The sequence below is a fragment of the Ensifer sp. LC384 genome, from assembly GCF_001695865.1.
Lineage (GTDB): Bacteria > Pseudomonadota > Alphaproteobacteria > Rhizobiales > Rhizobiaceae > Ensifer.
Window position 1 is genome coordinate 1 of the sequence record NZ_MBST01000021.1, and the last position, 87,476, is coordinate 87,476.

Here is an 87,476-nt window from a genome sequence, read left to right on the forward strand (position 1 = left end):
CGAGCAATGACGCCGACTCGTGATGGGATTCCCAAATCAGAGAAATTCTGACTCATTGTGCCAAACGGAGGTTTGGCATGACGAAGGCGATATCGTTGCGGGCAGATTACGACGGAACGGCACTCAGGAGGCTGGCGAAGAAAGCAAAGGATGCCGCCCAGGTCCGGCGGCTGTTGGCGCTGGCCTCGATTTATGATGGCTGCTCCCGGCAATACGCATCCGAGATCGGCGGGGTGACGGTGCAGATCGTCCGCGACTGGGTCGTGCGCTTCAACGAACGCGGCGCCGCCGGGTTGATCAACGGAAAAGCACCAGGCGGCCGGGCCAAGCTAAACGACACGCAGCGCCAAGCGCTGGCGAAGATCGTCGAAAGCGGTCCGATCCCCGCCGTTCACGGCGTGGTCCGCTGGCGCCGTAAGGACCTCGTGCAGTGGCTGTTCCAGGAGTTTCGGGTCTCTGTCGACGAGACGACGGTCGGGCGAGAACTCAAGACACTCGGCTTTGCCAAGCTTTCCGCTCGTCCGCGCCATTACGCCCAGAACGAATTGGAGGGGGAGGTTTTTAAAAAGACTTCCCCGCCGCGCTGGCAGAGATCAGGGCGAAATGCCCGCCCGACACGGACATCGAAATCTGGTGGGCCGACGAAGCCAGAATAGGGCACAAGAACAAGATCACGCGCCGCTGGGCACGTCGGGGAACCCGACCGTCGGCCCCGCACGACCAGCGCACCATGTGGGCTTATATCTTCGGCGCGATCTGCCCGAAAAAGGGCAAGGGGGCTGGCCTCGTCCTTCCCTATTGCGACACCGAGGCGATGCAGGAACACCTTGCCGAAATCAGCAACGCCGTCGATCCCGGAGCACATGCCGTGCTCATTCTCGACCAAGCCGGATGGCACGTCACGCCGAAGCTGAAGGTACCCGACAACATCACCTTGATGTTCCTGCCGCCGCGGTCGCCGGAATTGAACCCGGTCGAGAACCTCTGGCAGTTCATGAGGGACAACTGGTTGTCGAACCGCGTCTTCAAGGACTACGACGACATCGTCGATCAATGCTGCCGCGCTTGGAACAGGCTCGTCGATCAGCCGTGGAAGATCATGTCCATCGGAATGCGCGATTGGGCGCATCGGTCATGATCCGTGCACGTTGGTATAACCGCAGTTTTAGGCGACCGCTAACCCATGGTAAGCACAAAACACCCAACACGGCATTGCTTGCCGGTGCGCTGGTGGGCTTCCTGGTGATGCTGGTGGTCTGGTTCACCCAAGGGGGCGAACAGGGCGGCTCGTTCATCGGGGGTGTGCTTCTGAATATGGCCGTGTTTGGCGCGATGTTCTCCTACCTGCTACAGGGCCTGACTTTCATCCAGCTGCGACGCGTCTTTCCAAATATTGAGCGGCCCTACCGCAGTCCGTTTGGCGTGCCGGGGGCGGCGCTTGCGGTGGTCATTGCGCTCATCACGATCTTCTTCCAGCTCACCGACCCGCTCTATCAGAAAGGGATCATCGGCGTAGCGATCTGGTATGCACTGGCGATTTTCTACTTTGCCGCCTATGGCCGGAAGACACTCGTCTATTCTCCGGAAGAGGAGTTTGCCGTGAAACAGCGTGAAGGTGCGGGATCAATGTGAATCAACCGATGGTGCTGTCGTTTGGCAGTTAAACGGGGTCTTCCTCAATTTGCGTGGTGAGGCTGGTGGAGTGGCAGCATGCGTGCCCGAAGGAGCTTGCGCACTCTGCCGTACATCGCGCGCTTCAGGGCCTTGAGACGATTGATTTGCCCTTCCGCCTGGCCGTTACTCCACGGCAATTCAATCGCATTGCGAACGGCATCAATGTCACGGCGTAGGACCCGCGCGAAACGCACGATGGAGACGAGCCCGGAGTCGACGGCATCATCGATCCAGATGTCGAGCTTGCTCAAGTCACGGCTCCGAAAAATACCGCGGAAGCGCATCCCGAGACTGCGCATCACTACAAATTCATGCGATCCTTGCTTCAGAGCATCGACTTTCCTCGCCTGATTGATCGTCAACATGCCTCGCGGCTTTATGCAGAGAGCCACAGCGACCACAGGCGAGATCACGTGGCCAGTTGCCGGATCGCGTATCGGGACAACATCGCGGGCTGGGTGATGGCCTGTGATCGGAGCCGTCGACGCACTATCCGTGCCCGATCGCTCGGCGTGGCGCCAGCTTCCGAGAAGCCGCTCGAGATTTGAGAAGCTGCCCGTGTAGCCGCGCCCCTTGATATCGTGGAACAGATGCCGACCGCAGCGATTGCCATCTTTCCAGCACTGGGTGAGGAACGCCTCGAAATACAGAGGTGAGGTTGGCTTCAACGCGGCCCTGCATCGGTCAGGTGGCGTGTCGAAAGTCAGCCATTTGGCGATGCTACGCCGACCGTATCCGGTACGACGGGCGATCTCGGAGCAGGACAGCCCTTCTGTCAACGGCGAGCGAAGGCATGCCGCCGGCGGAATTCGTGCTGTAGAAGCGGCTGCAGCGAGCCGTCAAGCTCTTGACCAAGACCGCGAGCCTGCCGGTCAAGGAGGTAGCGATCCTCTCCGGCTTTGAGGATCCCAACTATTTCGCCAAGGTCTTCCGCCGCTTCTTCGGCCTAAGCCCGACGGAATTCCGCACCACCGGCATGTATGCGAGCGTACTGTCGCCGCGATCATGACAAATCGCGCCAGACCGCGATCGCGACGCGCGTCAGGGCAGCTATTTGCTCCGGTTGTCGTCCAAAGCGACGTCGCCGCCTGCGTCCATGCCGCTGATGCCGTGTTCTTCCATGGCAAGCCAGCATCTGCGGCGGATTGCATGGCTCGGGTTGCCCAGCGCCTGGTCGCGCAGGAAGTCACCTGCCTGCGCCCGGGTGAGCCCTGTGTCTTCGCCGCGCAACGTCCTGCTCGCGTGCCAATATTGCCCTAGCCAGGTTTCTACCGTAACACGCGCTATCGTTTCCCGGCCGACTATGTACTCCGCCATGTTGCCTTACCCTTCCGCTCGAATGACCATCAGTCGACAAGAATGCTATAACGGCCCGGCCGCCCGCGGGTGACATCTAAGCCACACAAGATCAAGCAATTTCCACGCCAGCTTGGCCCAGACAGAGCGAGCACTGAATTTTCAACGATTTTCAGTAGGGTTATGCTGCAGGAAAATCACTTTGCCTAAAATTTGCGCAACGCGTGGTCGCGACAATTGCCGAGGCGGCCGCGAAACACCGCTGCTCTATTCGAAAATCGCGCCGCATTTTGCCGCCGCGGCCACATTTTGGTACCAATGAGGGCGGAATTTTGCAGCGTGGAGGTATACTCGGGGGCCTATCGGTTAAGCTCCTGATCACTCACATACGATCATCAGCGAAACGTTCGGCATGCCCTATGAACGTAAGAAGGGGGATGCCGGCGGCGGGAGCTGTCGCCGTGGCCCAGAGGGTTTGGCTGTCACCGGGCGTGACCTGCACATCAAGATCATCAAAAATGGGAGATGTGAAATGGCACAAGTAAATCAATCCATTGAGGCTCAGCATCGCCAAACCCTTCCCCAGATCGATTGGGTGGATATCAAGGAACCTGGATGCTACGTCGACGAGTCATCGGGCGACCTGTACCGCATCCCGGCGGAGGCGCTCGTCGCCGGTGCCTCGCCGATGGTGGTGAGGGAAAGCCGCGGGGCATCGCGTCTGCGTCAGTTGAGCACGGATCCCTTTATGGCCACGCTCAAGGCGCGGCTGCTGTGCGCACAACACAATATCGAACCGAACTTCTGATGGCTTGAACTCAGGTGGGCGCCGGCGGGCCATGCCGGCGCCTAGTGCATGGTTCCTTAAATCGCAACCGATTCAGGGGACCATGCAGGAGTTCAAAATGCCACGGCGTTTTTTGTGCGTCTGATAGGACGCACGGCGCTGTGGCGTAGAAATCTCAGGCGTTGTGGACGCCGCGTTGCGGACGGAAAGGGCGTCGGCCCCTTACCTATATCCCGATATTGGGTGCGAATACCTCATCCGCTAGAACGCCCAACATCCCGACTGCCCCAACATCCCGACTACAAGGAGTTTGTCCGCAAGGCCTAAGCCAAAATTGGGAGGAAGCCATGGCAAGAGCTGTTAATCGATCGATCGAAGCCCAGCACCGCAATACCCTTCCCGAAATCGACTGGGCGGACCTTGTCCGGCCCGGCTGCTATGTGGACGAGGCCTCGGGCGACCTTTACCGCATCCCGAAGGAAGCCTTCGCCGACGGCAACTCGTCGTTACTGGTGCGCGAAAGCCGCGGCGCCTCACGTCTGCGGTTTCTCAGTGATGATCCCTTCATGTCCTCGATGAAGGCCCGGATCATGTGCGCCCAGCACAATATCCCGGTGAATTTCTGAACGACGGGATGCGCTGAGCGGAGCGGCACCTGCCATTGCCGTTTGCATTCGTGGCTCGACGCGCCATGGGCCGCGGGGAGGCCTGTTGCAGCCTGCCGCCATTGTGGCCCCTGAACATCATTAAAGATCCCATGGGCTGGATGACGGCCGGCGTTTTCGCAAAATGAGTGGCCGTATCGCTAACCACTTATTCTGAGGATCAGATGTTCACGACCGAAAGAGCGCCGAGTGCCATCCAAACCAATCTTGCAGCCATCTTTGTCTCGATGGAGCTCTCGCGCTCTACCTGGCTCGTCACCTCCCTGTCCCCGGGTAACGGCGAGAAGATGTCGAAGCACTCCGTGGCAGCCGGCGATCTTGCCGGCCTGTTCGCCTTGTTTTCGAAGCTGCGGGCAGGAAGTCGAACCAAGACCGGGCTGACCTGGCCAATCATCACGATTCAGGAAGCCGGCCTCGACGGCTTCTGGATCCATCGCTCGCTTGTGAAGGAGGGCATCGAGAGCTACGTCGTTGACGCGGCGTCGATCGCAACGCCACGCCGTCATCGGCGGGTGAAGACCGATCGTGTCGATGGCGAGGCGTTGTTGCGGGCCTTGCTGGCTTTCAAAAGGGGAGAGCCCCGCGTTTGCTCGATGGTGCGTACAATCACGCACGAGGAAGAGGACCGGCGTCGAATTAGCCGGGAACGCAAGGCGCTTCTGGCCGAACGGATTGGTCATGTGAACCGCATCAAGGGCCTGCTTTGTTCGCAGGGCATAACCGGCTACGAGCCGCTGGGCAAGGATCGGCGCGAGCATCTCGAAGAGCTGAGAACGGGTGACGGGCTTCCATTGCCAAAGCACATGAAGGCCCAGATCGTCCGGGAGTTGGATGGCTGGAACTGGTCACTGGCCAGATCGATGTGGTCGAGGATGAGCGTGATGCCCTTCTCGCAGAGCATCGCGCCGACAACACAAGGCCGTTGCCAGTCGCGATGTTGCTCGGAATCAAAGGGCTTGGCGCCGAGTTCGTCAACATCCTGTGGTCGGAAGGCCTGTTCCGGCCTTTTGACAATCGTCGTCAGGTCGCCGCCTATGCGGGGTTGGCTCCGACCCCCTGGAAGAGCGGGTCGATCGACCGGGAGCAGGGCGTGTCCAAGGCGGGCAATCCGAGATTGCGCACAACACTGATCCAACTTGCCTGGCTGTGGCTGCGGCATCAGCCGGGATCGACATTGGCGCAATGGTATAGGGCTCGCGTCGAACGCAACGGCGGGAGGATGAAGAAGACGGCTATTGTCGCGCTGGCACGCAAGCTGCTGGTGGCGCTCTGGAAGTATGTCACCTCCGGGGTCATTATCGACGGCGCCGTCATGAAGGCGGCATAGCTCTTCTATTCTTCACCCTTTCCGATACCTCCAGGGACTCATGAACCCTGGCGGTTCCGGGCCGACGACCGATGTGCCCCTTGGCGACATGCCGAATTAAAGAATGGTCTCGTCGACCCGAGCCCTGCCCGCCGCAAGCGGGATATTGGTGCGGCTGAAATCGATGCCGACCGAATGTGAGGTGGATGAGGCTCGGCAAGAACGAGCCGCGTCTCGTAGATGGGCCGGGAACCTGGAGCCGAAGCCTTTGAGGATGTCGATATGATCTAATCGACTTGACACGGATGTGCCCATGTGAGGGGCGCAGATATACGGTAGGCGGATCAAATAGTGAACGGGAGGGGTCGGAAGCTGGCGTCGTCGAGATTGGGCTTGTCCTCCCAGAGGTAATCACCGGTGAGATTTGCGTGTTCCCAGGTGAGAGGTGACAGGCTGGTGAGCAGATGTTCGGGCACTGCTTGTCCTGCGTTGCGCAGGGCATCGACGACACGCCCTGTATAGATCGTGTTCCAGTGAATGATTGCAGTGACGACCAGGTTGAGGGCGGATGCTCGAATCGACAAGTTTTCCTGGCTGCGATCGCGGAAGCGGCCGAGGCGATGGAGATTGACGGCGCGCACGAGGCCGTTGCGGCTTTCCCCTTTGTTCAGCTCCGCCGTGGTGCTCTTCCGCAATTCCTCGTCATTGATCCAGTCGAGGGTGAACAGTGTCCGCTCGATCCGGCCGATCTGCCGGAGCGCCTGGGCAAGACCGCTCTGCCTTGTCGTCGCCGACAGTCGCTTCAGCATGAGCGAGGCGCTGACGGTGCGCGTGCGCAACGACGTCATCAGACGCAAAATATCGTCCCAATGCGCACGGATAAGACCGGCGTCGATGCGATTACCCATGACATTCTGCAGAATGCCGTATTGTTTGGCGGCACCAAAGCCATAGAGGCATCGCCCATCGAGATCGGGAATACGGGGCACGAGCGCATGGCAAAATGCGCAGACAAAATCGCTGACACCGCCGCCATCGACGTGATGACGAACAATTTCAAGACCGGCGTCGGTTTCGAGGAGCGCATCGAGGACATGAACCGCCTCACTTGCCGTGGCGGCGATGATCTTTGTATGGAAAGGGGCGTAACGGCCGGAGATCGCGGTGTAGAGCTTGATGACCGGGTTGGTGCCGTAGCGGCCATTGACGCTGCCAGCGACTTCGCCGCCGTCGCCGAGATTGATATGCTGACCATCGGACGAAGAAACGGTATGCGAACCGAACACGGACGCGAACGGGGCGGCGTGCTGGGCCTCGACCAGCCGGGCGAGCGCCAGGGTGAACGTCTCTTCCCGGAAATGCCAGATCGCCATCTGTTGTAATTGACGTCGCGTGATGCCGGGGCAGGCGAGCGCCATCTTTGAGAAGCCGAGATTGGTGGCTTCAGCGATAAGGGCTGCATAGAACACTCGCATGTCGCTCGGTGTCCGTCCTGTCTGAAGATGCTCGAACAGAGAGCTGAAACCGGTCATCCGATCGATGTCGGCGACGAGGTCCCTCAGCCTGATCGGCGGCCTTTTCCTGCGGCCCTCATTTGCATCACGACACCGATGAAACCGCTGTTTGGAGTTCATTATTTTTGATAGAGATCTCACTGACGGCGGCGACGTCCGCCTGGTTGCCGCCGCTGAAGACGCCAGTCTCTCCTATTTTGCCGACTCATCCTACTTTAGTTTGAACAGTAAGGAGAGTTGCCTGACCGGAAAAGCTGAGGATTCCAAGTCAGAACCAGAGTCGTGTGAGACCGGGATCTACAAGCTCAATCGCGATGCACGGAGTCCAGACCGCATCCGCTGGGTAGTACTGCGCGCGCCTGTGACGAGGTCTGCTCCCAAGCTGATAGTCCAAGGTGGGACGCTTGCTGATCGGCCGCCGTCAAATCCTGTTTCCCGAATTTGAGATCACCAAGATGAGATGGCTTGTTCTTGCTCTAGTATGGTTGACTGCGATTGCTAGTTCCACAGCCCAGCAGATCCGCCACGAAGGGGTGACGGAAGCAACTCTTGAGGATTGGTTGCGGAATTTTCAGGGAGTTGCAGCGCGACAACCAAGATGAGACGAAGCGTCAATCAAGATGAGACTCGGCAGCAGCGGTGGAACGCAGAGAGGGCGTAGCCCGAACGGAGTTCTACCGCTGCTGCCGCGCCGATTCATCTGGTGATTGCGGTTCGACCGGTACGTTGGGTTCTTCGAAGAACGGGGAACTACCTTTGTGCCAGGTCGTCACATAACCGATCATCAGATGAGGCTTTTCATGAAGTTACGACAAGAGCACAGGGTTGAGGTCGCCGCCGCGAAGGCGTCGCTCAGCAGAGCAACGGCCTATCGCATCGAGAAGAATGCGCAACTGCCATCGCAAGTGAAGAAGCCGCGCGGCCGTCGGCGTCCCGATCCACTCGCCGACATCTTCGATGCCGAGGTCGTGCCGCTGCTGAAGGCGGCACCTGGCATCCGCCCGGTCGCCGTCTTCGAGGAGATGTTGCGCCGCCATCCCGACCTCAGCGAAGGCGTTCGCCGGACAATGGAACGGCGGATCCGTGCCTGGCGGGCCATCAATGGCGACGAGCAGGAAGTCATCTTTCGCCAGGTTCATGAGCCCGGCCGACTGGGGCTTTCCGACTTCACCAACATGAACGAGCTGGGGATCACGATCGCAGGCCAGCCGCTCGATCACCTGCTTTATCACTTCCGGCTCGCCTATTCCGGCTTCGAACACGCCCACGTCGTCCTCGGTGGAGAAAGCTTCGTGGCGCTGGCCGAAGGGCTACAGAACGCTCTCTGGTTCCTCGGCGGCGCGCCGCTTTACCATCGCAGCGACAGCCTGTCGGCGGCCTTCCGCAATCTCGATGCCGATGCCAAGGACGACCAGACGCGGCGCTACGCAGAGCTTTGCGCGCACTACCGGATGACGCCGACCCGCAACAACAAGGGCATTGCCCACGAGAACGGTGCGATTGAGAGCCCGCATGGCCACCTCAAGAATGCGATCCGCGATGCCCTGTTGCTGCGCGGCACCCGTGACTTCGACGATCTCGCTGCCTATCGCGGCTTCATCGATGAGATCGTCAGCCGTCGTAATGCCCGCCATGGCAAGCGCATCGACGCCGAGCGGGCGACGCTGCAGTCGTTGCCGGGAACGCGCACCAGCGATTTTGAGGAGGTTGTCGTGCGGGTCTCGCGCAGTGGCGGCTTCACCTTGCGCAAGGTCTTTTACACCGTGCCGTCACGGCTCATCGGCCACCGGCTGCGCGTGCGCCTTTACGACGAGCGCCTTGACCTCTTTATCGGCGGCACGCATCTGATGACGCTCCAAAGAGGGCGTGCACATGCCAGCGGCAAGCACGACCAGGTGGTCGATTATCGCCATGTCATCCATTCGCTGCGCAAAAAGCCGATGGCGCTGCTTCAGCTTGTCTATCGCGACAAGCTGTTTCCGCGGCAGGAATACCGAAGGGCCTTCGAGACCCTGCTCGACCGGCTTTCCGACAAGCAGGCCTGCAAGATCACCGTCGAGCTCCTGGCCTTGGCCCACGATCGGGGCTGCGAGCGGGAACTGGCAGAGCGGCTCGCCAAAACACTCGATGCGGGCGAACTGCCGGACATCATCGCGCTGAGGACTTTCTTCGCGCCCGATCCGGCACAGTTGCCCACCGTCAACGTTCGCCTCGCCTCCCTTCAGGGCTATGAGGCCCTGATCGACGCGCATCATCTGGAGGACGCCGCATGAGAAGCGCCCCTGCCATCGACGCCGCCACGCTCAGCACGCTGCTCAATGAACTCCGCCTGCCGGCCATCAAGGTCCTTTGGCCTGACTTTGCCGAACGGGCCGACAAGGAAGGGTGGCCAGCGGCCCGGTTCCTGTCGGTGATCGCCGAGCACGAACTCGCCGAACGCGATCGCCGCCGCATTGAACGCCATCTCGCCGAGGCGCGATTGCCACCGGGAAAGACGCTCGACAGCTTTGACTTCGACGCCGTGCCGATGGTCTCCAAGGCACAGGTCATGGCGATCGCCGCCGGCGATAGCTGGCTCGCCAAGGGAGCGAACATCCTGTTGTTCGGCCCGCCCGGTGGCGGCAAGAGCCATCTCGCCGCCGCAATCGGCCTCGCGCTCATCGAGAATGGTTGGCGGGTGCTGTTCATGCGTACGACCGAGCTCGTTCAGAAGCTGCAGGTGGCCCGTCGTGAACTTCAGCTCGAATCCGCCATCGCCAAGCTCGACAAGTTCGATCTGCTCATCCTCGACGATCTCGCCTATGTGACCAAGGACCAGGCGGAAACGAGCGTGCTCTTCGAGCTCATCTCCGCGCGCTACGAGCGGCGATCGATCATGATCACCGCCAACCAGCCCTTCGGCGAATGGAACAGGGTCTTCCCCGATCCCGCCATGACACTCGCCGCCGTCGATCGTCTCGTCCACCACGCGACCATCTTTGAGATGAATGTCGAAAGCTACCGGCGTCGATCCGCGATGGAAGCCAAACGCCAACGCGGCAGGCCGGCTTCCTTCGCGACAATCAGAAATGCCGCCGAGATTGACGCTGCGCGACAATCAGAACCCAACGAAGCCCTTGCCAGCGACAATCACGATGATACCGTCGCCGACGACCGCGACACCAGAATCTCATCCAGATTGTCGCGCTGATCTCAGCCAGATTGTCGCTCTACAGGGAGTGCTTGTTGACGGGGCTTCCTCGATGACGCGAGCCGATCCAGTTGTAGTTTCTTATCTCAATCGTCTCGATTCTTGGATAAGAACGACCGACGATATTCGAAGGTTTCGCCAGTGGTCCAACGATGACGAGGCCGTGGAAGCACTTATACGGCTCCTCACTGAATTCGACTCACGGGCTTCCCAAAATGTGATGAATCTGAATCGATGGTGCAAACCGGAGGTTTGCGATGGGTTCAGCGATTTCGTTGCGGTCAGACTTTGATGGGGATGGGCTGCGGCTTCTGGCCCGGCAGACGAAGGATGCCAACCAGGCACGGCGGCTCTTGGCGCTTGCCTCGATCTATGACGGCGGTTCGCGCTCGGATGCGGCGCGGTTGGGCAGCGTCACTCTTCAGATCGTGCGTGATTGGGTCACGCGCTTCAATGCGCATGGCCCCGAAGGGCTGATCAATGGCAAGGCTCCCGGCCCACAGTCACGTTTGAACGATCCCCAGCGGGCGGCCTTGGCGCAAGCCATCGAACGCGGACCGAGGCCCTATCTCGATGGCATCGTGCGTTGGCGTCTGTGTGATCTGGCCCAGTGGCTATGGGAGGAATTCCGTATCTCGGTGAGCGAACAAACGCTGAGCCGGGAGGTGCGTGCCATGGGCTACCGCAAGCTTGCCGCACGACCGAAACATCACGCACAGGACCCTCAAGCGATTGAGGAATTTAAAAAAACTTTCCCGCCGCAGTGGCGGAAATTGCCGACGGAGCCGCCAAAGGCAAACGAATAGAAATTTGGTTTCAAGATGAAGCCCGAATAGGCCAGAAGAACAAGATCACGAGGCGCTGGGCCAAGCGTGGAACGCGACCCTCAGCACCGCACGACCAGCGAACCCGATCAGCCTACATCTTCGGCGCCATCTGCCCGAAGCTTGGGAAAGCGGCAGCGCTGGTCATGCCTTGGTGCGACACCTACGCCATGACCCAGCATTTGGCCGAAATTGCCCGTCATGTCGCCGACGATGCGCATGCCGTCCTCATCATGGATCAGGCTGGTTGGCATATGTCCAACACTCTCCTCGTACCAGAAAACATCACGATCCTGCCGCTGCCGCCGAAATCGCCCGAACTCAATCCGGTCGAAAACCTCTGGCTCTTCATGCGCGAGAACTGGCTATCGAACCGCGTCTTCAAATCCTACGAAGACATCGTCGCTCATTGCTGCGACGCATGGCGCAAGCTCGAGGGCCAGCCTTGGCGCATCATGTCCATCGGGCGCAGAGATTGGGCATATGGGTTCTGATCAATGGGAATCCGTATTATACCGCTTGCGGCTGGACGCTTCACCGAGACGAGACTGCCCGCCACCTACATCCTGGGCAACGTTGTTGATAATACGAACGTGTGCCGGATCATCGCATATGTGCAGCAATCGGCTGAGATCGATGCGAATGGACGCTACAATCTTCTCCAGGTTGTGTTGCAAGTTTCTGAGTATGCTTTCGATGATACCGCGTCATGGATCCAAGGGCTGACTGCCAAGTTGAAGCCGAGCCTCGCTGAAGGCCCCAATAACGAACGTACGTTGGCTCTGCTAAGTCAGATCCAGCTGGAGCTTGGGAACAGGACGCTCGGGAAAGGCGATCGCCTTGAAGTCTTGTCGCCATCGAGGTTCGCATATTGCGAGAAGGTGCTCGGAACTGTCGCGGGTCCTAATCAGTCTTCGATCAGTTTTCCGGATACCGCGGCCGCCCTTACTGTTGATCGCATTCGCGACCTGATGTTTACCCCCGATCGACGCGATTTTGCCGCGCATATTGCCAAGCTGTACGGAACGACAGAAGACAAGGCCGCAGTCGTGAGCGCTTTGACAGGCGCCATCATACCTCCGGGCGCGGACGACGTCAGGAGATACCGGGTAAACCTCTACATTGCTCTGACGATCTCAAAGCTACCGTCGGAGGCAATTACTGCGCCAAGGGATGTAGCGGCCCTCCAAAGGCTCTCGTTTGCGCCGGAGATGCGCGATCCCACATTTGCGGATAACGTCAGCCGTGCCCTTGCCCAGCAGGGCATAGAGTAGGGGTGAACCGCACCGGGTTTGCCGGAGGCTTCAACTCATGAGAGATTGGAGCCGATATGAGCAAGATGTCGGGCGAAGCGAGGAATCGCCCCCTTTGGCGAAACGAAGATCCATCCCTTTCAATGATTGCTTGGTTGTTTGCGTCGAGTGCCGATCCTGCCTTCTGCAGAACGTTTTATCGATCTCACCACCAGGGTCCAGAGCTTGCCCGCTTCAGAACGGCAAGCTCGGCTTTCAGCTTTTCAATCAGCGTGTCGCGAGAGCGCAGCTTCTGGCTTTGACGCGCCAACTCTTCTGTCTGCGCAGCGATAATTGCTCGCAGTTCTTGATCGTCCGGCAAGTCTGAAAAGCTGGTTTCCATGACGGAACGTATAGCTGATTTGGTCTCCGCGATCCAGCTTTCGCAATGGAATATTGCATTTTCGCCGGATAGCACGCGGGTGATGACGCCGATTGAGCCCACTTTTATCGCAATGCCGTCCGCACGAGCGTCTCGGCCCCATGAAATAGGCCCGCGTTGGCGCCTCGTTCGATCATATTCATTCGGCCGATGGGATCAGAGATTTCAATGCTGCCGCCTCTTACTGGTATCGACCTTCAGGAAGCGGCCCAGCCGCTCTCGACACGTAACGGCTTCGCCGGGCGCTAAGATGCGACCTTATCGGCCCAGCAGCTCCGCCCGTTTAGCGATCGGCATCCAATCAGCGCCATCGGCAACAGCATACGCGTGATCCTGTCAGGTTTGTCCGGCCGAGCTTTTCGACAAGAGCAAATCTGCTGCGGAAGAATGTCGTGTCGGCAAGCGACCTCGGCGACGCCGAAGCCGCTTGTCTCCTCCTCGTCCAGAATCCACAGATTTTTCAACGAACACTCTGCCAAGCAGGTGAGTATAGTGTCGTCGACGAAGTGGTCCGGGACGGCTGCGAATCGGTGCTGTCGGGTTTCAAATACCGACAACAGGCCGCGCTTCGTTTCAGTTGGCTATGGGTAGTCCATCATAGTGGCCTGATGAGGCGGCCTCGGCGGACTTCACGACCACCGCGACGTCCACGCCCTTCGTCACGATTGTTCCAGTCGCGCGAAGATCCGCCACTGTCTTGAGTCCCCCTGTTGTGGGCGGATCGAGAGGCACCACGCTCCCGGCATCCAGATCGGCCACCCAAAGACCCTCTTCACCTGCTATGCTGATCACGACAACTCTAGCCATTTGCTTCATTTCCCCTGTTGCAGATTGCGGTTTAGAATCCTGCCCTCTTCAGGCCTGTACGGTAGAGATCCTTGTGCCATTGCTCCTTGGACGGAACCGCGGACAGCCATTGGTCGACATCGAAGACAGGATTGGTCTCACGAACTCTCCGCACATAAAAGCGCGCCTTGTCCATCTGGTCCAACATCGCCCAGTTGGCGGCCGAAAGCCGGTCAGCCAAACTGGGATCTGCCATCTGGCTGATATAATCCAGCGATGCCTCGAATTGGCTCATGGCGTAGTTGGCTCCTGCGGCGGTCCAGAGATAGGAGTCCGGGCCAAGAGGGTTCAGTTCGATCGCACGCTCGATTTTCTGCAAGGCCAACATCGGGCGCGAACAATGGACTAACGTATCCGCGTGGTCGGCGATGACGTCCGCGTAGTGTGGGCCAAGGGTCTCTGCCAGTTCCAGTGCTTCAGCGCTTTCATCGAATGCACCCTGAAGCAATTTGGCGACACCAAACTCGCGGTAACTATCAGCTAGATCGGGACGTGCGTTGATGGCTCGCGTGGAAAAAGTCTCCGCCGTCTTCAAAAGATCGATATCGCCTCGTGCCGTTAACAGCCACTCCTTCGAGTAGGTTCGCGCCATGGCGCTCAGCGCCGGTGCGAAATCGGGGCTTGCTTGCAGCGCGGCTTTCATCTCCTTGCGCGCACGCCGCAAGTCCGGGAGCGTCAGCCGATTCAAATGCCGCTTGCCTATAAGGTATCGATGGTAGGCGATCGGGTTCAGTTCAAGATAAGAGCGTGTCGCTTCATGTCGCTCGATCTCGCCGGAAACAGAAAGTGCGATGCGTCGTGAGATCACTCGTCTGTCGCGAACAAGATCAAGGTGCCCAAGACTGAACCTCTCCGCCCAGGTTATCTCGCTATTAGGATGGAAGATTAGCTGGGCGAATAACGTCACTTCGTCGCCCAAGCTGCTGATCCGCGTGTCGAGAATATAGGTGACGGAATGATGGTCGAAGAACGCAACCTGGTCTTCCATCTCCTGACCAATTCGAACGGCCGAATAGGGGGCTATGACCTGGAGGCTATTGAAGGCACAAAACCCGATTGTAATGTCTTCTATTAACGATGCGGCGACCAAGCCGGCGTCAGGACGGCTTGATTGATTGCTAGGAGGCAACAGCACGAGGCGGGGAATTGCTGCGCTCGGTGTTTCTTTGACTTCAAATGAAGAGTTAGGTCCGGCGAAGGCGGGATCAGATGACGGCGGTCGTACCTTAGCCGCGACCTTTGCTGAATCCTTGTCGATGCCCGCGGGAAGGGCATCAACCCCTCTCGAAATCGATTTGCTTCGTTCCTCAAAAAACTGCCGCAGCTGCTCGACTTCTCCTTCGGCATGAAAGATTCTTACGAGCAATTGCAAAGTGTCGGGATCGTTGGGTACAGCCCGGAAGAGGAGGATAGCTGCTTCCTTTACGACTGCATATTCTGCTTGCGTGCGGGCTAAAAGTGCCGCCCTTTCTAGCGAAACTGTGAGAATGGCCTTATGACGCTTTCTGCGCTCGGCAAGCCAGTCCTCGAAATCGCGACTGTTGCAGTTAATCCGCCCTAAAAAAGACCGTTGGAATAGCTCTACGAGGCGCATCAGCCGGGAAAGGGGCTCTGCCAATTCGTCCTTGTCAACCCACAGTAAATCGGACGACAGTGACGCTCGATCAACGGAAATCGTGGTTTCCGTAAAGGAAAGGAATTGCGTTCCCAGTTCTTCTTGGCGGTTCCTTATTCTCGAAACGGTCTTACGTAAATTAGTGAGCGAAACGGCATTGTCTTCGTGTCCCCACAAGAACGCGGCCAGTGACTGTCGATACGCCGATTCTTTTTCGATCGTGAGAAAATATACTAGTATTAACAATCCCTTTTCAGGAAAAGCTACGTCGTTACCTTCTTCGTCGAGGAGCCTTAAACCCCCAAAGGTCTGCAGAAAGAAAGCCATTTTTTCCCTTGCGACACGGACCGATGTTGCCCCGCAGCTTGGTGTGCTGCCAACCGTGTCCGGGCGGCAGTGTGTTCCAATCACGCACGAATTTCAACAACCGCGTTCATACTTGTGCGACGCGAACGTTATGGTAGATTTCATGCGCGAATTGGCGTGAGGTAGTTTGGGTCTGACTGACCCGAAATTACACTCTGAACAAAGGAAAAAGCTATGTCTAAAATGATGGTGCTCGGCGTAAAGGACGAAACTGGCCTCTGGCTTGTCGATTTTGACGCAGGCACGGTCACAGCCTTGGATGGGACGCGGGAAGACTATTTCACTCGGTCTGGCGGCATTGACCCGGTCAACAACGCGGTTGAGTCGGTTGATGTTGCAGTTGCGTTCGACGCGAGGGAAGAAGCGTTCGGGGGCTTTATGTATCGTAGTCCTGCAGTCGATCTCGCTGTTTCGTTCCAGCCGAAGGAAGAAGCTTTCAGCGGGCGGTTCTATAAATCGCACATCTCGGCCGACGGTAGTTCCCGTTCTGCGTGATCGAACAGTAGCTGGTCGTATGCTCGGCATTCCGTCAGGCAGGACCTTGGTAGTGTAATATGATTTCTGATGCGCCATTGTCTCCCTATTCTGATCGCAGTTGCTCGCCGAAGGAGACAATGGCGCGTATCGCACCATCGCTGTCGAAGCATGGAATCACCCGACTGGCGCGACTGACAGATCTCGATAGAATTGGCATTCCGGTCTGGAATGCCATCGCTCCCAACGCGCGCTCGATCGTCATCAACCAGGGCAAAGGAATCGAAGACATTGATGCGAAGGTGTCGGCAGCAATGGAAGCGCTTGAGCGTGCTGTTGCCGGAGAACCACACATCGAGGTTCGCCAAACAAGCGTCTATGAGCTTGAAAACGGAGGTCTTTTCGCTGATCCGTTTCATGGCATGATTTTAGTGGGTCGAAGCGAGGTGCAACTGAAAGAGACGCTCGCTTGGACACTCGGATACGATATCGTGGCCGAACGCGACGTTTGGGTGCCGTATGACGTAGTTCGGCTCGACGACACAAAACCAAATAGATTCTGGCAGTCATCGGATGGTCTGGCGTCGGGTAACACGCTCCTCGAAGCAACCTTTCATGGCTTGCTGGAACGGATTGAGCGCGACGCAACAGTTGTCTCGCAGTTCTCTTCCGACGGAGAGAGAAGAAAAAACTGCGTCGATGTGGAATCCTTCCGCGATCCGATACTCAGCAGCCTAGCAGACCGGGTGCGGGAAGCTGGCTTCAGACTGCAAATGTTCGATATGACCAGCGACGTCGGTGTGCCTTGTTTCGAAGCATTTATTGCACCAGACAGGCCGCCCGGGGTCGAACTTCGCTACATTGAGGTGACGCATGGTGCCGGGGCACATCCCAGCCCCGTCCGCGCAGCTATCAGGGCTGTCACCGAGGCGGCGCAATCAAGGCTGACCTACATCAGCGGCGCGCGAGATGACATCCACCCCGACACCTTCACCCGACCGCTTCCGGATCATCTCCGCGAGGCGCTCTTCTTCGAACCGACCACCGACGGGCCCGGTTTTGCCACGGTCCCCTATGCGGTGCTATCCGACATGCTGACGGGTGTAATCGATAGGCTCAAGGCTGTGGGGATCAAATCAGCGATCGTCGTAGACCTGAACCCACGCGAGCCAGATTTCAGTGTTGCCAAAGTTCTTGTCTCGGAACTGGAAAGCCCAGATGGGAAAAGGAAGCGAAGGTTCGGCAAGCGTGCGCTGAAAAGGATTCTGAAATCAAGATGAAAGTCATCTTCGCGGGACCAACACTCCACGGCGCGGATCTAGCGCCAAATCCTGACTACGAGCTACGCCCGCCCGCAAAGCAGGGCGATTTTTATAAAGCCATACAGGATGGCGCCAATGTCATTGGACTCATTGATGGTGTTTATGAGTACGTGCCAGCCATTTGGCACAAGGAGATCCTGTTCGGGCTTGCCCAAGGCGTCCACATCTTCGGGGCTGCGAGCATGGGGGCTCTCAGAGCAGCGGAATGCGCGGCTTTTGGCATGGTCGGGGTTGGTGAAATCTACGCGGGCTTTGTAAGCGGCGCATTGGAAGATGACGCCGACGTTGCCCAATCCCACGCACCAGCCGAGATGGGTTTCCTTCCTCTCAGCGAACCCCTCGTCAACGTCCGCGCGACGATTTCGAGATGTTTGCACCTTTCACATATCACGGATGCCGAGCACGATCAGTTGCAGGCGGTCGCGAAGGCGATCTTCTTCAAGGATAGGACCTATAAACACTTGGTGCGGTCCTCAATTCCCGACAGCGATCGAGCTTCTGCGGTGCTGGCAGCCCTGCGCGCCAATAACGTCAACCTGAAACTGCATGATGCGTCACAGCTTATCGAGGTCGTCCTCAAGTCACCCGATCAACGCTCTGCCCCGCAATTCAGCTGGACGTTCGAAACGACGAGTTTCTGGGAATCGGTGTTTTCCTCGGCCTAATCGACGCACTGTAGGTTGCAAGAAGGTTGCCGAACACGGTAGAGTGGGCGAGCTTGCTGCTGCAAAGCAGCCTTAGGTTTTAGGATTGGGATCAGCTTCGGCGGAAGTCAGCCGATCGAATCGCCCACACCGCTGGTGTGCAAGAGATATATTGGGGAAGGTTATCGATGAGATCTGAAAGCATATCTTTTGTGATCAAGCCGTTGAGCGAGGAAGACCTCGAAGAGGCAGCAACCGTCATTTCTCGTGCATATGCCGCGCCTCCTTGGAACGAGGACTGGTCATTCGAAGCTGCAACTGAGCGTGTTTCGCAGCTTTTGGCGGCGCCGCGGCGAATTGCGCTGGCGGCTTGGCAAGCAGGTGATCTCGTTGGGATTACAATCGGCACCCGGCATCGACACTATTCAGGCCAGTTGCTGTATTTGGAGGAGGTTGCAGTGCTTCCGGAGGCGCAGGGTGCAGGTATTGGATCGGCACTGCTTGGCACAATCGTCGACGCAGCAAAGGTGGCAGGATGTCACAAACTATGGCTGGTGTCGCAACGAGCGGGCAAAACATCCGAATTCTACCGACGTAATGGATTTGTCTCTAGCGACAAACTCGATATCTACTCCAAAGTGCCTTGAGTTCTGTTCAAGAGGTGTGAGCTCATGCCGAGTTGCGACTTGCGCGTGTAACGCTAACCGACACGTCGCATTTGCGCGAGCAGTTTCTTGCGGAAGACTTCCGCGGTGAGCGTCCGGCGAGCGCATTTTTTGCTCGAGGCGTAGGTGTTTAGCTAGCGGTTGCGCTTTACCTCGTCGGCCATAATGCGCTCGATCATTTTGGGATCGCATTGCTCGTCAACGAGAAACTGGCGGATCCCGCCGTCCCACGTCCGTATGTCCGCGAGAAGCTCCTGGAGGCCCTCTACGCCATCGCCAGTCAAGCCTCTTGTACCGTATTCGCTTCCGTCACGGACGTGGATCCTCAGGTTCTCCTGATGCTGCTCCCAACTGATGTAGCCGGGATGGGCATCTGGAATACATGCCGTCCAATCATCATTATCTTGTTCACGCACATTCCTCTTGCCATCAATGGTGCGTCGATAGCGGCGGCGGCCATAGGCATAGGCATAGGCATAGGCATAGGCTCCGGCGTAACGTGGATTGTGCAGCACACGCATCGCTGTCGAAGTCGTCAGCGGCCGGAATACCGTCTGGCTGTCGTGCAGGCGTGAGGGAAAGAGAATACCTTCCTGACGAAAGGCCTTGACGGTCTGGGAGGCGGATCCGACGCGAGAGAACGTCTCGAAGAAATGGACGATCGTCTCTCTGACTTGCATGTCTGGTTCAAGCGTGATCCCACGCGCAGCCAGCAGATCCTCGACCATCCGCAGACTGAGCGGAAAACGAAGATACAGCCACACGGCGTGGGCAATCACTTCAGCTGGAAACCGGTGGAGGCGATAAGGGCGATCACGAGTGACTTGGGTCATGCTGCAAGATCGCAGAGACCGATCGCCGAGAGGTTAACCTTACGGTGCCCCATAAAGTATTACGGGGCCCAAGCCATACCGTTCGGCATCCCGCAGCCGTATGGGATCGCGAACAGCCACAACGCCATGTTCAGGGGTGGTGGAAAAGGAACTTGGCGGTCGAGACGTAAAAATGATGCTCTCGGTCTGGTTGTTGCGCCTGACTACCCATCGCCCTTCCCGAATAACGGAATCTTTGCTCGAAACCTTACGATTTTGAGGTCCGAGCCCAAAGTCCTTTTTGCTCTGGATAAGCTTTGGGGGCTGCTCCCTGATTCAGGGGGCCCGCGAAGGCGGCGATATCCGCAAAGCCTACCCCGCTATTGGGCGGCCTATGACACGTGCTTTGCACCTCATTTCCATCATGCCGGCAATCTGAACAGATGGTCATCTGTAGCCTGCGGCGAGGTGGGCGCCAGCCGGAAACGGTGGAGGCTGCCAACAGGAAAGGAGGGAGAGGGGGGAAGGGGCGTTCGCGGCGGGTTGCGGTTGTCGGAGAGAGACTCCGGCCAGCCCGCCACGGAGAAACGACATGGCACAGGCCATCCAGAAAATCACGCTCAACGCCGGGCGTGACATCCCCTTCAACAAGCTCGTTCTCAGCCAGCAGAACGTGCGCAAGACCAAGGCCGGCGTCTCGATTGAGGAGCTTGCCGAAGATATTGCCCATCGCGGCCTGCTGACCAGCCTTAATGTCCGCGCCGAAGTCGATGGCGACGGCAAAGAGACCGGCATCTATCGTATTCCGGCGGGTGGACGTCGCTATCGCGCGCTGGAGATGTTGGTTAGCCAGAAGAAGCTGTCCAAGACCGCCGGAATTCCCTGCATCGTCAGCAAAGGCGAGACCCTCGAAGTCGAGGATTCGCTTGCCGAAAACGTCAAGAGACTCGATCTCCATCCGCTGGATGAATTTCGCGGCATGATGGCACTGCGCGAGCAGGGGCTCGACGAGGAAGAGATCGCCGCCCGCTTCCACATCTCGGTGGCGACGGTGAAACAGCGCCTGCGATTGGCCTCTGTCTCGCCGCGTCTGCTCGAATTCTATGCCAATGACGAGATGAAGCTCGGCCAGGTCATGGCATTTTCGATCACCAATGATCACGCCCGGCAGCAGCAGGTTTGGGACACGATCTCCCGGTCCCATAATCAGGACGCCTACTATATCCGCCGGATGCTGACCGAAACCGCGGTCCGCGCATCCGACCGACGCGTCGTCTATGTTGGCATCGACGCCTATGAGGCTGCCGGCGGTGTCGTGATGCGCGACCTGTTCGAGCAGGACAATGGCGGATGGCTGCAGGACCCGGCGCTGCTCGAGCAGCTCGTGCTCGAAAAGCTGACCGCCGACGCCGAGGCACTGAAGACCGAAGAGGGTTGGAAATGGGTCGATGCCGCCTTTGACTTTCCTTATGGCCACACCGCTGGTCTCCGCCGCTTCTACGGTGAACGGCTCGAGTACACCGGGGAGGAGCTTGCGCGTCATGACGCGCTGAAGGCGGAATACGACAAGCTCGATGCGGAATATGCCGCGGCGGAGGACTATTTCGAGGAAACCGAAGCCCGGCTCGAGGAACTCGGCGGCGAGCTGGATGCGCTGAATGACCGACCCTACGTCTTCGATCCGCAAGAGGTTGCCCGCGGCGGCGCCTTCGTCTCGCTCGCCGCCAATGGCGAACTGAAGATCGAACGCGGTTTCGTCCGAGCCGAAGACGAACCTGCCGTCGAGCCGGATGGCGGCGATGGTGATGAGCACGGCGGTGACGCCATTGCGGAATCCGCAACCGACGGCATCTCGATCAACGACAGGCCTGCCGGCGTCGAGGAACCGGAAGACGACGATGGCAAGGTGCGTCCGCTCTCCGATCGCGTCATCGAAGATCTGACGGCCGCCCGCACCGTCGCACTGCGCAATGCGCTGGCCAACGACCCGGTGATGGCCTTCATCGCCGCCCTGCATGTTGCCGTCCTGAAAATCTTCTACCGATACGGGGCGGACTCGTGCCTGGAGATCACGCTGCAACACACCGCGTTCAGCCAGAGCCAGGGCCTTGGCGATACGGTTTGGGCACAGGAGATCGAACAGCGGCAGGAATCCTGGGGTTATGATCTTCCCGGTAACGCCGACGAGGTTTGGGACTATCTGATCGCGCTCGACGAGGCCAGCCGCATGGCGCTGTTTGCCCATTGCGTCTCGCTGTCAGTAAACACGACCGTCCAGGCATGGAACCGGCGGGCCAAGGAATACGTCCATGCCAAGCAACTTGCTCGTTCGCTTGGATTCGGAATGGTCGCGGCGGGCTGGACGCCGACGGTCGACAACTATCTCGGCCGCGTCACGAAGGCGCATATCCTGCAGGCCGTCCGCGAGGCGAAAGGCGAACAGTCCGCGCAGCTCATCGATCATCTCAAGAAACCCGACATGGCGCGTGAGGCCGCCCGGCTGCTGGAAGGCAGCGGATGGCTCCCCGAAGTGCTGCGGCTTCCGGTCGACGCGACCCCCGACGAGGCCGCCGCTGCCTCCGTGGCGGATGCGGTCGAGGTTGTCGATGGCAGTGCCGAGGCAGGTGCTGGCGTCGATCTGCCAGCCTTCCTGACAGAAGGCGCGGATGTCGAAGAGACATCCATCGATCGTAGGGAGGATGGCGACGAGCACCTCGAAGCGGCGGAATAATCGCTTTCAAAACCCATCGCTCAATCGGAGGCCCGGCCATCGTGTCGGGCCTCTCTGACCGTTGAGCATCGGAGACAAGGCATGTCGGGCCGGAAAGAGGCGGCTGCGCCTGGCCGGAGGAGGAAGAGAGGGGCCGGAGCAGGGGTGAAGCCGGGCGATGGAGAGAGGGTTGTCCGGCCTGAACCCTGTCGCCTCTCTGGAAAATGAACCGATGTCGACATCCGTGATTGCACCTCAACGCGCCACCATCGTCCCCGAAGAGCATCGCCAGGAATTCTTGCCCACTCTGTTCGGGCGTTCGCTGCTGATCGTTGCCGAGAACGCAGTTTACAGCTTCATGGACCGGCTGAGCCCGCTCGACTATGGCGGCGGCTTCTGGGATTTCTACGAACACGACGGCAAGCCGCTGTTCCTGGCTCCGCAATCCAAATCGCGCTTTCGGATCACCGGCGAGATCACCGGATTTCAGGGGGAGGTTTCCGCCGAAGCCGCCGGCATCATCGCCACAATGTTTGCCTTCTCCCATCTCTCGTTCCAGTATCAATCGGAATATCTCTCAGAGGGCTACGGGCGTCTCTATGCCTATTCCGCCGACCATCCGGAAGCTGCCGAGATATTCCAGGCGATCGATTGAGAAGCGTACGCGCCACTTTTGGGTGGCGCGCCTGCAGCATTCCCGCCTGCGTCACCCCGTCTGACAGACGCTTCGGCAGCTATCCACTTTCCAACCCACCAGCCCGGTTGTCGCGAAAGCGCCAGCCGGGCTTCTTCGTTTCAGGAGATTTGAGCATGAACACCATGATTTCCAGCCCGCGGCCGGTCTCGTCCGGCTTCAAGGTCGATATTTCGCGCGGCGAACGCATTGGCCGCGTCTCATCCGAATGGTTCTCGCGCCCCGACGACGAGCGCTACCTGTCGCTCTCTGATCTTCATCGCGCCGTCAGCGCCAGAACCGATAGCGCCCGCGTTCGAACGGTTGAAAGCGCCGAGATCCGCGTGGAAGCCACCCGTGACAATGCCGAACGCCTTGCCTTGATTATTCCCGGCGGACGTGAACCGATTGCGCCGACGCATTGGAGTTACGGTCAGCTTTGCAGCCTGGTCGGCGCGCCCTCGAGCTATATGCGGCAGCTGCCTGCGCCGCTGGCCGCGATCAATCTTCAGCACGGGCTGCTGAACCACAGCGCCGAACTGGTCAAAACACTGGAGATGGATGACGGTCGCGTCGAGCTCAGGGCGGTGACTGGACCTGAATATGGGCGCATCTGGGATAAAGACCTGGTTGCCGCCGTGATGGGCATCGCCGGTAACGGAACCGGCGACACGATCTGGAAGGTGCCTGGCGTGCTCGACTGGTCGACCATGACCCACAATCCGTTCGTCGATATCACCAGGGATACGACCACGCTCTATGCCAGCGACCGCGATGTTTTCCTCTTCCTGGTCGATGATACCCACCCGATCGAGGCTGGTCGCCTGCCGAATGGCGATCCGGATCTCTACTTCCGCGGGTTCTATGCCTGGAATTCCGAGGTCGGGTCCAAGACGCTCGGCATCGCGTCGTTCTATCTGCGCGCCGTGTGTGCCAATCGCAATTTGTGGGGCACCGAAAATTTCGAGGAAATCTCCATTCGCCACTCAAAATTCGCCGCCCAGCGTTTCTCCCATGAGGCGGCGCCTGCGCTCACGAATTTCGCCAATTCCTCGCCGGCGCCGTTCATCGCCGGCATTCGCGCCGCCCGTGAGCGGGTCGTTGCCCGCAACGACGAGGATCGCTCGGACTTCCTACGCAAGCGCGGTTTCTCAAAAGCCGAAACCGGCAAGATCATCGAGACGGTGCTTTCCGAAGAAGGGAGGCCGCCTGAGAGCATCTATGACTTCGTCCAGGGGATCACGGCGCTGGCCCGCGGCAAGACCCACCAGGACACTCGCCTCGAACTCGAGAGCAAGGCCCGAAAGCTGCTCGAAAGCGCTGCCTGACTGCGGTCTTTGCAGCGGCATCTCCTCTCCATCCCGACCAGAACCCGGCCGTCGCGCCGGGTTTTCGCATTCAAGGAAAGGCAGTCCCATGTTCAAGACCGAAGCACTCTCGCCCATGCGAGCCGGCCGCCTGAATGCCGCTCTGGACAGGCAGTACCGATTTGACGGCATCGTCAAACCGCTCCGTTCCCATATCGAGAACCTGGCGGCGTCAGGTCCGCTGGAACTCACCGAAGGGGACGGGATGATCGATTACTCCCGGACGCGCTTCAACCGGTTCGCCTCCCACAAGGAACAGGACGCCTATATCGCGCGTCTCCGGGCGAAGCGATATTTCTACGTGAATGGATGGGTGGTTCCGAAGTTGGTCTATAACGCGATCAGACGTTGATCTCGGCCGCGTTTTGCTCTGGCGCAGCCTCGGGGTGTCTCATCGGCATCGCTGCACCATTCTCGGCGGATTTCTCCACGGCGGCTACCTGATCGCCAGCGGCCTTCAGATCGATTTTTCCCCAGATCGAGTGCTCCCGCCGGGACAGGCGCCGCCGATTCTTGATCTCGACGACGAACGGCTTCTTTTCAGGCTTCATGATGGTCCGGTTGAAAAAGACAGTTGGCTACCATGCCGCAGCTGTTCTTATTCGCTTCGACCTGTCAACGCCCCGCGTTCCCATGCTCCCATATCAAGGAAGTCGCGGCATTTCGCCCTCGGCCACCCGCCAGATCCAGGATGCGATCTCCGGTCTCGCCGCGATCATATCCGCAAGTGCGTGCTCGTAGTCGTCTCCGGCGCTTGCCGGCACGATGAACATCGCGACGGGTGCGGGTTTTTGTTCCGGCAATGTGACCGACACGATGGGCGCATCGCGGCGTAGGTTGAAACGCAGCCCCTTTACGCTCTTTCGTTTCAGGTGGCTCAGCTTCTCCAAAAGCCGCAACTCGTGAATGTCCTCGAATGGCAGCCAGTGCTCGTTGACCACCATGAGGGCGACCTCTTCGACCGACGCGATACCGGCGGCCGAGATGCCGAACGTGGCGATGACGATCAGATGGAAGGTCTCGCTCGAGCGCCACAGCTCCAATTCAATCTCATAGCGCGCTGCAAGCCGCCTCCATGCGCCGTCCTCGACCATCAGCGGGAAGGGCATATGCCGCACGACGATCCTGTGCCCCTCGCGGGCGGCGGAGAACTCCTTCACCTCGGCCACGATCATCATGAGCTTGCGCGGTCCCGATCCTGTCGCCTGTATGTTCTTGAGCGCGGTGGCGCGCCGGGCGGCGATCCCGTCCTTGTCCTCGGAATGAAACACCTCGGGAATGAAGAGCATGTCGCTCAACGGGCCACCCCTTGCGGTCATCTGCAAGGCGGCATTGATGAGGCTCGTGCGCACCCGGCCCCAGCCACGCCGGCCCGCCCATGTCGAGCGCCATTCCGTCAGTTCGCCGGCCTCCCAGAGATAATGCAGCATCGCCCTCAGCGACAACTTTTTGGGCTCGCTGCGGACGGCCGGCTCGGCTGCTTCAGCCGGTGCGCCCGGCGCCGATCGTGGCCCGCGCTTTGTCAGGGAAAAATCCAGCTTCAGCTCTGCCTTGCCGCTGGCATCGATCTGGATCGCATTGCCGATCAGCGGGCCGAGGCCGGAAAGCTCGTAAGGCGGCTCATAAGAGGAGCACGCAGGATCGTGGTCGCGACCCGAGAGCGGCATGCGCTTGATGAGATACTGATCTTCCAGTCGCGCGATGTACATCGGAACCGGCGGTTCCTTGCACAAACACATCGGGCGAAGCCTTTGCTCATAAGCGTGTGGAAGCAGTGCCCGAAACTCCGGCGAGGATTCGGCCAGCGTTTGATCGCCGATCGTGAAGTTTCGCACTTCTGCCCTCCCTTGCGCCGGCTGAACGTTCACAGCTTACCTCCTTTGCTATCAAAAAACAGATAGTAAAGGCTTTGGCCGCCTCCTTTCAAGTGCCAACCATCCGCGTCAGGCCGTCAGGGGCGAGCACATGGCCGGTGCAGCGGCCCCTCCGGCGGCCACCCCAGACGCCCAGTTCGACGCTCTGATCCCGCCGTCATCTTCCCCAACCAGGCCCGGTGCTCCGACAGGAGTACCGGGCCTTCCGCATTTTCAGGAGAGCATCATGACCATGCCTGCAATCGACCGCTCGCGCTCGGCCGCCGCTCCGGTCTTTCTCAACTTCCGTTCGGAGGTTGTCCGGCCCGTCCGCTTCGCCGTCGTCTATTGGGACGGCCCGGGCGACACGCTCTACGCCTACGAGGACCCGGAAGCCTTCGAACGACAGCGCGCGACCGCCGAACGCCATTTCGTCTACGTCCACCAGCTTAGCGCGGAGGAGGCCGCAGACTGGATTGCCGCTGGTGGCCAGGCCGTCCTCCATGAGCTTTCGGTCGCCGGCGCCGCAGCCTTCGGCAACCTGAAGCTCGCACCCGGTTGAGGCCGGGCGTTGGCCGCCTGGTCGCCGCGGAGGGAGAGAGGGGCCGGAAAGGGTTGGCCTGCCGGGGTTTGGAGAGCGTCCGGGGCGGGCCGGTCCTTTCCCGCTCTCGGCAGGGTTTGCCATGAACGTCATCTCTTCTCACGCTGCGAGCGCGGCCGCCACCTCGCTTGCTTCCGCCGATCGCACCGGCCGCGCTGGCAACATTCTCCTTGCCGGTCATCAGCTTTTGCCGTTTCTCGAACGGGGCCAGTCCATCGGCGCAGCCGATCTTCGCGCTATCCTCACCAATGTCTTCGGCGGCTCGGACGCCGAAGGCTTCTGGGCATGGAAGGATGCCTATGAGGCGACCGAGGTCGCGCAGGTCCTGTTCCTGCGCAAGTTCGGCGCTGCGATTTCCGCCCGCGCGAACGCGCCTCAGGCGGCGCTGACGATGTTGAACAGGGTCGTGGGCCTGATCCCGACCCACACACGGCGTTCGGAGGAGAGCCAGCAGCTCCAGCAGTTTTCCACGCCGCTGCCGCTTGGCTATATCGCGGCTCGCGCAGCAGGCATCATGGCGGACGATGCCGTGCTCGAACCGTCGGCCGGAACCGGCCTGATGGCGATCTTCGCCGAACTTGCCCGCGCGCGTCTGTCCGTTAACGAATACGCCGCAGTCCGCCACTCGCTCCTGGAGCAACTTTTCTTAGGCTCGGCGGTATCGCAGCACGACGCCGCCCACATCGATGATTATCTCGACCGTTCGGTTCGCCCGACGGTCGTCTTGATGAACCCGCCGTTTTCCGCCGGTGTTCATGTCGAAGGCCGGATAGTCGACGCCGCATGGCGTCATCTCGCTTCCGCCTTCGCGCGGCTTGCCCCCGGCGGCCGGCTCGTGGCGATCACCGGCTCCAGCCTGTCTCCCGACAATCCTAAATGGCGTGACGCCTTCGTCCGTCTGCAGGACCGCGGAACGGTTCTGTTCAGCGCCGCGATCGATGGTTCTGTCTATGCCCGGCACGGCACGACGATGGAAACCCGCCTGACGGTGATCGACAAGATTGCCGCCGCCGATCCCACGAGCCTCATCGCCTCGCATGGCGTCGCTCCCGATACGGAAACGTTGCTTTCATGGATCGCCGGTCTTCCGCCCCGCTCGTCCTCGACCGCGCCGAACTCGATCGGCGCACTTTCCAACGGCATCCTGCGGGCCTGCGCGGCGAAGATGGCCGCACGCAAGGCCGCCGACACGTTGCGTCCCGCGGCGGTGATCGCCCCGGCAAGCCGGACATCGCCCGCTATCCGTGCTGAGCGACCCGTATCTCTGCCGGCGGTCCATATCGACGACGAGGTTGTTGCGCTCGACTATGAACTGCGTGACGCGGCGCCGAACGTCCGCGTCGACGTCGCCGACGGCATTTACGAGCCCTATCGCTTGCTGGCGATCCATATCCCGGATGCAAAGCCCCATCCGGACAAGCTGGTCGAATCCGTCGCCATGGCATCGGTCGCGCCGCCGAAGCCGAGCTATCGGCCGCAGCTGCCGAAGCGCATCATCACCGGCGGCGATCTGTCCGACGCCCAGCTCGAAAGCGTGATCTATGCCGGGGAGGCTCATTCCGGCTATCTCGCTGGCCATTGGTCCGTTGATGCCACCTTCGACAATCTCAAGGCCGTCGCGCCTGAAAACGAAGGCGCTGTCCGCTTTCGCCGCGGCTGGTTTCTCGGTGACGGCACGGGTGCGGGCAAGGGCCGTCAGGCCGCCGGTATCATCTTGGACAACTGGCTCCAGGGCCGCCGGCGCCACCTGTGGATCTCGAAATCCGAGACCCTGATCGAGGACGCGCAGCGCGACTGGAACGCGCTCGGGCAGGAAAAACTGCTTGTCACGCCTCTGTCGCGCTTCCGGCAGGGCAAGCCGATCAAGCTCGACGAGGGGATCCTCTTCGTCACCTTCGCGACGTTGCGCACCGACGAGCGCGAAGGCAAGCGGTCGCGCGTCCAGCAGATCGTCGATTGGCTTGGAGATGACTTTGATGGCGTCATCATCTTCGACGAGGGTCATGCCATGGCCAACGCAGCCGGCGGCAAGTCGGAGCGTGGCGAAAAGGCCGCCTCGCAACAGGGCCGCGCCGGTCTGCGGCTGCAGCGCGCTCTGCCCGACGCCCGCGTCGTCTATGTCTCCGCAACCGGCGCGTCTGAAGTGGAGTCGCTCGCCTATGCCGAACGCCTTGGCCTTTGGGGCGGCGCCGACTTTCCCTTTTCGACCCGATCGGAGTTCATCGCGGCGATCGAAGACGGCGGAGTGGCGACCATGGAAGTGCTGGCGCGCGATCTCAAGGCGATGGGGCTCTACACTTCCCGGTCCCTGTCCTTCGAGGGCGTGGAGTACGACATCCTCGAGCACGAGCTGACCGAGGAACAGGTTCGCATTTACGATTCCTATGCCGAGGCCTTCCAGGTCATTCACAACAATCTCAATGAGGCGCTCGAAGCCTCCGGCATCGTCAGCAACAGCACCACGCGTAACAAAAATGCCAAAGCCGCCGCCCGGTCCGCCTTCGAGAGCTCGAAACAGCGCTTCTTCAATCATCTGTTGACCTCGATGAAAACGCCAGCCTTGATCAGCGCAACGACCAAGGATCTGGAGGAGGGCCATGCGGCGATCGTCCAGATCATCTCCACTGGCCAATCACTCACCGAACGCCGGCTCGCGGAAATCCCGACCGAGGAGTGGGGCGATATTCAGGTCGACATCACGCCACGCGAGATCGTCGCGGAATATCTCAACCATTCCTTCCCGACCCAGCTCTTCGAGGAATATTCCGACGCCGAAGGCAATCTCCTCTCGCGGCCCGTCTATGACGCCGACGGCAACCCTGTTCTGTGCCGGGAAGCCGTCGCCCGCCGGGATGCGTTGCTTGAACGGCTCGGCAGTCTGCCGGCGATCCCGACCGCGCTCGACCAGATCGTTCAGCATTTCGGCAGTAGACAAGTCGCTGAGATCACCGGGCGCACGCGTCGCATCGTTCGCAGCGACGATGGCGGCACGATCGCCCGCTTCGCCGTCGAGAGCCGGCCGGGCAGCGCCAATCTCGACGAGACACGCGCCTTCATGGACGACGAAAAGCCGATCCTGATCTTCTCCGAAGCTGGCGGCACGGGACGGTCCTACCATGCCGATCTCGGCGCGAAGAACCAACGCCCCCGCCTGCACAATCTTCTCGAGGCCGGCTGGCGGGCCGACGTGGCGATCCAGGGCCTCGGCCGCAGCCATCGCACCAACCAGGCGCAGCCTCCGCGCTTCCGGATGATCGCCACCAACGTCAAGGCGGAACGGCGTTTCCTGTCGACCATCGCCCGGCGTCTCGACACGCTCGGTGCGATCACCAGGGGTCAGCGCCAGACCGGTGGACAGGGCATGTTCAGGAGCGAGGACAATCTGGAATCCCAGTACGCCCGCGATGCGCTCAGGCAGTTCTACAAGCTCATCCACCGCGGTGGCGTCCCCGGTTGCTCGCTGGAGAAATTCGAGGCGATCACCGGGCTTTCGTTGACCGCCGAGGAAGGTGGCCTCAAGGATGAGTTGCCGCCGATCCACACCTTCCTCAACCGCATGCTGGCGCTGACGGTTGCCATGCAGAACCTGTTATTCGATGCCTTCGAACAGTTCCTGTCTGCCCGGATCGAGGGCGCGATCGCCGCCGGAGTCTACGACAAGGGCCTGGAGACGCTGACAGCGGACCGTATGACGGTGAAGGCCAGGCAACTCGTCTATACCCATCCGGTCACAGGCGCTGAGACGCATCTCTTGACGATCGAGCGCATGGATCGCAACCAGCCGATGTTGCTTGCCGACGCCCTTAGCCTTGTGGCGCGTGACGCACGTGCCAGGCTGATGGTGAACGGCAAGTCCGGCCGCCCGGCCGTGCAGGTCCCGACCCGTTCGGTCATGCTCGACGACGGCTCGGTCCAGCCCCGCGTCGCGCTCATCCGTCCGATGGACGAAATCCGTTTCGAGGTTCGCCAGCTCGACGAAACCAACTGGGAGGAAGCGGACGAGCAAACCTTCTCCGCCGCATGGGATGCCGAAGTCGCCAATCTTCCGGAGTTTTCGATCTCGACCATGCATGTCGTCTCCGGCCTCCTGCTGCCAATCTGGAAATTGCTGCCGCAGGATTTTTGCCGGGTCTATCGGCTGGAGACCGGCGAGGGAGAGAGGATTGTCGGCCGTCTGATCTCTTCGGAGGGTCTCGCCCGGCTGTGCCGGAATTTCGGGCTCGATCAGACGGAGGTTATCAGCGCCGCCCAAATCTGGGAATCGCTGCTCGGCGGCGCCTCGGTGGTCGCCCTTGCCGGCAATATGACATTGCGACGGGTTCGGGTGATGAACGACTATCGTGTCGAACTCAATGGCTTCACCGACGGGATGCGCGACAGGCTCAGGTCCATGGGGCTGTTTTCCGAGATGATCGCCTGGAAGGTCCGGTTCTTCATCCCGGCCTCGGATGACGGACAGGCGGTCCTGTCACGCCTCCTCGAACGACATCGCGTCGTCGATGTCGCCGGCCGGAGCTGACCGTCATGTTGTCTGCTTCACAGCTGGCGGATCGTCTGGCGCGCGACGCCGAGGCGGTTTGCCGTCACTACCTCTCTGCCGGCCGCCGGGCCGGCAATTACTGGATCGTTGGCGACGTCGCCAACAGTAAGGGCAAGTCGCTCTATGTCCATCTCTCCGGCCCGCGTGCCGGGCGGTGGACGGATGCAGCAACCTCTCAATATGGCGACCTGCTCGACCTCGTTCGAGAGACCTGCGGGTTGGTGGACTTCCGTGATGTGGCGGACGAGGCGCGCCGTTTCCTGAACGAACCGCAGTCCATCCCGGTGTCGTCCCGCAGGGACGACGCCCAAACCGATCCGCCGGTCGATAGACCGGCAGCCGAGCGCGCCCGACGCCTGTTCCGGATGACCGAGCCGCTCCTCGGTACGCTCGCCGATAGCTATCTGCGCCAGCGCGGCATCCTTCGCGCCTCTTGGCATCCTGCGCTCCGCTTCCACCCGTCCTGCTACTATCGGGATCTCGCGATTGGCCGGACGAACAGCTGTCCGGCCTTGATCGCGGCAGTGACCGACTGCTCTGGCGTCATCACCGGCGTCCATCGCACCTGGCTCGACCCGGCGGGCGATGGCAAGGCGAAGATTGACGATCCCCGCCGCGCGCTCGGTGGGCTGCTCGGAAACGCCGTGCGCTTCCGTTTTCCCCTCCATGGCCCCGTACCGGTCATGGCCGCAGGCGAAGGGCTGGAAAGCATCTTGTCGCTCGCGCATGTGATGCCCGGCATGCCGATGGTCTCAGCACTGACCGCTAATCACCTTGCCGCTTTCCGGCTGCCCGATGGTTGCCAGCGCCTCTACATCGCTGCTGACGCGGATGCCGCCGGCCGGCACGGCATCGGGGGATTGAGCCGCCGCGCGCAGGCGCTTGGGATCCTGCCGCTCGTGCTTTCCCCCGAACTTGGCGACTTCAACGAGGACCTGCGCCGGCGCGGGCCGCAGCGGCTCATCGTGCATCTCAGGGCCCAGCTCGCGCCGGAAGATGTTCTGGCCTTCCTGCCCGCATGATCGGGCAGGCTGGGGAAGGCGAGGGGCGCGGCGTAGCGGGAAAGGCTGGTCTCCGGCCGCTCGCCGTTCGGGTGGCGCGCCTGCGGGCCTGCCGAGAGGCGACCCTTACCACACGGCGGTCGGGCCTTCAGCGGGTCAGTCAGGTTTCTTCCCCTGCCGAACCGCGGAGCGGTCCGTCATTCCTCGCGGGTAAGAAACCTTCCTTCCGCCGCCCGGCGCTGCGCTGGGCAGCTTCGCTAGGCTCGCGGTTCCGGCCCGCCGCCGCATGGACAGGGATCGCCGTCAGGCCGCGAGAGGCGCGGCCCAAACCGACGGAGACCATCATGAACCTTGTCCTTCCCATCGACGACGCCTTCGAGCCCCACCACGCCTCTTCCCCGACCGACCGCTTCATCTACGAGATGCAGATCTACGGCCATCGCCCCTTCCAGGACGAACCAGACCCGCGGCCACTGCCCGAGGAGCCGGTCGTCCAGTCGGCGCTGACCGCGATGTTCGACGCTCTGTTCGAAATGCTCGGCGACACGCGGCTGGAGCCTGATCTCGAAGATCTGCTCTGGTCGACGGTCAACCTCTTCCATCGTGCCGGCGAGCGCATCCAGCGGGAACTGCAGCGCAACGAGGATGGGCAGCGCAATGGCCAGCGTGAGCAGGACGGCTCGGAGGTGAAGAGCGTCGAGCTGGAGCGCCTTGTCGCCGAAGGCATCACGCTTCTTGAGCGCCGCAACGCCTTCGAGTTCATGCGCGACCATGCGGCCGACATGTTTGAAGCCCAGACCGGATCGGCATGGCGGCCGCGGACGGGCTCCAAGGTCAGCCACGCCAACATGACCGCGGCGATGATCGACTCGAGAGACTTCCTGTCCGCCCGCCGCCGCGCCGAAACCGAGGTGCTGATCCCGGCAGGGACCAAGATCGCCTTTGGCGGCGGCATCGACTACAACGACCATGAACGGATCTGGACGAAACTCGATCAGGCTTTCGCCAAACATCCCGACATGGTCCTGCTGCACGGCGGCTCGCCAAAGGGAGCAGAACGCATCGCCGCCTGCTGGGCCGAGGCGCGCAAGGTGACGCAGATCGCCTTCAAACCGAACTGGACGAAGCACGCCAAGGCAGCACCCTTCCGCCGCAACGACGACATGCTTTCGGTCATGCCGGCCGGCGTCATCCTTTTTCCCGGCTCAGGCATCACCGGCAATCTCGCAGACAAAGCCCGCCGGCTCGGTATTCCGGTCTGGCAGGCGGCAGGGGAGGGCGCGTGACAGACTGTGTCATGACGCCATGCGGGTTCTACCGTATGGCGTTCTCCCGACTATGGAGGCCGGCTTCGCTTGACCTTCCCCGATCCATGCTGTTCACACTTGCGGCATGTTCAAAGCCATCAACACAGTACAGATTCATGTTTCACTCGACGAGATCGAGCCGGAGGTCTGGCGCCGGCTGGTATTGCCATCGCACTGGACGCTTGAGCAACTGCATCTTGCCGTTCAGGCCGCCTTCAACTGGTGGAACTATCACCTTCATGAATTCCGGATCGGCGGCTTGCGCTACGGCGGCGTGGAGCTGTTGACCGAGGATGCCTCCGACGACGATCCTCGTGTCTTCGATTTTCGTGAGGTTCGCCTTCGCGACTTCGAGTACGGAGCCACTTTTAGCTACCTTTACGACTTCGGGGATAGCTGGCACCATTCTGTGATAATCGAGGAGTTCAAGGCCCTCGATGTCACGCCCAAGTACGGGACCTGCATTGATGGAGCGCGTGCCCGGCCGCCCGAAGATGTGGGCGGTGTGCCCGGCTATGAGCGCTTTCTGGAAATCATGTCGGACAAAGAGGACCCCGAACACGGAGATACCAAACGTTGGTGTGGTGGGCATTTCGATCCCGAATGGTTCGATCTCGCGGTCGTGGACAAGGATGTGCGCAACGCACTGCGCGCTAACGTGAAGCGTCGGCTGTATCAGCCAAAGCCGAAGCGCAGCGAACCGAAGACAGCATAAAGCAACGCCACGGCCCGGTGTCCCACACCACTGCGCCGTTAGCACTCAACCTTGACGATCGATGACGATGTCGCGGATTACTCCTGTGCGGCCCCCAATCAGCCAGGGCTCAAAGCGACCAGTCTTCCACACGCAGGTTCTCAACCCTGTTGAACTCGCCGACATTGTTGGTGACGAGTATCAGTCCGCGGGCTTTCGCCTGTCCTGCGATCAGGACGTCATAGGGGCCGATGGGCGTCCCCTTCGCGGCAAGGGCCGCCCGGATTTCGCCCGCGACAAAGGCATCGTTCTGGTCAAAGTCGAGGATCGGAAAATCCGCCATCAACAAACGCAAGGTTTCGAGGTTGTGTTGGACCTTCGCGCTCTTCTGCGCTCCAAAATAGAGTTCATACGCGACGATCGACGGCAGGCCGATACTGCCGTGAGGGCTATGGAGTACGCGGCTGATCAATTCATCCGATTTGCGGCCGATGAGGGCAATGACGGCGTTGGTGTCGAGAAGATGCGAGATCACTGAAATACCGCGTCAAGCTCCGGCCGATCCTGTTGTTCCGGCTGCTCGCGCCCGCTCTCCATGAAGTCTTCACTCATGCCGCGAGCCAGCGCTGCCTTCAGCGACGACCACGGTTCGCCCGCCTCGACATGCGGTCGGAGAATGAGAGCATCGCCCTCCTGCGTGATCTCCACGCGCTCGACGTTGAAGCGGAATTCTTTCGGCAGGCGGACGGCCTGCGAGTTTCCGGACTGGAATACCCGTGCAAGATGGGGCATGGTCGCCTCCGTTCTGTATCTACCTAGGTGTATATACGGCCTTTCGGCCCTCAGTTCAAGAAGGGCAGGACACCTGATCGCATCCGGTGGGTCCGCCGGACCAGGCCTATTCCGCCGGCGGTCCGACTCAACGAAGCCCGGGGTGCAGGCTTCGCGCCTGAAGGCGTGACGATCCTTGCGCGGAGACAGCCGTGCCATTCTGGTGAGCCAAAGCGCCGACGAAGCCGGCCCCGATTGCTCGAAGCCGCCCGCGTGCCGAGGGCGGGTTTGCTGTTGAACACCGACGGCTCGGATGGCCGACTGGTGGCGGGCGGATGGGCCAAAGGTCGCGCGTCCCGACGCCGGCGGTCAGCCATTGCGTCTGGTATTGCCGCAGGGTCTGCAGGCGGCAAGACGATTGCCGCATCGATTTCACAGCCGACGACGGATGATACGGGCAGCGGATGATGTTTCATCGCTTGCGCGCCGGCGGGACACGAGCGAGAAGCACGGCGCTGACCGGCATGGCGGCGAAGCGTTCAGGAGTGCGCGGCCGATATCCCGCAGCGCTGGACCGGGCGGCCAGGATGGTTTCGCGGCCTTCAGTTGCCCCGAACCATTCCCGTTTTATGTCGCTCGTATAGACGACCGCCTGCTCTGGCGGCCAACCCCTGAAGGGGTAAGACTCGCCCGAAATTTTTGCAAAATTCGATTTCGGTTCTTTTGTCGTGGCGGAAAATAGAATTTTGCAAAAATTTCGGACGAGCTGACCGCAGCAGGTCGGCCGTCTCTTCGTGCGCCATCGGGAATGGTCCCGAGCAACCGAAGGAAACAGAACCATGGCCACCACGATCGCAACCCTGACGCAGAAGACCGATGGCATCCTCGAAGGCGTCTTCGCCACCATCCGGGTCAACGCCCCGATCGCAATCGTCCCGAACGCAAGCAAGTCGAGCGAAGAAGCCCCCGACTACCGCGTTATCCACCGCAAGACCGGCTTCGAGATCGGTGCGGGTTGGAACCGCATCGCCCGCCAGACCGGCGAGGAATACCTCTCGGTCAAGCTGGAGGCCCCCGAGATCGGCGTGATCTTCGGCAATCTCGCACCGGCACCCGGCGGCGATCCGAGCAAGAAGGTGATCCTCTGGAACAATCCGAACTGAGCGGCAAGCGAGCGGCCCCGAGCGATCGGGGCCGGCTTCGCCGTTTTCGAGCTGATCGTTGCGGGGAGCATCGGGAGCGAAAGCGGGCATCGAGCCCGCTTTCGCTCCTCCCGTCGTGCCCCACGAGACCAAGGACTATCTGCTCAGATACCCGAGTCTGCCGCGAGGCTCGTGCCGCCTCAAGGACTTCGCGGCCCCGCCAATTTTCAGCCGCCGCCCTGAAGGGCGCCGTCAGAAAATCGGTTCCTCCGCTCGCCGGCTCCGCCGGTCGCTGGCGCGATCCTTGACCCGGCCCGATCCTCACGACCCCGGGCGTCATCTTTCACATCATTCAGGAGATGACGACGATGACGATTGCACTCGAAATTCAGGTTGAACAACTGCGCGCCGAACTGGCCAATGCCGATCCGGCCGAACGCCGCCAGATCGAAGCGGAGCTGGAGATCGCTCATGCCGAACTGGCGGTAGCGATCGCCGAACAGGTGGGCACCATCGACGCCGCGCCGCCCTTCTGAGGGACGGCCTTTGCCGTCTCGCCTGGGCCGACACGCCGGATCGACCGGCGCGCCGGCCCGAAGCTCCGCTTCGTACCATGATCACCGGCAGGGGTCAGGAACGCTCACCGGCCGGCAGCCTTCAGGCCATGAGGTTACGTCGGACATTTGCGTTCGGTCTATAGCCGCGCGCCCGTTTCGACCGCAGCAGTTCGAGGAACATGCGGACGGCATCCTCCTCCCTGTCGAAGTGATGCACCATGGCCTGTCCGGCTGTCCCGATGCGTCCCCATCGCCGCGTCAGGCAGGGCGTGCCGAACAGCGTCGGTTCGATCGCGAGCGCGTAGAAGCGCGCCATATTTCTCGTCGCGTCCGTGCGTTCGATATAGAGCTGATAGGGCTGACTGAGCATGGCGGAAGAATCGCTCGTTCGGGCTTTTGCGTCCAACGACACTTGTGAATCGGTCGGCCCCCTCTGATTCATTTTCGTGATCGATCGTCGAAGCTGAGAAATGTGGATTTAGCGAGCCGGCCGATGGCCGGCCGGGTGCTATTCGCTTCGCTCACGGAGCCCGCAAACGGTCTCCGCCTCCGGTCACGCCCCCTCTCGCGGGAGGCTGCGGCCCGATTTACCGCCGGCAGCATTGTGAGAAGGATCCTTGCATCTGCTCGTTATGTGGATGGATGTTCTTGCGTCGATCCGGCCTCGCAGCTAGACTCTCAGGAAACTGATAGTTTCTTGCCGCGGGGAGCCGGTCATGTCGACAGAGCCTCAAGGTGCTGAACACGAAACCGGCGTGCCGAGCCGAAGCCGCGCTTCCCGTGCGCTCCGGTTCATCGTCCGGCTTCCTTTCGTCATCGCCTTCGGCGTCGTCAGGGCGGCGGTTTACAGCGCGTGGTATCTTGCCTTCTTCATCCTCTGCATGTTCCGTCCGTTCACCGGCTTCATGATGCTGACAGCGATCGTCATGGTGCCAATGTCAATCGTCGTCTACGCCCATCCCGACGCAGCCAACGGCATGCCCTTCTGGGCCTTCGGTCTGATGGCGCTCGGGCTCGTTGCCTTTGCGATCGGTTATACGATCTTCCTCGACTGGTTCACGCCACCCGGCGCAACGGATCCGTTCGCCCGCTATCGCCGTTCTGATCGATAGGGACTTTTCCGGGGACGACACTTGCGACCCCTCACGGGATCGCCTTGACGAAGCGGTTGGCCTTCGCCTCCTCCTTCATGTCCTTCCGCCGGAAGTAGATCGCCCGGCCGCATCGGATGGGGCTATGGCCCTGGACGATGATGATCTGCTCGTCCTTGCGCATCGACTGGGTGATTTCGTGCGGCATGATCAGCGGCCGGCGCTGGAAGTTGACGGTCTCGGATTTCCGCGATGCATTGCTCTTCGTGTCCCAGCCGATGTTGCGGGAACTGCCCTTCACCTCGACCGTCATCTCGCCGCATTGCGCCGAGACGTTGCGCGCCGTGTCGAGCGCCTTGATGGCGGCATAGGAGGCGAAGGCGCAACCATCGATCCACGACGTCGCGCCATCCTTCCCGAAATGCCGCTCCAGTTGCCCGACCGACTGGTACATCAGCATCATGGAGATGCCGTATTTGCGGCCGCGGTCGCGCGTCTCCTCCAGCACCCGCATGTAGCCGAGGAGATCGACCTCATCGAGCATGAACAGCGACCGGCGCAGGAATGCGCCGTCAGCCTGCATCATGGCGTTGATCAGCGAACCGATGATCACCCGGCCGATGCCCGGATAGGAGCGCAGGATCGATGCCGGGATGTTGAGGAAGACATCCTTCCTGCCCGAGACGATGTCACTCGATTTGAACGCATTGCCGCAGACGAGTGCCGCATAGCTGTCGAGCGACAGCCACTGCGTATCCTTCGATGCCGTCGAATAGACGCCGCTGAAGGTCTGCTCGGTCATGTTGGTGAAGACGCCAAGCGTTTCCCGTATGAAGACCGAGGCGGAATGCTCCTGAATGTCGCGGAGCATGGCGAGCACCGAGGGCTCAGGCTCCGAAACGATCTGGCGGAGACTGCGCAAGGTCCGCCGTCCCTCATATTCCGGTGAGAGCATCACATGGGCAAGCAGACCGGTCAGGAGATTGTGGGCCTGGTTCTGGAAGTAGGAGCCGGTCGAGCTTTCGAAGCGCACGCTCTCCGACAGCAGCATATGGGCTATGCCAACGATGTCCTCTTCCTTTTGCTTCGACGTCTCGATCCCGTCGAGCACATTGAAGCCCATAATCGGGTTTGTCGGATCGAGCACCATGACCTCGCGCCCAAGGATACGGGTTCGGTGCTCGACCACCATGGGTGCCACCTCGGTCGAGGGATCAAGGCAGATCAGCGGCCCGCTGTAGCGCAGCGCCGTCGGCACCACGTTGCTCGTGGTCTTGTATCCACCCGACCCGGCAAAAAACAGCATGTGGGTGGAATCGAAGTCCTGTTTGTAGGTGAGCAACGGCGCCCTGCCGCCCTGTCCCCAGGTCGCCGGATCGTTCGGATCGAAGGGCAGTTGGTGGACAATTTCCTTGTCGACCCGGTAGCGCTCACCGACGGCGATTTCGCCATCCGGCGGAAACAGTTTTGCCGCAGCAGACATCGAAAGCCAGTCCGCGTCCCCGAAGGTTCCGCGCTTGGCGCGCGTCACCGGCTCGGGCACGATGGTCGAGATGCGCGCGCCCACCGCCACCGCCATGAAGCCCGCGAGCGCGCTGATGACGGCGACGAAATCCAGATAGGAGAGCGCCCCGCTCCATGTGACCGTGCCGCTCTCTACGGACGGGGCGAGCCGGCCGAATTCGCGTAGCGCGTAGAAGCCGGTCACCGCCAAAAAGCACATGAGGCTGGCCATCGCCACCGGCCTTCGCCGGTGCAATGGCAAAGCCCACACACTCAATAGCCCCGCGAGCGGTCCGAACAAAAGCGCCGGCACAGGTGCGGCCCGCAGAAACCAATAGGCCGACTTGCCTGACATGCCAGTGGCCAGTTCCTGCCACCGCCAGCCGACCACATAGGCGGCGAAAGCAGTGACAGTGAGCGGCACCAGAACGAGCAACAGGCTCGGATGCTGTTTGACTGGGCGGCTCATTACTCAGCCGCCTCCGCGATGCGCCGGGATCCGCCATCGACCGTGGGCATCTTGAACGCCTCCTCGCCGATATCGCGCATGCGCCGATATTCCGATGAGCCCGGGGCGATCCTTGCCAGTTCGAGAAAACCGCCGAGCAGGAATGCCCGGTCGGCCTTCGAAAGACCCGCCCTGACGACGATGCCGCCAAGCAGAAATTTCTCGCGCGCTTCGTGCTTCCGGTCAGCTGTCATGAGAAACCTCCGCCGTCGTTCCAGTGCCGACAGTTGGCGGTCGACGCGCCGGAGCAGTTGCGCCGGCCCCCTTTTTCTCCCCTTTCCGAAATCGCGCGGCGATCTCCTCGACGAGGCGATCGACCTCCTCGTCGAAGATTTCCATTTCCGCCAGTCCCGATTTTATCGCGGCCCGCGCAAAGCGCTCGGCGGACTTGGCGATCATCGCACGTCTGCGCTCGCGCAGCTTCTCGATCTGCGAGTCTATGTCGGTGATCGATGATTTTGCAGCCATTCCAGAGTCCTTTCCTGTCGGTGCAATCTGAACGTTGGCGATCATACTATCTATTTTCTGATAGTAAAATAGGCTAAGTTGCGTTATCCCGAAAACCTCGCGGCCGGAATTCCGGCGATGTCCGTCTTCCGGAGAAGCGGCATCGGCCTTGTCAGGCCGATCGGTTTGAGGGGCGCAATATACGTCGCTGGCGCGACGTGCTTGAAAGGTTCGGAGACGTCAGTGGCGATCATGTTCGTCAGAGCGCAGGTGATCAGCAGGGGAGCGGGACGCAGCATCGTCTCGGCCGCCGCCTATCGCCATCGCGCCCGGATGATGGACGAGCAGGCCGGCACGTCCTTCAGCTATCGTGGTGGATCGCGGGAACTGGTGCATGAGGAGCTGGCGCTGCCGGATCAGGTCCCGGCCTGGCTGAAGACGGCAATCGCAGGGCAATCCGTCGCCAAGACCAGCGAGGCGCTCTGGAATGCGCTCGATGCCTTCGAGACGCGGGGCGACGCGCAGCTTGCCCGCGAGCTGATCATCGCCCTGCCGGAAGAGCTGACGCGGGCGGAGAACATCGCGCTTGTCCGCGAGTTCGTCCGAGACAGTTTCACGTCGAAGGGAATGGTGGCCGACTGGGTCTATCACGACAAGGACGGCAATCCGCACATCCATCTGATGACCACGCTGCGTCCCCTGACCGAGGAGGGATTCGGGCCGAAGAAGGTTCCCGTTTTGGGCGAAGATGGCGAGCCGCTCCGCGTCGTCACCCCGGACCGGCCGAACGGCAAGATCGTCTACAAGCTCTGGGCCGGCGACAAGGAAACCATGAAGGCCTGGAAGATCGCCTGGGCGGAAACGGCAAACCGTCACCTGGCGCTGGCCGGTCATGAGATCCGCCTCGACGGACGTTCCTACGCCGAACAGGGACTCGACGGGATCGCACAAAAACATCTCGGGCCGGAAAAGGCGGCGCTTGCCCGCAAGGGCGTCGAGATGTATTTCGCGCCGGCCGATCTCGCCCGCCGGCAAGAGATGGCCGACCGGCTGCTGGCGGAGCCGGAGCTTCTCCTAAAGCAGCTCGGCAACGAACGCTCCACTTTCGATGAGAAGGATATCGCCAAGGCGCTGCATCGCTATGTCGGCGATCCCGTCGATTTCGCCAATATTCGCGCGCAGTTGATGGCGTCGGACGACCTGGTCACGCTCAGGCCGCAGCAGCTTGACGCTGAGACCGGCAAGCCGTCGGAACCGGCGGTGTTCACCACGCGAGACATCCTGCGCATTGAATATGACATGGCGCTATCGGCTGCGGTTCTGTCGGAGCGCAAGGGTTTTGGTGTCTCTCAGCCCCAAGTCGCGGCAGCTGTCCAAAGCATCGAAACGGCCGATCCGGCAAAACCCCTCAAGCTTGATGTCGAACAGGTCGACGCTGTCAATCATGTCACGGGTAACAACGCCATCGCTGCCGTTGTCGGTCTGGCCGGCGCCGGCAAGTCGACGCTGCTTGCCGCCGCGCGCGTCGCTTGGGAAAGTGACGGCCGGCGGGTGATCGGCGCCGCACTTGCCGGCAAGGCGGCCGAGGGGTTGGAAGACAGTTCCGGCATCCGATCGCGCACACTCGCATCCTGGGAGCTCGCTTGGGCCGGCGGGCGCGAGACGCTCCACCGCGGCGACGTGCTTGTCGTCGACGAGGCCGGCATGGTGTCCTCGCAGCAGATGGCCCGCGTCCTGAAGGCCGTGGAGGACGCAGGCGCGAAAGCCGTGCTGGTCGGCGACGCCATGCAGCTTCAGCCGATCCAGGCCGGTGCCGCCTTCCGGGCGATTTCGGAGCGTGTCGGCTTTGCGGAACTTGCGGGTGTTCGGCGCCAGCGCGATGAGTGGGCACGCGAGGCCTCACGGCTTTTCGCCCGCGGCAAGGTGGAAGAGGCGCTCGACGCCTATGCCTCGCATGGCCGTCTCGTCGAGGCGCAAACGCGCGAGGAAATTATCGATCGTATCATTTCCGATTGGACCGACGCCCGCAAACAAGCGATCGAGCAGTCCGTCTCCCGCGGAAATGGAGGCCGGCTTGGCGGCGACGAGCTTATCGTTCTTGCCCACACCAATGACGACGTCCGTGAGCTGAACGAGGCGCTGCGCAAGGTGATGACCGATGATGGCGCGCTGAGCGACGGACGCACATTCCAGACAGCGCGGGGAACCCGGGAGTTTGCCGTCGGCGATCGGATCATCTTCCTGGAGAACGCCCGCTTTCTTGAGCTGCGCGTCAAAAATCTCGGGCCGCAATACGTCAAGAACGGCATGCTGGGCACGGTCGTTTCCACCGGCGACAAACGGGGCGATCCGTTGTTGTCGGTGCGTCTCGACAATGGCCGCGACGTCGTCATCAGCGAGGCCAGCTATCGCAATGTCGATCACGGCTATGCCGCGACGATACACAAGTCTCAAGGGTCGACCGTCGACCGGACCTTCGTGCTCGCCACCGGTATGATGGACCAGCATCTGACCTATGTGGCGATGACCCGGCATCGCGACCACGCCGATCTCTATGCGGCGAAAGAAGACTTCGAGGCGAAGCCGGAATGGGGTCGCAAGACGCGCGTCGATCATGCCGCCGGCGTCACCGGCGAACTGGTGGAAGAAGGAATGGCGAAGTTCCGGCCCGATGACGACGACGCGAAGGAAAGCCCCTATGCCGATATCAGGACGGACGACGGAACGGTTCATCGTCTCTGGGGTGTGAGCCTGCCAAAGGCGCTCGAGGACGCCGGCGTTTCGCAAGGAGATACGGTGATGCTCCGAAAGGACGGTGTCGAGAAGGTCAAGGTGGAGGTTCCCGTCGTCGATGAGGAGACCGGTCAAAAGCGTTTCGAGGAACGGGAAGTCGACCGGAACGTCTGGACGGCGAAGCAGCTCGAAACCGCCGAGACCCGCCAGGAGCGGATCGAGCGCGAGCGCCATCGGCCAGAACTGTTCAAGCAGCTTGTCGAGCGACTCGAACGATCCGGCGCCAAGACCACGACGCTCGATTTCGAGAGCGAGGCCGGCTACCGGGCGCATGCACAGGATTTTGCGCGCCGGCGCGGCATCGACATGCTTGCCGAGGTCGCGGCCGGTATGGAGGAGGGTGTTTCCCGGCGGCTGGCCCGGATTGCGGAAAAGCGCGAGCAGGTGGCGAAGCTCTGGGAGAGGGCGAGCGTGGCGCTCGGCTTCGCGATCGAACGGGAGCGGCGCGTTTCCTACAGCGAGGATCGGGCGGAATCGCTCGCCGAGGAAACCCCAATCGGTCGGCGTTATCTGATCCCGCCGGCCACGCAGTTTGCCCGAAGCGTCGATGAGGACGCACGCCGCGCCCAGCTTTCCTCGCCGCGGTGGAAGGAGCGGGAGGACATCCTTCGGCCGCTGCTCACAAAAATCTATCGCGATCCGGATGCTGCCCTGTCGGTGCTGAATGCGCTCGCCTCGGACGTGGGCATCGAACCGCGCGGGCTGGCTGACGATCTCGCGAATGCGCCGGAGCGGCTTGGCCGCCTGCGGGGTTCCGACCTAATGATTGACGGCCGCGCGGCGCGCGACGAACGCGACACTGCCATGGCGGCGTTCAAGGACTTGCTGCCGCTCGCCCGCGCGCACGCGATTGAGTTTCGCCGGAATGCCGACCGGTTCCGCGAGCGCGAGCAGACGCGCCGTGCCTATATGTCGTTGTCGATCCCGGCGATCTCGAAACAGGCCATGGCACGTCTTGTCGAAATCGAGGCGGTGCGCAGCCGAGGTGGCGACGACGCCTGGAAGACCGCCTTTGCTTTTGCCACCGAGGATCGCTCGCTCGTGCAGGAGGTGAAGGCTGTGAGCGATGCGCTGACCGCCCGTTTCGGCTGGAGCGCCTTCACCAGGAAAGCCGATGCGATTGCCGAGCGCAACGTCACCGAGCGCATGCCGGAGGATCTCACGGATGAACGGCGTGTGAAGCCGACGCGGCTCTTCGAGGCCGTGCGGCGCTTTGCCGAGGAGCAGCATCTTGCCGAGAGGAAGGACCGGTCGAAGATCGTTGCTGGCGCGAGCGTTGAACTCGGGAAGGAGAAAATGGCCGTGCTGCCGATGCTCGCTGCGGTGACGGAGTTTAAGACGCCGGCGGATGATGAAGCGCGCCCGCGAGCGCTAGCCACCCAGCACTATCGCCACCATCGTGCTGCTCTTGCCGAGACCGCCACGCGCATCTGGCGCGATCCGGCCGGCGCCGTGGACAGGATAGAAGATCTGACCGTCAAGGGCTTTGCGGTCGAGCGGATCGCAGCCGCTGTGGCCAACGAGCCGGCGGCCTACGGGGCGCTCCGCGGCTCCGATCGTCTGATGGACCGGATGCTCGCCGCCGGCAGGGAACGCAAGGAGGCGCTGCAAGCCGTGCCGGAAGCATCCGTCCGACTGCGCTCGCTTGGCGCGGCTTATATCAGCGCCTTCGATGCCGAGCGCCAGTCCGTCATGGAAGAACGACGCCGCATGGCGGTTGCCATTCCCGGATTGTCGCAGGCCGCCGAAGACGCGCTGCGGCAATTGGCAGTCCAGATGAAAAAGAAAGACAGCAAGCTCGACGTCGCCGCCGGTTCACTCGATCCGCGCATCGCCCAGGAGTTCGCGGCGGTCAGCCGGGCGCTCGACGAGCGCTTCGGCCGCAACGCCATCCTGCGCGGCGAGAAGGACGTCATCAATCGCGTACCGCCGGCGCAGCGTCGCGCCTTTGAGGCAATGCACGAGCGGCTGAAGGTCCTGCAGCAGACCGTCCGCATGCAGGCAAGCCAGCAAATCATATCGGAGCGTCAACAGCGCATCATCAACCGTGCGCGCGGCGTCACCTATTGAGAACTCTGAAGAAACGAAAGGAAAAAACCATGGCCGAACAGGAAATCCCATACGACGCGATCATCCGTACCGAGATCGCCATCAAGATCCTCAATCAGGCCCGGGCGATCGTCACGGCGCGCGTCTTTGAACTTGAAGAGCAGGATCCTGCCGCTGCGGAGCGGTTGCGCGGGCGACGCCGCGAACTCCTCAATCTCCAGGAGCGTCTCGGGGCCGATGCGCCCGATGCGGTCGAAGATGTGATCGCGGTCTGGGGACCGCGTGTCAGCGACGAAGTCCGCTTCTGGGCGGAGTTCTGACCATGGCGGACGAGGCATCCGGACTGCTCTCACTGGCAAGAAATGAGAGCATTTTCCGAACCGACATTTTGCGCGACTATCTGCCCGACAACATTGGAAGGGCGGAACGACCGCGCCTCATCCTGCTCGGCGGCCAACCGGGTGCGGGCAAGACGGCCGTCCTGACGGCGAGCCAGAACGAGCTTGCGCGGTCCGGGCCGACAATCCGCATCGTCGGCGACGATCTGCGGCCCTACCATCCGCAATACCTGGCGTTCCAGCGGCAGGATCCGGAGACCGCCTCCCGCTACACCCAGATGGATGCGGGACGTTGGACGGAGAAGCTCCTGGCCGCGGCGACCGAGCGTCAGGTCAACGTCGTCTTCGAGACCACGATGCGCACGCCGGAGAACGTCGCCCGGGTGATCCGCACAGCGCGCGATGCGGGATATGCGGTGGAGGTGCGCGCTGTCGCAGTCAACCCGCGCCTGAGCTGGCAGGGCGCTCATCATCGGTTCGAGGAAATGCTGCATGCCGGATTGGCAGCACGCATTCCGCCACAGCACGTTCACGATGCGGCGGTCGACGGGCTTCGCGTCAGACTGGAAAAGCTCGAAGGCGAGGGGTTGGTCGATCGGATACAACTGCGGACCCGAACTGGTGCGATCATCTACGACAATGAGCTCCGCGACGGGCAATGGTCGTATGCTCCCCGCAGCCGGCTGGCCTTGGAACGCGAGCAGACCCGGCCCATGACGCGGGGCGAGTTGCAGCGTTTCGCGGACGACTGGAACCATGTACTGGCTCGCATGGAAGAACGGCGGGCGCCCGACAACCGCGTCGCCGACCTCAAGACGCGTGCCGCAGACGATGTGCGCTACCTGCTCGCGCAGCGTCGCGAGGCGGATGGAACCGAAAGGCAGCGCCGGGGACGGACAATCCTTCAAAGTCCCGCTGACGGTCACCGGCAGTTCGTGGAGCTCTATGATAACGCGGTGCGTGACGCCGAGCGTCGGCCGATCGGCAATGTCGAAGCGCATGCGGTCGGGCGGCTCGCTCAGACCTACATGGCGCTGCGCCTGGTCGAGGCGGCGCGAGACCTCGGGCTGCTGCCGGAGGACGGGAAGATCGTCGCGACGCGGGCGATCGTGCGGGACAAGCAGGGAGCCCGAGAATTCCCTGCGGCGCATCGGATGCCGGCGGATCTTTCCGTCGAAACGGCGGACGGGAGCCGCCGCCGGCTGACGGAACATTTTGCCGTAGAGCTCAATCGCGTGGCGATCGACCGTGACGTGTTCAGCCCGACCGATCGCATGTCGCGTCTCGCCAACGTCGCGGATTCCTGGACAGAGGCCGCCGGCATGCGCAATACGCTCGTTCGGGCGGCAAATGGCGTAGCCAGTGGCAGCATGTCCGCCGACCAGGTGATGTCAAAGATCGTGGAGCCGGGTTATGCGGCCGCGATCGCGACAGCCCGGCACCGGCTCGAGCGCAACATGGCGCTTGCCGAACGTGCGGCCATCGCGACCGCCATCGTAGACGTGAACGGAGTACAGTTTCGTGGCGTGCGGGAGGATCCGCGACTTCGGACCGCAGATATCGAGAACCGCGCTCGCGCCAAGTCTATGATGGAGGCAGCCCTGGCGGAAACCGCGCTGCATGACCGTCTCGAGCCGGAAGGGCGGCGAGCTGCGGGTGCGTTTGTGCAGGGCATCGCGGAGAACGAACGGAAGCTGGCCCTTGGGATGGACCATCGGTTGGGTCGGGATCGCGCTCCGGGCCTTGGCACAGCCCTCGTCCCGGCCAGGCATTTGCCGGACCTCACGGAACCCGAAATCGGTGAGCGGCTGCAACGCCCCTCACGGCTGGCGGACAAGCGCGCCCAGATGGCGAACCTGTGGCGGCTGGTGTTCGGCAACAGCAAGGCAGTATCGGCGTCGCTGCAGCGTATCAGCGATGGACGCAGCGGCGTGGCCGCCGGCGCCGATGTGCGTGAGGGCAGGCTTGGAGAGATGGCCGGGGAGGGGAGGCGATGGCTTCGCGGGGCCAGCCCGCAGCGGCAGGCGGCGGGGGCCCACGCGCCGAAGCTCGCTGCGGCATTGGCCGATTATGGCCTCGCGATGGAGTTCGAGCGACACCAGATCGTGTCGCAGCATCGCGAGGAACAGGCAAGGCAACGGGTGGAGGTTCCGCGGCCGTCGGCGCGGCTATCGGACGTGCTCGGGGCAGAAAACACCGAACCGGCCCGCCGGCTTAATGCGGAGCCAGGGCTGCGCCGGGAGCTTGAATCCCTGTTCCTCGCGATCAGCAAACGGCTTTCTCCCGGCGAAAAAGCGGATCTGAAGGGCGGGAATGTCGCCAGGATGGCATCGTCTCTCGGAATCAGCCAGGAGCAGGGCGTCTCGCTGCGAGATATCCACGAGCGTGCGAGTGCACTGCAAGACAGGGCGCTGCGACAGAACCGCGAATGTTCGCGGGGAAGTCAACTTGACATTCGGCGCTGACCGTCAGGCAGGCAACCGCACGCGCGGTTGGGCTATTGTCCCCCGACATGTTCCGTTCGGTCGCCTCAGACGTGGCCCCGGATCGCCCCAAAGGGCACGCCGCTCGCCGGAAGCCACTCGAAGGCTTCCTCGTAGACTGTCATGATCGCGGAAAGGCTCCCCTGCAGCAGCGTCCGGATGCCGTAGAACGTGATGACATTATGGGCCTCGACCCTGAAAAGCAGACCCTCGTCCGTTGGCCTCAGGATCGCTCGCGCGTCCCCGAAATCTAGAAGCTTGTCCGCTCCCGTGACACCGATAGACCGGCAAAGTTCGCTCGATCGGGCGCAGACCTTTTCCGCGACGCATTCCGCGCAAAGGACCGACACAAAGGCTTCGGCGACATGTTTGTACATTTCCGCTCGCCTTGCTTGGTTGAACATGGTCATCGCCGGCCGAGCACGATGTCGAGAGACCCGTCGGCGGCACCTCGGCCCGCGGAGGCCTCAGCTGAGGTGCGTTCCGATCGATATCGAACAACTCACACTTGCGATATTCATGCACGCATCGGTCGAGCACTCGACTACTAATTCTATTAGTCGCTCGAGCGCCGAAACTCGTGTCCAGTAGCCTCAAGCGAGATTTCGTCGGAGAATGGTGATGGAGATACTGGCTGTATCGGCCGCAGCGCGCGGAGAATTTGCTGACTTGATCGACTCGATGCATCGGCTGCGTGCCCGCGTCTTTGGCGACAGGCTGGACTGGGATGTCGACATAAGGGACGATCGTGAGGCCGATGCTTACGATCAAATCAATCCGACCTATATCCTGGCTGTCTCCACCACGCGTGTTGTGGCGGGTTGCGCGAGGCTTCTCCCGGCTACCGGGCCGACAATGCTCGCCAATACCTTCCCGCAGCTTCTCTCATCGCGACGGCTGGATGCTCACGCAGGCATGGTCGAAAGCTCGCGCTTTTGCGTCGACACGGCGCTCGACGAGGGCAGGTCGCAGGGGGTTCTCCACAGGACGACGCTGCAGATGTTCGCCGGCATAATCGAGTGGTCGATGGCGAACGGGTATCATGAGATCGTCACGGCAACTGACCTGCGTTTCGAGCGCATCCTGAAACGCGCCGGGTGGCCGATGCAGCGTCTTGGCGCGCCGTGCCCGATTGGCAGCACGATGGCCGTTGCCGGAACTCTTCCTGCCGATGTCGGAAGCCTTAATCGGATTTGCGCCGCCGCCTGTCGACCAGGGACTCGCCTCCACCGCAACACCGCTGCTTGATGCGACACCCGGCGACCGGGGCGCCGTGCGGAATGGCGTTGCTGCACTTTCGGCAGATGAAGCGCTATCGGCTGCGCCGCCACAGAGATCAACGCAAGAACTCGCTCGGGGTTGGACCACAACAGAAGACATGGAACCTAAAGAGGAGAGCCCTTTGAATTCAGCGCGGCCCCAGATCCTGATTGGCTCGACCGATGCGGATTACTATCTGCTGCTCGTCCATATCCTGGAATCCGAGGGATATCGCGTCATCCTTGGTTCCGGGGTCGAGGAGATCATCCATCTCGCAGGCGAGAACGATATCAAGGCGATCCTTCTGGATTGTCGATCGGGAGAAGACTGGGCTCCTCTAACTTGTGTAAGGCTGAAGCAGGAGCCGCGGACATTTGGGATCACGACGGTCGGCTTGATCGGGCCTGGTGCGGAAAGCCGGTTTATCGATCTGCTGAAGGCCGGTATTGACGAGAACTTCGTAAGGCCGATCGCTCCTTCCAAACTGCTTGGCTTCCTTCGCGATCGTATCCTGTTTCCGCTCGCATCGGATCCAATGGCGATCGACGGTCATATTCTTGCGTATGCAGGAATTGAACTGAACACCAACAGGCATAGCGTCAGGCGTTTCGGCAACAACGTTCACTTGGGACCGATCGAATTCCGATTGCTGCATTTCCTGATGGAGAACCGCGAGCAGGCGTGCAGTCGCGCACAACTCATCGAAGCTGGCTGGCCCGAGCGTCGTTTCGTCGACGCCAAGACGGTCAATGTCCATATCGGTCGACTGCGCAAGGCACTAAGCGTCGCCGATGGCCCTGATCTCATCCGAACGGTGCGATCGTCCGGCTACATGCTCGATGGTTCCAGTCAGGAGCAATCGCATCACAAGCCGGATCGGCCGGGCGACGGGACCGGCGGCTAGGACCGCATGCCGGTGGTCGAAAAGGAGCAGCTGTCATGGATCTAGTGATCCGAAATGGGGGCCTCATAACCGGTGACGGCAAGACGTTTCACAAGCGGGCTGCCGTGTATGTCCGGGAGGGAAGCATCGCCGGTATCGACACCGCGGAGGTTGTCGCAGGCGCGGAAATCGCGGCGCGAGAAACCATCGATGCAGCCGGCGGCATCGTTATGCCAGGCCTCATCAATGCACATGCGCATGGATGTACGCGGGGACCTTCCATGCCGAGCGGCTCGGAGCCATTTGAAGGCGATGATGTCTCTTATTTCCGAAACCGCCATCTTCTTCAGGGAACAACGACCCTTCTCAACGTCTGCGGCCTGGCAATGGCCGACGAAGTGGATGTCGACGAGGCAGAACCTCATGCCATGGATATCCGCGTTTCGACGGCTCACACTCCGAAAAACATCGAAGCGGCGCTTGTGGTCGACGGCAAGGGACTGACAACACGTCACCTGAACGCGACGATAGATGAACTGTTGGCCTCCGGCGCGGTCGCGCTTGGCGAGGCAGGCGGCGGGCAGACGCTGGGTGGTGGCGCGCAGGAATACAGGTTCATCCCGCAAGCGATCCTGCAGGAGTTCGGGATCGAGGTGACGCCGGCAGCCGCGAGGCGTTTGAAGAACGCTGTGCTCGGCCGCTATCTTGATCCGGCGAACGGCCTAACCGATTTGAAGCTGACTGACGAGCTGGAGCGTTGCGGTCTTTCCGGGATCATCGGAGCCGATCGCGTTCGTGACGTGATTACGCGATCGGTGATGCCATCGGTTGCCCTCTCGCTGGCCGGATTCGATGAAATCGCCAGCGAAGCTGAGCGGGTCGGGTATCCCGCGATCTTCCACAACGCGGCACCATCTGCGAAGCGTTTGATCGCTGCGGTCGAGAAGCACCCGAAGGCGCACCTCGTCGCCGGTCATAGCAATCACCCGAGCTTTCTCCCGGACGAGGCGGTCTCGATTGCCCAGGACCTGAGGAAAAAGGGGGCCATCATCGATGCTTCGACATTGGATTGCATCGGGACGCGCTGGCGCAACGAACCCACCAACCTCGACGCGCTGATCGACGCGGGCTGTGTTGATACGATTTCGACTGATTTTGCAGGCGGGCACTGGGATGGAATTCTTGAAGCGGTCCAGCGCATGGTCAGAAAGAAGCAATTGTCGGCGGCGGCGGCCATCGCTCTTGCAACCGGGAATGTCGCACGCGTCTTTACCCAAATGGCCAGCGACCGCGGACTGATTGAAAAAGGCAAGCGTGCAGACCTGATCGTTGTCGACCATGTCAATCTCAGCCGTGTCAGGCATGTCATGATCGCAGGCCGCATAGTCGTCAGGAATGGCCGGCTTGTCTGACGGCTTCAACCGGAGTTTGGTTCTCGCGCCGCCGCCGCCGCCAAGGTTCGGCCATGCGGGCAGTTCATAGCAGATACGGGCGAACGGATGCGATCCGGTTGATACGGCGGATACCGATCGCGATTTCAGTCGATCAATCGCATCCTCAGGCACTGGAGGAGGGGAGCCGCGTCTCCTGTTTTCAGTGCCTGAAAGGCCTGCAGGACAATATTTTGCGCCTCGGAAGAAAGCTTGCCTCGCGTCGCTGCACAGAACTTTCCAACGAGATCTTCCCAGGCCAAGGGGCGCACCTTATCCCCGCGCGGCGACGTCACCGCAGAGGTGATCAATCTTCCGCCGGTCGTTTGCAGGCATACCTGCGCAAGCGTCTCTGTCGGAAAACGCGCGTCGATCTCAGGACTGACCGAGATACGAACCTTGTGGGCGACCTCGAGGAGGTCGGGCCTACCCAGCTGCGCATTGCCGACCGGTGCCAGTGCCGCAGGTCCGTCGACGACAGCAATCGCCATGCAATAAGGCAGACTGTATTGAATCTCCGCCAACGTTCGGGGAGACACGGTATTTGAGAGCCGGAGAGCCCATTGAAAGGTCAGCACTTCGATTGATGCGATTTGTTCGGCCCTGATATCAGCACCTTCCGAAAGCGCCGCAAAGGCATCAAGAGCGGGATGGATGTAGCGGCAGCAGGAATAGGGCTTGAAATAGACCCTCGAGATCTCGGTTGGATCACCCAAGTCCGCGATGATGCTCGGCCAGTCGAAGTGCGACGCATGATCGAGCAAATCTTGCGGCCCGGTAAATCCCCGCTCCGCGAGGCGCAATGCGGTTAGGCCCGTCACGACACTCCAGGGGATACCCTCCTTGACGTCGTTCCCGGTGAGGTCGGCATAGCCGGAGCTGCCGTTTGCCTCCTGGTTCGGTGCGAGAACTCCGGCCACAGCGAGTGCGTGTGCGAGTGCCGGCGGATCGGTTCGGTAGAGGCGACCGGCCGTGGCGGCGGCAGCATAGCCGGTCCAGCGTCCCGATTGTCGGCTTTTGATCGCTTGCGGATTCTGCGCTGCGGCAATACGAATTCCGATCTCGTATCCGAGAGCGACGGCGGTTAGGAGGTCGTCGGCGGACGCACCGATCGCAGATGCCACGGAGAGCGCCACGGGTATCACGGCCGCACCGGGATGCCCGCGCGCGGCGCGGTGCCCGTCGTCGAAATCGAGCGCGGACACTGACGCAGCATTACAGAACGCCGCGGCTGTGACACCAAGGCATTCCCCCGTAAACCAGACCGGCGCCCGGCCGGTTCCATACTCGCGCCGGGCGATTTCGCGGGCTGCGCGGACACTAGGAACATCGCAGCCCACGACCCCAGCGGTGACCGCATCCAGAACACAGCAAATGGCGCTTAGCCTAAGTTCGGGCGGTTGGGCAGCGGAAGGATAGTTTGCCAGATACTCTGCGAGGATTTCGGTGGCATACATCCGCCCCTCCCGTAAAGCTTGGGCCGCCGGGCATCAGTTCGTGCTAGATGACTGGACGAATGACGCCGTGCCAGCATCTGCCGAGAACCAGGTTTCGTAAACATGAGCGGCGACGTAAAGATCCAGCATAGGCAGGCCCACGCAAGTAATGAGGATCGGGCATTCCGATACGCCGCCGGCGTCGCAGAAATCCTTTAAGTTCATGACACCGAGCACCGGGCCAAGCTGCTCCAATGTTGACCCCTTGCGCGAGAAGTAAAGCGCCAGGCTTTGCGAGTTTCGCCGGGACACCATGGAAATGTCGTCACACAGCGCCAATCCGGACCGAAGAACGTTTTGGATATGGCCGGCCGGTGTCTCGTCTCCACCGAGATGCAAGACAACGGCGTTTGGGTAGATATCTGCGCTCTCAAAAACCGGTGCGCTGGCATTGGAAGCGGTGATGACGAACCGGCATTCACGTAGCCTCTGATTATCCGCGACCGCTTCAAGCTGGATTCCAAGTGACTGCCTCTGTTTTTCAACGAGTTGGTGTGCGGAAATACCTGAGCGGCTGCGCACGAAGATTTTCGAGATAATGCCGGCTCCAAAATGACCGAGCACGCTGATGATCTGCTCGGCAATGGGACCAGCTCCAAAGAGGAAAACGGAGAGTTCCTTTGCCTTGGGAAAGAAAAGCTCAAGCGCCATTGAGGCATAGGTTGCCGTTCTTGCCGCAGAGATATCGGTCCCGTCCATCACGCAAAGCGGGCGCAGCGTGAAGCTGTCGAGCAGCAGGATCGTCGAGGTCGAACGCGGCTGGCCCAAACGACGGTTTATCGCATTGGCACCGACCACCTTGACGGCGGCGTATCTGGCCCCGACGCTGGAGAGCGCAGAGAGCTTCCAGCCCAATCGCTCGCCTTGCAACGTATTCCGGTAAGCTTCGAACTGGGATTGGTTCCACAGGTCGGCTTCGTGAAAGGACAAGACCGATTTCAGGCCATGGGCCCGACCCAAGCGGATATCGGACCAGGCTGCCTTGGCAGCGTTGTGAAGCTCTGTTGCTTCGAGGCGAACGCCGAGCCGCTTCATTTCCGCAAGTGAAATGTATCTGGGTGTGCTCTCCATCACTGTTCTCCGTGGAACTTTCGACGTCATGCGACGGGGAGCAATTTCACATCCGGAACGGGAGAGTTAAAGGAAAGATTCGGATACATTTTTGTCTTCTCTAAGCGAACGACTTCGCTGAAAGAGAAAAACGTAAGAATAGACCGCTTCTCCTGTGTATTATCAACTGAATTGTTGAAGGATGGTCGAGCTCGACCAGATTACGGGCACAAGGGCATCAGGATTCAAGTCGCAATCGCCTCCGTCACCACAGTGATGTTGATTTGCGGTCACAGGCTCGGCTTGCGAATAAAATGCCGTCGTGTTCGAGTGTGCGGATATTAGCCGACCAAGAGGCGGAGGAGCGGCCGGACTGATTCGGCTCCATCCAGTGCGTACACGTTATCAATGACTTCGGAGGCACCGCTGTCTCCGGAGACACTGCTCGCAAGCCGTAAGAACTTGCTCTCGAGAGCTGATTTCCGCATGGAATTACTTGCATCCCCCTCCGCAATGTCGACGTGCCTTTCGAAGCTCTGCCCGTCGCGCAACTGCAAGCAAGCGCTTGCGGCGTGAGTGCCGTGACGTGAACCGCGGTTGGAATGTGACCCCAGCTCGATACTGTCTTGAAATCGCCCGGCGATCTCGTCATTGAGCCAGTCATCCACGAACCAGTCGGGACCGGCCTCAACTCCGAATACGGCCATAGCTATGGCATGCGGTGCGCTGAACTGCGCCGCCCACATGTGCCGCGGACGCGCTTCGCTGAATGGCGATTCGCACACGATCGGCGGTGCGGTCGCGATCAGCCCGGCATGCGCGCCGTCGGCGGGATCAATGTCGGCCATCCGGACGACGTCGCGGCAGGCTTGGACACTGCTTTGGATGAGCCTGCAGCAACTGAATGGCTTGAAGCCAATCCGGAGAATTTCGTAGGCGGCACCCAAACCGTTCGTCAATCGGTCGAAACGGCACTCGTCACTTGCCACTGGAAGAAATTGGTGTCCCGAAGGTTTGTTCATGTGAGCCGCAAGAGGAATTGCAGCGCTCGCCGCCGCTGCAATTCCGGTAGACGCGTGCCTGGTCGACAAACGAAACCTTGTGCGATGCGGCGGGAATGAGCTTGCGGACCGCCGCCACACGGGCGAGATCGAGGTGCGTCGAAACAACGCCGACCTGATCGACGGCGCGGGCTATGACCTGTCCCCAGGGATCGCAGACAAGAGTGTTGCCGTAGGTGAAACGGCGATCTCCATCCGCTGCGCTGTAGCTTCCCCATTGCCCGCAGGCGACGAAATAGACCTGGTGCTCGATTGCACGGGCTCTGCAGAGCACTTCCCAATGGTCCTTGCCGGTCTGGAGCGTGAAAGCGGCCGGCAGAATGACGACGTCGACACCCGCGTCTGCGAGCGCATCAAAGAGCCGGGGGAAGCGAAGATCATAGCAGATGGCACAGCCGATCCTGAAACCGCCGGCTTCGTAAACGAATAGGCGTTCTCCAGGCACCACGGTGGCGGATTCTCGATAGATCTTGCCGTCCGGCGCTTCGATGTCGAACAGATGAACTTTGCGGTAACGGCCAACCTCGTTGCCCTGCGGGTCAAAGACGACGGTCGTATTGTAGATTTTCGGGCTTCCCTCGATCCTTTCGAGCAGGCTGCCGCCATGGACCCAAACCTTTTGCCGGGCGGCGAATGTCTGCAGCATGCGATACGCTTCGCCGCCCGGCATATGATCGGCCGCCGCGAGCTTTTCCGCCACCGTCCCGCCGGACCAGTCGAAATGTTCCGGAAGAACGATGAGATCCGGCGTGTCGCGTGTGATCGCCTGCAGCATCAGGCGCTCGGCCACGCGCAAATTGCTGTCGCGATTGGGCTGGGAGTTCATCTGGACGAGGGAAATCTTCATAACACGATCCGATCCAATTCGAAGATGGAATGGCCAGCCTCAAGGTAAGGCCGGAGCTCAATGGAACGCTGTTGGCGCTTGAGGGCAGTGTCGGCGATCCGGCGCATATCGGAGGGTTCGGCAACGAAGACACCCTCCGTATCCGCCAGGACCGCATAGCCAGGCAGGACGGCCGCGCCGCCGCAGGCGATCGGGACATTGATCGCGCCGCCGATCTGGTGTCGGCGGCTCGTCGTCCTGGACGAGACGCCGCGGCACCAGACCGGGAAACGGCTGGCGTGAATTTCCTCGATGTCGGTGCAAGGACCGTCAACGATGATGGCCACGGCGCCACGCGCTCGGACAGCGGCAACGACACCGCCGCCGACGCAGGCAACCTCATCCCGGTCGACCCGGGAGATGACGAGAACATCTCCCGGGCGGAGCAGATCGATGGCCTTGTAGATGACGGCTCCATCGCGGCCGGGGGCGGCGACCGTGACGGCCGTTCCGATCGCCTTCGCCGGAAAGACCGGCGCAATTCCCGCCCCGGCAAATCCGAGATATTCGAAGTGGCCGATGGTTGCGGTTTCGACTCCCTCCAGCAGGGTTCGTAGCGCTTCCGGAATCGCTTCAGGCTGCTTGTCAATCCTATATGGCTCGGTCATGCGACGAGACTCCGATCTGCTCTGTTGTCCTCAAATCAAACCGGGCGCTCGCCGGATGTCGTCGTCCGATGCATGATGCGGATGGTGTTCGGGTCGAATGAGTCTCGCCGGTGCATCGTGCAACGGTTGTCCCACATCACGATGTCACCGACGTCCCATTTCTGGACGAAGACCTCAGGCGTGCCGGTGGTGTGCTCCCAAAGCCTTGAGATCAGGTCGTTGCTTTCATCGAGCGGCATGCCGACGATCCACGATCCTTCCGGCGTCCCGCCAAGATAAAGCGCTTTGCGGCCCGTCTCGCTGTGGGTTCTGACCAGCGGATGGACCACACCGCTCCACTCGCGAAAATCCTTACTTGTCGGTTCAGCTTTCCCGAGGCGCAACTTGCCCGTCTTGTCGTAGACGTTCTGGAAGAAGATTTGCCGCCCCTCGATGGCCTTGCGTAGTTCCTCGGGGAGCGTCTCGAAAGCCTGGTAGGTCGACAGGAAATACGTGTCACCGCCGGAAGGGGGAACCTCGATCGCTCTGAGGATGGCGCCTGCCGGCGGGCGCTCGTAGAACCATGTGTCCGTGTGCCACGTTGCCTCGCTGTTGCCGAGTGCGCCGCTCGGTTTGCCATCCGTCATCACATTGCTGATCACCAGGATTTCGCGATGGGTGGGATGTCCGCCTTCCTGCAATTGCTTCGGATGGATGACGAATTCGCCGAAGTGGCGGGAGAAATCGACCTGCTGCTGGTCTGTGATATCAGCCGCCCGAAAACGGATGACGCCGTATTGCAGCCAGTAGGATCGAACCGCGGCAATGTCCGCGTCGTCATAGCCGGAGAAATCGAACCCGACGATGTCTGCGCAGACATTGCTGTCGTTCTGGGTTGCCGAAACTCTTGTTTTCATGTGTGTCTTTCGCCTCCGTGTGGGAAGATCCCGGGCTTGGGATCGCATCGAGCTTAGCGGAGTGATAAATCGAAATTCCAATATCAATTCTTTGCCATTGATAATGGATGTTAATGAATGCCGCTATTGCTCCAGCAGTTGGACAGCGGAGTGGGCGATGGCGAGGTCTACGCGGCAGCCGGCCGAGAGCTTCTCGAGGCGGGTCGAGCGGATCATGGACTTCAATGTGATTCCGCCATCGACGAGCATCCACGCCTCGAGATAGGCTCCCAGATTGACGACCTTCTGGACGGTGCCTGTCAGGCGGTTTGCCGGTTCATCGAGAGCCCCTGCCGCATCGGCGAGCCTGACGGCTTCCGGTCTGATGCAGCAGAAGCGCACATTGTCGGGAGCGACGTTCTCCGCGCGGGTGGCTGTGATCGCCACCTTTGCCGCGCCGAGGGACACCCTCAGGTTCCCATCGGTCTCTGCCGCTGCAGATACCGGGAGGATATTGGACTTGCCGATGAAATCCGCCACGAAGGAGGTCCTCGGGCGGCCATAGATGTCCGCGGGCACTCCTTCCTGCGCCACCACTCCGCCCTGCATGACGATGATCCGGTCGGACATGGCCATCGCCTCTTCCTGATCGTGCGTGACATAGATGAAGGTCATGCCGAGATCCTCTTGGATCTCCTTCAACTCGACGCGCATTGCTTCCCGGAGCTTGAGGTCAAGGTTGGAGAGCGGTTCATCGAGAAGCAGCACGGAGGGGGAGGGCGCAATTGCCCGGGCGACCGCGACCCGTTGCTGTTGGCCGCCCGACAGTTCTTTCGGATAACGGTTCTCGAAGCCTTCGAGATGAACGCTTTTCAAGGCGCGTGACACGCCACCGGCGATTTCCTCGCGGGGCCGGCCCTGCATCTTGAGGCCAAAACCGACATTCTGGGCGACCGTCATATGCGGGAAGAGTGCGTAGTTCTGGAAGACCAGACCGATCTTCCGGGCTTCAGGCGGAACGCCTGCCTGATCGCGGCCGCGAATTCGGATCTGCCCGCTCGAGGGTACTTCGAATCCGGCGATCATGTTCAGGGTCGTCGTCTTGCCACATCCGGAGGGACCAAGAATGCTGACGAATTTTCCCTTCGGGATGGCAAGGCTGATTTCGTCGACGATGCGGGTTGCGCCGAACTGCTTGCTGACGGAAAGGAGTTCGATATCGATGGTGGTCATTTGCTGCCCCCGTGGATTTGGGCGGAGAAGCCGCCGATCTTTTCGAAAAGGATGATTGCGCCAAGGATGAAGAGGAGCGACGCGACGTTCACTGCCGCAAGCACTGGATCCAGGCTGTATTCGAGATGGTTGATGACGGTGATCGGAAGCGTCGTCTGGCCGGGTCTGACCAGGAAGACGGAGAGCGGAATGTTGTTGAAGGAAATGATGAAGGCGAAGGTCATCCCGGAAAAGAGGCCGGAGCGGATCAGCGGCAACAGCACATATATGATCCTCTGCGTGGCACCGGCGCCGAGTATCCGTGCCGCCCGATCAAGCCGTTTGTCGAAACCGAACATCGCCGTCGCCGCCATTCGCACGACGTAGGGCAAGGTCAGGATGATGTGGGCCATGACTAGGCCCGGCGTTCCGAGCAGATCAAAGAGACCAGCCGAAGACAGGAACAGGACGATCGCCACGCCTTTGACGATTTGCGGAACCGACATGGGTGACAAAAGGAACGCCATGATGGCGGTGTGCCCCGGACATTTCGCATAGGCGACGCTGTAGGCTCCAAGGACGCCGAGCAGTCCGCTTGCGAGCGACACGATGACGGCCAGCTCGACGCTGAGCACAAACGGATCGAGCCAGCGGCTGTCCCAGAGCGCCGCATACCATTGCAAGGTCCACTCGCTCGGTCGGAACGTGACGGTCGACGTGGGGCTGAAAGAGGCCGCGACAACGACCACGAGCGGAAGGGTGATGAAGGCAAGAATGGCGGCGAGCACCATCCTGAACAGAAACGTGAGCAGTCGGTTCATCGGAGCCTCCCGAGACTAAAGGTGAAGTTTTCGGTGGAGGCGCGACTCGAGCCTGGATCCGACGAAGCCGGCAGCCAGCATCAGGATGAGGAGAACGTTCGCCATTACCGCCGCGAAGGGCCAGTCGATATAGAAGAGCACCTGCTCGTAGACCATGGTGGCCATGACCTTGAAACCGGCGCCGCCAAGGAGGGCTGGGGTCGCATAAGCGCTTGCGGCCATGGTGAAGCCAATCAAGAGCGAGCTTACGATCCCGGGCACGGAAAGCGGCAGGATGATGTGCCGGATGACGGCAAGCCGTGACGCGCCGAGAATTTGCGCAGATTTTTCTAGATTGGGGTTGATACCCTGCAGGCTCGTCAGCAGCGACAGCACACCAAACGGCAGGATGACGTGAGTAAGCCCGACCACCACGCCGAACAGGTTCTTCGACAAGGGCAAGGGTTCCGAGATCAATCCAGTCCACATCAGCGCGGAATTGATGAAGCCGCGATCTTCGAGAATGATCAGCCAGCCATAGGTCCGAAGCACGACGCCCGCCAATTCCGGCGCAATGGCGAGCGCGAAGATGATCGTCCGCCAGCGCGACGTCGCGCGTGCCAGATAGTAGGCGAGGGGATAGGCCAGGACCGTTACGGAGAGTGCAACGAGACCCGACATCGCGACGGTGCGGACCAGGCCAGCAAGAACCAGATCGTTACTGAAGAAGCGGCTGTAGCTCGCGAGTGTCGGGCCGCCCGCCGCCTGGCTTTGAAAGCTGATCCCGATCATCATGCCCATCGGTATCGCGAAGAAGAGCATCAGGACGAGGGACGGGGCGATCAGCGGCAGAAGTCCGTTGACGGGGACGACGGTGCGCAGGGGCTTTGTCGGAGTGGAGAAGGTAATGACAGCCATGATCCACCTCACTTGGCCGCCGCGACGACATCACGTTCCCACCGTTCACCCCAGGCGGAGAGCCGTGACGCGACCGCAGCGAGGTCGGGCAACAGAAGGGTTTTCAGATCCGCCTCGGTGGTGATTTGTTTGGCGCGAATATCGGCCGGAACGTCGATGTCGATCCGGCCGCTGCCGACCTTGTAGCCGGTGACCCATGCCTCCTGGCTGGTCTTCTCGAGAAAAAAGTTGACGAACTTGAGAGCTGCGTCTCGGTTCGCGGCGTGCTTCGGCACGTTCAGGGTTGCGACCAAGGGAATCGAACCTTCCTTCGGCAGGACATAGTCGACCGGCAGGCCGCTATCGACGAGCAGCTGCGCGCGCCCGTTCCAAAACGGCATAGCCCAGACTTCGCCGCCCTTGATGTACGTCTCCATGACGGAGGACGATTGCTCAAAACCGATCGACTGTCCGGCGAGCTTGGCCATGGCGGAAAAGCCGGGATCGACGTTCTCGAGCAGATCGCCACCATGGGCGACCGAGAAGATCTCCATCAGGTAGGCAGCCATCACGTTCTGGAAGGTGGGCAGGATAATCTTGCCCTTGAGGCCATCGTCCAAAAGCGCGTTCCAGGAAGTCGGGCGCCCCGCCAGCTTGTCCTTCCGGTAGAGAAGCGAGAGGTATTGCACCTCGTGAACGGCGCCGCAGGGGCCGGCGACGCCGGCAATCACCGATGACAAATGCACAAGATTGGGAACCTCTTCAGGTGAGAATTCCTCCAGCAGGCCCTCCTTGCATCCTTCGAGCGATTGAGAAGCGGTCATCACGACGACATCGAAGCCGGGGCGCCCATTGGTGGCCTTGATCTTGGCATAATCCTGGGAGGCCGAACCGACGGCGTCATAGATTACCTCGATCCCGAATTTGGCTTCGAAAGGCTCAATGATCCGCTCCCGAACGATGGTTTCGTACGGCCCGCCGTAGCTGTTGACGATGAGCGTTTCCGCATGGCCGCTCGCGGCAGAGACCAACGAGATGAGTGCACTCGTGCAGAGGGAAGAAAACTTCATGGCGATCCCCTTTTGGTAATTGTCGGTTCGACGACCTTGCGCCGGCCGCTCTCGCCAATTCCAATATTAATTTGCTGCTATTGATAAGGAATCTATATCAATGGCGTTACCTTTCCAGGCGGTCGCCGGGGCGACGTGGGCGGATCTCACGCCCTCAAAAGGTGGCCCAGGAACCGCACCTTCCGGCTCGCGCAGGCGCGAGCCGAGGACCATGCAGCCGCGTTGTCAGCCAGGCTGGCAGATTTCGTTGATCAGGCTTGGATTGGATTTCAGGGATTTGAAGACATGCAGCCAGAAGCGGTAATGGCTTTCGCGATCGAGGTCCCTGGCCTCGACCGCGCGCTTTGCCGCGGCCGTTACCGCGTCGCAGCCGTAAAACTCCATCGCGAGCTCCACGGCCGCCGCCACCGCGACGTCATGTTGCGCACCCGTTTCGTTCGACGGATCTGGGGTCTTCTTCAATGGTTTCGACATGGCGACTCTCCTTCAAGAGTCCGGCGCGGGGGAAGATGTGGCCGGACGGTCTCACAGCGAAGATCGCGTCGTCCGGAAGCACACGTGCCACTCATGTCGATTAGGTTGAATCCTAAATGATTTCCCGTGCGAGGTGAAGTCTAAATTCTCTGACGGCAATATGATCAAAGAAATTCAAGGTGATCCGTCAATCTCGCCGCCACCAGGTACGCAAAAGATCGACAGGTAATCAGGCTGAAGGCGGTGGATGACGATGTGCTGCCCGCTCGGATGAATGCGAACGGGCTCCCTGAGTTCGCTTCACTCCCGAACCATCTGGGGCATCGACCATCCCCAACATTGTCGCGGTTCGCTATGCGTCGAGCGCCCGCTCCAAGTCCGCCAGCCGCTCCTTGCAGATCGCCTCGATGAGGCGGTGGAGATGCTCGGTCCGTTCGATAAGCCAGCCGAGCGCCTCCTCGGTGATCTCGAAGTGCTTGGAGTAGCGTGCCTTCACATAGGCTTCGTTGAGAATGTTGTACCAGGCGGTATAGCGATGCTGGTCGCGCGGCCAAACATCGACAAGTTGGCGCTTCTGGTCCTCCGCCAAACCGCGCAGGAACTTAAGGTTATGCGAAGGCGGGCTGTAGTTTGTAAGGGTGAGGAGCAGGCACGAGTATGCGGTCTCGATCGACTGATGCAGTTCGAAGGCTGAATGCTTGTGTTGGCCTTTCCTCGCCAGATATTGCGCGGTGTCCAGAAAGCTCAACGCCGCCGGAAACTTGCTGCCGAAATGCTCCTTTGCCACCCTGAGTGCATCGCTAGGCGAAAGCCGTTTCGGCTCAGCCAGCGGCCGATCGTCGAGCTCATAGAGCACGATGCCCTCGTGCAGGATATCGACGAAGAAATATTGTCCGTCCGCAAGGAAGTTATTCACCTCCCGGCCGCCGTGAACGATCAGCCCCACCGGCGTCGAGACCCCCTTGTCCCACATCAGCCGGTCGGTCGCCTTGTCCCAATAATCCGGTTCTGCGAGCTTCTTCGAATTGACGATGACGAGGATGTCGTAGTCGTAGCGGTAACCCTTCATCGTGTGCGGCTCGTCAACAAAGGTGCCGCGGGCGTACGAACCGAACAGGATGATTTTCAGGATCCGCCCGCGCTTCTTGAAGGCGGCAGAGCTTCCCTCGAGCGCATCGGCAAACTCCTCGTGGATGATCTTGACGACGCGGGCAAGCTCGCGCTGCTTCTTTTCCGGAAGATGTTCGAGGCTCGTTCTCATGTGCAACCGTTAGGGCAAAGACGTTTCGCCGTCTACTGCCGGAATTCATGGGCTTTGGGTTATCAAAAAATAACAGATTGATCTAAGGAGGCGATTAATAGATGATCTGCGCCCTTGCGGATTACCTTGCGCGGATGCAGAGGAGAGGGAATGGAACTCCGCCAAATGAGATGTTTTGCGACGCTCGCCGAGGAGCTTCATTTCGGCCGCGCGGCGGCGACGCTGTCCATGGCTCAACCCGCCCTCAGCGTGCAGATACAGGCGCTCGAGAAGGAGCTCGGTGTCCAGCTTCTCATCCGCTCTACGCGTCGCGTGCAATTGACCAAGGCCGGCGAAGTCTTCTACGAGCGGTGTATCCGTGTTCTCAAGGAGATCGAAAACAGCTCCGCGGTTGTTCAGGCCATTGCCGGCAAGGATGTCAACCGCATCACGATCGGAACCATCTACCCCGCGACCTTTGGTGTTTTACCGCTTTTTCTAAGCAAGCTCGGCAAGCGATTTCCGGATATCCAGATCCACATCAGCAGCGGGTCCACCGATGCGATCATCCGCGATCTTGAAAAGGGCCGCATCAACCTTGGCTTCATCCGACCGGTCGAAAACATTGGATCGCTTCGTTGGCAGAGCTTCGCCAACGAACGCTATCTTTTGGCGGTGCCCCTTGGCAGCTCGCTGGCGACGGCGGAAACCGTCACAATGGGTGATCTGAAACGGGAGAGGATCATCTCCTTTTCCCGCGCGAACCTGTCTTACACCGAAAAGTATTTCTTCGAGCAGTTCAGAAAGCATGGCCTTCTCGATCACGTCGCCTATAGCTGCGACGACACGCTCTCACTGGTTTCGCTCGTTTCAGCCGGGATTGGCGTGGGCTTCGTTCCGGAATGGACGAAGGATTTGCCCAATCGGTCGTTTCAGCTTCGCGAAGTGGAGGGGGTGGATTTCACGATCGGCATGGGGCTCGCCTGGAACAAGGAAGACCCCACCGCGAACCGCGACGAGATCGTGGAAATTGCCCGCACGCTCGCAGCGGCATCACGATCGCTTAGGCCTGTGGGCGAGCATTCCCGGAAGAAGCACCACCAAGCGCCTTCTGCCGGCGCATGGTGAGTAGGTAGCCAAGTGGCAGCGGGGAGGCCACGTGAGGTTTGGCGACGACTCTCGTCGGGCCCTCATGTTGAAGGAGAGCAGCGGCAAGAGCGCAGCTCGCAGCGCGTGCGGGTCTATGGCAATGCGCCACCGACCAAAGGTCCAGAATGTTGCTGGGCCAAGCATTCAGCAAGACGAGAGGGCGAAAAAGGAGGAGAAAGTGAAGACTTGGTTTCAGAAGCTAACCGATGTTTCCGCCGTGGCGTGCACCAAGGAGATGTTCAACGAGGCGCTCATCGAGCTCGCTGGAGAACTCGGCTTCGAGTATTACGCCTACCTTAATCTTCAGCCGGTCGGAACATTCGCTGTGTCGAATTATTCACCCGAATGGCAGGATCGGTATTTCTCCAAGAGCTTCAATGAGATTGATCCCGTGATCCAGATTGCCAAGGCCACGATGAGAGCGTTCACCTGGTCTTCCGAAAATTCAAGGACTGTTAGATCGAGGCGTGTTCGGCAGTTTTATCTGGATGCCGCTGGCTTCGGCATTCGGTCGGGCATCACCATTCCGGTTGCGACTGCGTTCAGACGTATGGCAATGCTGACCATTGCCTCGCACAAGCCGTCCCTTTCGTTGAACCGAGATATCGATCCGGTCGCAGCCGCGACGGCGGTCGCTCAGCTTCACGTGCGGATCGAGCAAACGGAAATTGAACCCACGGCAAAACCGAGCATCCGCATGACCGCCCAACAGGCGCTGATGCTCAAGTGGTCGTCCGAGGGTAAATCCATGAGAGAGATCGCCACCATCGAGAACATGACCTATGCGAATGTGAACTTCCATATGAACAACGCTCGCAGGAAGCTCGATGCCGGTACGCAGGCGCAGGCGACGGCACTGGCAACGAAGCTGAAGCTCATTTGAGGCCAAGCGCATGCCGGCGAGCGCCTGCAGACGATGACGCTGCGTGATATTGGTCAGCAGCTGGCTGTGATGTAGAGACTTGTGAGGCTGTTTGAAGCCTCCTATACGTTTATTCCGTCGCTACTCGCGGCAGATTGTCGAGCGGTCTCGGCGAAGCGTCTGCGCGATCTCCGCCTGGCTGATCTTCTTCTCATGCATCCGCGCAATGACGCGGTGTGGAAATTCACTTAACAAAACGCCCGAAACTGTTCAGACAAACCGAGCCACCTCTCGTTGGTCAGGGCCGGTAGATGAGGGCAGGAGGCGAAGGCGAGGAGCCAGCCGCTTGTCGCGTTTGGTGCGAACCCTCGAACGAGCGGCGCGGCTTGCCGGGGGTAGGCTTTCCGGTTCCCGGCCGTTGGCCGGCACTATGTTGAAATTCCTTCGGCGACCCTTTTAACCGGTCAAGCCGCGTGCGAACTGGTTCCGGCAGCGTTGCTGCCGTTGCCTGGTGCGCTCATTCTTTGTCCCCTAGGGGCAAGCGTCTGCGACAGATGCCTTCGTCGCATTTCACGAGGGTTGGCTATTCGACCGGGGAATGGCCCGGTCGGCAGTTCTATGTCGTTCAAGGCAAGGGAATTTGTCGGTCGTTCGGCGCGAAGGTTCAGCTGGATCATAGACAGGCGAAATGACAGAGCCTATATTAGCGCCTGGTATTACCTTTAACTAAGGAGGGCTGCCATGGCATCCCCGACCTCGCTCAAGCTCGATGATGAGCTAAAAGGCCGCGTTCAACACTTGGCCGAAGTCCGCCGCCGATCGTCTCACTGGATCATGCGTGAAGCGATTGCGCAATATGTGGAGCGAGAAGAGAAACGAGAGGCATTGCGACACGACACGCTGAACGCGTGGGAGGAATTTCAAGCGACCGGCCTTCATGCCACTGCGGACGAGGTCGAAAAATGGCTATCCACGTGGGGAACGGACGACGAGCGTGCCGCGCCTGAATGCCACAAATAGTCTTCTCTCCAGCAGCTGTTCGTGACCTTGAACGCCTTCGGAAATTCTTGCAGCCCAAAAGCCCATCCGCAGCCAAGCGAGCGGGTGAAGCCATTCTCAAGGGTGTGCAAGCACTTGGCGCACATCCCAATATGGGGCGCCTCATTGACGATCTGCCTGATCAATATCGAGAGTGGCTCATTGATTTTGGAGACAGCGGATACGTCACGCGCTACCGTATTGATGAGGACATTTTGACAATCCTCGCCGTGCGCCATCAGAAAGAAGCTGGCTTCTGAGAGTGCCGCCGTCCGCGTCTTTAGGCAACTGGCCCTGTGCAAGCATTCTCAATGCTGGGCTGAAACAGGCTATGCATGTTCACGTTTTTTGGAGAATCTAATCCAAGTGCAACAATGACGAGTGGAGGGTAGGGGATTACCCGCAATCGCGCAAATGGGCCATGAAGACCTCGGCGGGCGTGCGGTAACCAAGGCACTTCCTCGGCAGTGAATTGAGATGGTGGGCGAGGGCGACCAGTTGCGGCTGGTTGACGGCGGACAGGTCCGTATCGCTCGGCACAAAGCGACGGATGCGCTTGTTGGTGTTCTCGACCGCGCCTTTCTGCCACGGTGAATTCGGATCGCAAACCAGCTCCTGGCGCCGAGTCCATCTTCCAAAGCCTTGAAACCGCGAAACTCGGTACCACGGTCGAAGGTGAAGCTCTGCCGGGCAAAGGCGGGTAGCGGTGAGAAGGCATCGATGATCTTGTCGATGAGCGGACGAGAGTGACGGCTGCCATTCTTGATCATCACCGTGTAGCGGCTCTTGCGCTCGACCAGCGAGGTGACATTGGCTTCACCAAGGTCGCGCCGGAAGATCAGCAGATCACCCTCCCAGTGGCCGAACTGAGAGCGATCGGCAATGAAATCAGGGCGTTGGCTGATCCTGCAGTCCAACGGGATCGAGCCGTCACGGGGTTTGCGGGAGCGGCGTGGGCGGCGCTTGCGACGGCCTTCTGGCAGATGCTGATAGAGCTCCAGCGCATAATCTTCCTTGCCATAGATGAAGCGATAGATCGTCTCGGTGCAGACACGGACGGCGCTCACGCCATCGGCGAGCAGGCGGCCGGCGATCTGTTCCGGTGACCAAAGCGCCTCCAGCTGCTCGATGACCAGTTCGCGTAATTGCGGGTGGCGGCTGAGCTTGCGCAGCCGTCGCCGACGCTCCTTCGAGATGTCGTTGGCGATACCGCTGTAATAGCCGCTGTATTCCGGAAACTCGGCATCATGAAAGGTATTGCGCTTCAGTTCACGATAGATCGTCGATCGATGCCGACCGAGTTGGCGGGCGATCTCACCGACAGGAACTTTGCGTTCCACGAGCTGATGCAAACGTCGTCGATCGGAAAGGGTGAGCTGCGAATAGCTTCGTGACATCCCAAAATCTCCAAGGGGAAACCATTGAAATCATTGGCATGTCGCACTTCAAATTAGAATGTACCGGCAAGATCGTCGATTTCAACCGCGACGGCGGCCTGCTCGCCCGTTTCTTTTTCGTCACCGATCCTGACGGTTATCGCATTGAAGTTCTGCAGCGGCATGGTCGCTTCAAATAATTCGCGACCGTGAGGAGGAACGACCGGGAAGGCGCCCTTTAAAACGGGGGCCATCATGATAACAGTCTGCAATGCAAGTGGCTTTCGCGCCGGCTCATCAAGCGCCGCACGACGGCGCCCCTGCGTCTGCGCGACACGAAATTTGCTCGCTCGACACGTGGCAAAGACAAACATGAGGCTACTTCTTTAGTTGCTACTTGTCCCATCCTGAAAAAAGCTCTTACGGGATTATAGGAATCTCCGTTTGATACCAAATTGATCGAGTTTCCGGTAGAGCGTAGGTCGCGAGACACCGAGCCGCTGGGCAGTCTTGCTGAGATTGCCATACTCGGCCCTCAAGGCACTGCAAATAGCTTGGCGCTCCGCATCTTCTAGGCTGAAGGCTTGCGCCTCCACCACTACCCGTTCGTCCTCAGGGATCGCCGCAGGCTTCGCGGGCTCGGTTATATCAACAGGAAGATCTTCCAGTCCAACATTTCCCGTGTTTGAGAGTAACTGAAGCCGTTCGACCAGGTTGCGCAACTCGCGCACGTTACCCGGCCAGGAGTAGGCAAGCAGGGCGTCCAGCGCCTGGTTCGAGAACCGCAGCGGCGGGCTTCCCCTGCGATCCGCCATTTTGCGATTGAAATGCTCGATTAGGAGCAGGCTGTCGGTGCCGCGATCCCTCAGCGGCGGGACGCAGATGGAGACGGTGCTGATCCGATAGAAAAGATCTTTGCGAAAGCGGCCGTTTGCGACCTCCACCTTGAGGTCGCGGTTCGTCGAGGCGACAAGCCTCACGTCCACAGGCCGCAGCCGGCTGTCGCCCAGCCGGTTGACTGCACGCTCTTCCAGCACACGCAACAGGAAGGGCTGCATGTCCAGCGGCATCTCGCCTATTTCATCGAGGCTGAGCACGCCGCCGCTGGCGAGCTCGAACACGCCGGGTTTGCCCTCCCCTCTGCGCTCTTGCGCCGGCGTTGCGGGGGAACCGCACGGACGGCAAGTTGAGGGCAGCCTTCAGAGCCGGAGAAGTGAAGACGCCGTCAAAACTACGCCATCTCAGCGCCCGGGAACTGCAACAATCCGGACCCTGCGATGGTTCTCTATTGGAGAAGCCGGTTGAACAGATTTCCCAACGTCCCCGCGTCATGATCGGACTGCTCCGCTCCAGGGACCGGTTGCCTGGCCGCCGGTTCGAGAGTAGCGGGGTCTTCGTCAGCTTGCAGGTCCGGCGGCGCCTCGTCGCTCTGCGCCACATTGCCGTCAATGATCTCCTCGATGGAAGGTTGGTTTCGCTCGCCTTTGAGGGTCTTGTCGATGGCGCCGCCGACGACGTCGCGCAAGGATCCTCCAGTCGCTTTGTCGGAGAGCAGGTCATCGATCCGCAACGTGTCGGTCGGCAGTCCGAACTTCTTCAGTGTCGCCAAGGCAGCGGTGGGGTTCTTCAAAAGTCCCGACAGATCGGGATATATGCGAGGACGGGCAAAGGGCCCCTCGATCAGGACCGGAACTCCGATTCCGTCAGTTGAGATCTCGGCGCCCTGTCCATCCAGCGATGCGACCACCCGCGGATCGAGCCGAAACTTCATCTGTCCGTCCGCAAGATTTGCCTCCCCGGTCCCGTTCATGCGCACAAGCGGGCCGATAAGCTTGATATCCTCCGTTCGTGCAACGCCGCTATCAATGGCGAACGAGGCATCGAGCTCAGTGAACCCTGTCGCTTGGCTTTCATTCTGCTTGAAGCCCGACGACATCAGGCCAACGAGGTTGTTATAGGCGTCGGCGATGTCGATGCCGCGGATGGCGCCATCGGAAAACCGGACATTCGCGCTGCCTTGAAGCGATTGTTTGAGTGTGCCAGTCGTGCTGCCAGCTCCCGTTATGTCGAGCCTGGCCTGCAGCGAGCCTTCAAGATGTCTGAAGTTTGCCATGTCGGTCAGAAGCGGCGCCGCCGAAGCGCCCGCGATCGAGGTGTTTAAAGCAATCGACGGTTCGGGCCCGGAGCCGTCGGCCCTCAGGCTTGCGGTAATATGGCCGCCATAAAACGGGCTTTCAGGAAGGCTGAGACTTGCAACTCCATCGGCAACGGTAAGAGTGGTTGCCACCGGCCCTGCAAATACGTTGCCGTATCCAAGTTTATCGGCGTTTACCCTAATCGATGCGTCGATCAATCCAAGCGAGGAGAAATCCAACGGAGCGTTGGGCGCAGGACCATCTCCCTGCGCCTTCGATTGAGGTGATGGCGAGCGCGTGCCGGCGAGGCGCGCAAAATCCAGCTGTGCGAACTTGAGGGCGCTGGATATCTTCAATGGTGTCGTGAATTGGACAGATCCACTCCCGGTCCCCTCGACACCATTGACGGACAAAGTGGCACTTTCGAACTGAACGCTCGCCGGGCTCGCGATGACTTCACCGTTGAACGCAAATAGGTCGATATTGTCCGGGCCGCTCTGTCCAAGCCAGCCAAGGAACCCGCGAACGTCCGCTGTCGAAAAAATCAGCTTGCCGGCATAGCCGTTTGGAATGGCCGCTTTGCCATCAAGCGAAAGAGCCGCTCCCGGCATACGCATGTCAAGCTTCAGGGGTATTCCCCCCGAGTTGAAGTCCCCGGCCAAGAGACTGCCTAACGGTAGCTGCAAATCGACTTCGGCAGATTTGCCGCGCCAGGCCAGGCTGCCCGACAGACGCCCCGGTTTTGCAACGTCATCGATCCTGAGTGCCAGCTTCTTAATCTTGACTTTGCTCAACGAGGGATCGGCGACGCCCGGCGCGTTGAAGGTCGCGCTGTGCAGGCCCAGGCTGCCGGTCATGTTGATTGTTTTTCTCAGGGCATCCCCCGAAAGGCCGCGAAACGCGAACCGGGTATCGATCGTGACGGACCCGGTCAAAGGAACGGATTGCCCGGTCAGATTTGCCACTTTGGCGACATCGAGCCCGCTGCTGGATATGCGGCCCTTGAAGGTCGGCTCAACCTCGCGAATATCGGCAGAGATATTTGCCGCAACGCTGCCGGCATCGATGCCGAGATGTTCTATCCTTGCCGAAACCAGCCCGTCCTTTAGCGTTGCCGCCAATGCAACGTCTGATGCCGCGATATCACCAAGGACAAGATCCCTGATGTTCACGCCGATATCGGCATCGAACCCGGTCAGAAGCTGCAAACCCGTCGAAGCGCCCGACTTCTCCGATTTCGCGTTGGGTTGCGACGATGCCGAGGTAGTAGCCTCAATAAATGCGCTCAGGTCCAACCGTTCGGCGTCGATGTCAGCGAGAAACCGCGGGCGATTGCCGGGTATGAAGAGTGCGTCGAGCAAAAGCGGTTCGTCTCCAACGAGCAGTTTGCCTCCGCGGATCTGGTAGCTGCCATTGGTGTTGAGGTCGACTTGTCCGGTGGCCTCGAATGCGGAGAACCCGGGGGCGGGGGCCGGATCCGCCTCGAAGGAAAGGCTCAGGTCAGCTGGCTGTCGTTCAAGCAACGGGCGCACGGAGGAGATCGCGAGCGTCATCTGGTAGCGCCGTTCCTCGATACGGGCGCTCGCCGAAAGGGAAAGTTGATCGTCGATGTCGGGTACTGCGAGTGAAAGGTCGATATCGGTTATGACCTGCTTCGCACCAGCAGTGCTTTGCTGTCTCAAAGTCCCACTGACAACCGAGACCGAGTCGATTGCACTTCGCTCCAGGAAAGTGACAAGCGCGGCAAGCGGATCGCCTGGTTTGGCTCGGCCCAACTTGCCGCCTTCTGTGGGCGATGCTTTGCCTGTCTTCTCGTGCAATGTGATGATCGGCTGAACCAGCCTGATCTCCTTGATGTGCAAGCGATCCGACCAGAGGGAGGAGAGTGTCACTGAGCCCGCAACCTCTCCGATTTCCGCTGCGACGCCCGCTTCTTCGCTCGAGAGCACGACAGTTTCGGCAACCACCGCCATATGCGGGAATACGGACAGCCTGACGGGGCCTTTCAAGACAATTGAGCTGCCTGTTGCAGTCGAGAGCTTTCGGCTGAGTTCGGCGCGCATCCAATCGCTCGAAACGAAGCTGGGCAAGACGAGGATGGAGGCGGCAATGAGCGCACCGAACGCGAGAAGGCCAAGGAAGAATCGCATTATATGTCCCCGTCGCGAATACAACTGATTCGTTATCGTTTTCCGGGGTGAAAAGATTTGCAACTGCCGGTGGACTTGTCCCGGTATTATGGAGCAAGTGATCTGAGTTGTAAGCGATATGGCAGGGAAAGTGGCAGCGCGCCGCACGCCATGTCGGACGCGACCGCGAGGCGGCAAGGACGGCGGCCGTCTCTTTCCTGACGCTCTGACTCCGAGTTGTTCTTAGGTCGAAACAATGCGACCGAGCTCGCAGTTCGGGACTCTTGTCAACACGCGAGAGTTCGTCGAACGCGAACGTACCCGATCTCGCGTGGGATCCTCATTGCACAACTGTCGGGGCTGTGAACGTATAGCCCACCCCATAGACCACCTTTATCGGCACATTCAGGTTGGTCTGCTCGCCTATTTTTCGGCGAAGGCGACTGACGACAGCATCCAGATGCCGGTTGTCGAAATGGGTTCTGGGGCGGGCAATGGTCTCCGCCAGTTCCTCGCGCCCGCAAATGCCACCGTCATGTTTGCAGAGCGTCCTGACGAGCGCGAACTCGGTTGCCGTTAACTTGAGTGAGCGCTGGTTCGGCGCAGTGAGAGTCCAATTTCTGCTGTCCAATGCCCATTTGCCTGAGGTGCTGTCCGTATGATCAGCTTGATCACCCGTTCGTCGCAACAGACTACGGATCGCTGCTTCGATCTCCCGCAAGGTACTGTGCTTGACGAGATAAATGTCAGCTCCACTTTCAAAGCCTCGAATACGGTCGTCACCGTCGCCAAGAGCTGTGAGCATGATAATCCCGCAGCGATAGGCCGCACGGATTTCGCTGGCCAGATCGAAACCATTGCCATCAGGCAGCCCGACATCGAGGATGATGACATCAGGTGGCTCATCATTTGCCAGTGCCCGACGCAGGCCTTCTGCTGTCGCAGTCCCTTCGGCCGTGAAACCGCACAACCCCAGGAAATCAACCAGATCCTTGCACAGCCGCTGTTCGTCCTCGACGATCAAAATGCGGGTCAAGTCATCAACTCCTCTTGCAGGGCGGGCTCTGTCGTTCTGCTCAACATGGGCACGCGCGCCACAGCCGCCGTTCCCCCTCCTTCACGGGGGAGCAGCTCCAATGTGCCGCCATGATAGGCCAGAAGCTTACGGGAAGAGTAAAGGCCAAGCCCGGTCCCGCTTCCGGCCTTGGCGTTGGAGGCTCGGAAGAAGCGGCGACCAATTTTGTGTGCCTCAGCTTTCGGAATTCCGATACCGCGATCACGGACCTGGATATCGACGAACGCACTTTCTGCCACGGTATCAATGTGAATGGACTGGTTCTCGGGCGAGTATTTGAATGCGTTGTCGATGAGATTGATGACGACGGTTGCCAGCATATCGGGATCGACGAAAATCGAAGTAGCTTCCCCGTCCGTCCTGAAATGCAAGCGTTCACCTCGCCCGGTCATTTCGAAATGGAACTGCACGTCGGCCATCAGAGATCCGATCTGTATCGATTGCGGTCGAAAGCCATTGTCGCGGTCGTTCGTCATGAAGCGATCGATCAGGGAGAACAGCCGGTCGAGCGCCTCGCCGATCCCGGTAAGCCGTTCCTTTGTCGCTTCACGCGATCTGTCGCCGACAAGGCCGATCATGTCGGCGGCATTGCGGATTACCGCCAGAGGGGTACGAAACTCGTGACTGACAATGCGCATGAAGTCGGCCTGCTCCTCACGAAGGGCGCGTTCGGCTTCAAGACTGACATTCAATTGGTTTTCCAGTCTCCGGCGCTCCACCACTTCCCGCGACAAAGCTTCGTTCTTCTCGCGCAGTGCCGCTGAAAGTCGCGAGCTGACCATGAAGAGCAGGCATGCAAACAACGCAATCAGGAACAGAACACCCTGCAACAGGTACCAAGCATTTCGGTTGTTGAGGACCGCGATGTCCTGGGCGATGGCCGGGTCCCAATACTCGATGGCGCTATGAATTATACTGGCCGCGATATACTCACCCAATACCGCAATCGTGATCCATCGCAAAAGCCAAGGCTGTGTCCGGTCACGCAGCAGCGCCACGGACATCACTGACATCATGACGACCGTAAAGAGGGTCGACGTGTGGATGCGGATGGCAAGGTTGCCCGGATCGACGGCGACGGCGATGCTCCAGGCCACGACCTGAAAAATCAGCAGCGAAATACCGATCCAGGTGTAGCGAGGTTGTCCCAGGAAGCGCGCCAGTCCTTCGGCGAGCAGGACCAGACCAAGTTTTATTACAGTGTTGTGCAGCACGATGGACCATGCTGCAGGCTGCTCCCCTCTCAAGATCATCAAGAGAAGCCCTATGGCAATGGCGGTAAACCCCGCAGCAAGAAACTTGAGCTCGTAGAGATGACGCCAGACAAAGATCCAGACGATCGCCTGCAGGCTGGCAGTCGCCAGATTGACGACCAGGACTGTCTTGAGGTCAAGCATTCTGGAGCATTTGTACGGTGTCCCCCTGCTGCTGCAAGTCACGCGATCGTGCAACCTATAGCTGGCAGGAGTCGAGCACAGGCGCAAGAACAATCAAGTGACGTAAGAATTTACAAGAGTTCAGCCGAATTGATCGATTTTCATCGATCGACAAATCCCAAGAGTGCTCTGCAGAGCGTCGCATGCAGGATTTGGTCAGAATTGAATCGTTTTGTTCGGTTGAATCTCCGCTGTTTGCCGCTTTATCGTTCGCGTGGTTGTGGCCTTGCAATTCTGGTTGAAGGAAGTCGCGTCGAGGATTTCGCGCAGATTGCGCATGCGACGAAGCTTGTCTCAAGGTCGGCAGGTCTTGTTCGCTTCACTTTTGGGGGCTCATCGCATGAAGCATGTCGTACGCACCGGAAAGATCCGGCAAGGATCGTCGCGCCGTTCATCCAGTTGCAGCGACCAGCCTGCAGTCCTGTCCGACCGAAACGCATCGCGTCTGCTGATGGTGTTGGCCTTGGGTCTCGCCGGCGCAACCGTGGCCGGCAATGCGTACGCGGGCTGCACCGGGTCCGCGACCCAGACAATCGGCCAGGTCGACTATGGATATACGTGGTCCGCCTGCTGGGGCGACAGTGGTGTCGATCACAACGATGAGAAGGACGGTGACCCAGGAGCGAATATAACGATCAACACCCAGGCCTCGTACACGGCCGGCGCAAGCCTTCCTTACACAGTGCCGTGGGAATCCGTCGGCGGCGTCATCATGACATATACAATGGGTGGCGCCGGCGTTGACGAGGGAAGCGCCGGCGCCGGCGGTTCCGTGACGATCACCAACTACGGCCCCATAACCCTGACGAGCTCGACAGATCCAGGCTCGATCGGCAGCTTGATTTCGGCAACGAGCTTCGGCGGCGACGGGGATGGGGATAACGACAACTACAAATCCAGCGGCGGGGCCGGTGGGGCGGGAGGCGCGATAACGATCACCAACTACGGGGCGCTGGCCGTAGAATCGCTCAACTCGAATACGGCCAGAGGTATGACCGGCATCTTTGCCGTGAGCAAGGGCGGCAGCGGCGGCGAACAGAATAGCGGTGCGGCGGGCGACCAAGTGGGTGGCAACGGCGGCAGCGGCGGCACCATCAACATTACCAACACCGGGCAGGTGAGCCTCGGCAGCGGGACCAACCCGCTGAACGGACTGGGCTATGTCTGGGGTCTTGCCGCCGAATCCACCGGTCAAGCAGGCGGCGACGACAACGGCGCGGGCGGCGCGGGCGGCTTCATCGATATCGCAAACGGTTCCTCCGGCAATGCATCCATCGGCGCGATCGGCATCTACGCGAACGACGCCGACAGCGTGCGCGGCATCTATGCGCTGAGCCAGGGCGGCGACGGCACGGATTCTCATGACTCGTCCGACAATGGCGGCGCCGGCGCAGACGGCGACCAGATCAATATCAGCATATATTCCGATATAACCGTGGTTGCCACCGGCGCCGGCGCGAACGAACTATCTGGCGGCATCGTTGCGCTCAGTCAGGGTGGTGATGGCGGCGCCGGCACGGAGTCAACGACCGGAGGCCGCGGTGGGAACGGCTCTGCCTTCGACTCGACCCTGACCCTCCAGTCAGGCGCCACTGTTTCGACCCAGGGCGACTATGTCGTCGGCGTAGCCGCGCTGGCTCTGGGCGGGCGTGGTGGCGACGGCGCAAACGGCGAGAAGGACAGCTCGGGCGGTAAAGGCGGTGCGGTCAGTGAGATTCAGATGAACGTCCACGGCGCCATCAAGACCGACGGCAACCAGGCCTACGGCGTGCTGGGCGGGAGCATCGGCGGCCAGGGCGGCAATGGCGGCGACGACACGGCCGTTGTCGGCACGAGCGGCGGCGGCGGTTACGGTGGCGATGCCGGGTCCGTCGGCGCGTATATGACTAGTGGCTCCAAGATCACGACAGTCGGGGATTTTTCGGCTGCGGTCACCTTGCATTCGATCGGCGGCGGCGGCGGTACGGGCGGCAACTTCACCGACGTGCTCGGCGGCGGTGCGGGCAATGGCGGCAATGGCGGCAGTGGCAACACAGCTACCATCAACAATGCTGGCGGAACGATCACCACCTCGGGTGATCATTCCTATGGCATCCTGGTGCAGTCGATCGGCGGCAGCGGCGGCACCGGCGGCATCGCCGACGGACTGACGCTCGAGCTGGGTGGCGATGGTGGCGACGGCGGGGAGGCCGAGACGGCCAGTGTCCAGAATTCCGGCGCGATCACCACCTCCGGCTATTCGGCGCACGGTATCATTGCGCAGTCGATCAGCGGCGGCGGCGGCGCCGCCGGTATGGCGGGCGGCATCCTGTCGATCGGCGGTTCCGGCGGCAGCGGCAACTATGCTAGCACTGCCGAGGTCCAGAGCTCGGGCGCCATCAGCACGGCCGGCGACGCGGCGATCGGCATCATGGCACAGTCGATCGGCGGCGGCGGTGGTTCGGGCGGCGGTGCGAAGGGCATCGCGACCGTTGGAGGTTCGGGCGGGGCTGGCGGTTCCGGCAGCCATGCAAACGTATTGCTGACTGGCGGCTCGGTCACCACGCAGGGTGAGATGTCGCATGCGATCATGGCGCAATCGGTCGGCGGCGGCGGCGGCAATGGCGGCAATGTGATCGACCTGTCGGTCGGTGTTCCGGCACTGGGTGTCGGCGGCACCGCCTCGGGCGGCGGTAGCGGCGGATGGGTCTGCGTCACCAATGAAAATTCCGGCGGCGATTGTTCTACAGGCTCTGGAATGCAGCAGGCAGTTACCATCGCGACCGAAGGCTCCGGTGCGCTCGGCATACTCGCGCAATCGATCGGCGGCGGCGGTGGTAATGGCGGCAACGCCACGGGGGGCGATGCCGGGCTCGGCAGCTTCCAGATCGGCGGCGGCGGAGGTGGTGGCGGCTACGCAAATACCGTGACCGTCGGCTTCGAGGGCCTCCACCTGACGACCCAGGGATCTCACGCCGCGGGCATCGTGGCGCAGTCGATCGGCGGCGGCGGCGGCACCGGCGGTTCCGCCAGTTCCTATTCCGCGGGTATCGGCTTCACGGCGTCGGTGGCTGTCGGCGGCACCGGTGGCTCCGGCGGCGCCGGCGGCGAGGTTTCCGTGGGCCTGACCGACAGCAGCATCAAGACCGGCCAGGGCGGCGGCGGTGTGACCGACGCGATTGGCGTGCTCGCGCAGTCGATCGGCGGCGGTGGCGGCAGCGGCGGTTCCTCGGTTGCCGACGCACTCACCGTGGCGGTGCCGACTGGCGAAGACGTCTCCCTGGCTATGAGCGTCTCCACGGCCGTCGGCGGTAGCGGCGGATCAGGCGGGACTGCCGAGGAAGTGTCGCTGACGCTGGACGGCAGCTCCGCAGTCTCCACGAAAGGTGCTTCGTCGCATGGCCTTGTGGCGCAATCGATCGGCGGCGGCGGCGGCAATGGCGGCAGTGCGTCGTCGATGGCCGCGACTGTCGGCACGGTGGACACCATCAGCGCCGACATCGGTGTCTCGGTCGGCGGCTCCGGCGGCAGCGGCGGCAATGGCGGTATCGTCAAGGTCGATCTCAACGACAGCGCCTCGGTGACGACGGCCGACGATTATGCCAATGCGATCGTGGTGCAGTCGATCGGTGGCGGCGGCGGCAATGGCGGCGTCGGCAGCGTCAACAGCAAGCAGATCGGTAGCGGCTTCAACCTGGCGGCAAATGTCGGCGTCGGCGGCTCAGGCAGCGGCGGCGCCAGCGGTGGAAACGCGACTGTGGACCTCGAGAGCGGCACCAGCTTGCAGACCAGCGGGTCCGGTGCTCGCGGCGTGCTCGTCCAGTCGATCGGCGGCGGCGGCGGTACTTCGCAAGGTGTCAGCGTCGGGCTGTCGGCCAGCGCCGGCCTGCCCGGCGGCGAGGAAGCCGAAGAATCCGAAGGGGGTAGCGGTGCTTTCTCCGCATCTGTCGGCGTTTCCGTTGGCCGGACTGGCGGCAGTGGCGGCACGGCGGGCACGGCCACCGTCACCACCAGGGGTAAAATCAATACCTCGGGCGCGGATGCGGACGGGGTGCTCGCGCAGTCGATCGGCGGTGGCGGCGGGCTAGGCGGCTCGGTAGGGCAGGCTACTTCTGACGATTCCGAGCCGCTCGACGACAAGGGTGACAGCGAATGCGCCAGCGATGACGGCGATGGACATGGCTACTGCTTCAACGTCAGTGTCGGCGCCACCATTGACGACGGTGGAAGTGGCGGGACGGCCGCCAATGGCAACACGGTCACGCTGACGCATGGCGGCTACATTGCCACCACGGGCGACTGGGCCGACGGCATCGTCGCCCAATCGATCGGCGGCGGTGGCGGTGCCGGTGGCACATCCACCGCATCCGGCAGCCAGGCAACAGCAAACATCACCGTCGGCATTGGCGGCAGCGGCGGTGCGGGCGGTAATGGCGGCACGGTCGACATCACCTTCGACAGTGACCACGGCACCGCCGGCATCAGTACCGCTGGTTATAGCGCCTATGGTGTACTGCTGCAGTCGATCGGCGGCGGCGGCGGCCAGGGCGGCGATGGTTCCGACAAGGCGGCAGGCAAGATCACCGTCGGCGGCGGTTTCGGCGGCAGCGGCGGCGCCGGCGGCAGCGGAGGCAAAATTACAGTCGGTGCGGGAAGTTGGCTCGCCCTTCAGACCAACGGCGACGATTCGATAGGCATCCTGGCCCAATCGATCGGCGGCGGCGGTGGTGTCGGCGGCGCCGGAAGCACTAAGGCGGCCCAAGAGGATGACAGCCATGCTATCGATCTTGTTGTCGGCGGCAGCGGCGGCGTCGGCGGCAGCGGCGGCGAAATCGACCTGAACTACGGCGGCGGCGTGGACACCTATGGCGACCGGGCGCATGGCATTGTCGCGCAGTCGATCGGCGGTGGCGGCGGCATCGGCGGCGCCGGCGAGGCCGACAGCATCGGCTCGCTCGTGGTCGGCGGCTCGGGCGGTGGAACAATAAACGGCGGCGTCGTCACGGTCGATCTAACCAACGACAGCACGATTCATACGCGCGGTCTGGCCGCCCATGGCCTCGTTGCCCAGTCGATCGGCGGCGGCGGCGGTATTGGCGGCACCGCCTCGGGTGCGCCGCTCTCCTACAAGGGCAACAGCCCCGGCAGCACCGGTGACGGCGACGATGTCTCCGTCACTGTTGACGGCAACATCACCACGTCGGGCGACTATGCCTACGGCATCCTGGCCCAGTCGATCGGCGGCGGCGGCGGTTTCGGCGGCAACGCGACCAGTGCTTTCATCGGCTCCAACGGCAATCTCTCGTCGGCCGGCAAAAGCGGCGATGTGACGGTCACCCTCGATGCTGGCAGGGCTATCCAGGCGACCGGCAAGGATTCGATCGGCATATTCGCGCAGAGCGATGCTGGGACGAACAACAACGGCAAGGTCAATGTGACCGTCAAAGGTTCCGTGAACGGCGGCTCCGGCGACAACGGCGCCGGCATCTTGGTCTCGGGAGGCAAGAACAACCTGCTGACTGTCAATGCCGGAGGCAGCGTCTCGGCTGCTTCAGGGGTCGCCGTCAAATATACCCCCGGCAGGACGTCGCCCGCTGGCAGCGTCCTGACCGCATATAACTACGGCACGATCAGCGGCAGCGTGAAAGAGGCGAGCATTGAGGGCAACGCGCCGACCGGTAAGATATCCACCGACGGCACCATGCCGATGGCGGCCCGTTTCGGCGGCAGCATGGCCGTCTCCGTAATCAATGAGGCCGGCGGCCTGCTTACGGATGCGGAGATTTATGAGGCTGACGTGATGAATCTTGGCCGGCTGATGATCGGTCATTCCGGCGGCATCGACGCCACCAGAATCACTGGCGACCTCACGCAAGACACGGGTGGCATACTGGCGCTTACCGCCGACTTCGCTGGCTCGCGCATGGATCGGCTGACCATCGACGGTGACGCTAAGCTGGACGGCAAGTTCGCGGTGAGCGCCATCAGCGTCCTGCCCGACATCAGTCTGCCATTCCTCACCGTCGGAGGCACACTGGACCATTCGCTGAGCGCCCAGTCGGCAATCTTCGACTACGCCGTCACCCGGGCAGGAAACGAGCTGTCGGTTTCGGCGGAGTCGGCCCACTTCGCCGAACCTGGCGCCGCGCTAGACGACGGCCAGGATAGCGTCGCAGGTCACCTTCAGGAAATCTGGGATGCCGGCGGTGGCTCCTTTGGCACGCTGTTCGGCACGCTCGGCTCTCTCGCCGACGGCGATGCGGGCAGCTATGGAGCAGCGCTGTCGGACATGTCGCCCGGTGTCTCCGGTGCGGCTGCGGCCGGCAGCATCGCCATGACGCAGCAGCACCTCGACCTCTTGCTGAGCTGCCCCATGTTTGCCGCGGGCACCTCGTTCCTGACGGAGACGGAGTGTGGCTGGGCTCAGGCCGGCGCACAGACGCTCGACCAGAAGACCAGCGCCAGCGTGTCGGGCTTCGACACCACGACCTATGCCCTGCAAGCCGGCGCCCAGGTCGAGGTGTCGCCGAACTGGTTCGTCGGCTTCGCTGGCGGCTATGACCGCAGTTCCATCCGTGGCGACGACGGCCGGGTCAACGCCGACGGCGACATCCTCTACGCCGGCGCTTCGCTGAAGCACCAGAGCGGCCCCTGGCTGCTGTCGGGTGCCGTTGCCGGCAGTTACGGTTGGTACGACAATACGCGCACGATCCGGATTCCTGATTTCGCCGGCCAGGCCGAAGGCGATCCGGAGGTTTACAATGTCAGCACCCGCGTGCGCGCAGCCTATACCTTCGCGCAGGATCCTTACTATGTGCGGCCTCTGGTGGACTTTGACCTGATCTATTCGCATGCCAATGGCTATCGCGAGTCGGGAGCCGGCGCCCTCGATCTCCTGGTCGATGATGCCGGCCAATGGAGCTTCCACGCCACTCCGGCCATTGAAGTCGGTACGCGTGTTGACGTTAACGAGACAACGGTCATGCGGGCATTCGCGGCCGCCGGAGTGAGCTTCAGCAGCGCAGATAGCTGGGATACATCTGCACGGTTGGCCAACGCGCCCGCCGGGATAGGCACGTTCGGCAGTGAGGTGCCGCTGGCCGACGTGGTGGGGCGACTGACCGCCGGCGTCGATCTGGCGAGCGACAACGGCTTCAGTTTGCGCTTGAACTACCAGGGCTCGTTTTCCGACACCTACACAAGCCACGGCGGCGCGTTGCGCCTGGGTTATAAGTTCTGAGGGAGACAGGGGCCTTGAGACAGTGCTTATCACCGTGGTTCCGGTCGAATCGGACAGTCTTCGCTACCTTCTGCCTGGTGGCCCTGGCCATTGGCGAAACGTTCGCGCAGGAGCACGCCACGCTCCCGGGCCGGGCGTCCTCTCTGCAGGAAAGCTACGCGGACTGGATCGTTAGCTGCGTGCAGAGGAAGAACAGGCATTGTCTCCTCATGCAGCAACAGACACAGCAGAACGGACAGCGGCTTCTGGCCATCGAGATAGCAGCCGGTGGCGATGGGAAGACTGCGACCGGTACACTTGTTCTGCCCTTCGGGCTCGCACTTGATGCCGGCGTATCGCTTCAGGTCGATGAGAAGTCTTCGGAGGCACCTGTGCGTTTTAGCACCTGTCTGCCTGCCGGATGCGTTGTGCCGCTTAGCTTCGACGGCGCAGCCCTTGCCGAACTGCGGACTGGAGCGGTGCTCAAGATGATGGCCAAGACTGCCAATACCAACGAACCGATCTCGTTGTCGGCTTCCCTGAAAGGCTTTTCCGCTGCTTTCGATCGGGTGACAGCTCTGATGAAATGACATCTGCGGTGCGTCGCGGGGGCGGACCGTCTTGCTCCATCTTACTACAGCTTGCTTCCAATCGTCTGGCGGATAACGATGCGCACTTTGAACAAATTCATTTCCAAAACCATCAAATGGTTTCTCATTGTTTTCGGTTTGGCGACCTGTGGGCCATTGCCGTTCGCGCTCGACATCAAACTCATCACACCGATGCTCGGTGGACTTGTCGATTTCACCCCCTCCAGCGTACCTGCTTTGCGACACTGGGGAATCATGATCTTCGGAATTGGCGCGCTAATGGTGGTCGCGGGGTTCCGTCCGTGGTTACGATTTGAGACCATGGTGTTCAGCACCTTCGAGAAGGCATTTATGGTCTATCTGTATCTAACTAATCTCGGGGAGCCTTGGATAGCAGGTTATTTTGCTGCCTTCCTTGTCGATTTCACGGTCGTCGCGTATGGCGTCCTGTACTTCGTCAGTGCCAAGGGCCGGCCCAGCCGCTGGACTCAGGTCTGCCCCCTGAAAAGTGGTCCTTCTTGAAGTATGGCTTATAAGCCGCAGAAGGACATTGAAATGGTGGCGAAAAGACACAAGGCGGAAGAGATCGTCACGAAGCTTTGTCAGGCATGCACTGTTCTTGATCAGCATCGTTCCACGCAGCGCAAAGTCGCTAAGATAGCGGATGATAAGGCGGCATTGACCGCCAGCATCACAGCGCTCGCCCACAAATATGGCCGATATGGCTTTCGCCCCATCAAGGCGAAAGCTGCACCAGGCGGGCGTCAAGCGGGTCGGGTGGGCTGAAGGTTCCGGCGGGTCTACTATCAGCCTGTGAGTTCATGGCGAACCGCGACCTGCGGGCTTCGAGAGCCTAACCCGTGCGCCTGATCTGGGCGAGGAGTTTCTGGCGGAAGACTTCGGCCGGTGTTTTGTAGCCGAGGCATTTGCGTGGCGTTGCGTTCAGGTGATTGCAGATATCGGTGAGATCGCGATCACTAAGGGACAGAGGGTCGACCTCTCTCGAAAGCCATTTCCTCGCCCGTCCGTTGGTATTTTCGACCGTGCCTTTCTGCCAGGGCGATTGCGGGTCGCAGAACCACGTCTGCGTTCCGATGCTTGCCTGCAGGTAGGGCCAGTCGGTGAATTCCGTGCCGCGATCAAAGGTGATCGAGCGACGGGCGAGGTGGGGCAGGGATTGTAGCACCTGGATCAGGCCATCCATCACAGGCCTCGATTGCCGGTCGTTGTTGCGCAGCAAGACGGCAAACCGGCTGACGCGCTCGACCAGCGACGTTACGTTGGCCTTTCCGAATTTCTTGCGGAACTGGATGAGATCGCATTCCCAGTGCCCGAACTGTTTGCGCTCGGCGACGACGTCGGGCCGGTAAAGAATATTGACATCCGGGCTGAAACGCCTGCCATGACGGCGCCTGGCGTGCCGTGGCCGGCGTCTGGCACGATGCTCCGGCAGATGTCGCCACAACTTGATCGCATGGCCGTCCGACGAATAGGCAAACTTGTAGATCGTCTCATGGCTGACCGAAATCCGATGCCGCTCCAGCCGCAGCCGCCCGGCAATCTGTTGCGGCGACCAGCCATGCATGATGCGGTCGATGATGGACTGACGCAGAACAGAGAACCGCACAAGCTTGCGCAGTTTCGCCCGACGCTCAAGCGCCATCGCATCGGCGGTCACGCAGTAGTAGCCGTTGAAGTCTGGCATCTCACGATCCTGGAAAGCATTGCGCTTCAGTTCGCGGAAGATCGTCGAGCGATGCCGTCCAAGTTTCTCGGCAATCACATCGACACTGATGCCCGCCATCCGCCAACGGCCGATTTTGCGCCGTTCATCCATATCGATCTGGGAGTAGGTACGCTTCATGGGCCATTCCTTGCAATTGATAAGCCATTGTTATCTATCGCATGTCGCACTTCGAATTAGAATGTACCTGGCTACAATAACATATCGCATAATACTAATTATGGAACTTTAAGTCACGAGTATCGCTGCGTTCGTTCGGGAAAATATGCACCAGTGGATAGTAAGTATCTGGTATTGGTGCATTTTTACGGTTGCCACGCGAATCGTCATGGAGTCTAAGCACCCCATCCTCCGCGGTCCTTTTCGACCTGGACGCCCTGGCATTCCCGGAATTACGGCCGCGCATCGCCGCACTTCAAGTTCTTCTCGCTGCGAAAAAGCCATCGGAGACGCCGAAGAATGGGAAAACGTGCAAAGCGGTTTTCTGCCCCTATCTCGCCGGAACCGGTCACGATGACTCAGTGGCACATACATGACCACCCGCCGCATCCGACGGGAGAGACGGCGAGCGACCTCGTTGGGCCAAGAACGGTTCATTTGAACCGCCCGGACATCCCCCGGTTGGCACCGCCATCAGCAATCACGTTCAACTTCTGGGCGGCAAGTACAACCTCGACGCGGTTCCGTGCGTCAAGCTTCTGCATCAGCATGGTCATGTAGTGTTTCACGGTCGTCTCGCTGATGTCGAGACAGGCGGCGATCTCACGGTTCGTGCTGCCGCGCATGAGATGGCGAACGATCTGTTCCTCACGCAGGCTCAGGCGCTTTTGCGCTTGGGTACGACGGCGAAGGTCTTCATGGCCATCATGACCTTGGTGGCAAAGCCGGCAGTGATGAATGTGTCGCCGTCATGCACAACCCGGATCGCTTCATGCAGATCATCGGCGCCGCTGCCTTTGAGCACATAGCCCGTAACGCCATAGTTCAGCGCTTGGATCGCTGTTTCAATGCTCGAATTTGCGGTAAAGACAATAATCCGCGTAGCTTGATAGTTCTGCCCGATCCGTTCGATGGCGGCCATGGCGTCGCCGGGCATGCTCAGATCAAGCACGAGGACATGCGGCGAAATTTCTTCAACAATTTTCAAAGCATCGACCGCGTTTTCGCCCTTGGCGACGATCTCGAGGTCACTTTTTCCAGAATATGAACTAACCAATCCCTCCAGGAGGATCGGGTGGTCAACAAACGCTACTGACACCGGCATGATTGTTGCGCTCCTTCCGCAACAATCACGATAGTTGATCAGCAATACATTTCAAAGCGAACGCTTAATAACCAGTTAATTTGAGGGGTCACAGGATGTGTTCCAGGCCCAAGGGCTGGTAGTTTTTTTGCGAAGGACTCAAGCCTATGTATATGTTGCCGCCATGGCGCGCGGCCGAGGTAATTAATAGGCAATTCAGTTACTTGCCTCATCCATCTAACCAATATCCTCGAACGGGCGATGCGCAATTCGCCGTGCGCTACCAACCGCCTTTGCCGCAAGGCCTGAGATAGACAAGTGCCGTCCTGCTCCCAAGATACACCCCAAAATGGGTAGTTTCATTCAGGCTTTCCCACCTCATTTTGATCCTCCGGGGGTCCGAGGCCGGTGGTGAACTGTCAGTTGGACTTCAAGCGGCGCGGCCCGCTGATGATCAGCTCCGGCGTTCTTTTTCCACCGCCCACGCTCAGCCTCGTAGAAGGCGAACCTCGCGAAGGTCTCGCGGATCGCTGGCACGTCGTTGACTGACATGACGAAGTGTCCATGAAGTCGCGCCAAGCGCTCGGCCAATAGGTTAGGCGACAATCCAGAAATATAGCTTGGAACCGCTTTCTAAGCCAGGTGAAGCGGCGGTTTTATTTGCGGATACATGGAAATCCGCGCGAAATCGACGTATAATTACATTTAATTCTTTTGCCCCACATGGAGTAACCAACCAATGCTGCAAGAACAAAAAGGCTTTGAAGAGCGCTTATTGAACTGGGCTATGACGACTTGGTTCCGGTGTTTAGGGCCGCTGTGCAGCAAGGTGCACAAGCCATGCTTGGCGTACACAGCACAGCTGTGCTGGCCGCCCTTGCAGGCTATGGATTGCCCGAAGTGCCGGTGACGAAGAGCACGCAACGCGTTCGGAGGAAGCGGCGGAAGAAAACAACGGCCTTTTAACGGCTTGCGCGCTTTTAACGCACCCTTGCCACGACCTGGGCGGCTTATGATGGCATTCGATAAAACACTAATGGGTGAACAACATGTTCAGCCGATATCACCACAATGCTCCCGAAAGGCGATCGTCAGCCGCATTCCCTATCAGCGTCCTACTCCTCGCAATATTCGCCATCTTCGTCTACTTGGCGATCGGTGTGCTGCTGGACGAAGAAACCCAGACGGTCGTATACACGCCGCAGATAACGGATACGAACTCGCCGCGCCAATGACATCCAGCAGCGGTTCTGCTTGACGCTGGGCTAACGGTCGCTCGATCCGGCGTTGACGGAAGACTCGTTTTATCGTTAAAAATCAAATACCTAACGAATGTTGTGCGCAGCGATGCGGGGCCGCATACGGACAAAATCGATGGCCTCCCCTCGATTGGCGCACGTTCAAAGGCTGGAATGTGCCACATTGCGCGTTGCGCGCGCCTTTTTCAAGATTGCACGATCGCGGGAAAAGTTGGAATGCAACTAATCTGCCCCACGGGAACCAAATCCACAATCGCCCGTTATAGGGGGAGAAGCACGACCGACGCGAGCGTGACCGGCTTTGATGAGGAAGTTTCCCCAGCAGGGCATGAGAAGCGCGGGAAGTTGCCCACTTCCCGTAAGCCCTTGCCACTGAGCAGGGATGCGCGATGAGACCCATTCGTATCCCTGCCGTTGTTTTTCCGTCTGGTCAAGCGCTGCGAGGCAGCGATAAGAGGACATGGCATCCGCTGCTGCGGCTTCGTCGTCCCTTAAAGCATTGTTTTCAAAGTGTGTTTTTTGCAGCAAACTACACGGTTGCTCGGTGGCTGCGATTGGCGAGTTTTGTGCGCTGCGATTAGCTTGGCAGACAGTCGCCCTTCATACCCAGCCTCCTTTTTCATGCCATTTTTCAGGAGGCTATTTTGGCAAGAAAAACACTGCCTTATCTGCGTGGCAAGCCCTCCAATGCACAAGCAACGCCGCCAGAAAAAGGCCCCAATTTCTAGCCCCCTGCCATGCCCCTTGGGGGAGTGGGTTATGCTTGGCTGTCCAAGGGCTAGGAAGTGTGGACTCTTGGGATTCCCAAGGCTGAGCAAATCAGATTCAAGACTGTCTTTTGGAGGCAGTCATGGGTGTTTTGGATCGTCTGATGCTGCGGGACGAGCAGTGGGAGCGG

Annotated in this window: 70 protein-coding genes and 10 pseudogenes; 42 read left to right on the forward strand and 38 right to left on the reverse strand. The window is 60.6% G+C overall.

The features are described 5' to 3' along the window. Positions 1-77: 77 nt before the first annotated feature. A protein-coding gene (locus tag BC363_RS33560) for an IS630 family transposase (protein ID WP_141690350.1) occupies positions 78-1,138 on the forward strand; the annotation gives its coding sequence in 2 pieces (ribosomal slippage) (positions 78-570 and positions 570-1,138; 1,062 coding nt in all). Next, positions 1,135-1,632 (forward strand): amino acid permease, encoded by a 498-nt coding sequence (locus tag BC363_RS16940; RefSeq protein ID WP_202618576.1) that lies wholly within the window; start codon positions 1,135-1,137, stop codon positions 1,630-1,632. The genes BC363_RS33560 and BC363_RS16940 overlap by 4 nt, the downstream gene beginning before the upstream one ends. Before the next feature lie 44 nt (positions 1,633-1,676). On the opposite strand, the pseudogene BC363_RS16945 reads toward BC363_RS16940, so the two are convergent. Beyond that, positions 1,677-2,447 (reverse strand): annotated as a pseudogene (locus BC363_RS16945) (transposase); the annotation flags it as partial. Between the two features lie 8 nt (positions 2,448-2,455). Between BC363_RS16945 and BC363_RS33565 the strand changes: the two are divergent. Beyond that, a pseudogene (locus tag BC363_RS33565) lies at positions 2,456-2,683 on the forward strand (helix-turn-helix domain-containing protein); the annotation flags it as partial. A 41-nt stretch (positions 2,684-2,724) separates the two neighbouring features. On the opposite strand, the gene BC363_RS16950 reads toward BC363_RS33565, so the two are convergent. Then, complete coding sequence (locus BC363_RS16950; RefSeq protein WP_065783693.1) at positions 2,725-2,991, reverse strand: hypothetical protein; 267 nt, start codon at positions 2,989-2,991, stop codon at positions 2,725-2,727. Between the two features lie 391 nt (positions 2,992-3,382). Here BC363_RS16950 and BC363_RS16955 point away from each other — a divergent pair, with 391 nt between their 5' ends. The 3 genes and pseudogenes from BC363_RS16955 to BC363_RS16965 all read left to right on the forward strand — a co-directional run bounded on the left by BC363_RS16955 (position 3,383) and on the right by BC363_RS16965 (position 5,749). Beyond that, positions 3,383-3,778, forward strand: coding sequence for a hypothetical protein (locus BC363_RS16955; RefSeq protein ID WP_065793314.1), 396 nt, complete (start codon positions 3,383-3,385; stop codon positions 3,776-3,778). 326 nt (positions 3,779-4,104) lie between these two features. Next, the gene (locus tag BC363_RS16960) at positions 4,105-4,383 is read left to right on the forward strand and encodes a hypothetical protein (protein ID WP_065783697.1); all 279 of its coding nucleotides are present in this window, start codon (positions 4,105-4,107) and stop codon (positions 4,381-4,383) included. Between the two features lie 203 nt (positions 4,384-4,586). Next, positions 4,587-5,749 (forward strand): annotated as a pseudogene (locus tag BC363_RS16965) (IS110 family transposase). Positions 5,750-6,072: 323 nt separating this feature from the next. On the opposite strand, the pseudogene BC363_RS16970 reads toward BC363_RS16965, so the two are convergent. Next, positions 6,073-7,302: pseudogene (locus BC363_RS16970) on the reverse strand (Tn3 family transposase); the annotation flags it as partial. A 728-nt stretch (positions 7,303-8,030) separates the two neighbouring features. On the opposite strand from BC363_RS16970, the gene istA reads away from it, so the two are divergent. The 4 genes from istA to BC363_RS16995 all read left to right on the forward strand — a co-directional run bounded on the left by istA (position 8,031) and on the right by BC363_RS16995 (position 12,530). Beyond that, positions 8,031-9,515 (forward strand): IS21 family transposase, encoded by a 1,485-nt coding sequence (gene istA, locus BC363_RS16975; protein WP_083223513.1) that lies wholly within the window; start codon positions 8,031-8,033, stop codon positions 9,513-9,515. Continuing rightward, positions 9,512-10,432: an IS21-like element helper ATPase IstB gene (gene istB, locus BC363_RS16980; RefSeq protein ID WP_065783701.1), complete on the forward strand. Its 921-nt coding sequence runs from the start codon at positions 9,512-9,514 to the stop codon at positions 10,430-10,432. The genes istA and istB overlap by 4 nt, the downstream gene beginning before the upstream one ends. A gap of 257 nt (positions 10,433-10,689) precedes the next feature. After that, positions 10,690-11,750, forward strand: a protein-coding gene (locus tag BC363_RS33570; protein ID WP_141690351.1) for an IS630 family transposase whose coding sequence is annotated in 2 segments (ribosomal slippage) — positions 10,690-11,223 and positions 11,226-11,750 — 1,059 coding nt in all. Because the reading frame shifts where the segments join, the coding sequence is not laid out codon by codon here. Between the two features lie 3 nt (positions 11,751-11,753). Then, on the forward strand, positions 11,754-12,530 hold the full coding sequence (locus tag BC363_RS16995) for a hypothetical protein (protein WP_065783706.1): 777 nt from the start codon (positions 11,754-11,756) through the stop codon (positions 12,528-12,530). Positions 12,531-12,714: 184 nt separating this feature from the next. Here BC363_RS16995 and BC363_RS35480 read toward each other — a convergent pair whose 3' ends face one another. From BC363_RS35480 to BC363_RS17015, 3 genes are all read right to left on the reverse strand, one after another. Next, entirely contained in the window at positions 12,715-12,993 is a 279-nt protein-coding gene (locus BC363_RS35480; protein ID WP_065793315.1) for a hypothetical protein, read from the reverse strand. Between the two features lie 510 nt (positions 12,994-13,503). Next, entirely contained in the window at positions 13,504-13,737 is a 234-nt protein-coding gene (locus BC363_RS17010) for a hypothetical protein (protein WP_065783710.1), read from the reverse strand. 31 nt (positions 13,738-13,768) lie between these two features. Beyond that, positions 13,769-15,718: a hypothetical protein gene (locus BC363_RS17015; RefSeq protein WP_065783712.1), complete on the reverse strand. Its 1,950-nt coding sequence runs from the start codon at positions 15,716-15,718 to the stop codon at positions 13,769-13,771. Between the two features lie 213 nt (positions 15,719-15,931). Between BC363_RS17015 and BC363_RS17020 the strand changes: the two genes are divergently transcribed. The 4 genes from BC363_RS17020 (at position 15,932) to BC363_RS17035 (ending at position 18,844) form a co-directional block, all read left to right on the forward strand. Then, positions 15,932-16,252 carry a hypothetical protein gene (locus tag BC363_RS17020; RefSeq protein WP_065783714.1) on the forward strand — a complete coding sequence of 107 codons (321 nt, stop codon included), beginning with the start codon at positions 15,932-15,934 and terminating at the stop codon, positions 16,250-16,252. A gap of 59 nt (positions 16,253-16,311) precedes the next feature. Further along, positions 16,312-17,511, forward strand: coding sequence for a YcaO-like family protein (locus BC363_RS17025; protein ID WP_065783716.1), 1,200 nt, complete (start codon positions 16,312-16,314; stop codon positions 17,509-17,511). Further along, entirely contained in the window at positions 17,508-18,218 is a 711-nt protein-coding gene (locus tag BC363_RS17030) for a TfuA-like protein (RefSeq protein ID WP_065783718.1), read from the forward strand. The genes BC363_RS17025 and BC363_RS17030 overlap by 4 nt, the downstream gene beginning before the upstream one ends. 167 nt (positions 18,219-18,385) lie before the next feature. Continuing rightward, entirely contained in the window at positions 18,386-18,844 is a 459-nt protein-coding gene (locus BC363_RS17035) for a GNAT family N-acetyltransferase (RefSeq protein ID WP_244519897.1), read from the forward strand. Between the two features lie 152 nt (positions 18,845-18,996). Here the strand turns inward: BC363_RS17035 and BC363_RS35485 are convergent. From BC363_RS35485 to BC363_RS34480, 3 pseudogenes are all read right to left on the reverse strand, one after another. Beyond that, positions 18,997-19,185 (reverse strand): annotated as a pseudogene (locus BC363_RS35485) (hypothetical protein); the annotation flags it as partial. A gap of 69 nt (positions 19,186-19,254) precedes the next feature. Then, positions 19,255-19,542: pseudogene (locus BC363_RS34475) on the reverse strand (recombinase family protein); the annotation flags it as partial. Between the two features lie 9 nt (positions 19,543-19,551). Then, positions 19,552-19,695 (reverse strand): annotated as a pseudogene (locus BC363_RS34480) (IS6 family transposase); the annotation flags it as partial. 571 nt (positions 19,696-20,266) lie between these two features. On the opposite strand from BC363_RS34480, the gene BC363_RS17045 reads away from it, so the two are divergent. The 4 genes from BC363_RS17045 to BC363_RS17060 all read left to right on the forward strand — a co-directional run bounded on the left by BC363_RS17045 (position 20,267) and on the right by BC363_RS17060 (position 24,776). Then, complete coding sequence (locus tag BC363_RS17045; RefSeq protein WP_065783723.1) at positions 20,267-22,405, forward strand: ParB/RepB/Spo0J family partition protein; 2,139 nt, start codon at positions 20,267-20,269, stop codon at positions 22,403-22,405. A gap of 211 nt (positions 22,406-22,616) precedes the next feature. Beyond that, positions 22,617-23,039: an antirestriction protein gene (locus BC363_RS17050; protein ID WP_065783725.1), complete on the forward strand. Its 423-nt coding sequence runs from the start codon at positions 22,617-22,619 to the stop codon at positions 23,037-23,039. A 155-nt stretch (positions 23,040-23,194) separates the two neighbouring features. Then, a complete protein-coding gene (locus BC363_RS17055) occupies positions 23,195-24,385 on the forward strand; it encodes a DUF932 domain-containing protein (protein WP_065783727.1) in 1,191 nt (396 codons plus the stop codon). A gap of 88 nt (positions 24,386-24,473) precedes the next feature. Then, the gene (locus BC363_RS17060) at positions 24,474-24,776 is read left to right on the forward strand and encodes a hypothetical protein (protein WP_065783729.1); all 303 of its coding nucleotides are present in this window, start codon (positions 24,474-24,476) and stop codon (positions 24,774-24,776) included. Here the strand turns inward: BC363_RS17060 and BC363_RS35150 are convergent. Together BC363_RS35150 and BC363_RS17070 are read right to left on the reverse strand one after the other, a co-directional pair. Then, positions 24,766-24,975 (reverse strand): hypothetical protein, encoded by a 210-nt coding sequence (locus BC363_RS35150; protein ID WP_065783730.1) that lies wholly within the window; start codon positions 24,973-24,975, stop codon positions 24,766-24,768. The two genes, BC363_RS17060 and BC363_RS35150, sit on opposite strands and share 11 nt — an antisense overlap. 93 nt (positions 24,976-25,068) lie before the next feature. Beyond that, entirely contained in the window at positions 25,069-26,259 is a 1,191-nt protein-coding gene (locus BC363_RS17070; protein ID WP_065783732.1) for a DUF1173 domain-containing protein, read from the reverse strand. 265 nt (positions 26,260-26,524) lie between these two features. Between BC363_RS17070 and BC363_RS17075 the strand changes: the two genes are divergently transcribed. The 5 genes from BC363_RS17075 to BC363_RS17100 all read left to right on the forward strand — a co-directional run bounded on the left by BC363_RS17075 (position 26,525) and on the right by BC363_RS17100 (position 34,441). Beyond that, positions 26,525-26,839 (forward strand): hypothetical protein, encoded by a 315-nt coding sequence (locus BC363_RS17075; protein WP_065783734.1) that lies wholly within the window; start codon positions 26,525-26,527, stop codon positions 26,837-26,839. A 121-nt stretch (positions 26,840-26,960) separates the two neighbouring features. Next, positions 26,961-31,397, forward strand: a complete 4,437-nt coding sequence (locus BC363_RS17080; protein WP_065783735.1) for a strawberry notch family protein — start codon at positions 26,961-26,963, stop codon at positions 31,395-31,397. Positions 31,398-31,402: 5 nt separating this feature from the next. Further along, positions 31,403-32,440, forward strand: coding sequence for a toprim domain-containing protein (locus BC363_RS17085; protein ID WP_065783736.1), 1,038 nt, complete (start codon positions 31,403-31,405; stop codon positions 32,438-32,440). Positions 32,441-32,763: 323 nt separating this feature from the next. Continuing rightward, positions 32,764-33,705: a DUF2493 domain-containing protein gene (locus BC363_RS17095; RefSeq protein ID WP_065783738.1), complete on the forward strand. Its 942-nt coding sequence runs from the start codon at positions 32,764-32,766 to the stop codon at positions 33,703-33,705. Between the two features lie 106 nt (positions 33,706-33,811). Continuing rightward, on the forward strand, positions 33,812-34,441 hold the full coding sequence (locus BC363_RS17100) for a plasmid pRiA4b ORF-3 family protein (RefSeq protein WP_065783739.1): 630 nt from the start codon (positions 33,812-33,814) through the stop codon (positions 34,439-34,441). A 109-nt stretch (positions 34,442-34,550) separates the two neighbouring features. Here the strand turns inward: BC363_RS17100 and BC363_RS17105 are convergent, their stop codons facing one another. Beyond that, entirely contained in the window at positions 34,551-34,955 is a 405-nt protein-coding gene (locus BC363_RS17105; protein ID WP_065783741.1) for a type II toxin-antitoxin system VapC family toxin, read from the reverse strand. Beyond that, positions 34,952-35,212, reverse strand: a complete 261-nt coding sequence (locus tag BC363_RS17110) for an AbrB/MazE/SpoVT family DNA-binding domain-containing protein (protein ID WP_014763670.1) — start codon at positions 35,210-35,212, stop codon at positions 34,952-34,954. The genes BC363_RS17105 and BC363_RS17110 overlap by 4 nt, the downstream gene beginning before the upstream one ends. An 818-nt stretch (positions 35,213-36,030) precedes the next feature. Here BC363_RS17110 and BC363_RS17115 point away from each other — a divergent pair. Both BC363_RS17115 and BC363_RS35490 read left to right on the forward strand, forming a co-directional pair. Next, complete coding sequence (locus BC363_RS17115) at positions 36,031-36,354, forward strand: DUF736 family protein (protein ID WP_014857684.1); 324 nt, start codon at positions 36,031-36,033, stop codon at positions 36,352-36,354. A gap of 347 nt (positions 36,355-36,701) precedes the next feature. Next, entirely contained in the window at positions 36,702-36,869 is a 168-nt protein-coding gene (locus BC363_RS35490; RefSeq protein WP_202618579.1) for a hypothetical protein, read from the forward strand. Positions 36,870-36,990: 121 nt separating this feature from the next. Here BC363_RS35490 and BC363_RS17120 read toward each other — a convergent pair whose 3' ends face one another. Beyond that, positions 36,991-37,260, reverse strand: a complete 270-nt coding sequence (locus BC363_RS17120) for a WGR domain-containing protein (protein WP_065783750.1) — start codon at positions 37,258-37,260, stop codon at positions 36,991-36,993. A 346-nt stretch (positions 37,261-37,606) separates the two neighbouring features. On the opposite strand from BC363_RS17120, the gene BC363_RS35980 reads away from it, so the two are divergent. After that, positions 37,607-38,002: a hypothetical protein gene (locus BC363_RS35980; RefSeq protein WP_244519899.1), complete on the forward strand. Its 396-nt coding sequence runs from the start codon at positions 37,607-37,609 to the stop codon at positions 38,000-38,002. A 31-nt stretch (positions 38,003-38,033) separates the two neighbouring features. Here BC363_RS35980 and traG read toward each other — a convergent pair whose 3' ends face one another. Genes traG through BC363_RS17140 form a run of 3 tightly spaced genes read right to left on the reverse strand, consistent with a single transcriptional unit; the run spans position 38,034 to position 40,460 of the window. Further along, a complete protein-coding gene (traG, locus tag BC363_RS17130) occupies positions 38,034-39,953 on the reverse strand; it encodes a Ti-type conjugative transfer system protein TraG (protein WP_065783755.1) in 1,920 nt (639 codons plus the stop codon). After that, positions 39,953-40,186, reverse strand: a complete 234-nt coding sequence (locus BC363_RS17135) for a conjugal transfer protein TraD (protein ID WP_065783758.1) — start codon at positions 40,184-40,186, stop codon at positions 39,953-39,955. Before BC363_RS17135 ends, traG begins: the two co-directional genes overlap by 1 nt. Beyond that, on the reverse strand, positions 40,176-40,460 hold the full coding sequence (locus tag BC363_RS17140; protein ID WP_065783760.1) for a TraC family protein: 285 nt from the start codon (positions 40,458-40,460) through the stop codon (positions 40,176-40,178). The genes BC363_RS17135 and BC363_RS17140 overlap by 11 nt, the downstream gene beginning before the upstream one ends. 222 nt (positions 40,461-40,682) lie before the next feature. Here BC363_RS17140 and traA point away from each other — a divergent pair, with 222 nt between their 5' ends. Genes traA through BC363_RS17155 form a run of 3 tightly spaced genes read left to right on the forward strand, consistent with a single transcriptional unit; the run spans position 40,683 to position 48,084 of the window. Further along, the gene (gene traA, locus BC363_RS17145) at positions 40,683-45,302 is read left to right on the forward strand and encodes a Ti-type conjugative transfer relaxase TraA (RefSeq protein ID WP_065783807.1); all 4,620 of its coding nucleotides are present in this window, start codon (positions 40,683-40,685) and stop codon (positions 45,300-45,302) included. 29 nt (positions 45,303-45,331) lie between these two features. Then, positions 45,332-45,601, forward strand: a complete 270-nt coding sequence (locus BC363_RS17150) for a hypothetical protein (RefSeq protein ID WP_065783762.1) — start codon at positions 45,332-45,334, stop codon at positions 45,599-45,601. A 2-nt stretch (positions 45,602-45,603) separates the two neighbouring features. Further along, positions 45,604-48,084, forward strand: coding sequence for a zeta toxin family protein (locus BC363_RS17155; RefSeq protein ID WP_065783763.1), 2,481 nt, complete (start codon positions 45,604-45,606; stop codon positions 48,082-48,084). A 65-nt stretch (positions 48,085-48,149) separates the two neighbouring features. Here the strand turns inward: BC363_RS17155 and BC363_RS17160 are convergent, their stop codons facing one another. Continuing rightward, on the reverse strand, positions 48,150-48,479 hold the full coding sequence (locus BC363_RS17160) for a hypothetical protein (protein ID WP_065783809.1): 330 nt from the start codon (positions 48,477-48,479) through the stop codon (positions 48,150-48,152). A 244-nt stretch (positions 48,480-48,723) separates the two neighbouring features. Here BC363_RS17160 and traI point away from each other — a divergent pair, with 244 nt between their 5' ends. Genes traI through BC363_RS17175 form a run of 3 tightly spaced genes read left to right on the forward strand, consistent with a single transcriptional unit; the run spans position 48,724 to position 51,657 of the window. Then, positions 48,724-49,350 (forward strand): acyl-homoserine-lactone synthase TraI, encoded by a 627-nt coding sequence (traI, locus tag BC363_RS17165; RefSeq protein ID WP_065783765.1) that lies wholly within the window; start codon positions 48,724-48,726, stop codon positions 49,348-49,350. After that, positions 49,253-50,266 carry a response regulator transcription factor gene (locus tag BC363_RS33595; protein ID WP_244519900.1) on the forward strand — a complete coding sequence of 338 codons (1,014 nt, stop codon included), beginning with the start codon at positions 49,253-49,255 and terminating at the stop codon, positions 50,264-50,266. The genes traI and BC363_RS33595 overlap by 98 nt, the downstream gene beginning before the upstream one ends. A 35-nt stretch (positions 50,267-50,301) precedes the next feature. Then, positions 50,302-51,657 (forward strand): amidohydrolase family protein, encoded by a 1,356-nt coding sequence (locus BC363_RS17175; RefSeq protein WP_065783767.1) that lies wholly within the window; start codon positions 50,302-50,304, stop codon positions 51,655-51,657. Positions 51,658-51,782: 125 nt separating this feature from the next. Here BC363_RS17175 and BC363_RS17180 read toward each other — a convergent pair whose 3' ends face one another. The 12 genes from BC363_RS17180 to BC363_RS17235 all read right to left on the reverse strand — a co-directional run bounded on the left by BC363_RS17180 (position 51,783) and on the right by BC363_RS17235 (position 63,365). Continuing rightward, positions 51,783-53,132: an MmgE/PrpD family protein gene (locus BC363_RS17180; RefSeq protein ID WP_065783768.1), complete on the reverse strand. Its 1,350-nt coding sequence runs from the start codon at positions 53,130-53,132 to the stop codon at positions 51,783-51,785. A gap of 33 nt (positions 53,133-53,165) precedes the next feature. Next, positions 53,166-54,242 (reverse strand): ornithine cyclodeaminase, encoded by a 1,077-nt coding sequence (locus BC363_RS17185; RefSeq protein WP_161952470.1) that lies wholly within the window; start codon positions 54,240-54,242, stop codon positions 53,166-53,168. Between the two features lie 320 nt (positions 54,243-54,562). Next, positions 54,563-55,243, reverse strand: coding sequence for an MmgE/PrpD family protein (locus tag BC363_RS17190; RefSeq protein ID WP_083223515.1), 681 nt, complete (start codon positions 55,241-55,243; stop codon positions 54,563-54,565). Continuing rightward, entirely contained in the window at positions 55,200-56,129 is a 930-nt protein-coding gene (locus BC363_RS17195; protein ID WP_083223516.1) for a carbon-nitrogen hydrolase family protein, read from the reverse strand. The genes BC363_RS17190 and BC363_RS17195 overlap by 44 nt, the downstream gene beginning before the upstream one ends. Then, entirely contained in the window at positions 56,126-56,776 is a 651-nt protein-coding gene (locus BC363_RS17200; protein ID WP_065783771.1) for an RraA family protein, read from the reverse strand. Before BC363_RS17200 ends, BC363_RS17195 begins: the two co-directional genes overlap by 4 nt. A 35-nt stretch (positions 56,777-56,811) precedes the next feature. After that, the gene (locus BC363_RS17205; RefSeq protein ID WP_065783772.1) at positions 56,812-57,672 is read right to left on the reverse strand and encodes a TauD/TfdA family dioxygenase; all 861 of its coding nucleotides are present in this window, start codon (positions 57,670-57,672) and stop codon (positions 56,812-56,814) included. Positions 57,673-57,795: 123 nt separating this feature from the next. Beyond that, positions 57,796-58,884 (reverse strand): ABC transporter ATP-binding protein, encoded by a 1,089-nt coding sequence (locus BC363_RS17210; protein WP_065783773.1) that lies wholly within the window; start codon positions 58,882-58,884, stop codon positions 57,796-57,798. Beyond that, the gene (locus BC363_RS17215) at positions 58,881-59,684 is read right to left on the reverse strand and encodes an ABC transporter permease (RefSeq protein ID WP_065783774.1); all 804 of its coding nucleotides are present in this window, start codon (positions 59,682-59,684) and stop codon (positions 58,881-58,883) included. Before BC363_RS17215 ends, BC363_RS17210 begins: the two co-directional genes overlap by 4 nt. A gap of 15 nt (positions 59,685-59,699) precedes the next feature. After that, a complete protein-coding gene (locus BC363_RS17220; protein WP_244519907.1) occupies positions 59,700-60,485 on the reverse strand; it encodes an ABC transporter permease in 786 nt (261 codons plus the stop codon). Positions 60,486-60,589: 104 nt separating this feature from the next. Then, positions 60,590-61,630 (reverse strand): ABC transporter substrate-binding protein, encoded by a 1,041-nt coding sequence (locus BC363_RS17225; RefSeq protein WP_065783775.1) that lies wholly within the window; start codon positions 61,628-61,630, stop codon positions 60,590-60,592. 225 nt (positions 61,631-61,855) lie between these two features. After that, on the reverse strand, positions 61,856-62,104 hold the full coding sequence (locus tag BC363_RS17230) for a hypothetical protein (RefSeq protein WP_065783777.1): 249 nt from the start codon (positions 62,102-62,104) through the stop codon (positions 61,856-61,858). 352 nt (positions 62,105-62,456) lie between these two features. Then, positions 62,457-63,365: a nucleotidyltransferase and HEPN domain-containing protein gene (locus BC363_RS17235; RefSeq protein ID WP_065793316.1), complete on the reverse strand. Its 909-nt coding sequence runs from the start codon at positions 63,363-63,365 to the stop codon at positions 62,457-62,459. Positions 63,366-63,515: 150 nt separating this feature from the next. Here BC363_RS17235 and BC363_RS17240 point away from each other — a divergent pair, with 150 nt between their 5' ends. The 4 genes from BC363_RS17240 (at position 63,516) to BC363_RS17255 (ending at position 66,653) form a co-directional block, all read left to right on the forward strand. Beyond that, positions 63,516-64,472 carry a LysR family transcriptional regulator gene (locus BC363_RS17240; protein WP_065783781.1) on the forward strand — a complete coding sequence of 319 codons (957 nt, stop codon included), beginning with the start codon at positions 63,516-63,518 and terminating at the stop codon, positions 64,470-64,472. Between the two features lie 31 nt (positions 64,473-64,503). After that, complete coding sequence (locus BC363_RS17245; protein WP_244519901.1) at positions 64,504-65,376, forward strand: autoinducer binding domain-containing protein; 873 nt, start codon at positions 64,504-64,506, stop codon at positions 65,374-65,376. 720 nt (positions 65,377-66,096) lie between these two features. Beyond that, positions 66,097-66,375, forward strand: a complete 279-nt coding sequence (locus tag BC363_RS17250) for a CopG family ribbon-helix-helix protein (RefSeq protein WP_065783783.1) — start codon at positions 66,097-66,099, stop codon at positions 66,373-66,375. Continuing rightward, positions 66,363-66,653 carry a type II toxin-antitoxin system RelE/ParE family toxin gene (locus BC363_RS17255; protein WP_065783785.1) on the forward strand — a complete coding sequence of 97 codons (291 nt, stop codon included), beginning with the start codon at positions 66,363-66,365 and terminating at the stop codon, positions 66,651-66,653. Before BC363_RS17250 ends, BC363_RS17255 begins: the two co-directional genes overlap by 13 nt. 136 nt (positions 66,654-66,789) lie before the next feature. On the opposite strand, the pseudogene BC363_RS17260 reads toward BC363_RS17255, so the two are convergent. After that, positions 66,790-67,790, reverse strand: a pseudogene (locus BC363_RS17260) (IS30 family transposase). Between the two features lie 65 nt (positions 67,791-67,855). Here BC363_RS17260 and BC363_RS35985 point away from each other — a divergent pair. Continuing rightward, positions 67,856-67,969: pseudogene (locus tag BC363_RS35985) on the forward strand (lactoylglutathione lyase); the annotation flags it as partial. Between the two features lie 228 nt (positions 67,970-68,197). On the opposite strand, the gene BC363_RS17265 reads toward BC363_RS35985, so the two are convergent. From BC363_RS17265 to BC363_RS17280, 4 genes are all read right to left on the reverse strand, one after another. After that, complete coding sequence (locus BC363_RS17265) at positions 68,198-68,890, reverse strand: sigma 54-interacting transcriptional regulator (protein WP_065783786.1); 693 nt, start codon at positions 68,888-68,890, stop codon at positions 68,198-68,200. A 164-nt stretch (positions 68,891-69,054) separates the two neighbouring features. After that, on the reverse strand, positions 69,055-72,054 hold the full coding sequence (locus BC363_RS17270; RefSeq protein ID WP_244519903.1) for an AsmA family protein: 3,000 nt from the start codon (positions 72,052-72,054) through the stop codon (positions 69,055-69,057). A gap of 319 nt (positions 72,055-72,373) precedes the next feature. After that, the gene (locus tag BC363_RS17275; RefSeq protein ID WP_065783788.1) at positions 72,374-73,069 is read right to left on the reverse strand and encodes a response regulator transcription factor; all 696 of its coding nucleotides are present in this window, start codon (positions 73,067-73,069) and stop codon (positions 72,374-72,376) included. Further along, positions 73,066-74,505, reverse strand: coding sequence for a HAMP domain-containing sensor histidine kinase (locus BC363_RS17280; RefSeq protein WP_065783790.1), 1,440 nt, complete (start codon positions 74,503-74,505; stop codon positions 73,066-73,068). The genes BC363_RS17275 and BC363_RS17280 overlap by 4 nt, the downstream gene beginning before the upstream one ends. A 379-nt stretch (positions 74,506-74,884) precedes the next feature. Between BC363_RS17280 and BC363_RS17285 the strand changes: the two genes are divergently transcribed. From BC363_RS17285 to BC363_RS35990, 4 genes and pseudogenes are all read left to right on the forward strand, one after another. Further along, positions 74,885-81,763 (forward strand): autotransporter outer membrane beta-barrel domain-containing protein, encoded by a 6,879-nt coding sequence (locus tag BC363_RS17285; protein ID WP_065793317.1) that lies wholly within the window; start codon positions 74,885-74,887, stop codon positions 81,761-81,763. 77 nt (positions 81,764-81,840) lie between these two features. Then, on the forward strand, positions 81,841-82,332 hold the full coding sequence (locus BC363_RS17290; protein WP_244519904.1) for an invasion associated locus B family protein: 492 nt from the start codon (positions 81,841-81,843) through the stop codon (positions 82,330-82,332). A gap of 78 nt (positions 82,333-82,410) precedes the next feature. Further along, entirely contained in the window at positions 82,411-82,854 is a 444-nt protein-coding gene (locus BC363_RS17295) for a hypothetical protein (protein ID WP_065783794.1), read from the forward strand. Positions 82,855-82,938: 84 nt separating this feature from the next. Continuing rightward, positions 82,939-83,076: pseudogene (locus BC363_RS35990) on the forward strand (IS3 family transposase); the annotation flags it as partial. Positions 83,077-83,185: 109 nt separating this feature from the next. On the opposite strand, the gene BC363_RS17305 reads toward BC363_RS35990, so the two are convergent. The 3 genes from BC363_RS17305 to BC363_RS17310 form a co-directional block, all read right to left on the reverse strand. Then, positions 83,186-84,196: an IS30 family transposase gene (locus BC363_RS17305; RefSeq protein WP_065783799.1), complete on the reverse strand. Its 1,011-nt coding sequence runs from the start codon at positions 84,194-84,196 to the stop codon at positions 83,186-83,188. 473 nt (positions 84,197-84,669) lie between these two features. Next, a complete protein-coding gene (locus BC363_RS35995; RefSeq protein ID WP_244519905.1) occupies positions 84,670-84,861 on the reverse strand; it encodes a LuxR C-terminal-related transcriptional regulator in 192 nt (63 codons plus the stop codon). A 32-nt stretch (positions 84,862-84,893) separates the two neighbouring features. Continuing rightward, a complete protein-coding gene (locus tag BC363_RS17310; protein ID WP_244519906.1) occupies positions 84,894-85,340 on the reverse strand; it encodes a response regulator transcription factor in 447 nt (148 codons plus the stop codon). 1,028 nt (positions 85,341-86,368) lie between these two features. On the opposite strand from BC363_RS17310, the gene BC363_RS36000 reads away from it, so the two are divergent. Then, a complete protein-coding gene (locus BC363_RS36000) occupies positions 86,369-86,554 on the forward strand; it encodes a hypothetical protein (RefSeq protein ID WP_065783801.1) in 186 nt (61 codons plus the stop codon). Positions 86,555-87,476: the final 922 nt, after the last annotated feature.

Excerpts from the sequence above, each read along its gene's own strand:
- BC363_RS35980 (WP_244519899.1), top strand. The coding sequence starts at position 37,607 with ATGTCGACAGAGCCTCAAGGTGCTGAACACGAAACCGGCGTGCCGAGC.
- BC363_RS17030 (WP_065783718.1), top strand. The coding sequence starts at position 17,508 with ATGAAAGTCATCTTCGCGGGACCAACACTCCACGGCGCGGATCTAGCG.
- BC363_RS17100 (WP_065783739.1), top strand. The coding sequence starts at position 33,812 with ATGTTCAAAGCCATCAACACAGTACAGATTCATGTTTCACTCGACGAG.
- BC363_RS17150 (WP_065783762.1), top strand. The coding sequence starts at position 45,332 with ATGGCCGAACAGGAAATCCCATACGACGCGATCATCCGTACCGAGATC.
- BC363_RS17155 (WP_065783763.1), top strand. The coding sequence starts at position 45,604 with ATGGCGGACGAGGCATCCGGACTGCTCTCACTGGCAAGAAATGAGAGC.
- BC363_RS17215 (WP_065783774.1), bottom strand. The coding sequence starts at position 59,684 with ATGAACCGACTGCTCACGTTTCTGTTCAGGATGGTGCTCGCCGCCATT.
- BC363_RS17060 (WP_065783729.1), top strand. The coding sequence starts at position 24,474 with ATGTTCAAGACCGAAGCACTCTCGCCCATGCGAGCCGGCCGCCTGAAT.
- BC363_RS16995 (WP_065783706.1), top strand. The coding sequence starts at position 11,754 with ATGGGAATCCGTATTATACCGCTTGCGGCTGGACGCTTCACCGAGACG.
- BC363_RS17255 (WP_065783785.1), top strand. The coding sequence starts at position 66,363 with ATGCCACAAATAGTCTTCTCTCCAGCAGCTGTTCGTGACCTTGAACGC.
- BC363_RS16960 (WP_065783697.1), top strand. The coding sequence starts at position 4,105 with ATGGCAAGAGCTGTTAATCGATCGATCGAAGCCCAGCACCGCAATACC.
- BC363_RS17295 (WP_065783794.1), top strand. The coding sequence starts at position 82,411 with ATGCGCACTTTGAACAAATTCATTTCCAAAACCATCAAATGGTTTCTC.
- BC363_RS35150 (WP_065783730.1), bottom strand. The coding sequence starts at position 24,975 with ATGAAGCCTGAAAAGAAGCCGTTCGTCGTCGAGATCAAGAATCGGCGG.
- BC363_RS16940 (WP_202618576.1), top strand. The coding sequence starts at position 1,135 with ATGATCCGTGCACGTTGGTATAACCGCAGTTTTAGGCGACCGCTAACC.
- BC363_RS17025 (WP_065783716.1), top strand. The coding sequence starts at position 16,312 with ATGATTTCTGATGCGCCATTGTCTCCCTATTCTGATCGCAGTTGCTCG.
- BC363_RS17015 (WP_065783712.1), bottom strand. The coding sequence starts at position 15,718 with ATGGCTTTCTTTCTGCAGACCTTTGGGGGTTTAAGGCTCCTCGACGAA.
- BC363_RS17225 (WP_065783775.1), bottom strand. The coding sequence starts at position 61,630 with ATGAAGTTTTCTTCCCTCTGCACGAGTGCACTCATCTCGTTGGTCTCT.
- traI (WP_065783765.1), top strand. The coding sequence starts at position 48,724 with ATGGAGATACTGGCTGTATCGGCCGCAGCGCGCGGAGAATTTGCTGAC.
- BC363_RS17305 (WP_065783799.1), bottom strand. The coding sequence starts at position 84,196 with ATGAAGCGTACCTACTCCCAGATCGATATGGATGAACGGCGCAAAATC.
- BC363_RS17285 (WP_065793317.1), top strand. The coding sequence starts at position 74,885 with ATGAAGCATGTCGTACGCACCGGAAAGATCCGGCAAGGATCGTCGCGC.
- BC363_RS17085 (WP_065783736.1), top strand. The coding sequence starts at position 31,403 with ATGTTGTCTGCTTCACAGCTGGCGGATCGTCTGGCGCGCGACGCCGAG.
- istB (WP_065783701.1), top strand. The coding sequence starts at position 9,512 with ATGAGAAGCGCCCCTGCCATCGACGCCGCCACGCTCAGCACGCTGCTC.
- BC363_RS17135 (WP_065783758.1), bottom strand. The coding sequence starts at position 40,186 with ATGACAGCTGACCGGAAGCACGAAGCGCGCGAGAAATTTCTGCTTGGC.
- BC363_RS17230 (WP_065783777.1), bottom strand. The coding sequence starts at position 62,104 with ATGTCGAAACCATTGAAGAAGACCCCAGATCCGTCGAACGAAACGGGT.
- BC363_RS16955 (WP_065793314.1), top strand. The coding sequence starts at position 3,383 with ATGCCCTATGAACGTAAGAAGGGGGATGCCGGCGGCGGGAGCTGTCGC.
- BC363_RS17180 (WP_065783768.1), bottom strand. The coding sequence starts at position 53,132 with ATGTATGCCACCGAAATCCTCGCAGAGTATCTGGCAAACTATCCTTCC.
- BC363_RS17200 (WP_065783771.1), bottom strand. The coding sequence starts at position 56,776 with ATGACCGAGCCATATAGGATTGACAAGCAGCCTGAAGCGATTCCGGAA.
- BC363_RS35490 (WP_202618579.1), top strand. The coding sequence starts at position 36,702 with ATGACGATTGCACTCGAAATTCAGGTTGAACAACTGCGCGCCGAACTG.
- BC363_RS17075 (WP_065783734.1), top strand. The coding sequence starts at position 26,525 with ATGACCATGCCTGCAATCGACCGCTCGCGCTCGGCCGCCGCTCCGGTC.
- BC363_RS35995 (WP_244519905.1), bottom strand. The coding sequence starts at position 84,861 with ATGCGCGGCAGCACGAACCGTGAGATCGCCGCCTGTCTCGACATCAGC.
- BC363_RS17160 (WP_065783809.1), bottom strand. The coding sequence starts at position 48,479 with ATGTACAAACATGTCGCCGAAGCCTTTGTGTCGGTCCTTTGCGCGGAA.
- BC363_RS17140 (WP_065783760.1), bottom strand. The coding sequence starts at position 40,460 with ATGGCTGCAAAATCATCGATCACCGACATAGACTCGCAGATCGAGAAG.
- BC363_RS17050 (WP_065783725.1), top strand. The coding sequence starts at position 22,617 with ATGTCGACATCCGTGATTGCACCTCAACGCGCCACCATCGTCCCCGAA.
- BC363_RS17195 (WP_083223516.1), bottom strand. The coding sequence starts at position 56,129 with ATGAAGATTTCCCTCGTCCAGATGAACTCCCAGCCCAATCGCGACAGC.
- BC363_RS36000 (WP_065783801.1), top strand. The coding sequence starts at position 86,369 with ATGTTCAGCCGATATCACCACAATGCTCCCGAAAGGCGATCGTCAGCC.
- BC363_RS17185 (WP_161952470.1), bottom strand. The coding sequence starts at position 54,242 with ATGGAGAGCACACCCAGATACATTTCACTTGCGGAAATGAAGCGGCTC.
- BC363_RS17310 (WP_244519906.1), bottom strand. The coding sequence starts at position 85,340 with ATGCCGGTGTCAGTAGCGTTTGTTGACCACCCGATCCTCCTGGAGGGA.
- BC363_RS17250 (WP_065783783.1), top strand. The coding sequence starts at position 66,097 with ATGGCATCCCCGACCTCGCTCAAGCTCGATGATGAGCTAAAAGGCCGC.
- BC363_RS17020 (WP_065783714.1), top strand. The coding sequence starts at position 15,932 with ATGTCTAAAATGATGGTGCTCGGCGTAAAGGACGAAACTGGCCTCTGG.
- BC363_RS17035 (WP_244519897.1), top strand. The coding sequence starts at position 18,386 with ATGAGATCTGAAAGCATATCTTTTGTGATCAAGCCGTTGAGCGAGGAA.
- BC363_RS17240 (WP_065783781.1), top strand. The coding sequence starts at position 63,516 with ATGGAACTCCGCCAAATGAGATGTTTTGCGACGCTCGCCGAGGAGCTT.
- BC363_RS17175 (WP_065783767.1), top strand. The coding sequence starts at position 50,302 with ATGGATCTAGTGATCCGAAATGGGGGCCTCATAACCGGTGACGGCAAG.
- BC363_RS17235 (WP_065793316.1), bottom strand. The coding sequence starts at position 63,365 with ATGAGAACGAGCCTCGAACATCTTCCGGAAAAGAAGCAGCGCGAGCTT.
- BC363_RS17210 (WP_065783773.1), bottom strand. The coding sequence starts at position 58,884 with ATGACCACCATCGATATCGAACTCCTTTCCGTCAGCAAGCAGTTCGGC.
- BC363_RS17205 (WP_065783772.1), bottom strand. The coding sequence starts at position 57,672 with ATGAAAACAAGAGTTTCGGCAACCCAGAACGACAGCAATGTCTGCGCA.
- BC363_RS17055 (WP_065783727.1), top strand. The coding sequence starts at position 23,195 with ATGAACACCATGATTTCCAGCCCGCGGCCGGTCTCGTCCGGCTTCAAG.
- BC363_RS17120 (WP_065783750.1), bottom strand. The coding sequence starts at position 37,260 with ATGCTCAGTCAGCCCTATCAGCTCTATATCGAACGCACGGACGCGACG.
- BC363_RS17190 (WP_083223515.1), bottom strand. The coding sequence starts at position 55,243 with ATGAACAAACCTTCGGGACACCAATTTCTTCCAGTGGCAAGTGACGAG.
- BC363_RS16950 (WP_065783693.1), bottom strand. The coding sequence starts at position 2,991 with ATGGCGGAGTACATAGTCGGCCGGGAAACGATAGCGCGTGTTACGGTA.
- BC363_RS17115 (WP_014857684.1), top strand. The coding sequence starts at position 36,031 with ATGGCCACCACGATCGCAACCCTGACGCAGAAGACCGATGGCATCCTC.
- BC363_RS17220 (WP_244519907.1), bottom strand. The coding sequence starts at position 60,485 with ATGCTCTTCTTCGCGATACCGATGGGCATGATGATCGGGATCAGCTTT.
- BC363_RS17280 (WP_065783790.1), bottom strand. The coding sequence starts at position 74,505 with ATGCTTGACCTCAAGACAGTCCTGGTCGTCAATCTGGCGACTGCCAGC.
- BC363_RS17110 (WP_014763670.1), bottom strand. The coding sequence starts at position 35,212 with ATGCCCCATCTTGCACGGGTATTCCAGTCCGGAAACTCGCAGGCCGTC.
- traG (WP_065783755.1), bottom strand. The coding sequence starts at position 39,953 with ATGAGCCGCCCAGTCAAACAGCATCCGAGCCTGTTGCTCGTTCTGGTG.
- BC363_RS17270 (WP_244519903.1), bottom strand. The coding sequence starts at position 72,054 with ATGCGATTCTTCCTTGGCCTTCTCGCGTTCGGTGCGCTCATTGCCGCC.
- istA (WP_083223513.1), top strand. The coding sequence starts at position 8,031 with ATGAGGCTTTTCATGAAGTTACGACAAGAGCACAGGGTTGAGGTCGCC.
- BC363_RS17010 (WP_065783710.1), bottom strand. The coding sequence starts at position 13,737 with ATGGCTAGAGTTGTCGTGATCAGCATAGCAGGTGAAGAGGGTCTTTGG.
- BC363_RS17045 (WP_065783723.1), top strand. The coding sequence starts at position 20,267 with ATGGCACAGGCCATCCAGAAAATCACGCTCAACGCCGGGCGTGACATC.
- BC363_RS17095 (WP_065783738.1), top strand. The coding sequence starts at position 32,764 with ATGAACCTTGTCCTTCCCATCGACGACGCCTTCGAGCCCCACCACGCC.
- BC363_RS17080 (WP_065783735.1), top strand. The coding sequence starts at position 26,961 with ATGAACGTCATCTCTTCTCACGCTGCGAGCGCGGCCGCCACCTCGCTT.